General features: G+C 62.6%; 77 protein-coding genes and 6 pseudogenes (1 of these 83 only partly in view). 44 read left to right on the forward strand and 39 right to left on the reverse strand.

Annotation, left to right across the window (positions count from 1 at the left end; genetic code table 11):
* From sppA to QZ409_RS02200, 9 genes are all read right to left on the reverse strand, one after another.
* Positions 1-959, reverse strand: the 5' portion of a protein-coding gene (sppA, locus tag QZ409_RS02160) for a signal peptide peptidase SppA (protein WP_296706628.1). The gene continues 10 nt to the left of window position 1, outside the view; only the first 959 of its 969 coding nucleotides appear in the window; the start codon lies at positions 957-959; its stop codon lies off the left edge, out of view.
* Between the two features lie 49 nt (positions 960-1,008).
* The gene (locus tag QZ409_RS02165; RefSeq protein ID WP_296706642.1) at positions 1,009-2,316 is read right to left on the reverse strand and encodes an Hsp70 family protein; all 1,308 of its coding nucleotides are present in this window, start codon (positions 2,314-2,316) and stop codon (positions 1,009-1,011) included.
* A 73-nt stretch (positions 2,317-2,389) separates the two neighbouring features.
* Positions 2,390-4,114, reverse strand: coding sequence for a 30S ribosomal protein S1 (rpsA, locus tag QZ409_RS02170; protein WP_296706643.1), 1,725 nt, complete (start codon positions 4,112-4,114; stop codon positions 2,390-2,392).
* A 212-nt stretch (positions 4,115-4,326) separates the two neighbouring features.
* Positions 4,327-5,226 carry a hypothetical protein gene (locus QZ409_RS02175; protein ID WP_296706645.1) on the reverse strand — a complete coding sequence of 300 codons (900 nt, stop codon included), beginning with the start codon at positions 5,224-5,226 and terminating at the stop codon, positions 4,327-4,329.
* 94 nt (positions 5,227-5,320) lie between these two features.
* Positions 5,321-5,944 (reverse strand): (d)CMP kinase, encoded by a 624-nt coding sequence (gene cmk / locus QZ409_RS02180; protein ID WP_296706647.1) that lies wholly within the window; start codon positions 5,942-5,944, stop codon positions 5,321-5,323.
* A complete protein-coding gene (gene aroA, locus QZ409_RS02185) occupies positions 5,941-7,287 on the reverse strand; it encodes a 3-phosphoshikimate 1-carboxyvinyltransferase (RefSeq protein WP_296706649.1) in 1,347 nt (448 codons plus the stop codon). Before aroA ends, cmk begins: the two co-directional genes overlap by 4 nt.
* Before the next feature lie 46 nt (positions 7,288-7,333).
* Positions 7,334-7,921 (reverse strand): DsbE family thiol:disulfide interchange protein, encoded by a 588-nt coding sequence (locus QZ409_RS02190; protein ID WP_296706652.1) that lies wholly within the window; start codon positions 7,919-7,921, stop codon positions 7,334-7,336.
* Complete coding sequence (gene ccmD / locus QZ409_RS02195) at positions 7,918-8,061, reverse strand: heme exporter protein CcmD (protein WP_296706654.1); 144 nt, start codon at positions 8,059-8,061, stop codon at positions 7,918-7,920. The genes QZ409_RS02190 and ccmD overlap by 4 nt, the downstream gene beginning before the upstream one ends.
* On the reverse strand, positions 8,058-8,810 hold the full coding sequence (locus QZ409_RS02200) for a heme ABC transporter permease (RefSeq protein WP_296706656.1): 753 nt from the start codon (positions 8,808-8,810) through the stop codon (positions 8,058-8,060). The genes ccmD and QZ409_RS02200 overlap by 4 nt, the downstream gene beginning before the upstream one ends.
* Between QZ409_RS02200 and QZ409_RS02205 the strand changes: the two genes are divergently transcribed.
* From QZ409_RS02205 to QZ409_RS02225, 5 genes are all read left to right on the forward strand, one after another.
* Complete coding sequence (locus QZ409_RS02205; RefSeq protein ID WP_296706658.1) at positions 8,803-9,036, forward strand: hypothetical protein; 234 nt, start codon at positions 8,803-8,805, stop codon at positions 9,034-9,036. The genes QZ409_RS02200 and QZ409_RS02205 overlap by 8 nt on opposite strands.
* A 97-nt stretch (positions 9,037-9,133) precedes the next feature.
* Positions 9,134-11,725, forward strand: a complete 2,592-nt coding sequence (gene acnB / locus QZ409_RS02210) for a bifunctional aconitate hydratase 2/2-methylisocitrate dehydratase (protein ID WP_296706660.1) — start codon at positions 9,134-9,136, stop codon at positions 11,723-11,725.
* Between the two features lie 97 nt (positions 11,726-11,822).
* Positions 11,823-12,155: a GIY-YIG nuclease family protein gene (locus QZ409_RS02215; protein ID WP_296706662.1), complete on the forward strand. Its 333-nt coding sequence runs from the start codon at positions 11,823-11,825 to the stop codon at positions 12,153-12,155.
* Between the two features lie 239 nt (positions 12,156-12,394).
* Complete coding sequence (locus QZ409_RS02220) at positions 12,395-13,057, forward strand: hypothetical protein (protein ID WP_296706663.1); 663 nt, start codon at positions 12,395-12,397, stop codon at positions 13,055-13,057.
* Positions 13,057-14,565: a hypothetical protein gene (locus QZ409_RS02225; RefSeq protein WP_296706665.1), complete on the forward strand. Its 1,509-nt coding sequence runs from the start codon at positions 13,057-13,059 to the stop codon at positions 14,563-14,565. The genes QZ409_RS02220 and QZ409_RS02225 overlap by 1 nt, the downstream gene beginning before the upstream one ends.
* Positions 14,566-14,671: 106 nt before the next feature.
* On the opposite strand, the gene ccmB is transcribed toward QZ409_RS02225, so the two are convergent.
* Complete coding sequence (gene ccmB, locus QZ409_RS02230; protein ID WP_296706667.1) at positions 14,672-15,343, reverse strand: heme exporter protein CcmB; 672 nt, start codon at positions 15,341-15,343, stop codon at positions 14,672-14,674.
* Entirely contained in the window at positions 15,343-16,017 is a 675-nt protein-coding gene (gene ccmA, locus QZ409_RS02235; protein WP_296706668.1) for a heme ABC exporter ATP-binding protein CcmA, read from the reverse strand. Before ccmA ends, ccmB begins: the two co-directional genes overlap by 1 nt.
* 141 nt (positions 16,018-16,158) lie before the next feature.
* Between ccmA and acnA the strand changes: the two genes are divergently transcribed.
* Entirely contained in the window at positions 16,159-18,885 is a 2,727-nt protein-coding gene (acnA, locus tag QZ409_RS02240; RefSeq protein ID WP_296706670.1) for an aconitate hydratase AcnA, read from the forward strand.
* 313 nt (positions 18,886-19,198) lie between these two features.
* Here acnA and QZ409_RS02245 read toward each other — a convergent pair whose 3' ends face one another.
* Together QZ409_RS02245 and ftsY are read right to left on the reverse strand one after the other, a co-directional pair.
* A complete protein-coding gene (locus tag QZ409_RS02245) occupies positions 19,199-19,846 on the reverse strand; it encodes a septation protein A (protein ID WP_296706672.1) in 648 nt (215 codons plus the stop codon).
* A gap of 17 nt (positions 19,847-19,863) precedes the next feature.
* Positions 19,864-21,117, reverse strand: a complete 1,254-nt coding sequence (gene ftsY / locus QZ409_RS02250) for a signal recognition particle-docking protein FtsY (protein ID WP_296706674.1) — start codon at positions 21,115-21,117, stop codon at positions 19,864-19,866.
* 120 nt (positions 21,118-21,237) lie between these two features.
* Here ftsY and QZ409_RS02255 point away from each other — a divergent pair, with 120 nt between their 5' ends.
* Positions 21,238-22,017, forward strand: coding sequence for an RNA pseudouridine synthase (locus QZ409_RS02255; RefSeq protein ID WP_296706676.1), 780 nt, complete (start codon positions 21,238-21,240; stop codon positions 22,015-22,017).
* A gap of 78 nt (positions 22,018-22,095) precedes the next feature.
* Positions 22,096-23,130, forward strand: a complete 1,035-nt coding sequence (locus tag QZ409_RS02260; RefSeq protein WP_296706678.1) for an aspartate-semialdehyde dehydrogenase — start codon at positions 22,096-22,098, stop codon at positions 23,128-23,130.
* A 65-nt stretch (positions 23,131-23,195) separates the two neighbouring features.
* Here QZ409_RS02260 and QZ409_RS02265 read toward each other — a convergent pair whose 3' ends face one another.
* Both QZ409_RS02265 and QZ409_RS02270 read right to left on the reverse strand, forming a co-directional pair.
* Positions 23,196-23,891: a carbonic anhydrase gene (locus QZ409_RS02265; protein WP_296706680.1), complete on the reverse strand. Its 696-nt coding sequence runs from the start codon at positions 23,889-23,891 to the stop codon at positions 23,196-23,198.
* A 7-nt stretch (positions 23,892-23,898) separates the two neighbouring features.
* Entirely contained in the window at positions 23,899-24,201 is a 303-nt protein-coding gene (locus tag QZ409_RS02270) for a hypothetical protein (RefSeq protein WP_296706682.1), read from the reverse strand.
* A gap of 100 nt (positions 24,202-24,301) precedes the next feature.
* On the opposite strand from QZ409_RS02270, the gene QZ409_RS02275 reads away from it, so the two are divergent.
* Complete coding sequence (locus QZ409_RS02275) at positions 24,302-24,529, forward strand: hypothetical protein (RefSeq protein WP_296706683.1); 228 nt, start codon at positions 24,302-24,304, stop codon at positions 24,527-24,529.
* A 92-nt stretch (positions 24,530-24,621) separates the two neighbouring features.
* Here the strand turns inward: QZ409_RS02275 and QZ409_RS02280 are convergent, their stop codons facing one another.
* On the reverse strand, positions 24,622-25,950 hold the full coding sequence (locus QZ409_RS02280) for a DUF2325 domain-containing protein (RefSeq protein ID WP_296706685.1): 1,329 nt from the start codon (positions 25,948-25,950) through the stop codon (positions 24,622-24,624).
* 273 nt (positions 25,951-26,223) lie between these two features.
* Here QZ409_RS02280 and QZ409_RS02285 point away from each other — a divergent pair, with 273 nt between their 5' ends.
* From QZ409_RS02285 to QZ409_RS02325, 9 genes are all read left to right on the forward strand, one after another.
* Entirely contained in the window at positions 26,224-27,105 is an 882-nt protein-coding gene (locus QZ409_RS02285; RefSeq protein WP_296706687.1) for a CoA ester lyase, read from the forward strand.
* 78 nt (positions 27,106-27,183) lie between these two features.
* Positions 27,184-28,479, forward strand: a complete 1,296-nt coding sequence (locus QZ409_RS02290; protein WP_296706689.1) for a hypothetical protein — start codon at positions 27,184-27,186, stop codon at positions 28,477-28,479.
* Positions 28,480-28,545: 66 nt separating this feature from the next.
* Complete coding sequence (locus tag QZ409_RS02295; RefSeq protein ID WP_296706691.1) at positions 28,546-30,111, forward strand: heme biosynthesis HemY N-terminal domain-containing protein; 1,566 nt, start codon at positions 28,546-28,548, stop codon at positions 30,109-30,111.
* Positions 30,112-30,310: 199 nt separating this feature from the next.
* On the forward strand, positions 30,311-30,712 hold the full coding sequence (rplS, locus tag QZ409_RS02300; protein ID WP_296706693.1) for a 50S ribosomal protein L19: 402 nt from the start codon (positions 30,311-30,313) through the stop codon (positions 30,710-30,712).
* Positions 30,713-30,914: 202 nt separating this feature from the next.
* Positions 30,915-32,333, forward strand: a complete 1,419-nt coding sequence (leuC, locus tag QZ409_RS02305; RefSeq protein ID WP_296706695.1) for a 3-isopropylmalate dehydratase large subunit — start codon at positions 30,915-30,917, stop codon at positions 32,331-32,333.
* A 16-nt stretch (positions 32,334-32,349) separates the two neighbouring features.
* Positions 32,350-32,868: an OsmC family protein gene (locus QZ409_RS02310; RefSeq protein WP_296706697.1), complete on the forward strand. Its 519-nt coding sequence runs from the start codon at positions 32,350-32,352 to the stop codon at positions 32,866-32,868.
* Positions 32,868-33,293 (forward strand): metallopeptidase family protein, encoded by a 426-nt coding sequence (locus QZ409_RS02315; RefSeq protein ID WP_296706699.1) that lies wholly within the window; start codon positions 32,868-32,870, stop codon positions 33,291-33,293. The genes QZ409_RS02310 and QZ409_RS02315 overlap by 1 nt, the downstream gene beginning before the upstream one ends.
* Positions 33,294-33,365: 72 nt before the next feature.
* On the forward strand, positions 33,366-33,971 hold the full coding sequence (gene leuD, locus QZ409_RS02320) for a 3-isopropylmalate dehydratase small subunit (protein ID WP_296706700.1): 606 nt from the start codon (positions 33,366-33,368) through the stop codon (positions 33,969-33,971).
* Between the two features lie 50 nt (positions 33,972-34,021).
* A complete protein-coding gene (locus tag QZ409_RS02325; protein WP_296706702.1) occupies positions 34,022-35,218 on the forward strand; it encodes a lytic murein transglycosylase in 1,197 nt (398 codons plus the stop codon).
* Here the strand turns inward: QZ409_RS02325 and QZ409_RS02330 are convergent, their stop codons facing one another.
* The 4 genes from QZ409_RS02330 to QZ409_RS02345 form a co-directional block, all read right to left on the reverse strand.
* Positions 35,219-35,827, reverse strand: coding sequence for a TPM domain-containing protein (locus QZ409_RS02330; protein WP_296706704.1), 609 nt, complete (start codon positions 35,825-35,827; stop codon positions 35,219-35,221).
* Positions 35,827-36,645: a TPM domain-containing protein gene (locus QZ409_RS02335; RefSeq protein WP_296706706.1), complete on the reverse strand. Its 819-nt coding sequence runs from the start codon at positions 36,643-36,645 to the stop codon at positions 35,827-35,829. The genes QZ409_RS02330 and QZ409_RS02335 overlap by 1 nt, the downstream gene beginning before the upstream one ends.
* A gap of 19 nt (positions 36,646-36,664) precedes the next feature.
* Entirely contained in the window at positions 36,665-37,261 is a 597-nt protein-coding gene (locus QZ409_RS02340; RefSeq protein ID WP_296706708.1) for a LemA family protein, read from the reverse strand.
* A 95-nt stretch (positions 37,262-37,356) separates the two neighbouring features.
* Entirely contained in the window at positions 37,357-38,337 is a 981-nt protein-coding gene (locus tag QZ409_RS02345; protein WP_296706710.1) for an NADPH:quinone oxidoreductase family protein, read from the reverse strand.
* A 189-nt stretch (positions 38,338-38,526) separates the two neighbouring features.
* Between QZ409_RS02345 and QZ409_RS02350 the strand changes: the two genes are divergently transcribed.
* The 3 genes from QZ409_RS02350 (at position 38,527) to QZ409_RS02360 (ending at position 42,136) form a co-directional block, all read left to right on the forward strand.
* Positions 38,527-39,171 carry an invasion associated locus B family protein gene (locus QZ409_RS02350; RefSeq protein ID WP_296706712.1) on the forward strand — a complete coding sequence of 215 codons (645 nt, stop codon included), beginning with the start codon at positions 38,527-38,529 and terminating at the stop codon, positions 39,169-39,171.
* Positions 39,172-39,449: 278 nt separating this feature from the next.
* Complete coding sequence (acs, locus tag QZ409_RS02355) at positions 39,450-41,387, forward strand: acetate--CoA ligase (protein ID WP_296706715.1); 1,938 nt, start codon at positions 39,450-39,452, stop codon at positions 41,385-41,387.
* 218 nt (positions 41,388-41,605) lie between these two features.
* Positions 41,606-42,136, forward strand: a complete 531-nt coding sequence (locus tag QZ409_RS02360; RefSeq protein ID WP_296706717.1) for a L,D-transpeptidase — start codon at positions 41,606-41,608, stop codon at positions 42,134-42,136.
* Between the two features lie 74 nt (positions 42,137-42,210).
* Here QZ409_RS02360 and gluQRS read toward each other — a convergent pair whose 3' ends face one another.
* Positions 42,211-43,134 carry a tRNA glutamyl-Q(34) synthetase GluQRS gene (gene gluQRS, locus QZ409_RS02365; protein ID WP_296706718.1) on the reverse strand — a complete coding sequence of 308 codons (924 nt, stop codon included), beginning with the start codon at positions 43,132-43,134 and terminating at the stop codon, positions 42,211-42,213.
* 2 nt (positions 43,135-43,136) lie between these two features.
* Positions 43,137-43,349, reverse strand: coding sequence for a DUF1674 domain-containing protein (locus tag QZ409_RS02370; RefSeq protein ID WP_296706720.1), 213 nt, complete (start codon positions 43,347-43,349; stop codon positions 43,137-43,139).
* 280 nt (positions 43,350-43,629) lie between these two features.
* Here QZ409_RS02370 and QZ409_RS02375 point away from each other — a divergent pair, with 280 nt between their 5' ends.
* The 3 genes from QZ409_RS02375 (at position 43,630) to purH (ending at position 48,539) form a co-directional block, all read left to right on the forward strand.
* Entirely contained in the window at positions 43,630-44,949 is a 1,320-nt protein-coding gene (locus QZ409_RS02375; RefSeq protein WP_296706791.1) for a transcription antitermination factor NusB, read from the forward strand.
* An 87-nt stretch (positions 44,950-45,036) separates the two neighbouring features.
* Entirely contained in the window at positions 45,037-46,767 is a 1,731-nt protein-coding gene (locus tag QZ409_RS02380; protein ID WP_296706721.1) for a heparinase II/III family protein, read from the forward strand.
* A 182-nt stretch (positions 46,768-46,949) separates the two neighbouring features.
* The gene (gene purH, locus QZ409_RS02385) at positions 46,950-48,539 is read left to right on the forward strand and encodes a bifunctional phosphoribosylaminoimidazolecarboxamide formyltransferase/IMP cyclohydrolase (RefSeq protein ID WP_296706723.1); all 1,590 of its coding nucleotides are present in this window, start codon (positions 46,950-46,952) and stop codon (positions 48,537-48,539) included.
* 69 nt (positions 48,540-48,608) lie between these two features.
* Here the strand turns inward: purH and QZ409_RS02390 are convergent, their stop codons facing one another.
* From QZ409_RS02390 to QZ409_RS02405, 4 genes are all read right to left on the reverse strand, one after another.
* A complete protein-coding gene (locus tag QZ409_RS02390) occupies positions 48,609-49,637 on the reverse strand; it encodes an adenosine kinase (protein WP_296706725.1) in 1,029 nt (342 codons plus the stop codon).
* 65 nt (positions 49,638-49,702) lie between these two features.
* Complete coding sequence (locus QZ409_RS02395; protein ID WP_296706728.1) at positions 49,703-50,296, reverse strand: Smr/MutS family protein; 594 nt, start codon at positions 50,294-50,296, stop codon at positions 49,703-49,705.
* Between the two features lie 32 nt (positions 50,297-50,328).
* Positions 50,329-51,531, reverse strand: a complete 1,203-nt coding sequence (locus QZ409_RS02400; protein ID WP_296706730.1) for an MltA domain-containing protein — start codon at positions 51,529-51,531, stop codon at positions 50,329-50,331.
* The gene (locus QZ409_RS02405; RefSeq protein WP_296706732.1) at positions 51,528-52,175 is read right to left on the reverse strand and encodes a Tim44/TimA family putative adaptor protein; all 648 of its coding nucleotides are present in this window, start codon (positions 52,173-52,175) and stop codon (positions 51,528-51,530) included. The genes QZ409_RS02400 and QZ409_RS02405 overlap by 4 nt, the downstream gene beginning before the upstream one ends.
* A gap of 307 nt (positions 52,176-52,482) precedes the next feature.
* Here QZ409_RS02405 and secB point away from each other — a divergent pair, with 307 nt between their 5' ends.
* A complete protein-coding gene (gene secB / locus QZ409_RS02410) occupies positions 52,483-52,950 on the forward strand; it encodes a protein-export chaperone SecB (protein WP_296706734.1) in 468 nt (155 codons plus the stop codon).
* A 149-nt stretch (positions 52,951-53,099) separates the two neighbouring features.
* Here secB and QZ409_RS02415 read toward each other — a convergent pair whose 3' ends face one another.
* The 5 genes from QZ409_RS02415 to QZ409_RS02435 all read right to left on the reverse strand — a co-directional run bounded on the left by QZ409_RS02415 (position 53,100) and on the right by QZ409_RS02435 (position 58,388).
* Positions 53,100-53,693: a CarD family transcriptional regulator gene (locus tag QZ409_RS02415; RefSeq protein ID WP_296706735.1), complete on the reverse strand. Its 594-nt coding sequence runs from the start codon at positions 53,691-53,693 to the stop codon at positions 53,100-53,102.
* 641 nt (positions 53,694-54,334) lie between these two features.
* The gene (fdxA, locus tag QZ409_RS02420) at positions 54,335-54,673 is read right to left on the reverse strand and encodes a ferredoxin FdxA (protein WP_296706737.1); all 339 of its coding nucleotides are present in this window, start codon (positions 54,671-54,673) and stop codon (positions 54,335-54,337) included.
* 127 nt (positions 54,674-54,800) lie between these two features.
* Complete coding sequence (gene cobT, locus QZ409_RS02425) at positions 54,801-56,672, reverse strand: cobaltochelatase subunit CobT (RefSeq protein WP_296706739.1); 1,872 nt, start codon at positions 56,670-56,672, stop codon at positions 54,801-54,803.
* Positions 56,673-56,721: 49 nt separating this feature from the next.
* Positions 56,722-57,720: a cobaltochelatase subunit CobS gene (gene cobS, locus QZ409_RS02430; RefSeq protein ID WP_296706741.1), complete on the reverse strand. Its 999-nt coding sequence runs from the start codon at positions 57,718-57,720 to the stop codon at positions 56,722-56,724.
* 188 nt (positions 57,721-57,908) lie between these two features.
* A complete protein-coding gene (locus QZ409_RS02435) occupies positions 57,909-58,388 on the reverse strand; it encodes a J domain-containing protein (RefSeq protein ID WP_342394821.1) in 480 nt (159 codons plus the stop codon).
* Between the two features lie 207 nt (positions 58,389-58,595).
* On the opposite strand from QZ409_RS02435, the gene QZ409_RS02440 reads away from it, so the two are divergent.
* The 5 genes from QZ409_RS02440 to QZ409_RS02460 all read left to right on the forward strand — a co-directional run bounded on the left by QZ409_RS02440 (position 58,596) and on the right by QZ409_RS02460 (position 63,422).
* Positions 58,596-58,892 carry a BolA family protein gene (locus QZ409_RS02440; protein ID WP_296706745.1) on the forward strand — a complete coding sequence of 99 codons (297 nt, stop codon included), beginning with the start codon at positions 58,596-58,598 and terminating at the stop codon, positions 58,890-58,892.
* Positions 58,893-59,093: 201 nt separating this feature from the next.
* Positions 59,094-60,512 (forward strand): serine hydrolase, encoded by a 1,419-nt coding sequence (locus tag QZ409_RS02445; RefSeq protein WP_296706747.1) that lies wholly within the window; start codon positions 59,094-59,096, stop codon positions 60,510-60,512.
* A gap of 41 nt (positions 60,513-60,553) precedes the next feature.
* Positions 60,554-61,657: a GTP-binding protein gene (locus QZ409_RS02450; protein WP_296706750.1), complete on the forward strand. Its 1,104-nt coding sequence runs from the start codon at positions 60,554-60,556 to the stop codon at positions 61,655-61,657.
* Positions 61,658-61,842: 185 nt separating this feature from the next.
* Positions 61,843-63,096 (forward strand): GNAT family N-acetyltransferase, encoded by a 1,254-nt coding sequence (locus QZ409_RS02455; RefSeq protein ID WP_296706753.1) that lies wholly within the window; start codon positions 61,843-61,845, stop codon positions 63,094-63,096.
* A 14-nt stretch (positions 63,097-63,110) separates the two neighbouring features.
* A complete protein-coding gene (locus QZ409_RS02460; protein WP_296706755.1) occupies positions 63,111-63,422 on the forward strand; it encodes an RNA-binding S4 domain-containing protein in 312 nt (103 codons plus the stop codon).
* Positions 63,423-63,484: 62 nt separating this feature from the next.
* On the opposite strand, the gene QZ409_RS02465 is transcribed toward QZ409_RS02460, so the two are convergent.
* Together QZ409_RS02465 and QZ409_RS02470 are read right to left on the reverse strand one after the other, a co-directional pair.
* Positions 63,485-65,155 (reverse strand): acyl-CoA dehydrogenase family protein, encoded by a 1,671-nt coding sequence (locus QZ409_RS02465; protein WP_296706756.1) that lies wholly within the window; start codon positions 65,153-65,155, stop codon positions 63,485-63,487.
* A gap of 93 nt (positions 65,156-65,248) precedes the next feature.
* A complete protein-coding gene (locus QZ409_RS02470; protein WP_296706758.1) occupies positions 65,249-67,285 on the reverse strand; it encodes a M3 family metallopeptidase in 2,037 nt (678 codons plus the stop codon).
* A gap of 129 nt (positions 67,286-67,414) precedes the next feature.
* Here QZ409_RS02470 and QZ409_RS02475 point away from each other — a divergent pair, with 129 nt between their 5' ends.
* Positions 67,415-68,263: a YihY/virulence factor BrkB family protein gene (locus tag QZ409_RS02475; RefSeq protein ID WP_296706761.1), complete on the forward strand. Its 849-nt coding sequence runs from the start codon at positions 67,415-67,417 to the stop codon at positions 68,261-68,263.
* Here QZ409_RS02475 and QZ409_RS02480 read toward each other — a convergent pair whose 3' ends face one another.
* The 3 genes and pseudogenes from QZ409_RS02480 to QZ409_RS02490 all read right to left on the reverse strand — a co-directional run.
* Positions 68,264-69,133, reverse strand: a complete 870-nt coding sequence (locus tag QZ409_RS02480) for a GNAT family N-acyltransferase (protein ID WP_296706793.1) — start codon at positions 69,131-69,133, stop codon at positions 68,264-68,266.
* A gap of 167 nt (positions 69,134-69,300) precedes the next feature.
* A complete protein-coding gene (locus tag QZ409_RS02485; RefSeq protein ID WP_296706763.1) occupies positions 69,301-71,016 on the reverse strand; it encodes a response regulator in 1,716 nt (571 codons plus the stop codon).
* A 110-nt stretch (positions 71,017-71,126) separates the two neighbouring features.
* A pseudogene (locus QZ409_RS02490) lies at positions 71,127-71,483 on the reverse strand (ATP-binding protein); the annotation flags it as partial.
* A gap of 114 nt (positions 71,484-71,597) precedes the next feature.
* Here QZ409_RS02490 and QZ409_RS02495 point away from each other — a divergent pair.
* The 4 genes from QZ409_RS02495 to QZ409_RS02510 all read left to right on the forward strand — a co-directional run bounded on the left by QZ409_RS02495 (position 71,598) and on the right by QZ409_RS02510 (position 76,418).
* Positions 71,598-72,326, forward strand: coding sequence for a TnsA endonuclease N-terminal domain-containing protein (locus QZ409_RS02495; RefSeq protein ID WP_296706765.1), 729 nt, complete (start codon positions 71,598-71,600; stop codon positions 72,324-72,326).
* A gap of 120 nt (positions 72,327-72,446) precedes the next feature.
* Complete coding sequence (locus QZ409_RS02500; protein ID WP_296706767.1) at positions 72,447-74,330, forward strand: Mu transposase C-terminal domain-containing protein; 1,884 nt, start codon at positions 72,447-72,449, stop codon at positions 74,328-74,330.
* A complete protein-coding gene (locus tag QZ409_RS02505; protein WP_296706769.1) occupies positions 74,317-75,222 on the forward strand; it encodes a TniB family NTP-binding protein in 906 nt (301 codons plus the stop codon). The genes QZ409_RS02500 and QZ409_RS02505 overlap by 14 nt, the downstream gene beginning before the upstream one ends.
* Positions 75,223-75,224: 2 nt before the next feature.
* The gene (locus QZ409_RS02510) at positions 75,225-76,418 is read left to right on the forward strand and encodes a TniQ family protein (protein ID WP_296706771.1); all 1,194 of its coding nucleotides are present in this window, start codon (positions 75,225-75,227) and stop codon (positions 76,416-76,418) included.
* A 4-nt stretch (positions 76,419-76,422) separates the two neighbouring features.
* On the opposite strand, the gene QZ409_RS02515 is transcribed toward QZ409_RS02510, so the two are convergent.
* Positions 76,423-78,099: a hypothetical protein gene (locus QZ409_RS02515; RefSeq protein WP_296706773.1), complete on the reverse strand. Its 1,677-nt coding sequence runs from the start codon at positions 78,097-78,099 to the stop codon at positions 76,423-76,425.
* 350 nt (positions 78,100-78,449) lie between these two features.
* On the opposite strand from QZ409_RS02515, the gene QZ409_RS02520 reads away from it, so the two are divergent.
* The 9 genes and pseudogenes from QZ409_RS02520 to QZ409_RS02560 all read left to right on the forward strand — a co-directional run.
* Complete coding sequence (locus QZ409_RS02520) at positions 78,450-79,274, forward strand: sulfurtransferase/chromate resistance protein (protein ID WP_296706774.1); 825 nt, start codon at positions 78,450-78,452, stop codon at positions 79,272-79,274.
* Positions 79,271-80,375 (forward strand): annotated as a pseudogene (locus tag QZ409_RS02525) (chromate transporter). The gene QZ409_RS02520 and the pseudogene QZ409_RS02525 overlap by 4 nt, the downstream one beginning before the upstream one ends.
* Before the next feature lie 66 nt (positions 80,376-80,441).
* Positions 80,442-80,882, forward strand: a pseudogene (locus QZ409_RS02530) (twin-arginine translocation signal domain-containing protein); the annotation flags it as partial.
* Positions 80,883-80,981: 99 nt separating this feature from the next.
* Positions 80,982-81,927, forward strand: a protein-coding gene (locus tag QZ409_RS02535; protein WP_296706777.1) for an IS630 family transposase whose coding sequence is annotated in 2 segments (ribosomal slippage) — positions 80,982-81,322 and positions 81,321-81,927 — 948 coding nt in all. Because the reading frame shifts where the segments join, the coding sequence is not laid out codon by codon here.
* Between the two features lie 12 nt (positions 81,928-81,939).
* Positions 81,940-82,230 (forward strand): annotated as a pseudogene (locus tag QZ409_RS02540) (Fe-Mn family superoxide dismutase); the annotation flags it as partial.
* A gap of 57 nt (positions 82,231-82,287) precedes the next feature.
* Complete coding sequence (locus tag QZ409_RS02545) at positions 82,288-83,340, forward strand: hypothetical protein (protein WP_296706781.1); 1,053 nt, start codon at positions 82,288-82,290, stop codon at positions 83,338-83,340.
* A 49-nt stretch (positions 83,341-83,389) separates the two neighbouring features.
* Entirely contained in the window at positions 83,390-83,749 is a 360-nt protein-coding gene (locus QZ409_RS02550; RefSeq protein ID WP_296706783.1) for a hypothetical protein, read from the forward strand.
* 38 nt (positions 83,750-83,787) lie between these two features.
* Positions 83,788-83,946 (forward strand): annotated as a pseudogene (locus QZ409_RS02555) (MFS transporter); the annotation flags it as partial.
* Positions 83,947-84,484: 538 nt separating this feature from the next.
* Positions 84,485-84,856 (forward strand): annotated as a pseudogene (locus QZ409_RS02560) (ATPase P); the annotation flags it as partial.
* 60 nt (positions 84,857-84,916) lie between these two features.
* Here QZ409_RS02560 and QZ409_RS02565 read toward each other — a convergent pair.
* Together QZ409_RS02565 and QZ409_RS02570 are read right to left on the reverse strand one after the other, a co-directional pair.
* The gene (locus QZ409_RS02565; protein ID WP_296706784.1) at positions 84,917-85,078 is read right to left on the reverse strand and encodes a hypothetical protein; all 162 of its coding nucleotides are present in this window, start codon (positions 85,076-85,078) and stop codon (positions 84,917-84,919) included.
* Positions 85,079-85,099: 21 nt separating this feature from the next.
* On the reverse strand, positions 85,100-85,553 hold a 454-nt coding region (locus QZ409_RS02570), incomplete at its 5' end, for an efflux RND transporter permease subunit (protein WP_296706786.1).

An 85,553-nucleotide genomic window follows, 5' to 3' on the forward strand; every position in this document is an offset into this window, starting at 1 on the left:
GCGTCAACTTGCCAAATCGCCAAAAGGCCGTCAAGCGCCGCGGAGTCGCGGGCGTTTTCGGCCTTCAGCGCCAGTTCGGCCGCCTGCGTGAACCCCATCAGCCCGAGAGCGTCGGAAGCGAGGCTGAAAAGGCCCAGACGGTTCGCCGCGCTCGGCTTTTTCCATTCGCGGACCGGCAGTCCCTTGGCGATTCCCTTTTCCTGCTCCAGCCAGGCCACGGCGTCCCGCTCGCCGCCGAAAGCATCGACCAGCTTGAGCGGCAGGCCCTGCCGGGCGGTGAAAACGCGGCCGTCGGAGACGGTCGCCAATTCCGAATCGCTCATCTTGCGGCGATCCTTCACCAGCCCCTTGAACCAGTCGTAGGAATCGACCACCAGCGAATTGATCGCGGCGCGCGCGGCCTCGCTGGTCGGCTCGAAGCCGTTGGGCGAGGCCTTGAGCGGCGAGGATTTGATCGTCTCGACCTTGACCCCGATCGTGTCGAGCAGTTTGGCGACATTGGGGTACTGGAACAGCACGCCGATGGAGCCGATGAGCGCATTGCTGTCGGCGATGATGCGGTCGGCGCCGAGCGCCGCGATATAGCCGCCCGAAGCCGCCAGGCTGTCCACCACCGCGACGACCGGCTTTTTGGCGGCGACGCGACGCAATTCGTCATAGATCTGCTCGGAGCCCGTCACCGTGCCGCCGGGGCTGGAGATTTCGACGATGAGCGCGGTCGCCTTGGATTCGCCGATGTCCTTGATGAGCTTCAGCGTTTCGCGATCGCCGGTGATCAGCCCCTTGACGTCGAGGCGCGCGATATGGGGCGTCAGATGGGTCGAAGAGCCGCCGAAACGGGCCGCCGCGACGATAATCGCTACCGCTGCGACGCCGATGGCCGCAATCCGCCAGAAAGTGAGTTTGCGGCGCAATTGCCGCCGGTCGAGAATGGTTTCAACGGGCGCGTTTTGCGTCATCCGGGCTCTCCGCTTGCGATCCGCAACTTAAGGTCTCGTCCTGCGAACCTCAATGCGCTCCGCCAATTCTTTTCGCGTTCTGGTTTCCGGCGCGGCGGCGCTTGTCTGCGGCCAGCAGCGCCAGGCCGGCGGCGACCGATTGGAACGGATTGTCGTAATGCAGTTTTTGGGCGCCGAAACGGCGTTCGAATACGGCGCGCAAGCTCGGGATGAAGGAGGTTCCGCCCGTCATGAAGACCGCGTCCACCTGGCCGGCGGAATATTTCGCCGCCGCCATGGTATCGTCCAGCGCGCCTTCGATTTTGGCGAGATCGGGCGCGATCCAGGTCTCGAAATCGGCGCGCGACACCATTGAATCGATGGACACCCCGCCATGGGCGAAACGCATTGGCGCCTCGGACGCGGAGGACAGCGCCGCCTTGACGGAGCCGACGGTCTGATAAAGCTCGAAGCCCAGATCGAGTTCGATCAGTTCGGCCAGAGCCTCCAGTTCGGCGCCACGGGCGGAGACCTCCGCGAAGCGGCGCAGTTCGCCCAGGGTCTTCTGCGTTTTCAACCAGGAAATCTGGTGCCATTGCGCGAAAGAGGCGTGGAAATAGGCCGGCAAAGGCAGCACCTTTTCCAGTGAGCGATAGGTCGCCCCCTTGCCGAGGCGCGGCGATATCACATGGTCGATCAGCCGGAAATCGAAGGAATCGCCCGCCACGCCGCAGCCGCCGTGACCCAGGGCCTCCGCTTCGAGCCCGTCCGGCCCATGGGAAAAATGCAGCAAGGCGAAATCGCTGGTGCCGCCGCCAAAATCCGCGACCAGCACCGTTTCGTCGCGGCGCAAATTGCGCGCGTGCCAATAGGCGGCGCCGAGAGGCTCATAGGCGAATTCCGCCTGGGCCAGCCCGGCGCCGGCATAGGACTTCGACAGCCGCGCCAAGGCCAGATCCTCATCCGGCCGCTCGCCGGCGAATACCACCGGGCGGCCGGCGGCCAGGAAGGCGCCATCGGCGACTTCCGTCCCGCCCTGGGCCTCGAACAAATGGCGCAGAAAGATCGCGACCATCTCTTCGATGGTCACCTTCTGGCCGAACAGCCGCGCTTCCGAAAAGACGCGGCTGGCGAGATGACTCTTGAACGACTGGATGAAACGCTCGGTCGGCTCGGCGGCGATGGCGTGCTCCAGCGCCTGCGGCCCCGCGACATGACCCAGCCCGCGGCCTTGCTTCCAGAAGGTCAAGGCGGTGCGGAAAGTCTGCGTCGGCCCCTTGGCGCTGGGCCAGGACATGGTCTGCACTTCGCCCTTTTCATTGGCGAAGGCGATGACGCTGTTGGTGGTGCCGAAATCGACGCCGACGGCGTAAGTCATAAGTCCCCCGAACAAAAACCCCGCGCGAAAAATTTTTCGCGCGGGGTCGTTTTGCTTGTGACAGCGAAGAAAATTACTTCGTTTCGCGGGCCTTCAGCGCGGCGCCGAGAATGTCGCCGAGCGAGGCGCCCGAGTCGGCGGAGCCATATTGAGCAATGGCTTCCTTCTCCTCGGCCACTTCCAGAGCCTTGATCGACACGGCCACCTTGCGCGCCTTGCGGTCGAACAGAGTGACGCGGGCGTCAACCTTTTCGCCGACGGCGAAGCGGTCGGGACGCTGGTCGGCGCGGTCGCGGGCCAGTTCGTTGCGCTTGATGAAGGCCTGCAGGTCGGAGCCGACGATCTTGACTTCAAGGCCGCCGTCTTTGACTTCCAGGATTTCGCAGGTGACGATCGCGCCCTTCTTCAGCTCGCCGTCTTCACCCGTGGTCGGAGCCGAGGCGAAGGGGTCGCCGCCCAGCTGCTTGACGCCAAGCGAGATGCGCTCCTTCTCGACATCGACGTCGAGAACGCGGGCGTGAACGACGTCACCCTTCTTGTAGTCTTCGATCGCCTGCTCGCCGGGACGGTTCCAGTCGAGGTCGGAGAGATGGACCATGCCGTCCACATCGCCGTCGAGACCGATGAACAGACCGAATTCGGTCTTGTTCTTGACCTCGCCTTCGACGTCCGAACCCACCGGATGCTTCTCGGCGAAGGCTTCCCACGGATTCTGCAGGGTCTGCTTGAGGCCCAGCGAAATGCGGCGCTTGACGGAATCGACTTCCAGCACCTGCACGTCGACTTCCTGGCTGGTCGAGACGATCTTGCCGGGATGGACGTTCTTCTTGGTCCAGGACATTTCCGAAACGTGGATCAGGCCTTCGATGCCCGGCTCCAGCTCGACGAAGGCGCCGTAGTCGGTGATGTTGGTCACGCGGCCATGGAAGCGCGATTCGATCGGGTACTTGGCCTCGATGCCCTGCCACGGATCGTCGAGCAGCTGCTTCATGCCCAGCGAGATGCGGTGGGTTTCGTGATTGATCTTGATGATCTTCACTTTCACCGTCTGGCCGATGTTGAGCACTTCGCTCGGATGATTGACGCGGCGCCAGGCGATGTCGGTGACATGCAGCAGGCCGTCAATGCCCCCGAGGTCCACGAACGCGCCGTAATCGGTGATGTTCTTGACCACGCCCTCGATCGTCACGCCTTCTTCGAGATTGGCGACGATTTCATGGCGCTGTTCGGCGCGGCTCTCTTCGAGCACGGTGCGGCGCGACACGACGATATTGCCGCGGCGGCGATCCATCTTGAGGATCTGGAAGGGCTGCGGCACGCCGAGCAGCGGGGTGACGTCGCGGATCGGACGGATATCGACCTGCGAGCGCGGCAGGAAGGCCACGGCGCCGTCGAGATCGACGGTGAAGCCACCCTTGACCTGGTTAAAGATGACGCCGTCGACCTTTTCATTGGCCTCGAACGCCTTTTCGAGCTTGACCCAGCTCTCCTCGCGGCGCGCCTTGTCGCGCGAGATGACCGCTTCGCCGAGCGCGTTCTCGACGCGTTCGAGATAGACTTCGACTTCATCGCCGACCGCCGGGGCCGGATCGCGGCCGTGGCCGGTGAATTCCTTGAGGGCGACGCGGCCTTCGGTCTTCAGACCGATGTCGATGACGGCGACGTCCTTCTCGATGGCGACGACGCGGCCCTTGACGACCGAACCTTCGAACGCCTCGTTCTCGCCATAGCTCTCCGCGAGCAGGGCGGCAAAATCATCACGCGACGGGCTCATACCCGCGTTGCTGGCAGACGACATATGTTCTCCTAGTGGCCCGATAGGGCGCGCGCCGGTCCTGGGTTGGCGTTGACAATCGCTCCGTTCCGCCAGCGCGCATCGGCTTTGCGATGCGCCTCGTCCAATGGACGGCCGGCGCGGGCCGGCGGGCGGGAGCAGTTTGAAGGCGGCCTTTTAGCAAAGGCGCGAGTTTTCCACAAGGCGGGAGATAGTGGCGTCGGGCCGACTCGCGCTTATTTCTTCAGGAACCGCCGCGCCAAGCGGGCAAGCGCCGGGACCAGCCGGGGGCGCAGCAGCCGCTCGTCATAGCCAGCCATGCGCCGGTCGTTCTCGACAAGACAGAGATCGATCAGTTCCGCCGGCGACAGCTCGATGCCCACGGCGCCGGTGCCCTGCATGGCGAAATTCGCGTCTTGCATCTCGCCCGCATTGTCGAGGCCGCGCGCGATGCCGATCCGCTCCCAGATCAGGAAGACCCAGACGGCTGCTTCGGTGGCGCGGAAATGCAGGCGCTTCCACCAGGGCAGGTTGCGGCGATGCCAGGCGACCCAATTGGCGAAAAACAGGATGTGGCGGCCTTCTTCCTGAATCACCGGCTCGAAGGTCTCGACCAGTTCGTTGGGGAAGTAGCCGGAGCGGCGCGCGGTTTCGAACAGGCCGAAGGCGAAAAAACTGTCGATGCACTCGCTATAGCCTGTCACCAGCCAGGCCCACAGGGCGTCTTTCGGCGCGTCATAGGCCAGCTCCGGGGCGAGCGGGATGCCATAAGCCTCGACGAGTTTCGAGAGAACGACCTTGTGGCGCGCCTCTTCGGCGGCGTCCATCTCCAGCGCCTCGCGCAGAAGCGGATCACGAAGGGTGTCCGCGAAAGTCTTGACCCGGATCGACGCCCGCCCTTCCGTCTGGACCGCGATGTCCCAGATCGGCAGCGACGTCACGCGCGCGAGCGCGTCCGGCTCGAGTTTCGGCCAATCGATGACGGCGGGCTTGTAGGGGTTGTGTGTGTCGAGCAGCATGCGCGTGAACAGGCGCAAATGCTCGGGAGAGCCAATCCGGACGGGCCCGGCTTCGCCGCCTCTCCAGTTGCGCATCGCAAAATCGCTGGCTTCGAGAGTGGTGACATTCCCGGTCATATCAACAAATCTCCCTTGACGGATTCCCAAGGCGTCGGAGCGGCCCGGCATCATAGCTCGCCGCCGAGGCCTGGGAAGGGCGGTTTTTGGCCGCCTAGCCCCTCGCCTCCCCGACAATGGCCAGAGCCGCCGCGAAGGCGCCTTCGACATTCAGATCGGTCGTATCCAAAATTGTGGCGTCGTCGGCAGGCATGAGCGGCGCGTCGGCCCGCTCGCTGTCGCGCCTGTCGCGCTTCTTGATATCTTCGAGGATGGCCGGATAATCGACCTTTTCGCCGCGCCCGCGCAGCTCCAGCGACCGGCGCTGGGCGCGGATTTCGGGGCTCGCGGTCACAAAGATTTTAACGTCGGCGTCGGGAGCGATCACCGTTCCGATGTCGCGGCCATCGAGCACGGCGCCCTGCGGCCGCGCGGCGAAAGCGCGCTGCATGTCGATCAGCGCGGCGCGAACTTGCGGGATCGCGGCGACGACCGAGGCCGCCTCGCCCATTTCCCGCCCCCGCAGGCGCTCTTCCTCGAAATCGAGCAAAGCCAGCCCGCGCGCGGCGCTCACCGCGTTCTCGACATCGTCAAGTTTCGAGCCCTGGTCGAGCAACACGCGGGCGGTGGCGCGATAGAGCAGGCCGGTGTCGAGATGGGGCAGGCCGAAATGCGCGGCAAGGCGCCGGGCGATCGTGCCCTTGCCCGAGGCGGCAGGGCCGTCAATGGCGATGATCATGCCGAGAATTCCGCGCCGAGCTGCGCCATCAGCGGCTTGAAGGTCGGGAAAGAGGTCGCGATCATGGTTTCGTCATCGACCGTCACCGGCTTGTCCGACGCCAGCCCCATGACCAGAAAACTCATGGCGAGGCGATGGTCGAGATGGGTCGCGACCAGGCCGCCGCCGGGACAGGTCCCCGCGCCGCCCTCGACGATGAGATCGTCGCCCTCGATATGCGCCACGACGCCATTGGCGACCAGCCCGTCTGCGGTGGCCGCGAGGCGGTCGGATTCCTTGACCCGCAATTCCTGCAACCCATTCATCCGCGTCAAGCCGCGCGCAAAACCCGCGACCACGGCGAGAATGAGATATTCGTCGATCATGGCCGGGGCGCGCGCCGCCGGGACGTCGACCCCCGTCAATTCGCTGTGACGGACGCGAAGATCGGCGACCTCTTCGCCGCCTTCCTCGCGGCGGTCGAGAATGTCGATCCGCGCGCCCATTTCGAGCAAAGTGGTGAGAAGGCCAGTGCGCAAGGGGTTCATCATCACCCCTTCCACGACAATGTCCGACTCCTTGACCAGCAAAGCCGCCGCGATGAGAAAGGCGGCGGAGGACGGGTCGACTGGCACGACGATCGGGCGCGGCTTCAATTCTGGCCGGCCTTCGAGCGTGATCTTGCGGCCATGCTCGCCAAAAGGCTCGGAGGTGAGCGTGGCGCCGAAATAGGTCAGCATTTTCTCGGTATGGTCGCGGCTGGCCTCGGTCTCGATGACCGTCGTGCGGCCCAGCGCATTGAGGCCGGCGAGGAGAACCGCCGATTTGATCTGCGCCGAGGCGACCGGGGTGCGATATTCGATCGGCGCGGGTTCGGATGTTCCCTTGAGCAGAATCGGGCAGCGCCCGCCCTCGGCTTGCTCCAAAACTTGAGCGCCCATCAGAACGAGCGGATCGAGAATGCGGCGCATCGGGCGCTTGCGCAGGGAAGCGTCGCCGTCGAAGCGCGCGGTGATTCCATGGCCGCCGACGACGCCCATCATCAGGCGCGAGCCGGTGCCGGCATTGCCGAAATCCAATGTTTCACGCGGCTCCAGCAGCGAACCGAGGCCCATGCCATGAATGGACCAGCTTCCTTCGCCGAGGCGCTCGATCTTCGCGCCGAGCTGGGCGCAGGCGCGCCCCGTATTCAACACATCCTCGCCTTCGAGCAGGCCGGAGACCCGCGTCTCGCCGACCGAGAGCAGGCCGAGCAGGAAGGCGCGGTGGGAAATGCTCTTGTCGCCGGGCGGGCGGGCTTTTCCGCGCAGCGGGCCGCAAGCTTTGGCGGTGAGGGGTTTGGCGGGCGAAGCGGAATGAGACATGGATCGAAAGGCCTGAGAGCGAAAGCGCCGGGATGAGGCCGCCAGATCAGCGCAGGGCTTTTTCGATCTGCGGCAGGATGGTCTGGTTCAGGGCCTCTTCGGTGATCGGCCCGGTATATTTGAAGGCGATGGTTCCGTCGCCGCGAATGATGAAGGTCTCCGGCACGCCGGTCAGACCCCAGTCGATGCCGACGCGACCGCTGGAATCCACGCCGATGGCGGCATAGGGGTCGCCTTCCGCCTTCAGGAACTTCATGGCGTTGGCCGGATCGTCCTTGTAATTGACGCCGACGAGACGCACGCCCATCGCGGCGAGAGCCTGGTTTTCCGAAAGCTTGCGCAGGTTGGGATGCTCGATCCGGCAGGGCCCGCACCAGGAGGCGAAAATATTCACCACCGTGACGCCGCCCTTGCGCAGATCGGCGTCGGAGAGGCCCGGCTTGCCCGATTCCGCCAGCGCCGGCAGGTTGAAGGCGGGCGCGGGATGGCCGATCAGGACCGACGGCAAGGCCGAAGGGTCATGGCCGATAAACAGCCGCCACGCGAAAAAGCCGGCCATGCTCGCGAAGATCAGCAGCGGCAGCGCCGCCGCCCAACTCCGCCGCGCCGCCGGGGCGTTGTCCTGCGCGCTCATCGGCCCTTCTCCTGCTGCTCGAATCGCGCCAGCTTGCGCTTCAGATCGCGATAATCGAGCGTGATCCGGACGACGAGCGAACCAATGACCACGACAGCGAAGCCATAGGCGAAGAAGATATAGAAGGAATAATCCTTCATTGCGCCGCCTCCGCCGACAGATCCGCATCTTCCGCGCTGGCCGCGAGAATGCTCAGGCGGCGCAGGCGCCGGCGCAGGATTTCGTTGCGCACTTCCATCAGGTGCAGGGTGAAGAACAGCAGGGTGAAACCCAGCGCCATGACGAGCAGCGGCCACATCATCGCCCCCGAGATCGCCGGGCCGCCAAGGCGGAACACGGAAGCAGACTGGTGAAGGGTGTTCCACCAGTCGACCGAGAATTTGATGATCGGGATATTGACCACGCCGACAAGGGTGAGGATCGCGGCGGCGCGCGCGGCCTGAGAGGGCTCCTCAATGGTCCGCCACAGGCCGATCAGGCCCAGATAGATCAGGAACAGCACCAGCTCCGAGGTCAGGCGGGCGTCCCACACCCACCAGGTTCCCCACATCGGCTTGCCCCAGAGCGAGCCGGTGACGAGGCAAAGCAAGGTGAAAGCGGCGCCGAGCGGGGCGGCGGCCTTCTGCGCGGCGTCGGCGAGGGGATGGCGCCAGACCAGCGTGCCGAGCGCGGCAGAGGTCATTACCATATAGCACATCATGCCGAGCCAGGCCGCGGGGACATGGACATACATGATCTTGACGGAAGCGCCCTGCTGGTAATCGTCCGGCGCGACGAAAAAGGTCAAATAGAGGCCCACGGCGAGGGCGAGCGCCGATGCGCCGCCGAGCCAGGGGATAAGCCGGGCGGCCAGCGCGAGAAAATGCGTCGGATTGGCGTATTTGAGCATCGACCTTCAGCCGTCCTCGTCGGGCTTGCGCCGCTTGATTAGGCGGGCTGGCCGTCAAATGCAATTGATAGCGGGCGAAATGACGGCGAAGGGCGAAATTTTGAGGCGGTTTCAGGCCTCGGCCATTCCAAACCGATTTTTTGCGCGCCCCGGCGTCAACTTGGCTCGGAACGAAATCGGCGCGCACCGCCAGATTGACCAATTTATTAGCAAGAACGTTAATTGACGCGAAGGGCGCGCTTGTCCTTTATGCGTGCCGAGTTTCTCTCCGGGCGGGGCGATCAATTCGCCACGCTCGCTCACTTCCAGAGAAAGAGTCAATAATGTCGATCCTTGAAACCTATCGTTCTCATGTCGCCGAGCGCGCCGCTCTTGGAATTCCGCCGCTGCCGCTCTCGGCCAAGCAGACGGAAGGGCTGATCGCCCTGCTGCGCGAGCCGCCGGCCGGGGAAGAAGCGTTTCTGATCGACTTGCTGACCCATCGCGTTCCGGCCGGCGTCGATGACGCCGCCCGCATCAAGGCTGGCTTCCTCGACGCCGTGGCCAAGGGCGAAGAGAAGAACGCGCTCGTTTCCCGCAAGCTCGCCACCGAATTGCTCGCCACCATGCTCGGCGGCTTCAACATCAAGCCGCTGATCGACCTGCTTCCCGATTCGGAAGTCGGCGCCGTCGCCGCCGAGGGCCTGAAAAAGACCCTGCTGATGTTCGATTATTTCCACGATGTGAAGGCGCTCGCCGAAAAGGGCGACGCCAACGCCAAGGCGGTGCTGCAATCCTGGGCCGACGCCGAATGGTTCACCTCGCGCCCCGAGGTCCCGGCCTCGCTCACTGTCGCCGTGTTCAAGGTCAATGGCGAGACCAATACCGACGATCTGTCGCCGGCGCCCGACGCCTCGACCCGTCCCGACATCCCGCTGCACGCCCTCGCCATGCTGAAGAACGCCCGCCCCGGCATCGTCCCCGACGAGCCGGGCGTGCGCGGCCCGATCAAGCAGCTTGAAGCGCTGGTGGCCAAGGGCCTGCCGGTCGCCTATGTCGGCGACGTCGTCGGCACCGGATCGTCGCGCAAGTCGGCCACCAATTCCGTGCTGTGGTTCACCGGCGAGGACATTCCTTTTGTCCCCAATAAGCGCTTTGGCGGCGTCTGCCTCGGCACGAAGATCGCGCCGATCTTCTACAACACCATGGAAGACGCCGGCGCCCTGCCGATCGAGCTCGACGTCTCCAAGATGGAAACCGGCGACGTCGTCGAGCTGCGCCCCTATGAAGGCAAGGCGCTGAAGAATGGCGAAGTCATTTCCGAGTTCACCGTCAAGTCCGACGTGATCTTCGACGAAGTGCGCGCTGGCGGTCGCATTCCGCTGATCATCGGGCGCGGCCTCACGGCCCGCGCGCGCGAAGCCCTGGGCCTCCCGGTCTCCACGCTGTTCCGCCTGCCGGCCGTTCCCGCCGACACCGGCAAGGGCTTCACCCTCGCCCAGAAGATGGTCGGCCGCGCCTGTCATCTGCCCGAGGGCAAGGGCATGCGCCCCGGCACCTATTGCGAACCGAAAATGACCACTGTCGGCTCGCAGGACACCACCGGCCCGATGACCCGCGACGAGCTCAAGGACCTCGCCTGCCTCGGCTTCTCCGCCGATCTGGTGATGCAGTCCTTCTGCCACACGGCGGCCTATCCGAAGCTGGTCGACGTCCAGACCCACCGCGATCTGCCGGGCTTCATCTCCAATCGTGGCGGCGTCTCGCTGCGTCCCGGCGACGGCGTCATCCACTCCTGGCTCAACCGCCTGCTGATGCCCGACACCGTCGGCACCGGCGGCGACAGCCACACCCGCTTCCCGATCGGCATTTCCTTCCCGGCGGGCTCCGGCCTCGTCGCCTTCGCGGCGGCGACCGGCGTCATGCCGCTCGACATGCCGGAATCGGTGCTCGTCCGCTTCAAGGGCGAAATGCAGCCCGGCATCACGCTGCGCGACCTCGTCAACGCCATTCCGCTGGCGGCGATCAAGGCCGGCACGCTGACGGTCGAGAAGAAGGGCAAGAAGAACGTCTTCAACGGCCGCATCCTCGAAATCGAGGGTCTGCCGGATCTGAAGGTGGAACAGGCCTTCGAGCTCTCCGACGCCTCCGCCGAGCGTTCGGCCGCCGCCTGCACGGTGCGCCTGAACAAGGAGCCGATCATCGAATATATGAATTCGAACATCGTGCTCATGAAGTGGATGATCGCCAATGGCTATCAGGACCGTCACTCGCTCGAGCGCCGCATCGCCGCGATGAAGGCCTGGATCGCCAACCCGGTCCTGCTGCAGCCCGACGCCGACGCCGAATATGCAGCCGTGTTCGAAATCGATCTGGCCACGATCAAGGAGCCGATTCTAGCCTGCCCGAACGATCCGGACGACGTCAAGGTTCTGTCCGAAGTCGCCGGCGACAAGATCGACGAGGTCTTCATCGGCTCGTGCATGACCAACATCGGCCATTTCCGCGCCGCCGGGAAGATTCTCTCCGGCAAGTCGGACATCCCGACCCGGCTGTGGATCGCGCCGCCGACCAAGATGGACGCCCATATCCTGACCGAGGAAGGCTATTACGCGACGCTCGGCAAATCAGGCGCCCGCATGGAAATGCCCGGCTGCTCGCTATGCATGGGCAATCAGGCTCAGGTCCGCAAGGGCTCGACCGCCATCTCGACCTCGACCCGCAACTTCCCCAATCGTCTGGGCATCGACACCCGCGTCTATCTCTCCTCCGCGGAACTCGCCTCGGTGGCGGCGCTGCTGGGCAAGATCCCGACCTTCGAAGAATATATGGAGCAGCTCGGCGGGCTGAAGGGCAAGACGGAAGAAGTCTACCGCTACATGAATTTTGATCAGATTCCGGAATTCGTGGAAATCGCTGAAAGCGTGGATGCCTGATTGGAAAGCGATTATGGCCGCGATCCGTCGAATGGGATTGCGGCCATGGATTTCTACTTCAGGTTCATGCTGATACTGCCAACACTACGACGTCGTCATGGCCGGGCTTGTCCCGGCCATCCACGCCGAGCAATATCAAACCATGCATGGCGGATGGATCTACATCGTCACAAATCGGCCGAATGGCACGCTGTACATCGGCGTGACCTCAAACTTGCCTCGTCGGATTCATGAGCACCGAGAAGGCCTCATCGCCGGTTTTTCAAAGCGTTATGGTTTGAAACACCTCGTCTACTACGAACGATATGAAACAATTACTGACGCCATCCAGCGTGAGACGAACATGAAACATTGGCCGCGCGCCTGGAAAGCGCGGCTCATTCTCGATCTCAACCCGGATTGGAACGATCTCTACGAAACTCTGGCATAATTGGCGTCAGACGGAGCGGCGGCCCGGCGTGGATGGCCGGGACAAGCCCGGCCATGACGGTTTTTGGACGGCCCGATTGCGAACCCAGCTGGCCGTTACTCGTTGAAGTCCCCAAGGTCATCAACTGCCCACCGTAACGCTTTTGTAAGCGACACCTGAGTAAAAAGGACGTTCTGGATAGTGTGAAAAAGGCTGGCTGCGGACGGCTGACGACTGCAAGGTTTGATATGGAACTCATTTTGAGCAGTGAGAAGCGGTCGACGGCAAGTGACGAAGTTACGAGCGCGGCAAGTCTGATCGAAGCGGTCCTGCCTCCGCTCTTCTTCGCATCCGGGTTCGCCGCTCTCTGCTATCAAGTCGCCTGGCAGAGGGCGCTGTTCGGCTGGTTCGGCGTCGATCTCGATTCCGTCAGCGTCATTGTCTCCGTCTTCATGCTCGGCCTCGGCGGCGGCGCGCTGCTCGGCGGTTGGCTCGCCGACCGCTTCGCGCAACACCGCATTTTCGTCTTCTCCGCGGTTGAATTGACGATCGGACTGTTTGGTTTCGTCAGCCTCGACGTGATCGACGCCAGCGGACTTCTGTTCGCAAACAAGCCTTTGCCAGTGATGGTCGGCGCGACCTTTCTGGTCCTCATGGCGCCAACCTTTGCCATGGGCTCAACCCTGCCGGTTCTCGTGACCGAATTGACGATGCGAATTGGCAACGTCGGGGATTCCACAGGACGCCTTTACTACATCAACACGCTGGGCGCCGCGGTCGGCGCGCTAACAGCGGTTTATGCGCTCATTCCGCTGTTCGGTCTGGATGGACTGACCTATGCCGCGGCCGCCATCAACGTGACAATCGCCGTCACCGGAATCGTCTGCGTCCGGCGCGGGCTCGCGAAAGGCGGAGTAAACTGATGCCGGCGCAGCTGATTTCCTTTTTGGTTGGCCTGCTGTCACTGAGCGCCGAGACGCTGTGGGTGCGCACTTACGCCTTCGCAAACCAGTCGACGCCGATCGCCATCGCCGTGGTGCTCTCGGTCTATCTGCTCGGCATCGCAAGGGGCGCGTCGGTTGGCGGAGGGTTCTGCCGGACGTCGGCCAACTTGCGCGAGATCGTCGCCAAATGCGTTCTCGCGGCTTCCGCCGTAATCGCCCTCACGCCCGCTTTCATCATAGCGCTGCCGCGTATTCCGCTCCTGCTGCTGCCCCTCATCTTTGCTCCGGCCTTCTTGCTTTCCATCTGTTTTCCAATTTGTCACCATCTCGGAACAAAGCTTGGAACAGGCCATGTCGGCAAATCTCTGTCGCGAGTTTACGCTGCCAACATTCTCGGTAGCGTTATCGGGCCGCTGGTCACCAATTTCGTCGTCCTGGAACGGGTCACGACCCAGATGGCCTTCATCATTCTGGGCGCCCTGGGCATGTGCATCGCCGTCGCCATCGCTCTGGCGGACCGTTTGAATTCGAGCATCAAACAAATGGTCCTCGCCGGGACGGCGTTCGCGTTCGGGCTCACCTTTGTATTTGGGGCCGGACAGGCGAGCACGGGCGCGCAGAACCAACTTATCGCCAAGCTCTCGACGCGGGACGGCGAAATCCGTCATGTCGTCGAAACTCGGCAGGGCATTGTGGTCACCTACAAAGACGATGTTGCGGGAGACGCCGTATTTGGCGGCAACGTCTACGATGGACGCACCAATATCGACCCGCGCATCAATTCAAACGGGCTCAACCGCGTGATCATGCTTCAGGCGATCACCCCAACGCCGCGTCGTGTTCTCATGATCGGCCTGTCAGTCGGAAGCTGGCAATATATTATCGGCGGTTTTCCTGACGTCGAGCGCATGGACGTCGTCGAAATCAATCCCGGCTATATAGACCTCGCCCGGAATTACGGCGCGCAGAACAAGGCGATCCACGATCCGCGCGTCAATCTGATCATCGGCGACGGCCGCAAGTTCTTGCGCCAGAACCCGGATGCGAAATACGATCTCGTCATCATGAACACGACCTGGCACTGGCGCATGTATGTGTCGCTGCTGATGAGCCGCGAATTTCTCTCGCTCATCAAGTCCCATATGACGCCAGAAGCGGTGCTTGCCTTCAATACGACAGAGTCCATCGATGCGCTGAAGACGGCCGCCGCCGTTTTCCCTCACGTCTATCGCTATGACAATTTCGCGGTCGCCGCGGAGACGGATTGGCGCGTCAGGCTTGCGGACAAGGCCGCCAGCGAAAAGCTGCGGCTCATCGCTCCAGCCGGCAAACCCTTGTTCGGCCCGCGCGACGGCGACGTGGTCGCGGACTTTCTGGATAGCTCTCACGTTCAGACGCTGGACGAGGCCGAAATCAAGATCGGCCGCCCCGGCGAGATCATTACCGATCGTAATCTGATCACCGAATATCGCTACGGCCGACGGTAGATGTCCGCTCTGACGTAAGCGGCGCGCTCGTTCAGACATCGTGGAAATGGACGGTTTTTGCTGGCGCAAACTTTGCCGTCGCCCACGAAATGAGCGTCGTTTCGGCTTACCCCTCTCTCGCCCGAAGCGCGGCGGCGGCGGCGAAGGGCGCCCCGGCTATCGTCGCCAGCGAGAGGGCGCAGAGGATCAGGAAGGGCGTGTGGAAGGGCACCGTGCCGCCGCTCGCGGCCGCCGCCGTCGAAACGCCGAAGATCAGCACCGGCGTCGTCAGCGGCAGGATCAGCACCGCCATCAGCAGCCCGCCGCGCCGCATTCCCGCCGTCAGCGCCGCGCCGATCGCGCCCAGCAAGGTGAGCGCGGGCGTTCCCGCCAATAGCGAAGCGGCGACGCCGGCCTGCGCCTCCGGCTCCAGCCCCAGCATCAGGCCCAGCAAGGGCGCCGCGGCGACCAGCGGCAAGGCGGTGAGCGTCCAATGGGCGGCGCATTTGACCAGAACCACCAACTCAAGCGGCGTCGAGGTCATCATGAAAAGATCGAGCGAACCATCGTCGGCGTCGGCTTGAAACAGCCGGTCGAGGCCGAGCAGCGTCGCGAGCAGCGCCGCGATCCACAAGATGGCCGGACCGATCCGCGAGAGCAGGTTCAGGTCAGGTCCGATGGCGAAAGGGGTCAGGCTGACGAGGATCAGGAAGAAGACCACGCCCATGGCGCCGCCGCCGCCGATGGAGCGGGCGATGCGGGCTTCGCGCCGGAACAGAGACAGAAGCGGCGAAGACATCAGCAGGCTCCGGCGGTGGAAGCAACCGCGTCAAGGCGCAATTCCTTGTCTAGGCGCAATTCCTTGGCGTCGAGCAGGCCAAGCGGCGCATGGGTGGCGGCGAGGATCATGCCGCCGCTGGCGCGATGCTCAATCATCGCCTGTGCGAACCGCTCCTGCGAGCCGACATCGAGCGCCGTGGCCGGCTCGTCGAGAATCCAGACCGGACGCGCGGCGACGAAAAGCCGCGCCAGCGCAACGCGGCGCTTCTGGCCGGCGGAAAGATAGCCGACCGGAAAATCGCCGACCCGCGCGAGACCGACCTTTTCAAGCGCCTGCTGCGGCGACAATTTTCCATGCGTGAATTTTCCCGCCGCGCCCAGCATGGACGCCCAGAACTGGAGATTTTCCAACGCGGTCAGCGCGGATTTCAGACCGTCGGCATGGCCAACATAATGCGCCCGTTCCGACAAAGGCGCGTTTCCTCCGGTGAAAACCATCTCGCCGCCACGCAGCGGCAGAAAGCCGGCGAGCGCGCGCAGCAGGGTCGACTTGCCCGCGCCATTGCGTCCGAGCACCAGCAAGGCTTCGCCCGACGCGAGTTCGAACGAAACATCCGTGACGATGGCGCGGCCGCCGCGCTCGATCCGAAGCGACCGCGCGGAGAGATGGAGGCCTTCAGTTTGTTGTAGCAAAACGATAATTCCAGTCTGTTCGGCCCGTCGCGCCGCACGCGTGTCGCGCGTTGAAACTTTTGTTTGTGTAGCCTGCCATGGGGGATTTGTTTATAAGCTCAACATTCGCCTTTCTCCCCAACTTTTTCGGGATCCTCAGCGATGGCCTCTCTCGACAGCTTCAAAAGCCGCAAGACCCTCAAGGTCGGCGCCAAGACCTATCACTACTTCTCGCTGAAGGCTGCGGAGAAGAATGGCCTCGAAGGCGTTTCGAAACTGCCTTATTCGATGAAGGTTCTGCTCGAAAACCTTCTCCGTAACGAAGATGGCCGCACCGTCACCAAGGAAGACATCCTTGGCGTCGCCGAGTGGATCAAGAACAAGGGAGCGGTCGAGAAGGAAATTGCCTTCCGTCCGGCCCGCGTGCTGATGCAGGACTTCACCGGCGTGCCCGCCGTGGTCGATCTCGCGGCCATGCGCGACGGCATCCAGTCGCTTGGCGGCGATCCGGAAAAGATCAATCCGCTCGTCCCCGTCGATCTGGTCATCGACCATTCGGTCATCGTCGACGCCTTCGGCTCCAAGAAGGCGCTGAAGACCAATGTCGATCTCGAATATTCCCGCAACGGCGAACGCTACACCTTCCTGAAATGGGGCCAGGGCGCGCTCGATAATTTCTCCGTCGTGCCCCCCGGCACCGGCATCTGCCATCAGGTGAACCTCGAATATCTCGCCCAGACCGTCTGGACCCGCAAGGAGAAGTTCCAGCCGGCCCGCGGCAAGGCGATCAATGTCGAAGTCGCCTATCCCGACACCGTGGTCGGCACCGATTCCCACACCACCATGGTCAATGGCCTCGCCGTTCTCGGCTGGGGCGTCGGCGGCATCGAGGCGGAAGCCGCCATGCTCGGCCAGCCGCAATCCATGTTGCTGCCGGAAGTGATCGGCTTCAAGCTGAGCGGCAAGATCAAGGAAGGCATCACCGCGACTGACGTCGTGCTGACCATCACGCAGATGCTGCGCAAGAAGGGCGTGGTCGGCAAGTTCGTGGAATTCTTCGGCCCCGGCCTCGATGCTCTGACGCTCGCGGATCGCGCGACCATCGCCAATATGGGTCCGGAATATGGCGCGACCTGCGGCTTCTTCCCGATCGACGCCGAGACCATCAACTATCTCGAAAAGACCGCCCGCAAGCCGGCCCGCGTCGCGCTGGTCGAGAAATACGCCCGCGCCCAGGGCCTGTTCCGCACCCGCGCCGCCGGCGAGCCGGTGTTCACCGACACGATCGAACTCGATCTCGGCACTGTCGTCCCGTCGCTCGCCGGCCCGAAGCGTCCTGAGGGCCGCATCGCGCTGGACGCCGTCGCTGCCGGCTTTACCGCCGCGATGGACACGGAATACAAGAAGCTCTCCGCGCTTGCCGAGCGCTATAAGGTCGAGGGCGAAAGCTTCGACCTCGGCCAGGGCGACGTCGTGATCGCCGCGATCACCTCCTGCACCAACACCTCGAACCCGAGCGTGCTGATTGGCGCGGGCCTGCTGGCGCGCAACGCCGTCGCCGCCGGCCTGACGGTCCAACCCTGGGTCAAGACCTCGCTCGCGCCCGGTTCGCAGGTCGTGGCGGAATATCTCACCAAAGCCGGCCTGCAGAAGTCGCTCGACAAGCTCGGCTTCAATATTGTCGGCTTCGGCTGCACCACCTGCATCGGCAATTCGGGTCCGCTGCCGGAGAAAATCTCCAAATCGATCAACGCCAATCACATTGTCGCGGCGGCGGTTCTCTCGGGCAACCGCAATTTCGAAGGCCGTGTCTCGCCGGACGTGCAGGCGAACTATCTCGCCTCGCCTCCGCTGGTCGTTGCTTATGCGCTGGCCGGTTCGGTGCAGAAGGATCTGACCAAGGAGCCGCTCGGCCACAACAAGAAGGGCGCCGCGATCTTCCTGCGCGACATCTGGCCGACTTCGCAGGAGATCCAGGAATTCATCCGCAAGAACGTGACCAAGTCGCTGTTCAAGGCGAAATATGCCGACGTGTTCAAGGGTGACGTCAACTGGCGCAAGGTCAAGGCGCCCGAGAGCCAGACCTACGCCTGGGACAACAAGTCGACCTATGTCCAGAACCCGCCCTATTTCAAGGGCATCACCATGCAGCCCAAGCCCGTGACCGATATCGAGGGCGCCCGCGTCCTCGCCCTGTTCGGCGACAAGATCACCACCGATCACATCTCCCCGGCAGGCTCGATCAAGGCGGCATCGCCCGCCGGCAAATATTTGCAGGCCAACAAGGTGAAGCCGGAAGACTTCAACCAGTACGGCACGCGGCGCGGCAACCATGAAGTGATGATGCGCGGCACCTTCGCCAATATTCGCATCAAGAACTTCATCCTGGCCGATGAGAGCGGCAATGTGCCGGAAGGCGGCAACACCAAATATTTCCCCGGCGGCGACGTTCTGTCGATCTATGACGCCGCGATGAAATATGAGAAGGCCAAGGTTCCGCTGGTCGTCTTCGCCGGCATCGAATATGGCAACGGTTCTTCACGCGATTGGGCGGCAAAGGGAACGAACCTTCTTGGCGTGCGCGCGGTCATCGCCCAGAGCTTCGAGCGCATCCACCGTTCCAATCTGGTCGGCATGGGCATCCTGCCCCTGACCTTCGAGGAAGGAACGAGCTGGAAGACCCTTGGCCTCAAGGGCGACGAGCTGGTCAGCATCAAGGGCCTGACCGACCTCTCCCCGCGCCAGAAGCTGGAAGCCGAGATCACTTTCGCCGACGGCTCGGTGAAGAAGGTTCCGCTCAACTCGCGCATTCAGACAGCGGACGAGGTCGAATATTACAAGAACGGCGGCATCTTGCACTATGTGCTGCGCCAGCTCGCCGTGGCGTAAGGGTTTTACCCTTCAAATGAAAATGCCGCCGGATTTTGGTCCGGCGGCTTTTTCTTTGCCCGGTTTTTGCCCTTGGCGTCATTGCGAGCGGCGCCGCGCCCCTTCTCCCCTTGCGGGAGAAGGTGGATCGGCCGAAGGCCGAGACGGATGAGGGGGCGCGCCCGTGACAATCCTGAAAGACCGGGTTGCGCGGCGACGCCCCCCTCATCCGGCGCTTCGCGCCACCTTCTCCCCGCCATAGGGCGTTCGGAAGAACGCCCGTCTGAAGACTGGCTATGGGGAGAAGGGATCAAGCCGCGTCATTCAGCGGGGATCAAAAATGCTCCGTGTCCGCCTCGGGCTTTATCTCATGCTTCAGAATGAGCGGCGTCTGGGCCAGGGCGAAGATCACCGTCAGCGGCATGATGCCAAAGCTCTTGAAACCAGCCCAGAAATCCCAGCTTTGCGTCAGCCGCACGATTTCATTCAGCCCAGCCAACACGAAGAAGAACAGGCCCCAGCGCAGGGTCAGCTTGCGCCAGCCTTCCTCGTCGAGATGCATCACGCTGTCGAGCGCGACCGGCAGCAACAGCTTGCCGACGGCCAGACCGCCCAGCAGCGCGGCGCCGAACAGGCAATTCACGATGGTCGGCTTGAGCTGGATAAAGGTCCGGTCCTGAAACACGAGGGTCAGCGAGCCGAAGAACAGCACCGCGACGGCCGTGACGACCGGCATGATCGGCAGATGTTTGGTCAACACCCATGAAGCAATCAGCGCCACGACGACAGCGACCATCAGCACGGCGGTCGAGGTCAGGATGGCGATTTTCTCGGGCGGCAGCCCCTCGGGCAGAAATGGCCCGACCAGCCCATGAAACAGGGCCGGCCGCGAGCTGGCGAGGAAGAACAGGACCAGAGGCCCCATTTCCAGCACCAGTTTCAGCAGCGGATTGACTTTTTTGCGCGCGACTTCGGCGGACATTGAGAACCTCGGGAGTATTAGTCTTCGAAGCCGGCGATGGCGCGGGCGAATTCGCGGGCGGTGAAGGGTTCGAGATCGTCAGCCTGTTCACCGACGCCGATGAAATGGACCGGCAACTGAAATTTGTCGGCGATAGCGACAAGGATGCCGCCGCGCGCGGTGCCGTCGAGCTTGGTCATGACGAGGCCGGTGACGCCCGCGACCTTGCCGAAAATCTCGACCTGGCTCAGGGCGTTTTGGCCGACGGTGGCGTCGAGCACCAGCAGCACCGCATGCGGCGCCTCGGCGTCGACCTTCTTCATCACACGGATGATTTTTTCCAGTTCAGCCATCAGTTCGGTGCGGTTCTGCAGGCGGCCCGCCGTGTCCATCAGGAGGACGTCGACATTCTGCGCCTTCGCGGCCTCGATGGCGTCGAAGGCGAGGCCCGCCGCATCGGCGCCCGTTTCGCGCGCGATGACCGGCACATTCATCCGCCCGCCCCAGATGCGCAGCTGTTCAATCGCCGCCGCGCGAAAAGTGTCGCCGGCGGCGAGCATCAGCGTCTTGCCTTCGGCGGAAAATTTCGCGCAGAGCTTGCCGATGGTCGTGGTCTTGCCTGAGCCGTTGACGCCGACGACGAGAATGACGAAGGGCTTTTTGCTCGAGTCGATTTCCAGCGGCCTGGCCACGGGGGCGAGCACACGCTCGACCTCGTCCGCGAGAATGGTGCGAACTTCTTCCGGCGCGATCTGCTTGTCATAGCGGCCCTTGCCGACCAGCGCCGCGATGCGTGTCGCGGCGGCGACGCCGAGATCGGAGCGGACCAGCACGTCCTCCAGATCCTCCAGCATGTCGGCGGAGAGCTTTTTCTTGGTGAAAATATCCGCGACGCCCTGGGCGATGGACGAGGACGACCGCGCCAGACCCTGACGCAACCGCGTCCACCAGCTCTCCTTCGGCGCAGCTTCCGCGACGACAGGCGCTAGAACGGGCTCGGGAGGCGGAGGCGGGGGTGCAACCGGCTCGGGAACGATCTCAATGGCCGGGGCCGGCGGCTCCCAACTGGTTTCTGGCCCAATCGGCGCAGGGGCGATTTCGACGGCCGGGGCGGGCGGCTCTGGCGCGGGTTCGGGCGCGGGCTCCGGAGCGATATTCTCTTGAGGCGCCGGGGCCGGGGCCTTGGCTTCCTCGACAACCTCCGGCTTTTCCTCCCAGAAGGATTCGTCGGCGTGCCGCATCTTGAACAGGCGTCCGATGAAGCCGGCCTTGTCTTTCGAATCTGCGCTCATGCGCTCCAAGCTCGCTTTCGTCCGGGCAGGTCGCCCTTCTCAAACTCACGGGTTTTTGCAATAAGCGCGCATGACGCCCGCCACCAAAAACCTTGTCGCCCTCTCGATAGCCTTTCCCGCATGACGCCGGAAGAGATTTGTGAGCGGCTGCTCTATCGCGACGGCCTTCTGCTGGTGCTGGACAAGCCCGCGGGCATTCCGGTCCATCGCGGTCCCAAGGGCGGCGAGAATTTCGAGGACTCCTTCACCCATCTGAGGTTCGGCCTGCCGCGCAGCCCGTCGCTGGCGCATCGGCTCGACAAGGACACTTCCGGCTGCCTGGTACTGGGGCGCCATCGCAAGGCGCTGGAAAAGCTGATGCTTCTGTTCAAGCAGGGCAAGATCGGCAAGACCTATTGGGCCGTGGTGTGCGGCGGGCCGGAGAAGGACGAAGGCCTGATCGACCTGCCGCTCGGCCGCCTCGACGCGACGCGCGGCTGGTGGATGAAAGTCGATCCCGACGGCCTGCCCTCTCAGACGCGCTGGCGCGTACTTGGCCGGGGGCGCGACGCCTCTGGCGCGCCGCTCACCTGGCTGGCGCTGTCGCCGCTGACCGGGCGCACCCATCAATTGCGCGTCCATTGCGCGGCGCGGGACTTCCCGATTTTCGGCGATCCGATCTATGGCGCGGGCGGCGCGCCCGACGCCATTCTGCATCTCCATGCGCGCGCCATCCGAATCCCGATATCCAACAACAAGCCCGCCATCGAGGTCGAGGCCTGCGCGCCGGACCATATGAAGGAGCGCCTCGCCGCCTGCGGCTGGACGCAAGCTCTCGACGACGCCGTTCTCGCCGAACGCCGGATGCGCGACGAAGAGCGCGAAACAGCCCGGCTTGAGGCCAAAGTCGGAGAGATTTGAGCGCCACGGCGCCCGATGGCGCATTGCCCTGAGCGCCTGCTTGCTGTAGGGAAGCGCGCTTAACGCGTGGAGAGCAGCATGGGTTACAAGGTCGCTGTCGTCGGCGCCACTGGCAATGTGGGCCGCGAAATGCTGGATATTTTGGCCGAACGCCAGTTCCCGGCGGACGAGGTCGTGGCGCTTGCATCGTCGCGGTCGATCGGCACTGAAGTTTCCTATGGCGACAAGATACTCAAGTGCAAACATCTCGACACGTTTGATTTCTCCGATTGCGATATCGCCTTGATGTCGGCCGGCGGCGCCATTTCCAAGGAATGGTCGCCGCGCATCGGCGCGCAGAATTGCGTCGTGATCGATAATTCCTCGGCTTGGCGCTATGATTCCGACGTGCCGCTGGTGGTGCCGGAAGTCAATGCCGACGCCCTGAAGGATTTCGGCCGCAAGAACATCATCGCCAACCCGAACTGCTCGACCGCGCAGCTTGTGGTGGCGCTGAAGCCCCTGCACGATCATTTCGGCATCAAGCGGGTGGTGGTTTCGACCTATCAATCCGTTTCCGGCGCCGGCAAGGACGCGATGGACGAGCTTTTCGCCCAGACGCGCGCCGTCTTCGTCTCCGATCAGGTCGAGAACAAGAAATTCCCCAAGCGCATCGCCTTCAATCTCATTCCGCAGATCGACGTCTTCATGGAAGACGGCTTCACCAAGGAAGAGTGGAAGATGATGGCCGAGACCAAGAAGATTCTCGACCCCAAGATCAAGCTGACCGCAACCTGCGTGCGCGTGCCGGTCTTCATCTCGCATTCCGAAAGCATCAATATCGAATGCGAGAAGCCGATCACGGCTGACGCCGCGCGGAAGATCCTGCGCGAGGCGCCGGGCATTCTGGTGATCGACAAGCGCGAACCCGGCGGCTACATCACCCCGCATGAAGCGGCGGGCGAAGACGCCACCTATATTTCGCGCATTCGCGAGGACGCCACCGTCGAGAACGGCCTCGCCTTTTGGTGCGTGTCGGACAATCTGCGCAAGGGCGCTGCGCTGAACGCGATCCAGATCGCGGAAGCGCTGATCAATCGCAAGCTGCTGCGGCCCAAACAGAAAGCCGCCTGAGCAAGACCGCTAGAAACATGAAACGCCGGGGCAAACCCGGCGTTTTGCTTTTGTCGCCAGCGCGCCTAAAATCGCGGCGTCTTGCCAAGCGCTTCGTGATGCGCGTCGGCAGCGACCTGATGAAACGTGCCGGCGCTTTCGTCCAGCGCCATCAGCTCTCCCCCGCTCACGCCGAAATAGGCGCCGTGCAAGGTCAGCCAGCCGCGCTGCTCCAAAGTGGCGATATAGGGAAAGCTGCGCAGGTTGGCGATGCTCTGCTTGATCGATTCCCAGGCCAAGCGCTCCGACCATTGTTGCAGCGGCTCGCTCGGCTTCCCGAGTTTTTCCGCAGCGGGGGCGAGCAGCTTGATCCAGCCGCCGATGAAATCACCCGGCGCGAGCGGGCGCATGTAGGGATCACTCTGTAATTCGGCGAAAGCCTTCACGCCGCCGCATTGGGCATGGCCCATTACGACAATGTGCTTGACCTTGAGACCCATGACGGCGAATTCGATCGCGGCCGACGTGCCGTGATAATCGTCATTCGGCTGATAGGGCGGCACAAGATTGGCGACATTGCGGAGCACGAACATTTCGCCCGGCCCGGCGTCGAAGATCAGTTCGGGCGAAACGCGGGAATCGCAGCAGCCGATCAACAGGATTTCTGGGCTCTGCCCGCGCTCGGCCAGATCCACGAAACGCTCGCGCTCGCGCGGAAAGCGCCCGTTCAGAAAATTCTCATAGCCTTCAGACAGCCGCTTCGGAAAATTCGCTTCGCCCATTCGATCCTCATTTCGGCGCCGCAGCGCAAACGGTCGAGTTTTGCCGCATCACGACACGGAGAGCAATCCTTGCTTTTCCCACACGCCGAAAAAGAAAGCGCGGCGAGCGCCACTTATCCATTTTTTTAGAATGGTTCAAAATTATGCCAATTTCCTGGAGGGCGCGCGATCTCCTTGTTAGGCTTTGTGAAATTGACATCCAACGCTCGCCAATGGCGCCATTGAGACTTGCCGATTTAATGGGGCCGGCCTCGCTTCGCCCTTGACGTGCGACGACGTTCTTTTTTCCCGTGCGCTTGCCGACCGCCAATCCAGGCTCGACGCCATTAATCGTCAGCCTGCCCGGCCGCTGCTCGTCGCAACGCCGCCCACGACCGTGTCGGACGCATCCCAAGCAGAGGAGGCCAAAAATGTGCGACATGGAAAGCGAAAGGCGGAAAATCGACGCGATCATTTTAGAAACGATCGAGCCGGTCCTGTTTTCCGGGCAATGGAATCAGGCCATGCTCACGGAATTCGCCGTCGCGAGCCTGTCCGATCTTTACGCCGGCTGCTATTCAGCAGCCAGTCTTCGTGCGCGCTGCGAGAGCCTCGTCGCCCTGGCTTTCCAGACGCGAAAAGGCCGCGAATCCGCATAGAGCGGCGTGGCGGTGGAACTCTGGACAATGGAACTCTTGGCAACGGAACCCGCGAAGGCCGGCCTCCCGACGGAGCGCCACGGCGCGTCGGATCAAGGCGCCGCTTCGCCAGGGCCGAACGTCCCGATCGCGCGCATAAAGGTCGTTATGCTGGCCGTGCGGAGCGGAACCATGGGCTTGCCCTGGCTCTCGCAGAGCTTCTTGACGAAGTCCATGGCGCCGTGGCTGACGCAATCGACGGGGAAAAACACCTCGTCGGCCTGGCGGACCAGTTCGCCGAGGCGCGCCTGAGACTGTTCGACGCCGCCGTCATGATGCAGCAGGCGCCCGTTGCGGCGCATGACGAGATGGCGCAACTGGCAGATGGTCTGCGGCCTGCCGCCGACATAAAGCAAGCAGCGTCCGCAGAGGTCGGCGGCGAGCGCCTCGCCATCCTCCGCTGGGTTTTCCGGGCAAACCGCATACCCGGACGGCATTTCTTGCAGCCCCTGTTTTCGTTGCCGCTCCCTCGCCGCTTGCCCCGCCTCTTTCTGCGCCTCTTTCTGCGCCTCTTGCCGCGCCCGCATCTGTTCGAGACGAAGTTCGGCGCTTGCCAACCGACGCCGCAACCCCGCGTTTTCGCTTCGTACGACGGAAAGCTCGTCGACTCGCAACGCGAGTTCGCTCGCCAGACCGTCCCGCGCCAGGGTCTCGCGCAATTGCTGACATTCCACGGCCAGCTCTTCCAGCGCGCGCAACTTCGCCCTTAACGCCGCGCGCTCCGCCTCCAACGCGCTCAAGCGCTGGTCGCGCTCGGCAATCCGCTCGCCAAGGCGGCGCGCGATCTCGCCTTTTTCCCGCTGCGCCTCGGCGATCGTCCTGGCGTCGCCGCGATTGGACGCGCCGCACATATGCGACATCATGTGGATATCGCCATAGACGCGCGCTTCGACGCTCATCGGCAGGCCGGGATGGCCGACAAGCGCCCAATAGGCTCCCGGCGCAAGGCCGGCTTCAACCGCGCCCTCCCAATACTGAAGGAAGGCGGCCTCGTCCTCCAGTCCGCGGCTTTTTCGCAGAGCGCCCTCGAATTTGGCATTGAGATGTTTGGTGACGGCGCGCGACGCCGCATTGTCGGTATTCATCTGCGATGTGATCATGCCGTGGATGTCGTAATCCGTCAGCTGGTAGGGGTCGTCGCAAAATCGGCATTTCTTGGCGATCCGCCGCAGTTCGGACAGCGTCAGGCAAGTGCCGATGATGGAGCAAAGCGATGCGCCACGGACCTCCCAGATATTCAGACGCCGTGGATCGTGGGGGCGGCGAGCGACGACGGGATCGCTCGGCGGAGGCCGCAGCAAGGTCGTCAGCGACGGATTAAGCACGCTGGCCGCCGCCATCTGCAGGCCGACGGGAATGCCGAAATCCCTTTTCATCGCCATCAAAATCCCCCCGGGCGTCACAACGAAGGTGGAGCCGATATCGCCGAGCCAAGAGCGGACGCGCCGAGCGTGGGATTTATCGCTTGCGCCAGCGTACCGGCGCAACAGAATCGGCTTTTTGTAGAATCATTCTAAATTTCTCGGCGCCGCCGGTCTGCGTCGCGGCCGCCTGCGCGGTTAACCCTGTGGACGAGGAAGCTGCAAAATGACAATGGCGTGAAGGCCCCCAAATCATTATGGTGCCGCGCGAAAACTTGCCGAAATGGAGCAGCCATGACCAGCCTTCGTCCCCGCCGCAGCGTCCTTTACATGCCCGGCTCAAACGCTCGCGCGCTGGAAAAGGCCAAGACGATCGCAGCCGACGCCCTGATTCTCGACCTCGAAGACGCTGTCGCGCCCGACGCCAAGGAACTCGCGCGCAACCAGGTCGCCGCCGCCGTCAAGGCCGGGGGGTTCGGGCGCCGCGAAGTTGTCATCCGCGTCAATGGCGCCATGACGCCCTGGGGCGAGGACGACCTCATCGCCGCCGCCAAGGCTGGACCCGACGCCATTCTCATCCCGAAGGTTTCCTCGCCGGGAGACATCATGGTCACCGCCAAGGCCCTGCGCGACGCCGGCGCCCCGGACCATACCCGGATCTGGGCGATGATGGAGACGCCGACCGCCATCCTCAACGCCGATTCGATCGTGCGCACCGCGCTCGATCCGCATTCGCGACTCGCGGTTCTGGTCATGGGCACCAATGACATCGCCAAGGAGACCCGCGCACGGCTAACCCCCGGACGCCCGTCCATGCTGGCCTATCTGTCGATCTGCGTCGCCGCCGCCCGGGCGCATGACGTCGAGATCGTCGATGGCGTCTATAATGACTTCTCCAACGAGGCCGGCTTCCGCGCGGAATGCGAACAGGGCCGCGACTTCGGAATGGACGGCAAGACCCTCATCCACCCCAATCAGGTGGCGATCTGCAATGAGGTCTTCGCGCCGTCGGAGGCCGAAGTCGCCTTCGCCCGCAAGATCATCGGCGTGTTCGACCTGCCCGAGAACGCCTCCAAGGGCGCGCTGCAAATCGACGGCAAGATGGTCGAGCGGCTCCACGCCGACATGGCGCGCCGCACGGTCGCCATCGCCGACGCGATCGCCGCCAGCGTCTGACCGGGCGCCCCCGGCCAATTGCGGGTTTCCTCGGCGCGCGCGCCGGATATAATGGCGCGAAAAACAGAGGGGCGTGGGATGAGCGACCAAAACGGCGGCAAGACCGAAGCAGGCGATGCCGAATCCACACCCCGGACCAGTCCTGACGCCCTGTCAGGCTCCGCTTCCGAGGAAAACCGCGCCCATCCAGTGATCGAAGGCGCAGCTTTCGACGTCACGCCCGCGCATGAGACCGCCTCGGCCGAATCCAGGGATTCGGCTGCCTCCCCCGAGGGCGGAGCCGCTTCCGACCATGATCGCAATGCCGATTCCCCGGCCGAACCAAAAAAAGAAGCCAGCCAACCGGCGACCGACGACTCGCCAAGCAGGGGCGGCGCGCTGCGCCCGGTCGCGATTCTGATTGGCGCTGTCGCGCTGGGCGGCGGCGCGTATTATCTTTGGGACGCCTATGTCGCGACGCCCCCGGCGACGCCCGCGCGGATCGCGCTGACGCCGGCTCCCGCGCCAGTGGAGCCGACGCCGCCCGTCGCGGCGCCCGAGCCGCCGCGCGAAGCGGCGACGAAGATGCCGGAGGCTTCCCCCGCGCCGATCGCAGACGCCCCGAAACAGGCGCAAGCCAATCCGGTCGAAAGCAAACCGGCCGAACCCGCGCCGGTCGCCACTCAGGACGCCAAGACAATCACCGAAATGGCCGCCAAGCTTGCGGCGGCGCAGGCGGCGGTCGAACGCCTCACGCAGCGGCTCCAGACGGTCGAAGGCCAATTGGCCGCGCCGAAAGACAGCGCGCGCGCCTCGCTCGCGACACGCGAGGCAGGCCCCGGCAACGCTGGCGACGCGGCGGCGCGGCTGGTCGTGGCGCAAAGCCTGTTGACAGCCCTTCGCCAAGGCGACGATTACTCGGCGCAGCTCGCGGCCTTGCAGAATTTCGGCGGCGATTCCACTCGGCTGGCGCGTCTACGCGCGGGCCTTTCGGCCCCGACTGTCAACCGTTTAGCGACGGATTTTACGGCCCTTGCGCCCAAAATCGCCGCCGCCGCCGCGCCGCCCAAGCCAGCGGAGGACTCCGCCCCGCCGCAAGGCGCGCGCGAGTCCATCCTGGCCTATGTCCAGACTCAGGCCCGCAAGCTCATACGGATCCGCCCCGCCGGGGCGCCCGACAAGGACGCGACCGCCCTTCAAATCGAAAAGATCGAGAAGGAATTGCGCGTCGGCGATCTGGCCGCGGCGCTCGCCGACCGCCAGCAATTGCCGGCTCCCGCGCTCGCCGTCTCAGCCGATTGGGCGAAGCTCGTCCAGACCAGGCTCGACGCGGAGACGGCCGCACGGGCGGAACTCACCGACGCCTTGCAGAATTTGACCAAGACCAAAAGCTGAAGCTTCCTGTCCGGCGAGGCGGCAAGTCCGCCGCGCCGCCGCCATTCCCCCATTCGAGTAAAGCCGATGTTCCGCATTCTGGTTTTTCTGTTCGTGATCGGCGTCGTCGCGCTGGGGCTGGGCATTCTCATCGAGCAGCCCGGGTCGCTGTCGCTGACCTGGTTCGGCTATCATGTCGACACCTCGCCTCTCGTCGGGCTTGGCGTCGTCTCGCTTGGCGCGATCCTGCTCTGGAGTCTGATCCGCTTTGTCCTTAATCTGCCGAGCCTTGTCTCCCTCACCGCACGCGCCCGCAAGCGCGCCCGGGGCCACGAAGCCCTGGCGCGCGGCATTGTCGCCGCGGGCGTCGGCGACGCCCGCAAGGCCCGCAAGGCGAGCCTGGATGCGAAAAGGCTCCTACCGCATGAGCCGCTGACCCTGCTGCTGGAAGCGCAGGCGGCGCAGCTCGGCGGCGACCGCGCGGGGGCAGAGCGCGCCTTTCAGGCCATGACCGAGCGGCCCGAAACCAAATTGCTCGGCCTGCGCGGCCTCCATGCCGAATCGCTGCGGCAGGGAGATCACGACCGCGCGCATCAGCTCGCGCTTGAGGCGCAGAATATCGCGCCGCTGGGCTGGTCGGGCCAGGCCTTGCTCGACCGTTACACGGCCCAGAACGACTGGGAGGCGGCGCGGATTTGCGTCTCCCAGAACCTTCGGGCGAAAATCATCGAACCCGATGCGGCCAATCGCCAGAAAGCCGTTCTCGACACCGCCCAGGCGATGGAATGCGAGATGATGGAGCCGGATCGGGCCATCAAATTGCTGCGCGCCGCGGTGAAAAAAGCGCCGGATCTCGTCCCCGCAACCGCCTTGCTGGCGCGTCTGCTATCGCGTCGCGGCGATTTCCGCGCGGCGTCCAAACTGATCGAGGCCGCTTACGCCAAGGCCCCGCATCCCGATCTCGCCCGGGCCTATGTCGATATGCGGCAGGGCGATTCCTCGACCGACCGGCTGGCCCGGGCCAGAGCCCTGGCCAAATTCGCGCCCAATGATCCGGAAAGCGCGATGATGATCGCGTCGGCCGCCCTGGGCGCGCGCGATTTCGCCCGGGCGCGCGAGGCGATGGCGCCGCTGGTCGCCAGCGGCGAGCGCCCGACCGCCCGCATGTGCCTGATCATGGCCGAATTGGAAGAGCGCGAACACAATGCGCAGGGCCTCGTGCGGGAATGGCTTTCGCGCGGCTCGCGCGCGCCGCGCGACGCGGTCTGGGTCGCCGACGGCCATTGGTCGAAACAATGGGCGCCCGTTTCCCCGCTCACCGGCAAACTCGACGCTTATCGCTGGATGCAGCCCAAGGAGGCTCTGCCCGGCCCCGTCGAAGAGCCCCCGCCCGCCTATGAGCCGCCCGCGCTCGAAGTCGAACCCGCCCCCGCGCCGCAGGTCCTGCCCCCGGCTGAATCGCCGCCCGCGACAGTCGTCGAGCAGCAACCGAGCGAAAAAACGATCGAGGACGCCGCACCAGAACCAGCTGAGGAGCCCGCCAAGACGCCCGCGCGCAAAAGTTTCTCGGCGCAGCCGGTGATCTTCCCGCTGCCGACGCCGCCCGACGACCCCGGCCCCAAAAAGCAGGAGGCCGAAACCCGGCTCTTTTGAACGCATCTTGGCAAGAGGCTTGACTCGAAAAACGTGCTAACGCTCGACAAGGCGCTGAAAATTCTGTATAGGCCCGCCTCTGCGCCAATTTTGACCGATTGGCGCGGCCAACAGCGCGGTCGATCTCCCCCAGGGCGGCGACAGCGCCAATTGAAAACAGCGTTCCGAAACGCTCGCCGCGAGGCGAAACGGAGTCCAAATGGCTAATATCATTGAACAGCTCGAAGCCGAGCAGCTCGCCAAGCTTTCCGCCGAAAAGACCATTCCCGAATTTGGTCCCGGCGACACGGTGATTGTCAACGTCAAGGTGAAGGAAGGCGAGCGCAGCCGCGTTCAGGCTTATGAAGGCGTCGTGATCGCCCGAAACGGCGGCGGCCTCAACGAGAGCTTCACCGTCCGCAAGATTTCCTATGGCGAAGGCGTCGAGCGCGTCTTCCCCCTCTATGGCCCGCTGATCGATTCGATCAAGGTCGTGCGTCGCGGCAAGGTCCGCCGCGCCAAGCTCTATTATCTCCGCGACCGTCGCGGCAAGTCGGCCCGCATTGCGGAGCGCACCGACCTCAAGGCGAAGGCCAAGGCCAAGGCCGGCAAAGCCGAGTGATCTCCGATCGGGGTCAGCTCTGACTTTTCGTGAAGGCTGGCCGCTGCGCCGGCCTTTTCGTATTTGAAGCATTTTCGCGGCTTAGGCCATGCTTCGGGCCTTGCCGGTGACGCGAAAAACTCTATGTCGTCCATGACGAACGGGCTTTCGGCGTAGAGCCGAGGCGCCGTCAGGACGAAAGACCGTGACAGGGATGAAGGACATGGTTGAGACCACGGGCAAGCCGCGCACCCTCTATGACAAGATCTGGGACGACCACGTCGTCGACATCCAGCCCGACGGCACCGCCCTGATCTATATCGACCGCCATCTGATCCATGAAGTGACCAGCCCGCAGGCCTTCGAGGGCTTGCGCCTGGCCAAGCGCACCGTGCATGCGCCGGAGAAGACGCTGGCCGTCGTCGATCACAACGTCCCGACCACCGATCGCTCCAAGCCGATCGAAGACCCCGAGAGCCGGGCGCAGGTCGAGCAACTGGCCATTAACGCCCGCGATTTCGGCGTCGAATATTTCAATGAACATGACCATCGCCAGGGCGTGGTGCATATCATCGGCCCCGAGCAGGGCTTCACGCTGCCCGGCGCAACCATCGTCTGCGGCGACAGCCATACCTCGACACACGGCGCCTTCGGCGCTTTGGCCCATGGCATCGGCACGTCGGAAGTCGAGCATGTGCTCGCGACCCAGACGCTGATCCAGTCCAAGGCCAAGAACATGCTGGTCAAGGTCAATGGCAAGCTGGGCGAGGGCGTCACCGCCAAGGACATTGTGCTGGCGATCATCGGCAAGATCGGCACCGCCGGCGGCACCGGCTATGTCATCGAATATGCCGGCGAAGCCATCGAAGCCCTTTCGATCGAAGGCCGCATGACCGTCTGCAACATGTCGATCGAGGCGGGCGCCCGCGCCGGACTGATCGCGCCCGACGAAAAGACTTTTGCTTACATCAAGGATCGACCCAAGGCGCCGAAGGGCGAGGCATTCGAGCAGGCGGTTCACTATTGGAAGCAGCTCAAGAGCGACCCCGGCGCCCATTTTGACGCTGTGGTCGAACTCGACGCCGGCGCTTTGCCGCCGGTCATGACCTGGGGCACCAGCCCGGAAGACGTCATGACGATTGATGGCGTCGTCCCCACGGTCGAGTCCGCGAAGACCGAGGCCCAGCGCGCAAAAATCCAGCGCGCGCTCGACTATATGGGCCTCAAGGGCGGCGAGAAACCCTCCGACATCAAGATCGACCGCGTCTTCATCGGCTCCTGCACCAATGGCCGCATCGAAGACTTGCGCGCCGCCGCCAAGATCGCTGAGGGCCGCAAGGTCGCGTCGCATGTCAACGCCATGGTCGTGCCGGGCTCAGGCCTCGTCAAGGAGCAGGCCGAGGCCGAGGGACTCGACAAGATCTTCCTCGCCGCCGGATTTGAATGGCGCGAGCCGGGCTGCTCGATGTGCCTGGCCATGAACCCGGACCGTCTGGCGCCGGGCGAGCGTTGCGCCTCGACCTCGAACCGCAATTTCGAAGGCCGCCAGGGTTTTAAAGGCCGCACCCACCTCGTCTCGCCCGCCATGGCGGCGGCTGCGGCGGTGACCGGCCATTTCGTGGACGTTCGCACGCTGAAGTGAGCCGGGAACAGCACTGATGGACGCAAATGACCTTCGCGCCCTTCAGGCGCCGCTGAAGGAAAAATACAAGGCGGAGGCCAAGGCCGCCTTCGTCACCTTGAAGGCGCGCGGCGATCTCTCTGGCGAAGGCCTCGCGTGCAAGGTTTCGACCTCGCGCGCCCTGATCGAGGCCGGCCTTCACCCGGCGACGGGCGGAACGGGCCTGCAGGCCTGTTCCGGCGACATGCTGCTGGAGGCGCTGGTCGCCTGTTCCGGCGTGACCCTCAAGGCGGTGGCCACGGCGCTGGATTTCCAGCTCCGGGGCGGCGCCGTGCGCGCGGAAGGCGATCTCGACTTTCGCGGCACGCTGGGAATCGCCAAGGACGCCCCGGTTGGATTCACCGACATCCGGCTGTTCTTCGAACTCGACACCGACGAGCCGCAGGAGCGGATCGACGCCCTGACCAAACTGACCGAACGCTATTGCGTGGTGTTCCAGACCCTGGCCCATCCGCCGAAACTGGTCCTGACCGTCGCGCGGGGAGCCGAGGCCTGATGGGCAGCGTCCGACCGCCGGCGCAGGAATGGGCCTTGCGCGCCGCGCCCTCGCTTGAGGATTTCGAGACGATGGCCGATACGGCCTTCCGCCGGCTGCCGCAACGATTCCAGCGCGCCTGCGAGGGTCTTGTTATCCGCGTCGAGGATTTTCCCGACGACGAGGTGCTCGAGGAATTCGAGGCGTCGTCGGAATTCGAGCTGCTCGGCCTGTTTCGCGGCCGGGGCCTCGCTCAGGCCGAAACCAGCCAGACCGGCCAATTCCCGAACATGATCCACCTCTTCCGGCGGCCCATTCTCGATGTCTGGGCCGAGGGCGAGGACACGTTGGGCGATCTGATCCGGCATGTGCTGGTGCATGAAATCGGCCATCACTTCGGCCTGTCCGACGCTGACATGGACCGAATCGAGCGGGAAGCAGACTGAATTGCTCGCTCATCCGCCTTTTGCTACACGATCCTTAAAGCGCCGGTGCGGCGCCAAATTCAGGCTTGAGACATGGAAAAATTCACGAAATTGACCGGCGTCGCCGCGCCCCTGCCGATCACCAATATCGACACGGACATGATCATTCCGAAGCAATATCTGAAGACCATCGCCCGCACGGGCCTTGGCAAGGGTTTGTTCTCGGAAATGCGCTATCGCGACGACGGCTCTGAAAATCCGGATTTCGTGCTGAACAAGCCGGCCTATCGCAAGGCGGAGATTCTGGTCGCCGAAGATAATTTCGGCTGTGGCTCCTCACGCGAGCACGCGCCCTGGGCTTTGCTCGACTTCGGCATTCGCGCGGTCATTTCGACCAGCTTCGCCGATATTTTCTATAACAACTGCTTCAAGAACGGCATTCTGCCGATCAAGGTGTCGAAGGAAAATCTGGCCAAGCTGATGGATGACGCCAGCCGCGGCGCCAACGCCACGCTGACGGTCGATCTCGAAGCGCAGGAAATCCGCGGCCCCGACGGCGGCGTGGTGAAATTCGACATTGACCCGCACCGCCGGCATTGCCTGCTCGAAGGCCTCGACGATATCGGCCTCACTTTGGTCAAGGCGCCTAAAATCGCGGATTTCGAAACCAAACTGGCGGCCGAGCGGCCCTGGATCTGAAAATCGCTTTTTCGGTTCTGCGCTTTCGAGAATCACGTTAGGCTCAGGTTATGAAGTCACGGATTCTCGCGCTTTCGCTTGTTCTCGCTCCTGCCAACTTGCTCGCGCTTGGCCAGGCCGCGCGCGCGGATTTTGGCTCGTGCAAGCAGCAGGTCAAGGCGCAGGCGGCAGCGGCGGGCGTCTCGCAGGCGACGCTTGCCCGCGCCCTCGACGGGCTGGAGCCCAATGACGCCGTCAGTTTTCTCGGCGTCCAGCCGGAATTCACCACCCCGATCTGGGACTACATCGCCGGCCTCGTCGATGACGAGCGCGTGCGCGACGGTCAGGCGCGTTTCTCGCAATATCGGCAGGCCGCGCTCGCCGCGCAGCATCGCTATGGCGTCGACGCCGCGGCGATCGTCGCGGTCTGGGGCGTCGAATCCGATTTCGGCAAGAGCTTTGGCGGACGGCCGATCATTCAATCCCTGACCACGCTCGCCTGCACACCCAATCGCCGGTCGGATTATTTTCGCGGCGAGTTGATCGCGGCGCTGAAAATCCTCGATCATGGCGACGTCAAGCTGGAGGAATTCAACGGCTCCTGGGCGGGCGCCTTCGGCAACACCCAGTTCATGCCGTCGACTTTCCTGCGCCTCGCGGTCGATCTCGACGGCGATGGCAAGCGCGACGTGATCAATTCCGTGCCCGACGCGCTCGGCTCGACCGCGAATTTTCTTCATCGCGCGGGTTGGGTCGACGGCCTGCGCTGGGGCTTCGAAGTCCGGCTGCCCGCCAGTTACAGCGGACCATCCGGCCGGGGCGGCAAGAAGCCGGTCTCCTTCTGGGCGGCCCAGGGCGTGACCCATATCGACGGATCGCCGCTTTCGGAATCCGGCGCTTATGGCCTGCTGCTGCCATCGGGACCGCATGGTCCGGCTTTCCTGGTGTCGCGGAATTTCGACGCCTTTTATTCCTATAACGCCGCCGAATCCTATGCTCTGGCGATCGGCATCCTGGCGGACCGCCTTAAGGGCGGCGGCGGCATCGTCACGCCCTGGCCGACCGACGACCCGGGCATTCCGCGCGTCGAACGCCGCGAGGTGCAGTCGTTGCTGTCGCAGCGCGGCTATGACATTGGCGGCAAGATCGACGGCGTGATGGGGACGAAGACCCGCGAAGCGATTGCCGATTACCAGCAGCGCATCGGCATGAAACGCGACGGCCGCGCCAGCAAGAAATTGCTCGCCGCCCTGCGCGCCGGAAAATAACTAGTTCAGTCGCACCAGGGTATCGGGCAAGTCATTGCCGCCGCCGTCGGGCGGCGCCTCGCGAGCCATCAGATCGCCGCAGCGCGCGATGGCGGCGACGAAGCCCTCCGTGATCCGCCCCTCGTGCAGACAGGCCGTCATCTCCTCGACGGCGATCCGCCATTCCTCTTCCGAAACCTTGCCGTCGAAGCCCTCGTCGGCGACGATGCGGGCGTAATGCTCCGCGAGGGAAACGAAGATCAGCACCCCGGCGCGCGACCGCGTCCGCCTCAGGCCCCGCACGAAAAACTGTTCCAGCGCGGCGCGATAGGCCTGACGCCTTTTCACGGCGCGCGGCGTCAGCGCGACGCCGAGCCGCGTCCATCCCAGAACCAGAAAGGCCAGGATAAAAACGACAATCTGAATGGCGAAAACGACCTGCGCCGAAAGCTGTGTCGATTCAAGTAGCGGCCAAGGCGTGACGAGCGCAAGCGCCGCTGCATAGAGCGCGACGAAAGCCCCGGGATCGCAGGACTGCCGGGCCAGCACGCAGACGATCTGACCGCGAGTGCGCGCTTCCGCAGCCCGCACCGCGGCGATAATGGCGTTTTCGTCCGCAAGCCCCTGCATCACCAGTCTCCCGAGGCGCCGCCGCCTCCCGACGAGCCGCCGCCGCCAGAAAAGCCGCCCCCATCCCCGCCCGAGAAGCCCCCGGAAGAGCCGCCGCCTCCCGACCAGCCGGGACCCGGCAAAATGATGAAGGGACCGCCGCCGCCGCGCCGGCCCCGGCCGCCCCCGCCGCCGCTGCTGCGCCAGATAATGAAAATGACCAGAGCGACGATCAGGAAGGGCAGGATGGCGTCGAACTCCGACTCGGGATGATCCGGGCGGACATGGGGCTTTTTCGTCCATTCGCTCGAATCGGTCGTCAGGATCGTGATGACGTCGTCGACGCCCCGGGTGACGCCGCCCGCGAAATCGCCGGTCTTGAAGCGCGGCGCGATAGCGTTGACGATCACGATCTTGGACAGGGCGTCGGTCAGCGTGCCTTCCAGGCCATAGCCGACTTCGATCCTGATCTTTTTTTCCTTGGGCGCGACCAGCAGCAGCACCCCATTATTCTTGGTCTTTTCTCCCAGCGCCCAATGGCGGAACAATTCATTGGCGTAGGGCTCGACCTCCTGGCCTTGCAGCGAATTGACTGTGGCGACAACGAATTGGATGCCGGATTTCTGCTCGAGATCGGCGAGCTTCTGTTCGAGGCTTTGCCGCGCGTCGACCGACAGCAGCCCCGCCTGATCGACGACATGGCCGGTCAGGTCGGGGAAGACCAATGCTTCGGCCCGAAGGGCGCCCGCGGCCAGCGCGAGCGCCAGCCAGGCCAGAGCCGCCAGCCATAGTCTGCCGGCGTGGACGGCTCGCGCGCTGCGTACTAGGGCCTCGGCCATGGCGCGCCCCGCCGATCGATCAGAATTTCACGGCCGGGGGCGTCTGGGCATTGTCCGAAGCGGCGAAATTCGCCATCGGCTTCTTGCCGCGGAAGACCGTCATCGCCCAGATCATGCTGGGGAAGGTTTGCAGCGTCAGGTTATAATCGCGCACGGCGGCGATGTAATCGCGCCGCGCCACGGCGATGCGGTTTTCCGTGCCTTCAAGCTGGGACTGCAGGGCCAGGAAGTTCTGGTTCGATTTCAGATCCGGATAATTCTCGCTGACCGCGAGCAGGCGGCCCAAGGCGCCGGAAAGCTGGTTTTGGGCGTCCTGGAACTGTTTCATCTTGTCGGGATCGGTCAGTTGCGAGGCGTCGACATGGACCTGCGTGGCCTTGGCGCGCGCCTCGATGACGGCGGTCAACACGTCCTTTTCCTGCTTGGCGTAGCCCTGAACGGTCGCCACGAGATTGGGGATAAGGTCTGCGCGCCGCTGGTAATTATTCTGAACGTCGGCCCAGCGCGCGTTGGCGGTTTCCTCGGCGGTGGGAATGGTATTGTAGCCGCAAGCCGAAAGGCTCAGTCCAATCAAGACGATGGCGACGATATTGCGCAGGCGGGACGAGTACGACATGGCGGCTCTTCCTCATTCATCGGGCTCCCGGCGCGTTGCGCCTGAGAAGGGCGTAATCTAGGCAGGCTTTTCCGGCTAGGCCAGAGCAAAAAACCCTATTGCGGGACGGACAGCACGATTTTGCCCTGCGCCTTGCGCTCCTTAAGCAAATTCAGCGCCTTGGCAATGTCCTGCAATGGCAGCGCCGCGTGAACATGGGCGGATAGAATTCCCTTCGCGGTCCAGTCGAAAATTTGCGCCATGTTCTCGAGATGGGCCTGCGGCTCACGCTTGACGAACTCGCCCCAATAAACGCCGAGGATGGCGCATCCCTTGAGCAGGACGAGATTGAGGGGGATTTTCGGGATTTCGCCCGCTGCGAAGCCAACGACGAGGTGTCGCCCCTTCCAGGCCAGGGCGCGCAAGGCGGCTTCGCTGTGAGCGCCGCCGATAGCGTCATAGACGCAATCGACGCCCTTGCCTCCGGTGCGCTGCTTCAGGCCCTCCTTGAGATCCTCCTGCGCATAATCGAGGCCCTCATGCGCGCCATATTTTTGCGCGAAGACGAGCTTTTCGGGCGAAGAGGCGCAGGCGATGACATGCGCCTCCATTGCGGCGCCGATCTCGACCGCCGCCAATCCGACGCCGCCTGAGGCGCCAAGAACGGCGAGCGTCTCGCCCTTTTGCAGATTGGCCCGTTGCCGCAGGCCATACATCGATGTGCCATAGGTGATGAAAAGACCAGCCGCCTGATCGTCGCTCAGATTGTCAGGGACAAGCGTCAGGATCGAGGCCGGCGCGACCAGGCGCGAACGCGCGGCGCCATAGGAACAATAGCCGGCGACGCGCTGGCCGATGGCGAAGCCCTCCACGCCGGCGCCAAGCGCGAGCACCATTCCGCAGAATTCGCCTCCCGGCGAAAAGGGCAGGGCCGGCTTGAGCTGATATTTGTCCTCGATGATCAGGGTGTCGAAGAAATTCAGGGCGACGCGAGTTGGCGCAACCAGCACTTCGCCCGGGCCCGGCGCCGGATCCGGCAACTCCCGCAGGACAAGGCCCTCGGGCGGGCCATGAATTTCACAAAGCGCGGCGATCATTGAATCTCTTTCCGTTTCGGGGCAGGCTGCGCGGCGCGGCCAGCGCCGTTTCGTCCAAGCCAGTCACAGGTCCGATTTTTGCCCGTTTCAGCGCATAAAGCCAGCGCCGCCGGATTCCAGCGCTTGCATGATTGGCGCTATGATCCGATCAATTGATTCGTTCCCGCCAACCCCTTTCATGGTCACATCATGACAGCCTTCGCCCCTCTTCGCGCGCGCAACCTTCTCGCCGGCGCCGCAATGGCCCTCGTCTGCGTGGTCGGCTCAGCGCCCGATGCGCTGGCCAAGGAAAAAACCAGCCAGTCGAAGACGGACAAGGCCGCGGCCGCGCAGGACGCCGCCAAAGGCAAGGACGCGAAGGGCAAGGACGCCAAAGCGGGAAAGAGCGCTGAGCCGGGCAAGGCCGCCCTGCTGGGGACCTTCGGCGAATGGGGCGCTTATGCGACGCAGGGCAAGTCCAAAACCTGTTACGCCCTGGCGCAGCCGAAGACGCGCGAGCCGGCTTCGGTAAAGCGCGATTCAGCCTATGTCTTTATTTCGACGCGGCCGGCTGAAAATGTGAAAAGCGAGATTTCGGTCATCATGGGCTTTCCCATGAAGGACGGCAGCGAGGCGACGGTCGAAATCGGCGACGCCTCTTTCAGCCTGATCGCCAAGGGCTCCAACGCCTGGGTCAAGAACCCGGCGGAGGAAGGCCGACTGATCGACGCGATGAAAAAGGGCTCGAAACTGATCGTGAAGGCCACGTCCACCAAGGGCAAGGCGACAACGGACACTTATTCCCTCTCCGGCATCGGACAGGCGCTGGATAAGGTCCGCAAGGACTGCCAGTAACGCCCGCGCCCGGCGAAGCTCTCGCAGGGCCAAAATCGGAGCGCGGCCTCGAACGCGTCATCCGCCCCGCATGGGTGGCGGAGGTCATTTTGTGTTGCCCTGCCCAAAATTTCGGCTTCAAACGGCCTTTCGGCCCTGCTTGCCCCCAAGGTCGCAGGACCAAAGTGTGACGCCACGACGCTTGTGAGGTTTCAAACCGATAGGCCATAATGCCGCCCGATTGAACGGCGCGCGTTGCAGGCAAGCAGCGCCGTCGGTTTTTGTCCGGGAGGAAGTCTATGTCGGAGAAAGTTTACGCCGTTCCGACGGAGTGGGAAAACCACGCGTTCATCAATGACGCAAAGTACAAGGAAATGTACGCTCGCTCCGTTTCCGACCCGGAAGGATTCTGGGCTGAACATGGCAAGCGCATCGACTGGATCAAGCCTTTCACCAAGGTCAAGAATACATCCTTCGATCCGCATAATGTCTCGATCAAGTGGTTCGAGGACGGCACCACCAATGTGTCGATGAACTGCATCGACCGCCATCTCGCCACGCGCGGCGATCAGGTCGCGATCATCTGGGAAGGCGACAGCCCCGACGAGTCCAAGAAGATCACCTATAAGGAGCTGCACGAGGAAGTCAGCCGCTTCGCCAATGTGCTGAAGGCCAAGGGTGTCGGCAAAGGCGACACTGTCTCGATCTATCTGCCGATGATTCCCGAGGCGGCCTACGCCATGCTCGCCTGCGCCCGCATCGGCGCGATTCATACCATCATTTTTGGCGGCTTCTCGCCTGATTCGCTGGCCGGCCGCATCGAAGGCTCCAATTCCAAGGTCGTCATCACCGCCGACGAAGGTCTGCGCGGCGGTCGCAAGGTTCCCCTCAAGGCCAATTCCGATGTCGCCATCGACAAGACCGGCGATATCGTCAAGACCCAGATCGTCGTCAAACGCACCGGCGGCAAGATCGACTGGAAGGAAGGCCGCGACTGCTGGTGGCATGAAGAAGCCGCCAAGGCTTCGCCGGACTGCCCCCCCACCGAGATCAACGCCGAAGACCCGCTGTTCATCCTTTACACGTCCGGCTCGACCGGCGCGCCCAAGGGCGTCGTGCATTGCACCGGCGGCTATCTCGTCTATGCGGCGATGACCCACCAGTACATCTTCGACTACCATGACGGCGACATTTATTGGTGCACCGCCGACGTGGGTTGGGTGACCGGCCACAGCTACATCGTCTATGGCCCGCTCGCCAATGGCGCGACCACCCTGATGTTCGAGGGCATCCCGAACTATCCGTCCATTTCCCGCTTTTGGGACGTGGTGGACAAGCACGGCGTCAATATCTTCTACACCGCCCCGACCGCGATCCGCTCCCTGATGGGCGCCGGCGAGGAGCCGGTGAAGAGGACCTCGCGCAAATCCCTGCGCCTGCTCGGCTCGGTCGGCGAACCGATCAATCCGGAAGCCTGGGAATGGTATCACCGCGTCGTCGGCGACGAGCGCTGCCCGATCGTGGACACCTGGTGGCAGACTGAGACCGGCGGCATCCTGATCACCCCGCTGCCAGGCGCGACGGCTCTCAAGCCGGGCTCGGCCACCCGTCCCTTCTTCGGCGTCCAGCCGCAGGTTGTCGACGCCTCCGGCAATGTCATCGAAGGCGCCTGCGAGGGAAATCTCGTCATCGCCGACGCCTGGCCGGGCATGATGCGCACGGTCTATGGCGATCACGAGCGCTTCCAGCAGACCTATTTCTCGACCTATCCGGGCAAATATTTCACTGGCGACGGCTGCCGCCGCGACGAGGACGGCTATTACTGGATCACTGGCCGCGTTGACGACGTCATCAATGTGTCCGGCCATCGCATGGGCACGGCGGAAGTCGAAAGCGCGCTCGTCGCCCATCCGGCGGTGTCGGAAGCGGCCGTGGTCGGCTATCCGCACGACCTCAAGGGCCAGGGCATTTACGCCTATGTCACGGTCATGGAAGGCATCGAGCCGACCGAAGCCCTGCGCAAGGAGTTGGTGGCCTGGGTCCGCAAGGAAATCGGCCCGATCGCGTCGCCTGACGTGGTTCAGTTCGCTCCCGGCCTGCCGAAGACCCGTTCGGGCAAGATCATGCGCCGCATCCTTCGCAAGATCGCCGAGAACGAATTCGGCTCGCTGGGCGACACCTCGACCCTTGCCGATCCGACCGTGGTGGACGACCTGATCCAGAACCGCGGCGGCTGATCCTTCGTCGCAGACCGCATCAATGGAAGCCGGGCGCATGTCGCCCGGCTTTCGTGTTTTCAGCAATTAAAGTTTTAATAACTTCAATTGCAGCAATTTCCCAAATCAGGCGACATTCCGGCGAAGTGTGGCGCCCATGCTCTAGTTATTAAGGCGATTCAAAGGCAGTTTGCGGAAAATCATCCTCATTGAATGATTCCGCCTGCCGGAGAAAATAGATGCCTCAGTTCAAGAGCTTGCGAGCGGCTGCGCTGTTTGGCGCGACGCTTCTTGGCTTGGCGACGCCGCAGGGCGCCGCGAACGCCAATACCCATCTCGTCTCCTATCGTTCTCAATATGACGCTGGCACCATCGTCATCAGCATGAGCCAGCGCAAACTTTACCTGGTCCTCGACGATGGACGCGCGATCCAATACCCGGTCGCCGTCGCCAAACCGGGCAAGGAATGGCTCGGACCTGCTCGCATCCAGGGCAAATATTCCCATCCCGACTGGGCGCCGCCAGCCATCGTCAAAGCGGACCATCCGAGACTGCCCAATTTCATTCCGGGCGGCTCGCCGCGCAATCCGATGGGCGTCGCGGCCATGGTGCTCGACCGCGATCAAATCGCCATCCACGGCACGACCAGCAGCATGCGCGCCTCTATCGGGTCCCGCGCATCCTATGGCTGCATCCGCATGTTGAATGAGGACGTCGCCGATCTCTATGAGCGCGTCGATGTCGGCACGGCGGTGGTCATGCAGCCCTGATCGGGCAAAGCCTGGCAGGTTTCCGCCCGAATCCCGCGCATAAAGCGAGAGATCCGGGCCGGTTTTTTGAATCGTCAGAACTCGACCTTCATCAGTCGCGCCAGTTCGTGGCGGACCGAAGCCGGGCTTGCGCCCCGGGCGCGCAAATCGCGCAGGCAGGGCGAGGACTTGCTCTTCGCAAGCTTGCGGGCGTCGCTGTCGAGCACCAGCCTATGATGCCGGTAATCGGGCGCGCCTAGTCCCAGAAGCGCCTGAAGCAGACGGTGCAATCCCGTCGCCGCTTCGAGATCGGCGCCGCGGACGACATCGGTCACCCCTTGCGCGGCGTCGTCGAGAACGCAGGCGATGTGGTAGGAGGCGGGCACGTCGCGCCGCCCGATCAGGACGTCGCCCCAAAGCTCCGGCGCCGCGACGACGGCAAGGCCGTCTTCGCCTTCGTGAAACTCCCGATAGGTCAAAGGACCCTGAACCGCGGCAATTGCTTTGGCCATGTCGAGGCGCAGGGAAAAACGCGCCCCCGACGCCCTGCGGGCCTCGCACTCCTGCTGTGTCAGCGTCCGGCAGGCGCCCGGATAGAGAAAAGCGCCGTCAGGATCGCGCGGCCAGCCCATCTTCTCTGCGCAGGCGCGGGCGATATCCGAGCGCGAGCAAAAGCAGGGATATGCCAGCCCTCGTTCGATCAGCCCGTCGAGGGCAGCGGCGTAATCCGGCAGATGTTCGGACTGGCGGCGCGGCGGCTCGTCCCAACGGAAGCCGATCCACTCCAGATCTTCCATCAACGCGGTTTCGAAATGCCGGCGCGACCGTTCTGGGTCGATATCCTCGATGCGCAAAAGCAGCCGAGCGTGATGCGCCTTCGCCAATTTCAGATTGAGGAGCGCCGAAAAAGCGTGGCCCAAATGCAGATAGCCGTTAGGCGAGGGCGCGAAGCGAAATACGGGCTGGGTTGCCGTTTCGGCGCCCAGGGTCTTGCCGGCCGAAGCATTCTGCTGCGCCATTTTCAGAAATCGCTCGCGATGCCCTTGCGCTCCCAGTCGCCGTAACGGATCGGCTCAGGCCCTTTGGGGCCGTTGATTTCACGGGGCAGGGACGCTTCGATCGCATTGCGGCGGCGCTCCTCCGCTTCCGCCAAGGCGCGCCGGGCCTCGGGGCTTAAGAGCTTCGGCTTTTCAGCCTCCCCGGCTCCCAATGCGCCGTCCTTTTTCTCCGCCATGGTCAAGCCTTCCGGTCTTAGCGCCCGCCGATGGAACCGGCTCCGAAGCGAAAACAGCAGCTCAGAGCCGGCGCGGGCGCGCATTTCGGCGCGCGCGGCGCTATAGTGAAAATCCAACAGGCCGATTCATAATCGAAACCTTCTTGCGCGCAACTCCGACCTGGTCACGGGGCGAATGAACAGCAATCACGGCAATAATTTCGGCCGCTCCGGCAAGGGCAGGGCAGTTACGCAAGGTCCCCGGGCGAAGGGTCCCCGGCAGGATCAGACGCCGGAGAGCATGCTCGCCCATCCGGGGCTGGCCGCCCGCGTCGCCGCCGCCTCGATCCTCTGCGATATCGTTCAGGGCGGGCATACGCTGGATGAAAGATTTCTGTCAGACGCGGCGCCCTCGCGCCTCGCGGGCCTCGACCCGCGCGACCGTGGCCTCGCCCGCTCCATCGTCACCGTCGCTCTGCGACGGCTCGGAACGATCCGTCTCGCGCTCAGCCAGCTGGTCGAAAAGGGCCTGCCGCGCAATTGCGGCATGCTCGAATGGAATCTGATCGCCGCCGCCGCCCAGATTCTTTTCCTCGACACGCCGGACCACGCCGCCGTCGATCTCGCGGTGCGCGCGACGCGGCTGGAGCCGAAGAACGCGGGTTTCGCCAATCTGGTCAATGGCGTGCTGCGCAACCTGATTCGCCGCCGCGACGAATTTCTCTCACAGTCCGATCCGCTCGACGACGATATTCCGCATTGGCTGGCAGCGCGGTGGCGGCGCATCTATGGCGAAGATGCGGCGCACGCGATCGCATCGGCTTTTGGCGACGAACCGACGCTCGACCTCACCGTCAAGGCGGACGCCGCAGCCTGGGCCGAGAGGCTCGGCGGCCGGCTGCTGCCGACCGGATCGATTCGCCTCGAAAGCCACGCGCCAATCCCCGAACTGCCCGGCTATGAGGAAGGCGAGTGGTGGGTGCAGGACACGGCGGCGGCCTTGCCCGCCCGCATCCTCGACGCCAAGCCGGGGCATCGCGTCGCCGACCTTTGCGCGGCGCCTGGCGGCAAGACCGCGCAACTCGCCGCCGCCGGCGCGCGCGTAACCGCGCTCGACAAATCCGCCGAGCGCCTCAAGGCGCTTTCGGCCAATCTGGCCCGCCTCAAGCTCGAAGCGGCCATTTCCGTCGGCGACGCCGCTTCCTTCAAGGCCGAGCCCTTCGAAGCCATTCTGGTCGACGCCCCCTGTTCCGCCACCGGAACCGCGCGACGTTCGCCCGACGTGCTGTGGACCAAGAAGCCCGGCGACATCGCCGCGCTCGCCGCGATCCAGACCAAGATCCTCGACCGCGCTTTCAGCCTGCTAAAGCCCGGCGGCGTTCTGGTCTATTGCGTTTGTTCGCTCGAGCCGGAGGAAGGCGAAGCTCAGATCGCTGCGCTGCTGAGGCGCAATCCGGACGCGGTCCGCGACCCGATCGATCCAGCGGCTTATGGCCTGCCGGCGGAGGCCGCGAACGCCGAAGGCGAACTGCGCCTGCTGCCCAATCTGCTCCCGCATGAGGATTCGCGCCAAAGGGGGCTCGACGGTTTCTTCATCGCACGCCTCGGCCGTTTGCGTTAGGCGTTCATTAACCACGATCGGCGAAAGTCGGCAGGCAGCTGGCGGCATAGCCGTACCGGAACCCGCCGACCGGAGTGTGGACCGCCTTTGACGATTTCGCGCGCCCTGCCCCTCGCCGAACGTCTTCGCCTCGTCCGCCTGACGATCGCCCGAGGCGCGCTGAAGCTGCGCGCCGTCGCGAAATGGCCTTTTCTGGCTTTCGAGGAATGGCGTTGCAGCCCGCCGGAGCGGCTTCTCATCGCGCCACAGGATATCCGCACCGGCGATCCGACCGCCGCAGCCGATATTTATGCCGGCTATTACGCCTTCTGCGGAAAAATCGTCAATGCGCATGGCCAGTCTCCCTTCGCCTTGCCTGCGCCTTCAGCCGAATGGTCGCGCGAACTGAATGGATTCAGCTGGTTGCGCCATTTGCGGGCGGCGAACACCGCTTTGGCGCGCGCCAACGCCAGATCGCTCCTGAAAGAATTTCTCGCCCTGCTCGGAAAGCCTCGCGCCCATCCCGCCTGGGAGCCCGAAGTTGTCGCGCGGCGCACAATCTCCTGGCTGAGCCAATCGCCGATGCTGCTCGAAGGGGTCGATTATCCCGATTACCGCCGCGTCCTTCGCGTGTTGACCTGCGGCTACTGGCGCCTGAGGCGCCAGTGCGACAGCGGCCTCGCGGGAGAAACGCGGCTCACGATGGCCGTCGCCATGACCGCCTATTCCTTGTGCGTCCAGGGCGGCGCGTCGATGTTGAAGCGTTCCGTGGCTGTCCTCAACGAGCAACTGAACCGGCAGGTCCTGCCTGACGGCGGGACCATCAGCCGCAATCCGCAAGCCCTGCTCGACCTGCTGTTCGATCTGTTGCCGCTACGACAGGCTTTCGCCGCGCGCGGGCTGTCGCCGCCGCCGGATCTGCTGAACGCCATCGATCGCATGACGCCGGCCCTGCGCATGTTTCGTCATGGCGACGGCTCGCTGGCCTTGTTCAATGGAATGGGCGTCACGGCCCCGGATGGGATCGCCATCGCGCTCGCCTATGAGGACAACCGGAACCAGCCGGTGTTCAACGCCCGGTATTCCGGCTACCAGCGGCTCGAGGCGCAGGACGCGCTTGTCATCCTCGACGCTGGCCGTCCGCCGCCGCCCCTCAGCTCGCGCGACGCTCACGCCGGATGCCTGTCGTTCGAGTTTTCGCTCGGCGCCGACAAGGTCGTCATCAATTGCGGCGATCCGGGTCCGTCGCGCCCCAAGTTGCGGGCAAGCGCGCGTCTCACCGCCGCTCATTCGACGCTGGTTCTGGACGATTCCTCATCATGCCTGTTCAGCGCGCAGATAGGGGCCGCGCGCTGGTTCGACGATGAAATCCTGCTCGGTCCCGAGCGCGTTCCGGCGACGCGCGAGGACAACACCCGCGGTTCGATGGTTCTGGCGTCGCATGACGGCTATCTGCGCCGCCTTGGCTTTCTGCACGAACGGCGCTGGCTGCTGCAGGCCGACGGCGGGCGACTTCAGGGCAAGGACCGCCTGATCGCGGCCAATGGCTCGGAACGGTCGAATGTCAATTACGCCATCCGCTTCCACATCCATCCCGCGGCGACTCTGACGCAGATCCGGGACGGCGCGGGCGTGCTGCTGGAGCTGCCCAGCGGCGCCAAACTGGCTTTCGAGGCCGGTGGACTGCCGCTCGCCATCGAGGAAAGCATTCTCTTCGCCGCGCCGGAGGGATCCCGCGCCTGCGAACAGATCGTCGTCTATGGCGCCTCGGCCGATATCGCCGAAGTCGACTGGTCCTTTACGCTGCAACGCGCCAATTCGCCGCTGGAGCAGGTCTGAGAGGAAATTCCTCGTTTTCTCTTGCGCGCGACGCATTTTCGTTCGCGGCGAAACATGCTAAGCGCGGCGCCAAGCCATAGAGCCTTAAGCCGCCCGACCCGATATTCGCCCGCCAGTCGACCTGCTCCCGAATTCCCCGGGCGCGACCCGGCGCCGAGGCGGAGCCATTGAAGAGTAAGCCCATGTCCGACATCCGCGCCATCAAGCGTGCGCTGCTTTCCGTTTCCGACAAGACCGGCCTGATCGACTTCGCACGCGCGCTGAGCCAGCGCGGCGTCACGCTGATTTCCACCGGCGGCACGCGCAAGACCATCGCTGACGCCGGAATCGCGGTCGTCGACGTGTCCGACGTCACCGGCTTTCCCGAAATGATGGATGGACGCGTCAAGACGCTGCATCCGAAAGTTCACGGCGGCCTGCTGGCGATCCGCGAAAACCCCGAACATGAAGCCGCCATGCTGGCCCATGGCATCGAGCCCATCGACCTCCTGGTCGTCAATCTCTATCCCTTCGAGGCAACGGTCGCCAAGGGCGCCGATTGGGACGAAGCCATCGAAAATATCGACATCGGCGGACCCGCCATGATCCGCGCCGCGTCCAAGAACCATGAAGACGTCGCCGTTGTCGTCGATGTCGCGGATTATCAGGTCATCCTCGCCGCCATGGACGCGCATGGCGGCGGCTCGGACCTCGCCCTGCGCAAGAAGCTCGCGCAAAAGGCCTATGCGCGCACGGCGGCTTATGACGCGACGATTTCCAACTGGCTGGCGCGGGCGATTGGCGCCGACTCCCCCGAATATCGCGCCGTGGGGGGCAAATTGTCCGAGCCGATGCGCTATGGCGAAAATCCGCACCAGAACGCGGGCTTCTATCTGACAGGGGAAAACCGCCTCGGCGTCGCGTCGGCGCGCCAGTTGCAGGGCAAGCAGCTCTCCTACAATAATGTCAATGACACCGACGCCGCCTTCGAACTGGTCGCGGAATTCGACCCCGCCCGCACGGCGGCGGTGGCGATCATCAAGCATTCCAATCCCTGCGGCGTCGCCGAGGGCGCGACGCTGACGGAGGCCTATCTCCGCGCCCAGGCTTGCGACCCCGTCTCGGCCTTTGGCGGCATTGTCGCGCTGAACCGGAAGCTGGACGCCGCGGCGGCTTCGGAAATCGTCAAGATCTTCACCGAAGTCATCATCGCGCCCGACGCTGATGAAGACGCCATTGCTTTGGTCGCGGGGAAGAAAAACCTGCGCCTTTTGCTCACCGGCGGACTTCCCGACCCGCGCGCGCCGGGGCTCGGCGTCCGTTCGGTCGCCGGCGGCCTGCTGTTCCAGTCGCGCGACAATGCCGTGGTCGACGACATGCCGCTGAAGGTCGTGACCAAGCGCGCGCCCACGGCGCAGGAACTGGCCGATCTCAAATTCGCTTTCCGCGTCGCAAAGCACGTCAAGTCCAACGCCATCGTCTACGCCAAGAACGGCGCGACGGTCGGCGTCGGCGCGGGCCAGATGAGCCGCGTCGATTCCTCGCGCATCGCGGCGTGGAAAGCCGCCGAGGCCGCCAAGGCCGCCGGCGCGGCCGAGAGCTGGGCCAAGGGCTCCGTGGTCGCCTCAGACGCCTTCTTCCCCTTCGCCGACGGCCTGCTCGCGGCGGCGGAAGCGGGCGCGACGGCTGTCATCCAGCCGGGCGGCTCAATGCGCGACGATGAAGTCATCAAGGCGGCCGACGAGGCCGGTCTGGCGATGGTGATGACGGGCTATCGCCATTTCCGCCACTAAGTCACAAAAAAGCGTCGGTGCCCGATTCGAGCGCCGACAATCATGACCACCTTGAAATATTGAGCCGGATCAGACGCCCTGCGGCGCCACGCCGTCGGCATGCAGATAGGCGCTCTGTTGGGCGAGGTGCGCGAGGTTGACCTCCGGACGCGCGCCGAAATGCTGGATGATCTCGCTCGCCGCCAGGGAGCCGAGACGCGCGCAAGCATCGAGCGCCTCGCCTCTCGTGTAGCCGGTCAGGAAGCCCGCCGCGAACAGATCGCCCGCCCCCGTGGTGTCGACGAGGCGATCGATCGGGGCGGCAGGAACCTCCCAGGTCTTCGCGCCCTTGATGACGACGGCGCCTTTCTCGGAGCGCGTGATAACGGCGAGCACGTTCTCCTGTCGCAAGGCCGCGACGGCGGTCGCGAAATCCGCCGTTTCATAGAGAGCGTGAAGCTCGGATTCATTGGCGAATAGAATATCGACGATCCCGTCGCGCATCAGCCGCAGGAATTCCTGCTGGTGGCGATCGACGCAGAACACGTCGGACAGCGTCAGCGCCACTTCGCGCTGGGCGGCATGTGCGATTCGCGAGGCCTCGACAAAAGCTTCTTTCGCCGCCGGCGGATCCCACAGATAGCCTTCGAGGTAAATGATCTTCGAGGCGGCGACAGCGGCGACGTCAAGATCGCCGCAGGTCAAATTCTGGCAGGCGCCGAGAAATGTGTTCATCGTCCGCTGGCCATCCGGCGTGACGAGAACCAGGCAGCGCGCCGTGGAGGGGCCGTCGCTCGCCGGAGGCGTCGCGAAATGAACGCCCGCCGCCTTGATGTCATGTGCGAAGGCGCGCCCCGCCTCGTCCGCCGCGACCTTGCCGACGAAGACGCCTTTTCCGCCGAAGCTCGCCAGGCCCGCGATGGTGTTCGCCGCCGAACCGCCCGACACGATCGTCGTCGCGCCCATGGCGTCGTAGAGCCATTGCGCCTGCTGTTCGTCAACCAATTGCATCGCGCCCTTGCGAAGCTTGGCTTTGACGAGAAACTCCTCGTCGACGGGCGCGATGACGTCGACAATCGCATTGCCAAGGCCGAGGACGTCATATCGATGGGCGGTCATGAAGCAACTCTCTCAGGAAACGTCAGCGTCTTGCCCCCGCATGGGAGCGGGGTCAAGCTCTTTCCTCAGCCGGGGGAGCGCCGCCGCAGGCGGACATAAAGGGCGCCCGACCCGCCATGCGGCCGCGCCGCCTCCTCGATTGAAAGCACGATCGCGCGCAGTTCCGGCGTCCTCAGCCAGTGGGGGGCATTACGGCGCAGCACGCCGCGTTCGCTGTCGTAACGCTCCGCATCGCCGGCTGGCGCGCCCTTGCCGGTGATGACCAGCACCAGCTTCGCCCCGTTTTCGGCGGAGCGCCAGAGGAAATTGTTCAGCGCGCGATGCGCCTGCGCCTGGGTCAGGCCGTGCAGATCGATGACGTCGTCGACCTGCGCCTTGCCCGCCGACAGCCGGCGCTTCATCCGACGCTCCAAAGGCGCCAATGGCGGCAGCGCCGGGGGCTTAGGCTTTTCGTCCGGCGCCCGGGGCGGGGTTCGAACCGGCGAAGCGACAGGCGGCGCGACCGGAGGTTCCGGAGCTGGCGGCGCCGGCTCCGGTTCGGAACGGATGCGATCCCTGGTTGTCTTGACGTCCGCGGTCGCGTGGCGCCAAAGCGCCAGTTCGTCGCGCGAAAGCCTGCGAATGCGCGGCGCGCGCTTGAACTCCCCGCCGCCTTTCATCCTACGTTCCCCTGTCGCGCCGTTCTTTCCGGTCAATCAATGGGCAAGAGCAGGTAAAACCGCCCGTGATGACGAATTTCGGAGGCGCGTGCGCCCGGTGTGTCGCCCAGGCCGAAATAAACATCGGCCCTCGCCGGACCTACGATAGCCGAACCCGTATCCTGCGCAATCATGACCCGCTGGAATGGTTCCGACTCCGCGCTGCGCCATGGCATTCGGGCGTCGATGAAAAAGGGCAACCCATAGGGCCAGATCCGGGAGTCGATCGCTATCGAGCGAAGCGGCGTCAGCGCCACGCCGCTCCCGCCTTCCGGCTGCTCATCGGGCCGGGTGTCGAGACGCGCATCGAAAAAGACGAAGGATCGATTGAGGCGCAGCAGATCGTCGCCAGCTTCGCCGCGCGCCACGCCATGTTCCCTGATCCAGTCGGTCAGCCGGCGCATGGTCATTTCGGCGGGCGTGGCGACGCCGCGCTGAACCAGCACCCGCGCCAGCGCCGTATAGGGCTGGCCATTGCGGCCAGCAAAACTGAGCCGGAGCACGCGGCCATCCTGGAGGCGGACGCGCGCCGAACCCTGCACCTGCGCGAGGAAAAGATCGACATTGTCCCGGAGGAAAACCTGAGTCTTGACGCCGGGGAGCTTTTCCAGCGCGCCGTCTTCGATGGCCCCGCGATCCGGATAAGGTGTCAGCGCGCCGTCCGGTCCCTTGCGCGCAGCTGTCAGATCGGCGAAAGCCCCGACCTTCTGCTGACGCGAAAGCGTGACCAGATCTGGCGGCAAGCCATAGGCCGGCGTCGCAAAGGCCTTGGTTCTGACGAGCGAACCGGGAATTTCCGGCTGAAAATAGCCAGTGAAGAACGCGTCGGCCGTAGAATCGACCGCAACAAGATAGGTCCGGAAATGGCGAGTGAAGAAAGCGCGCGGGTCGGACGCCCCTTCGCCTTTGCGCGCCAAAGCGCAAACCTTCGCCTGCGCCGCCGGGCTGAAGCCCTGGATAAGCTTTTCACTCCGAACCGGCCTGTCGCAGGTTCTCGCGAAGACCTTCAGCGCCTCGTCAAGCCGGTCTTCGGAGAACCCCGGCAGGTCGCGGAAGGCGACGGGCGTCAAATGATATTGAAGCGTCTCGCCTCGCGACCCGACGGCGGTGAAGGCGCTGAGCAGGGCGGCGAGCGCAACGGCCGCAAAGTGGAGAGGCCCATGGCGACGACGCCTTGCCGGAAGCGATGAGCTCATTGCGTCGGCGAGGTCGCGACCAGCGTCCAGTTGGGAGCGCTTGCATCGTTCCGGCGGGCGAATGTCCAGATATCGATGATGCTCGATGTCTTGGCGGGATCGCCTTCGACCACTTCGCCGGCGCGATCACGCGTCACAGTGATGAACTGGGCGTCGAAGCGCACGGAAATCCGACAGCCGACAGGATCCGAAGCCGCCTCGACGATCTTGAGGTCCTGAAATCCGACGAAGGTCGTTTCCAGCGTCTCGCCCTTGGCGGCGCGGTCCGCCAGCGCGGCCTTGAAGCTGCCAAAGACGTCGTCGCTGGTCAGCGACCGCAGGGTCGCCTCGTCGCCGGCGGAAAAAGCCTGAACCACAAGCTTATAGGCTTGGCTGGCCCCATCGAGAAAGGCGCGGGGCTCAAATCCCGGCTGGGCGCGCGAGACCTCATCGAGGCCGGACCAGACGGGGCTGCCGCGCTCCGCGAAATCTTTCCAGCGCAAGGCGTCGTCGATCGGGGCAGATTGCGGGGCGAAGGCGCTCGGGGAAGGCCCGGCGCCCGGCGGCTGCTCCATGCCCGTGCGCTCGCCGAGCACCGACCGCAACTTCCACAAGACGAACACTGCCAGCAGGGCAAAAATGACTGTGGCCGGATCCAACTGCATCTGAGCTCCCGATTCAATTTTTCTCGCGGGCGGATCGCCGCGCGCGGGACTGAACATCCCGCCGATGGGTAGCATTGCCGCAAGGCGCCAGCAAGCGCCAGAGTCCGACGCGGAATTCCGGGCGAGCCAGAGCGTCGGCGATTGCGGACCTTGTTTTTTCCCGCCGTTTCGTGCTACCGGGCGGCAGGGTTGTCCGGCCGGATGCGGGCGTCTTGCGCTGAACTCGGGCTTTTCCGCCATCTCGGCCAAACCACACGAAGAAATGGCGGTCTGTCTCCGTCATTCCATGCTTTAGCGGGAGATTTTCATGACGGATACCAACGGCGGACAGGCCAACGCCGCGCCGGCGCTCAACTGCCTGGTCCAATATTGCAAAGACCTTTCGTTCGAAAACCCCAACGCGCCGCGCTCGCTCGGCCCGCAGGAAGGGGGTCCGAACATCAATATTCAGGTCAATGTCAACGCCAAGCAGCTGGCCGAGCATGATTTCGAAGTCGAGCTTCTCCTCGAAGGCTCCGCGGGCGAGGGCGCCGATTTGCTCTTCAAGTTCGAACTGACCTATTCGGGCGTGTTCCGGCTCGTCAACATCCCGGCGGAACAGACCCATCCGGTCGTCATGATCGAATGCCCGCGCCTGCTTTTCCCCTTCGGCCGCCAGATCGTGGCTGATTCGGTCCGCAACGGCGGCTTCCCGCCCCTGTATCTCGATCCGATCGATTTCGCCGCGCTCTATGCGCAGCGCATGCAGCAGGCCCAGGCCACGCAGCCGAACTGAGGCCCTGAAGCGGGACTGTTCGTCGCAAGACGCAAAAATTTTAGGCGGGCCCTTCGCAAGAAGGGCCCGTTTTCGTTTGTTCGACACCGGCCAGAACACAAAAAAACCCCGCCGGATCGGCGGGGTTTGAATTCAGCTGCGAACAGGCTTCACGCGGCCTCGTCGACATCCGTCTCTTCGACGACAGCGGCTTCCTCACCCTTCGCCAGGCGGCGCGGGCCCTTCGAAAGCTGGCCTTCGATAAGCTTGAGCGATTCCGGGTCGCCAATTTTCTGCACGGCCGCGATTTCGCGGGCCATCCGGTCAAGCGCCGCTTCGTAAAGCTGGCGTTCGGAATAGGACTGCTCCGGCTGGACGTCCGAGCGATAGAGATCCCTCACGACCTCGGCGATCGCGACAAGGTCGCCCGAATTGATCTTGGCTTCATATTCTTGCGCGCGGCGCGACCACATGGTGCGCTTGATGCGCGCGCGGCCCATCAGGGTGTCGAGCGCCTTGCGGACGACATCGGCCTCGGCGAGCTTGCGCATGCCGACCGACGCCACCTTGGGGGTCGGAACCTTGAGAGTCATCTTGTCCTTGGCGAAGGAAATGACATAAAGCTCTAGCTTGAAACCGGCGACTTCCTGCTCCTCGATCGCGACGATTTGGCCAACGCCATGGGCCGGATAGACGATGAATTCATTGGACTTGAAGCTGGCCTTGGGGCTGGCGACTTTGCTGGGGATTTTTGTCTGGGACACGGTAACTTTGCTCGGATCGGAGGAACGAGGGGCTAACGGAGCGGCATCGGCCGCCAGAGTTGATTTTTTCTGCGTCACCTTGGTCCAATCACTGATGGTTCGAGGTCCACATTGACAGCTGAATCGATTGAGGAGAAACCACGCCAGTCGACTATTCAGCTGAATTCAGGCCATGACGAATGGTCGATCCCTCACGGCCGGCGCATTTGGGGAGCGCAAAACCCGCTATCTTGATGTCTGGAGCTTGTTTTCAGAACGCACCCTTAGCAGATCGCCCGCGCACTCCAGGGAGCGCGGCGCTATGGTCAACCCTCGGAAATGAAATCATGGAGAGATCATGACGTCGGGTCGCGTGAAACAACCTGCCGGGAGCCTCGCATTACCGCAAAACACCAATTTCCTGTCTACCGTGACCGGCGACCCGGAAATTTAATGGCCTGAGGTAAAAACAGGCTCCGCGCCGGAGCGGGAGCCGCTGACAATGTCAAAAATTAAGCGAGCGTTGGGCCAGATTGTTCTGGTAAAGAGCAATATCACAAGTTAACGCGCGAATCAAAGATTAATTGATTCGTCGCGAGAACGGGCAGCTCGATGGTTAAGCGCGGCGGCCAAAATGAGAAGCGCCGATAAGGTGGGCGCCGTCAGTCGCCTTGGCCGGCGTTCTTGCTGAAATAGGCGTCAAACTTGCCTTCACGCCCGTCGAATTCTTTCGCTTCCGGAAGTGCGTCGCGCTTGATCGTGACATTCGGCCAAATCTGGGCGTATTCCGCGTTCAATCCGAGCCACTTTTCGAGATCCGGCTCGGTGTCGGGCTTGATCGCTTCGGCGGGGCATTCCGGTTCGCAAACGCCGCAGTCGATGCATTCGTCGGGGTGAATGACGAGCATGTTCTCGCCTTCATAGAAACAATCGACCGGGCAGACCTCGACGCAATCCATATATTTGCACTTGATGCAGTTTTCGACGACGACGTAGGTCATTTGCCTCTCCGCGCGCGGCCCGATGCTCGCGCGTTCAACCCGATGCGGTGGCTAGCTAACGCTTTTGGCGCGGCCATGCAAGTCATTAGCGGCGAGTCGCCCCAACACAAGCTCCTCCCGATGAAGATCACGCGCCGACGGCGTCGCTGAACAATTCGGCGAGCTTTTCCGTCATGGCGCCGCCCAGTTCCTCAGCGTCGGTGATCGTGACCGCGCGGCGGTAATAGCGCGTGACGTCGTGACCGATGCCGATGGCGATCAGCTCGACCGGGGATCGCATTTCGATTTCCTCGATCTTCTGACGCAGATGACGCTCGAGATAGTGGCCGGGATTGACCGAGAGCGTCGAATCGTCGACCGGAGCGCCGTCCGAGATCATCATGAGAATCTTGCGCTGCTCCGGACGCCCCAGAAGCCTGCGATGCGCCCAATCGAGAGCCTCGCCGTCGATATTCTCCTTGAGCAGGCCTTCGCGCATCATCAGGCCAAGATTTTTCCGCGCGCGGCGCCAAGGCGCGTCAGCGGATTTATAAATGATATGGCGAAGATCGTTCAGCCGGCCCGGATTGAGCGGCTTGCCCGCCTGTAGCCAGGTCTCGCGCGACTGGCCGCCCTTCCAGGCGCGGGTCGTGAATCCCAGAATCTCCACCTTGACGCCGCAGCGCTCCAGCGTCCGCGCGAGAATGTCCGCGCAGGTCGCCGCCACGGTGATCGGTCGGCCGCGCATGGATCCGGAATTATCGATCAGCAGCGTGACGACGGTGTCGCGGAAATTCGAATCCTTCTCGCGCTTGAATGACAGCGGCGATTGCGGATCGACGACGACGCGAGACAGCCGCGCCGGGTCCAGCATGCCCTCTTCGAGGTCGAATTCCCACGCCCGGTTCTGCTGCGCCATCAGCCGCCGCTGCAGCCGGTTCGCAAGCCGCGCGACCACGGCGGAGAGGTTCTGCAACTGCTTGTCGAGATAGGCGCGGAGACGATCAAGCTCCTCGGGGTCGCAGAGTTCCTCCGCGTGAACGATCTCGTCGAATTGCGGCGCAAATGCGCGATATTCATTGCCGGCGAATGGCGCGGAATTGCTGGGCGGGCGATGGGCGGCCTCCGCCTCCTCTCCCTCGCCCGGATCGAGTTCGTCGGCCTCGTCGCCGGGCGGCCCCTCCTCGGTCTCCGTTTCTCCGTCGAGGATCTCGTCGGCGGCCTCCTCGGATCGCTCGGTTCTCTGGGCCTGCGAGGACTCGTCCTCCTGATCGCCGCCGGACTCCTCCGTCTGATCAGATTGCGGCTGATCGTCGGAGCCCTCGTCGTCTTCGTCCTGCTCCTCGGCGTCGCTTTGCTCGGCCATATCGAGATCGGAAAGGATTTTCCGCGTCAATTTCGCGAAAGCCTTCTGGTCCTCGATCGCGCCCGCCAGGCGCGTCAGATCAGCCTTGACGCGCGATTCGATCGTCTCGCGCCAAAGATCGACCAAATGTTCGGCGGCAGGCGGCGGCGGGGCTCCGGTCAGGACTTCGCGCGCCAGCAAGGCGAGCGCGTCTTCGATAGGCGCGTCCGCGCGCTGGCGAATCTCGGCATAGGCGCCGCGCTGGTAGCGATCTTCCAGCACCGCCGCAAGATTTTGCGAGACGCCGACCATGCGCCGCGCGCCAATGGCCTCGACCCGCGCCTGCTCCATCGCGTCGTAAATGGCGCGCCCCAAAGGCGCCTGCGGGGCGAATTTGCGATGAGTCTGAATATCGTGGCAGGCGATGCGCAAGGCGACCGCGTCGGCCTGGCCGCGCAGAATCGCCGCGTCGCGCGGCGTCATGCGGCGCGGCGGTTCGAACAGCCGGGCCTTGCCGCTATCCGCGCCGGCGATGACGCTCGCCTTTTCGGGGACGAAGGAAACCTCAAGCTCAGGCGCCCGCGCCATCGCCCGCAGGCAGGCAGAGACGGCGCGTTTTAAAGGCTCGTGCGGGCCTTCGCGCGGGGAGGAAGGTTTGACGTTCGACAGACTCACGCGGCGGTTCCGATCCGGTTGCGCGCGGGATGCGAAAAGGCCGCCCCGCTCAGCTCAAGGCCACATTGACCGCGCTTTCCGGCAATTCCTTCCCGAAAGAGCGCTGATAGAATTCAGCCACAAGCGGCCGCTCGAGCTCGTCGCATTTATTGAGGAAGGTCAGGCGGAAAGCGAAGCCGACATCGCCGAAGATCGCGGCGTTTTCCGCCCAGGTGATCACGGTTCGCGGACTCATGACGGTCGAAAGATCGCCCCCCATGAAGGCATTGCGGGTGAGATCGGCGACGCGCACCATCTTGTTGATGATGTCGAGGCTGTCCTTGTCCTTATGGAACTGCTTGACCTTGGCCGCGACAATATCGACCTCCTTGTCGTGCGGCAGATAGTTCAGGGTCGCGACGATCGACCAGCGGTCCATCTGCCCCTGATTGATCTGCTGCGTGCCGTGATAGAGGCCGGACGTGTCGCCGAGGCCAATGGTGTTCGCCGTCGCAAACAGCCGGAAAGCCGGGTGGGGACTGATGACCCGATTCTGGTCGAGCAGGGTCAGGCGTCCTGAAACTTCCAGGACGCGCTGGATCACGAACATGACGTCGGGCCGGCCGGCGTCATATTCGTCGAAGCAAAGAGCCACGTTATGTTGTAGCGCCCAAGGCAGGATGCCGTCACGGAATTCAGTCACCTGCTGTCCGTCGCGCAGGACGATCGCATCCTTGCCGACGAGATCGATGCGCGAGACATGGCTGTCAAGATTGACGCGGACGCAGGGCCAGTTCAGCCGCGCCGCCACTTGCTCGATATGGGTCGATTTGCCGGTGCCGTGATAACCGGAAACCATCACGCGGCGGTTGTAGGCGAAGCCCGCGAGAATGGCCAAGGTCGTCGTGCGGTCGAACAGATAATCCGGGTCGATGGCTGGGACATGCTCGTCGGCGACGGAAAAGGCCGGAACCTTCATGTCGGAATCGATCCCGAAAACCTCGCGCACCGAAACCATTTTGTCCGGGAGCCCCTGAACCAGCCCCGCAGAATGAGAAACTTGCATCAAACCTCCGTCTCCATTCCGCCAGAGGCAATTCCTGGCGGAGCGGATGATGACCGACTAACCTGCAAAGGCCTCAATCGAATTCAGACCCATGCGCGGCGGCCCTGACCTTTGCGCAACACGATAACCTTGCGGCCGCGCTCGCCACAAGGGGGCGGAAACCAGTTCCGAAAGAACGAGATCCCTAAAGCTCAAACTGCGCGCGACGATCTCAATACGTTATAAGCGTTGATGATCTCGCGAAGCCGGTCTTCATTCGAGCGATCGCCGCCATTGGCGTCCGGATGCAATCTCTTGACCAGTTCCTTGTAGCGCGCCTTGATTTCGTCCGGCCCGGCCTCGTCGTCCAGTCCGAGCACGTTCAGCGCCTTCAGCGCGACCACGCCGTGCCGTGGCGCGCGGGCGGTCCGACGGGTCGTCCCGCCGCCCTCGCCGCGCATGCTGAACGGATCGCGCATCGGGCCGGAGGCGGCGTCCTGCCGATTCGCGCCCATTTTCCATGTCGGCCTATGCCCCGTGAGGGCGTCCTTCTGGTAGAGCAGGACCGCCTCATCGCTCATGCCGTTAAAATAATTATAGGTCGCATTATATTCACGCACATGATCGAGGCAGAATGAGAAATACTGCCCTTCGCGCAATCGCCCCATCGGCGCGCGAAATTGTCCCGCCACGTCGCAGCCTGGATGCTGACAGCGTGGCCCCGACGGAGCGGTCTGAGCCGGGCCGGCGTTGCGTCGCGTCCGGATTCGATCGAAGATGGGGGAATTAAAGTCCATGTCGAACACAATATGGTCGAAGAGGCGGCCGGAGCAAGAACGCGAGATAGATTAAATCGCTTGACGGCCCGGCCCCGTCCCATGGAACCCAGGAGAATCAATATGGCGCAATCAGCTGAACAAACCGTCCGCGAACGCATGGAATCCAAACTGACGACGGCCTTCACGCCTCAATTCCTGAAGGTCATCGACGAATCGCACAAACACGCCGGTCACGCCGGCCATGACGGCGGCGCCGGCCATGGCGGCGAGACGCATTTCAGGGTCCAGATGATATCGCCCGGCTTTTCAGGCAAGAGCCGCATCGAGCGCCACCGCGCCGTCAACAGCCTTTTGGCCGAGGAAATTGCTGGCGGCGTCCACGCCCTCGCGCTCGAAATCAAGGCGCCGGGCGAGTGAATGTGGCGCGCCGCCATAAAAGAGTCTTAAAAGCGCGCTTCACAAGGCAGGTGTGGCGCAATGCCGGAAGCGGCGTAATTGCGTTTCGATCAGCCTGGTTCAAAACAGCCCGGCGGCAATGAACCAGCGGTTTCGCTCCGGTCCTGGCTCGAACCGTGCTTTCACTCCGCGCCGGAGCAATCCGGCCGAATTGGCGCGAGAATGATGACTGCTTCGAATCGCTTCAGGTTTCGACGGGTTCAGCTGGCTGTAATCGCAGCAGCTGTCCTGCTCCAGGGACCGCTCGGTGCAACAGCCTTTGCGGCGCACAAGCGCCCGGCGGCGCATGCGCAGGCGAAGGCCATACCGGTCCACCATACGCCGCCGCCCTTCATTGCGACGGATCTGGCGACCGGCCGCGTGATCGAGGCGCGCGACGCGACGCGCCCCTGGTATCCGGCCTCCGTCACCAAATTGATGACGGTTTATGTCGCGCTCAATGCGGTTCGGCAGGGCCGTCTCAGCCTCGACACCCCACTCGTTGTTTCGGCGCGCGCCGCGAATATGAAGCCGTCAAAAATGGGTTTCGCGCCAGGCTCGCAGGTGACGCTCGACAATGCGCTCAAGATGTTGATGGTGAAATCGGCCAATGACATCGCCGTCGCGATCGCCGAGGGCGTTTCCGGCTCCGTCGAATCCTTCGCCGCCGAAATGAACCAGACAGCCTCGGCGCTCGGCATGCGGGAATCGCATTTCGTCAATCCCAACGGCCTCCCCGATCCCGCCCATGTCAGCTCCGCGCGAGACATGGCCGTCCTCGGCCGCGCGCTGCTGCTCGGCTTTCCGCAATATGCCGATCTTTACAATATTGGCGCGCTGAAGCTCGGCGAACAGGTCATCCCGACCCACAACGGCCTGATTGGCCGCTATCCCGGCGCTGACGGCATGAAGACCGGCTTCACCTGCCCGGCGGGGTTCAACCTGGTCGCCAGCGCGACGCGCGGCGGACGGAAGGTCATTGTCGTGGTCATGGGCGATACGTCCGCGCGCGTCCGCACGGCGCATGCGGCGGACTTGCTGGACCGCGCCTTCGCGGCGTCGCAGCTCGGGGAGCCGGCCAGCGACCTGGCTTCGGTCGGCGGCGCGCCGCCTGACATGCGCGGCGAGATTTGCGTGAGGCGAAGCCAGAAAGCCCAGCTCGAGGCCGAAACGGAAGATTTTTCCGCCGCGATATCCTCCGCCACCGGATCGGCGCCGCCCGCGCCCGGCAATGGCGCGCAGATCGCCGCCTTGCCGCGTCCCGCCTATGACGCCGTCCCCGTTTTTATCGGCGCCGCGCCCGGTTATCAGGGGCCGGTCGCCGGACCGCGTCCCGCCAACACCCCCATCGGCGCCATCGCCTATGCGCAGCCGGAGCACGCCGCCGCGCCGTCGCCCATTAAGCCCGATCCCAAGGCGCTTCCCATGAAGCGCGAGGCGCAGGCCAAGCATAAGGCGAAGCCCGAGGCCAAGGCCAGCCACAAGCCAGCCCCCAGGGCCGCGGCCAAACCCGCCAAGGAACACCCAAAAACCGCGTCTCCGAAACCGGCCAAACATCCCGATAAAGCCGCGGCCGCCGCCAGCAAGACGGGGCAGAATTGACCAGCGGGCCTGGGGCCCGTCGCCCGGCGGCGCCGATTCCCGTGACCGTGCTCACCGGCTTCCTCGGCGCGGGGAAGACGACTTTGCTCAATCGGCTGCTGCAGGATCCGGCGCTGGCGCGCACGGTCGTCCTGATCAATGAATTTGGCGAGATCGGGCTTGACCATCTGTTCGTCGAGAAGATCGACGGCGACATGGTCATGATGGCCTCGGGCTGCCTCTGCTGCACGCTCCGGGGCGATCTGATCGACGCGCTCGAGAATCTGTTGCGCCGGCTCGACAACGGGCGCATCCCGCCCTTTGACCGCCTCATCATCGAGACGACGGGCCTGGCCGATCCCGCGCCCGTGCTGCACACGATCATGAGCCATCCCTATCTGCTGTTGCGCTTCCGGCTCGATGGCGTCGTGACCGTGGTCGACGCGGTCAATGGCGAGGCGACGCTGGTGGCTCATCCCGAGGCCGTCAGGCAGGCTGCCGTCGCCGACCGACTCGTGCTGTCCAAATGCGACCTGCTCCAGTCCGATGAGGAAAAACGGGCGCTGGAGCGTCTGCGCGAGCGCCTGTCGACCCTCAATCCGACCGCGCGCCTGCTGGACGTTTCCGAATCCTTCGACGCCGAACATCTGCTGGACGCTGGCCTGTATAATCCCGCGACCAAAGCCCCCGACGTCGCGCGCTGGCTGAATGCGGAAAATCTGGCCAAGGCGGATCACGACCATCGCCATGGGCATGGCAACGCGCATGACGACGTCAACCGCCATGGCGAATCCATTCGCGCCTTCTGCCTGACCAGCGAAACGCCGATGCCGCCCTCGGCTTGCGATCTGTTCCTCGAAATCCTGCGCAACGCCCACGGCCCCAATCTGCTTCGGGTCAAGGGAATTATCGCGCTCGCCGACGATCCGAACCGGCCCTTGATCATCCACGGCGTCCAGCACATTTTCCATCCGCCCGTGCGGCTTGACGCTTGGCCTGACGCCGATCACCGGACCAGAATCGTCTTCATCGTCAAGGATCTGAGTCCCCATTTCATTCAGGGGCTCCATGACGCTTTCGTCGGCAAGCCGAATATCGGCCAGCCAGACGCGATGGCGCTTGCCGACAATCCCCTCAAGCCGTCGCTCGGCGGTCTGCTGGCTTGAGACGAAAAGCCGACGCCCTAATGGCCTGAAACTTGATTGAACCGAACTGCTGGGGAGAGTTTCGAGGTTTTTCAGATCGAAATGATCCAGCAGCCCCATTTTGGCGCTGGCGCCTTCGAGCTTCCTGTTCTGAAGCGTCCTGCTCTGAAGCGACTTGGCCATCCGAATTGGCGCGGTTGACGGAAATGTTCAGACGTCCGCAATTCACGCATCAGCCCACCGCGTTCGGCGCGTCCGAGCGCTCCGGCCTGTTTGACGAACGCCGTTTCCATGGCCGCTGTGATGCGGATCGCTCTGTCCTTCCTGCTTTCGTCGAATGTATAGGAGCCGAACAGGCGCGGCGTCATATTGGGGCCTGGACCGACCTGACGACGCGCGCGCTTGAGTCGAACATCTTTCTGGATCCGGCCTTCGCCCTGCCGGCCGCGCAACATCTTTCCGACCAAAAATATCCCGAATTTTTGCTGGCCTGGGAGCAGGACAGAACATCGCCGCGCAAACGCCTCATTGCCGTCTGGCCCATTGTGCGGTCGCGCCTGTGGTTCGGTTCAACCCGCAAGACATGGGTGCACGACTATTGCTGTTCCGGAGCGCCGCTGCTTGACAAGGCTCAGGCGCTTCGCGGTCTCGATGCGATCTTTGATCATTTGCGGACGTCGAAAAGCCCCGCCTCCGTCCTTGCGATCTCACAAATCCGGGAACATGGCGCGACCGCTTCCCTTCTGCGCCGTTTTTCAGCGCTCAGGGGCCTCGCGCTCAACATCGTCGCGCAATATGACCGCGCCGCGCTCGACGCCGCGCAGCCCGGCGTCTCCGCGGCCGATTTCGTTTCGCGAAAAAAGAGGAAGGAGCTGGATCGCCAGCTGCGCCGTCTCCGCGATAAAGGGCCGCTGACTTTCGGCGTGGCGCGCGAAGGGGCCGACCTCGCGCGGCATATCGAATCCTTCCTCGCTCTCGAAACCAGCGGCTGGAAGGGGCGGGACGGCGGCGCATTTCTGAACAGGCCGAACCACGCCGCCTTTATCCGGTCGATGGCCCCAGCTTTGGGCGCAGAGGGAAAATGCCGGGTCTACTGGATGGCCTGCAAGGGAAAGCTCATTGCCAGCAATATCGTCTTCTTTGCCGGCGAGACCGCATATTTCTGGAAGACAGCTTATGACGAGGACTTCGCCTTCGCTTCGCCCGGCGTCTTGCTCGCCATGAGCATGACGGAATCCCTGTTGCGTGAGCCGGGACTTGGCACGGTTGATTCCTGCGCGATTTCGGATCATCCCATGATCGACCACATCTGGCGCGATCGGACGCCTATGGCCGACGTCATGCTGTCGCTGCGCGCCGATAAGCCGCACCAGCTCGAAGGCGCGGTTCAACGCGAATTGTTCCGCCGGCGCCTGCGCGAAAAAGCCAAATCGGCCTGGGCTCGTCTCGGATTCGCCTAAGCGCGAGGCAAGACATGAATTCAGGCGAAAATCGTCAGCGTCTCGATAAATGGCTTTGGCACGCACGCATCATCAAAACGCGCACCGGCGCCGCCCAGTTCATCATTCAAGGCCATGTCCGGGTCAATTCGAAACGAGTCGAGCAGTCGGCCAAGCCAGTCGGCGCCGGCGACGTACTCACCATCGCCTTTCACAATCGGGTCGTCGTTCTGGAGGTTCTGGCTTGCGCCGACAGGCGCGGCCCCTATGCCGAAGCGACGAAACTCTATCGGCTGATCGAGGGCAGATTGGGGCCAAGTCTCGAAACGCCCGAAAGCCCGGATTGATCAAAAAAAGCGCCCGCTCAGGATTGAGCGGACGCCGATATCAGAGCCCTGATTGAGCTCGATCAACCTTCGAGCAAACGGCGCGCGATCACCTGCGCCTGGATTTCCGCCGCGCCTTCGAAAATATTCAGAATGCGGGCGTCGCAAAGGACGCGCGAAACCGGATATTCCAGCGCGAAACCATTGCCGCCGTGAATTTGCAGAGCATTGTCCGCCGCCGCCCAGGCGACGCGGGCGCCGAGCAGTTTCGCTTGCCCCGCCTCGAGATCGCAGCGCTTGCCCTCGTCCTTCGCGCGCGCCGCGAAATAGGTGAGCTGGCGCGCGATATGGATTTCCACCGCCATCATGGCGATCTTGTCAGCCACGCGCGGGAAGTGGATCAAGGCTTTGCCGAACTGGATGCGCTCCTTCGCATAGCGCAAGCCCAGCTCCATCGCGGATTGCGCCACGCCGACCGCGCGTGCGGCAGTCTGAATGCGGGCGCCCTCGAACGTCTGCATCAACTGCTTGAAGCCCTGGCCCTCGACGCCGCCGAGCAGGTTTTCGACGGGAACTTCGAAACCGTCGAAAGCGATTTCATATTCCTTCATGCCGCGATAGCCGAGCACTTCGATCTCGCCGCCGGACATGCCCTTGGCCGGGAAGGGATTGGAATCGTCGCCGCGCGGCTTTTCAGCCAGCAGCATGGACAGGCCCTTGTAGCCCGGCTCGCTGGGATTGGTGCGGGTCAGCACCGTCATCAGATCGGCGCGAACCGGATGGGTGATCCAGGTCTTGTTGCCATTGACGACATATTTGTCGCCCTCGCGCACGGCGCGGGTCCGCAGCGACGCGAGGTCGGAACCGGTATTCGGCTCCGTGAAGACCGCCGTTGGAAGGATTTCGCCAGAGGCGATCTTCGGCAGATATTTTTCCTTCTGTTCCTGCGTGCCGCCGCAAAGGATCAGTTCGCCCGCGATTTCCGAGCGGGTGCCGAGCGAGCCGACGCCAATATAGGCGCGCGACAATTCTTCCGTGACGACGCACATCGCCACTTTGCCGAGGCCCATGCCGCCATATTCCTCCGGCACGGTCAGGCCGAACACGCCGAGGTCTGCGAGGCCCTGGATGATTTCGAGCGGAATATAGGCGTTCTTCAAATGCCATTCATGCGCATGGGGCAGCACTTCGGCTTCCGCATATTTGCGAATTTCTTCGCGAATGGCCTCAAGCGTCTCGTCGAGACCCGGCGAGCCAACGGTTGCCGAGGCTTCGGCATGATCGACCAGATCAACCAGGCGCGCGCGGTTGGGCGCGGTATTGCCGGTCGCGATCAGGGTTTCGATCGCGGCGATGCGCTTTGCCGCAATCGTTTCATTGGCAAGGCCGAAATCGCCAAGACGGATGAACTCGCCCTGGCTCATCGGGATGCCGCCGAAGATCTGGGCGAGATATTCGCCGACGCCGATCCGGGTCAGCAGATCCTCGGTCTCGCCATAGCGGCCTTCGGCCTTCTGACGCTCCGCGTAGGCCAGCAATTCGCGGACGGATTCGACATAGGTCGCGAGCCAGGCGATGCCATGCGCCGCATGCTGCTCACGCTCGATCGCCGCATTGGACAACTTGCCGTTTTCGGTCACCTTGGCGCGAACGCTGGCGACCGCCTCGGCATAAAGGGCTTCGATGGCGTGGTTCGCCTCGCGGCCGAGCTCGAAAAATTCGTCGGTGGCGATCGTGTGCGCGGCCTGCGTCATCCGGGACTCCTGATCTGGCTGCTACGGGCTTGATAGAGATCAATCTGTGACTTTATTGCCAGCCCGGATGCCGCAGCGCAATATGTCTTGGCGTCAGGCCAAGCCCTTCTTTCGCAGGAGCGCGTCGAATTCCGGCTTGCGCCCACGGAACAAGGCATAGGCCTCGTTGGGATCGCGCTGGTTGCCGGCGGCGTAAACATAGTCCCGCAGTCGTCCCGCGACCTCCGGATCGAAAATGTCGCCGGTTTCCTCGAAGGCCGCGAAGCCGTCCGCGTCCAAAGCCTCCGACCAGAGATAGCTGTAATAGCCGGCCGCATAACCGTCGCCGGCGAAAATATGGGAAAAATGCGGCGTCCGGTGGCGCATCACGATCTGCGACGGCATGCCGATGCCGGCCAGGATTTCCTTTTCGGCGGCGATGATGTCCTTCGGCGGCTCGCTTCTCGAATGGAGCAGGAAATCGACAAAAGCCGAGCCGCAAAATTCGACCGTCGCAAAGCCCTGGCTGAAATTGCGCGCGGCGATGACCCGGTCGATCATCTGCTGCGAAATAGGCGCGCCCGTCTCGTGGTGGATCGCGAATTTTTCCAGGATTTCCGGCCGCAAGGCCCAATGTTCATAGAGTTGCGACGGCAGTTCGACGAAATCGGTCGGCGTCGCCGTGCCGCTCATCGACGGATAGACGACATCGGACAGCATGCCATGCAAGGCGTGGCCGAATTCGTGGAACAGGGTCAGCACTTCGGTCAAGGTCAGCAAGGCCGGGCGGCCGGGAACCGGTTTCGAGAAGTTCATGACATTGACGATGATCGGCCGAATTTCGCCGCCGAGCTTTTTCTGGCTGCGGAAATTCGACATCCAGGCGCCGGAGCGCTTGCCGGAGCGCGCATAATAATCGCCCAGGAATAGCGCCACATGGCGGCCCGCCCGATCCGTGACCTCGAAAACCTGCACGTCAGGATGATAGGGGGGCGCGTCGGAGTTCGGGGCAAAACGCAAGCCGAACAGCCGTTCCGCGCAATAGAACGCCGCCTCGATCATTTTATCGAGCTGGAAATAGCCCGACAGCTCGCTCTGATCGATGTCATATTCGCTCAGGCGCAGCTTTTCGGAATAATAGCGCCAGTCATGGGCGGCGATCTGAAAATTCGCGCCTTCCGCATCGGCGACGGCCTGCAGCGCTTCGCATTCCCGGGCGGCCTTGGCGCGCGCGGGCGCCCACACCTTGTCCAGCAAATCGAGCGCGGCCTGGGGCGCGCCGGCCATGGTCGGCTCCAGCTTGTAATCGGCGAAGGTTGCGTAACCCAGCAGATTTACGCGCTCGTTGCGCAGGGCGAGGATCTCGCTGATCAGACCCCGATTATCCGTCGCGCCATCATGTTCGCCGCGCGCGATCCAGGCCTTGAACAATTCCTCGCGCAAATCGCGACGATGGGCGTGGCTCAGGAAAGGCTCGACGCACGATCGGGACAAGGTCAGCGCGAAGGGGCGCGCGGCGTTGCGATCCGCGGCCGTTTGCGCGGCGGCGGCCTTCACATCCCCGGGCACGCCCGACAGATCGGCCTCATCCAGCGGCAGCACGAAATTATTCTCGTCGGCAAGGACGTTTTGCGCGAACGCCATTTCGAGGCTTGCAAGTCGTTCCGCGATTTCCGCAAAACGCGCGCGAGCGCCGCCCTCAAGCCTGGCGCCGGAGCGAATGAAGCTCTTGTAAGTCAACTCCAAAAGCCGCGCCTGCTCGTCGGTCAGGGGCAAGCCTTCCCGTTGATCGTAAAGGGCGGCGACGCGCGCGAACAAGCCTTCATTGAGCGAAATCGCGGCGAAATGCCGGGCGAGAACCGGAGACATTTCGCGCTCGACGACGCGCAATTCTTCGGTCGAATCCGTTCCGGTGAGATTCCAGAAGACCCCGCCGATCCGATTCAGGCTCTGGCCCGCCAGCTCCAGCGCGTCGATCGTGTTGCTGAAGGTCGGAGGCTCGCGATTTTCGACAATCGCGGCGATTTCCGCTTCATGCTCACGCAAGGCGACCTCGAAGGCCGGGCGGTAATGCTCGGTTTTGATCGCCTCGAAAGGCGGGATCTCGAAAGGCGTGTTCCAGTCGGAGAGAAGCGGGTTTTGCGCGTCCATGAAAATCTCCCTTTCCGCACAGATAGGACTCCCTCCGCCGTGAAGCCAGCGCTTGCGCTCGTTAATTTCCCAGCCCAGCAAATTATTGCTAAATGGGCGTCCATGGAAGTTTTGCCCCGGAGGGGCGATTTGCGAAAAAACGCCCGTCTCTTGCTCGACGCCGCCCGGAATTTCGAAAGAGACGACGGCTACGCCATGGCGAGCCATATTGCTCTGGCCGGTCTGACTGCGATCTTTCCTTTCCTTATCGTCGTGACCAGTCTCGCCGGCCTGTTCGGCGTGCAGCCTTTGGCGGACGAGGCGTCTTCCGCCTTTTTCGATATCTGGCCGCAACGCGTCGCAGCGCCGATCCTGCTCGAAATCCATAACGTGCTGAGCAACCGGCACGGCGGCCTGCTGACGATCAGCGCCGCGCTCGCGGTCTATTTTTCATCGAGCGGCGTCGAGGCCTTGCGGACCGGCCTCAACCGGGCCTATGGCGCGCCCGAGACCCGGCCCTGGTGGCGGCTGCGAATCCAATCGATCGGCTATGTCTTCATCGGCGCGCTCGCCTTGCTCGCCATGGCCTTCCTGCTCATCCTCGGACCGACCTTGTGGGAGGCCGCGCTCAAGCAGGCGCCGGCTCTGGACGCCTTCAACACCAAGGTCGAGGTCGGACGCTATGCGATCGCGACCATCATCCTGCTCGCCGCGCTGATCATTGCGCACAAGGTCTTGCCCAATGTGAAGCTCACCCTGCGCCAGACCGCGCCCGGCGTGATCCTGACCTTTTGCGCCTGGATGATTTTCGCGTCGGCCTTCGGGTCCTATATCGCCCGCTTCGCCTTGAATTACGTGGCGACTTACGCCGGTCTGGCGTCGGTCATGATCGCCATTGTCTTTCTCTATTCGCTCGCCGCGATCTTTATTTTTGGGGCCGAACTGAATGCGGCGATTGAAAGCCGACGTCATGCGCGCGATGCAAACGGAAATCGCTGATCAGGCGGCGCGGCGCGCCAGCAGATCCTCGGGCGCGCCGAAATATTCGATATAGCGCCCTTCGATCTCGTTGATCGGCATGACGACGAATACATCGGTCACGCCGAATTGGCGATCGACGACGGCGCCTTCGCCGAATTTTGCGCCGACCCGCATATAGCCCTTGATCAGCGGCGGCAGCGAGGCCAACGCGCGCTTGACGTCGACCTGCTCCTTTTCCAGACGATTCATCGTCACGAAGCGCTGCGGCAAGGGGTTGACGACCCATTCCGGCGCGGCCTTGGCGTGATGAAAAAGAAAGCTCAACTGCGGCGCGAGCTTGTCCGGATCAGTCCCGTCAAGGCTTGCACAGCCGATCATCGCATCGATACGGTAATGCTTCACATAGGTCCAGATTCCGCGCCAAAGCATTTCAATCGTTTTCTTGCCGCGATAATCGGCGAGAACGCAAGACCGCCCGAGCTCAAGGAAACGCGAGTTGGGATGGCGCGCGAGAAGCAGTCCGATGTCGAATTCCTGCGCGCTGTAAAAACCGAAATTTTCCTGCGCGACCTCGTGGCGCAGCAGGCGATAGGCTCCCACGACCTTCGGCTTGATCTTGCCGAAGCGATTGCGTGCGGCGTGATCGATCACCAGAAGATGATCGCAAACCTTGTCGAAACGGCAGATGTCACGGCGAACCAGCGCCCCGGCGCCGTCCGGAGCCGCCCCGCCCTCCTCGAAGAAAACCCTATAGCGCAAGCGCTGCGCCTTGCGGATGTCCGATTTCTTCGTAGCAAGGCGCAATTCGAGCGAGCCTGACCAACCGAGATTCGGACCCAAGCCCTCGTGGGAAAACGAGCCCCGCCAGGCGCCGAAACGGCCGATCATCCCGGGGCCGGACTCTTTCGGCTTTTTCGGAAGGAACGGGATCTTTGACGACAGACCCGCGATCACGGCCAATCCGTTCATAAAAGCGCTTCCCTGAATGACGCCAGCCTTCGCTTTGGGTTGAGCATATTTATGGCGAAGTCGATACGGAAATATGACATCCGCCTTCAAAGCGCGCGCCGCGCAGGCGGCGAAACGCCTTGCGGACCGATCGCGCGGGCCAGCTCGTTCAGATCGACGGGCTTGGTCAGAAATCCATCCATTCCGGCGGCCTCGGCCGCCAAGCGATCTTCTTCTGCGGCGTTGGCGGTTAGCGCGATCATGCGGATTCGATCCGACGCTGGTTTCTTTTCAACTGCACGAATTTGGCGGGCGGCGGAGAATCCATCGAGGCGCGGCATTCGAATGTCCATCAGCACGGCGTCGAACTCGCCAAAATTCGCGCAAACGAGAGCGACCGCCTCGGCCCCGTCGCGCGCACGGACCATCTGTGCGCCAAGACGTGAGAGATGGCGTTCGATGAGCAGGGCGTTGATATCATTGTCTTCCGCCAGCAGGATCTTGCGCCCGGCCAGTGGCTGCGCGATCCCGTTCCGCAAGGACGCGTCGCGGGCGACGGAAAACGGCGCGCGCGTCGAGCCCAGCCGCGCATGAAGGGTTTGGAGGCGGACCGGCTTGACCAGCCAGCCATCGCAATCCTTGACCAGGGCCTCTCCAAACGCCCTGCGCTCGAAAGGGGAAAACAGGACGAGATTGCTTTTCGCTCCGCTTTTGCGCGCCTCGACGACCACGCGATGGGTCGCCTCCTCGCCCAATGCGCAATCGACGATCACCAGATCGGGCGTTTTTTCACGCAAGAGCCTCAATGCTTCCGCCTCATCCCCGACGCGAAACACCTTGGCCCCCAGTTCGGCCAGCCGCTCGGCCAGGAACGGGCCGCCAAATGGCGAGTCGGCGACAATCAAGGCCGTCTTTCCGTTCAACCCTGATGGCGGCTCCTGGATCTGCGCCGAGGTTTCCGCCTGAGGCAGGGCGATCGAGAAGCAGAACACCGAGCCATCAGGATCCGACCGCTCCAATTGCAGATCGCCACCCATCAACTCAACCAGCAATTTCGATATGGCGAGACCAAGCCCCGTCCCCTCGTGCCGGCGGGTCATGGACCCGTCCACCTGTTCGAACTCCTCGAAAATGGATTGGCGCCGATCTTCGGGCACGCCCGGACCCGTGTCACATACCGAAAAATGAATCTTCCCCCCCGGCTCCTGCCTGACGACGATGCCTACTCCGCCCTTCTCGGTAAATTTCACGGCGTTGCCCGCGAGATTCATCAGAACCTGCCGAAGGCGTTCCGAATCGCCGAATACGCGATGGGGGATGGCGCGATCGATTGAAGTCGCGATTTCGATCCCCTTGCCCTGAGCGCGCGGAGCCAGCAATTCCGCGATGCCCTCGATCAGCGCCTGCAGGTCGAACGCCGCCCTGTTGAGATCGAGCTTGCCGGCCTCGATCTTGGAAAAATCGAGAATTTCATTGATGAGAGACGACAGGGATTCGCCTGACAGCCGGATCGCGTCGACATAGGTCAGTTGTTCCGCCGTCAAATCCGTCGCCGTCAGCAACTCGGCCATTCCCAGAATGCCGGTCAGCGGAGTCCGGACCTCATGGCTGACCATGGCGAGAAAGCGCGACTTTGCTTCATTTGCGGCTTCGGCCTTGTTCAGCGCGCTGGCGGTCGCCTTCAACTCCCAGATTTCGTCGAGCAGGCGCTCCTTTTCCTTCTCGGCGAGACCCTGCTGGCGGCGCGCGGCGCGAATGAAATAGAGCGCAACGGCCGCAGACAAAGCCGCGACCACCGCCAATAGCGCCAAATTCGTCGTCAAAGTCCCCATCATCATCGGCGCCAGTGCAATCGACAGACGCGCCAGCAGCTTATCGCCGCACGGCAAGTCGCGACGGAATACTAGCGTTCGGCGCTGAATCTTTCGTTTCGCTATGCAGCCATTTCATTGCGATCCGACGCCGCGCGGTAGGAAAGCGCTTCCGCGAGATGCGGACGCCCGACATGGTCCGCTCCCTGAAGGTCTGCGATCGTGCGCGCCAATTTGAGCACGCGATGAAAACCGCGCGCCGAAAGCCGCAGCTTTTCCGAGGCGTCGCGGATCAGCCTGATCCCCGGCTCATCCAGACTCACGATCTGTTCGACAAGCGCGGCGGGAGCGGAGGCGTTGCAGGAAATGTCCGGGCGCCCGAGCTGTTGAAAGCGTTCGCGCTGGATTTCGCGCGCGGCGGCGACGCGGGCGGCAACCTCCGCCGAACCCTCGGCAGGCGGCGGCAGGATCAGGTCCGATGTGAAACACAAAAGACCATCGGATTCCTGCCACCTCAGCATTACAATTAACCAAAAAGTTAGCCAGACTCTCGCCATAAGTTAACGAGACTCTTTATATAGGACCATAATTATATGAGACTCATTTCACTTTTTGAACAACGCCCAATCGGAAAGACATACGGTTCCATTCGAAGCCGGATACCGCTGCGCACGCCGTCAGGCCCTCAACTGACCGAGTCCGAACTCGAAACGGAACTCGTCGAACAGCTAAACTTCTCCACGCGCGTCATCGACATCATCACCCAGCCGATAATACGGTACAAAAAAGGCGACCTGGACCGACGCTACACCCCTGACGTCGTTTTTGAGGTCTATCCCGACGCGACCCGAACTTGGCGCTATTATGTGATCGAAATCAAAAAGGAGGCAGATCTTCGAATCAATAAGGCAAAATACGAAGAGAAATTCGCAGTAGGCCGGGATTGGTGCGCTCAAAATTTTATGAATTTCCGGGTGATCGCCGAAAAACACCTCCGGACGCCATATTTGCGAAACACCCGCCTTCTGAGCCAGCAATTTCGTCGAGAACCAGACCATAATCACCTTAGCGCCCTGTTAAGCGTAACGGCAGGCGCGCCTACTCGCATCGCTGACGCCATCAACGCCATGATTCGCGCCGGGTTCAACGAACCCCTTTGCCGCGAAACGATCGAGCGCGCAGTCGCCAACCGTTTCGTCGAATGCGACCTTTCGATCCCCTTCACAGACGACTCAATCCTGTTCACCGCTGACGTCAACCTTGCCGACAGCACTGACCGCGACCCAATCTTGAAAGCGATCCGTACCGCCGAAACGCCGTAAAATTTACTCTCGAATAGGAAACTTGCTCTAAGACTCTGCTTTAGCGGACATAATGAGCGAACGACCTTGGCAAAAATCTCGACGCGGAAGGGATCTGTAGTTCAATACGGCGGCGAGACCATGAAGGTCATAGGCGCAACGGGATTCGATTCCCTCACCGTTCAAAGCAAATCCGGCGAATATTTCGACGCACCAATCTCTGCCCTAATCGAAGAAGCAACCGAAAAAGCGCCGCCGACCATAACAGTCGACGCTAAACGCCTCGAAAAGGTCGAGGCTTACCGGCGCGCCTTCGGATCCCTGCTCGCAAAGAACCGGTCGACCAGGAAAGAAGTGTGCGAGGCCGGCAAAGAATTGGGAATTAGCGTATCGGCCGCTTACGCCGCACTGAAACGCTATGCCGAAAGTGGTGAAATCACCCAACTCCCACCGCCAACGCGCCCCGGCGGTCGCGGCAAATCCCGACTTCTCCCCGCGGTCGAGCAAGTCATCCAAGACGAGATTGAAAAAACGCTGCTAAAGCGACGCAATTACGGCATCTCAAAATTCATCGAAAACGTCGAAAAGCGCCTGCGAAAGCTCGGTCTTGACGTTTCAGAGGCTACCCTGCGCAATCGGGTCGCAGCCATTCCCGACTACAAATGGACCAAAGCAAGGAAGGGATACGATGAAACCGCAAAAACGCATGAACCGCTGAAGGGCAAGCATCCGGAAGCCGCGCAACCTTTGGAAATCATCCAGTGCGATCACTGGTATTCGGATATGGAAATCCTTAGTGAGGACCGCCTGGACGTCATCGGGCGCGCGTGGATGACGATTGCCATCGATGTCTTCTCGAGAGCCATTTGGGGCCTTCACATCGGCCTCGACTCACCGAGCACGACAACAATGGCGCTCTGCATGATCAACGGCATGACGCGCAAAGACGCAATGCTGAAATCGTACGGCATTGACGCCCATATGCCAATCTATGGCGATCCGAAACGCCTTCATCTCGACAATGCCGGCGAATTCACCGGCAACTCCATCAAAATGTCCTGCGACCATTTCAACATCAAGCTGTCATGGCGACCGGTTCGAAAGCCCCAATACGGCGCCTATATCGAACGCTATAACGGAAATCTCGCCCAAAAATTCAAAGATTTGCCAGGAGCAACCGGTTCAAATCCGGGGGAAAGAAAAGCACTTCGCCCTGAAAAAACTGCAGCGTTCACGCTCGAAGATCTCACCAAACAGACGTGGATGCTCATTAACGAATATCACAATACCGAACACCTCGGCTTGGACGGAAAGAAGCCGATCGACAAATGGACAGAATATTTTTTTGGACCGAACGGGCAACGTCGACCAACGCCCCCGGTAAGAATCGACAATTTGGAGTTGCGTATCAATTGGTATCCACTAGAAAAACGAACGATCCAGCGTTACGGCATCCTGATAGATTACCTAGAATACTATAGCGAAACAATATTATTCCTTGTACGCAACAAAAAAGATTACGGAAAAATTGCCGTTCGCCGGAATCCTCTGGACGTTCGCGAAATTTATATACTTCATCCCGTCACAAACGAATGGAGCGTAGTTCCCACACGTCACCTGACCTTCCCCGTTGCCAGCATATTCGAATTAAAAGCGGCCAAAAAGATCGCTCACGCTATGAAGCGCAAGCCCACATCCGATTTGCTCGCCCAAATCATCGATGAACGCCGCCGCCACGTCGAAGAAGCGCAGAAGCTCACCAAAACGGCGAGGCGCGAAGCGTCCCGTCGCGCCCATCACACCCGCATGCGCAAAGCCGCGGCGCCCCAATCGCCGCAAAACGACGAGATAACCATACTCGCTGGAGCGCCAAACCCAAAGCCGCAGGCGGACGCGGCTCAATTTACCCCGCCGAAGAACCTGCAACAAAACAACGGCTTCAATGACCAAAGCCAAGACCTGTCAGCCTTGCTCAATAGCATTACGGATGATGACATCGAGGATTACCTCAATGACAGCAACTAGCTACGACGGCGAACATCTCCGATCCGAAATGCGTGAATACCTTCACATCGAAGGTCGCAGGCGGCTCGATGATTCTTGGGAAAAAATCTGGATCCCCACCTCGTCGACCCGTGAAGCGTTCAAAGAACTAGAAGATTGTATGAGGGCCGCTCGATCGACCAAACCGCTTGGTCTGGTGATTACGGGCGAGGCCGATACCGGCAAAAGCCGAACAATGAAGGCATTTCGCGACGAGCATAAGCCGAAAACAAACCCAGAGTCCGAATTCGCTGAATTTCCAGTCGTATACATAAACTCCCCCGACAAGCCAAGTCGAACGGAGGTTTATAAAAAGATCCTGGCGGAGATCGGACATCCCATCCTCTACAATGCCGGTGAAGAAGATTTACACCGCCATACGCTCAACATGATCCGAGGCTGCAACGTCGGAACGATCATAATCGACGAGATCCACGACGTCTCGCGCGAGCGTATGGGTAATCAAACACTCGAATTCCTGCGTTTTTTAAAAAATTTTATAAACGAAACGGGGCGTCCGTTTGTCGTCGGTGGCGTTCCATTAATTCTCGGCCTGATAGGATCAGATTTGCAACTTTCTGGGCGCCTAAATACCGTCATTCGGCTCGAACCGCTTAAAATCGTCGATTTCAGCAAGGTCGTTCTAGCGTACGAAAAATTTATGCCATTACGCCGACCAACGAATTTTCGCGCAGACGAAAATGCGGTGCAGTTTCTCTACACGCATTCACGAGGTTATATAGGACTGCTGTCCAAACTTCTGAAAAACGCATCGAAAATCGCGATAGATAGCGGCGAAGAGCGAATCACGCTGGATATTCTTCAGAAGGTTCCAGACCGCAGCATGCACGCCGTTGGCCACCGCCAAGCCTGATCATGTCGGGAATAAAGTCCACCACCAATTTGTGGACGGCCAAAAAATGGCCATACCGGCCAAGGCCGCGGCCGAATGAGCTATTGACGTCTTATTTGATCCGCATCGCAAATGGCCTCGAGATCAAGCCAATCTCGTTTCTAAACGCCGCTTGGGGGTCACGCCAATCGCTGCTCGATCAAGATCTCGATAATTATGCTCCTAATCATGTGATCGCACTTCTCGGCAAAGGCGTCGGTGTCGAACCCGATGCCGTCCACGCCATGACGCTTTTCGAATTCGAAGGACGCCTCAACGAAACCCACATCCCAATAGGCCGCAAAGCTTGGATCATGCCGACCACGGTCGCGTCAAACAACCGGAAACGCCCGGGCATGCAGTTCTGCCCGACATGCCTCGCTCGCGACGAACGGCCATATCTGCGCAGAACGTGGCGAATGGCTTTTATGACATGCTGCATACAACATGGCTGTCTCCTTCGAGATCGCTGCCCATACTGCGATCAGCCTCTGCATCCGCATTTGTCGCCGTCATTGCGCCACTGCTTTCGCTGTGGGCGCGATATTTCTAAGACCGTGGACAACGAAAAGCCTCGGTTCGAGATGATTGAGCAACAACGACGGTTCGAAACGGCCCTCGAACAGGGATGGGCGATGCTCAACCATCGGCCAATTTACTCTCATCTCTATTTTTGTGTGATCCGCAGGATCGCAGCCATGTTCGTAAATGGTCTTCGGGCCAAACCCTTTCGCGAGGCCGTCGTCAATCAGTTGGGCGGCGACGATTCCGAATTCGAAAAGCCCACAAAACGCCAACCGATCGAATACCTTGGTGTCGCGGATCGATACCGACTTTTCGACCTGGTGGAGCGAACGATGGAAGACTTCCCACATCGCTTTGTCAGCGCATGCCGAAAAGCAAGGCTGTCACGGTCACATCTCATCAAGGACATGCCTTACGTACCCTTCGTTTATGACGAAGTCGCCAAAGAATACCTCGATGAGAGGCCGTATTTCCCATCGGAAGCTGAAGTGATGGCGGCAGCGGCCTGGCTCCGGCGCACGCAGGGACGCGCGACCTTTCGCGATCTCAAAATGATCTGTGGCGAAAGCCGCGCGGCAATATACCAACATATGGATTACGAGCGGAACCCCGCGACACCTTCACGCTGGCGCGTTCGCGCATTTGATCGCTAATCTATCAAATAATCTTATTGACCACCCTCAAGATCAAGTCGGCGTATTCCTGCTCACCGGCCCAAACCCGGGGCTGACGTCTGACATAATTAATCGTGAAATCCGGCAAAGTCCTCGTTTTCCAGCGCGCATTTTCACGAACCGCAAAATTTTTGATCCTGTTCACTGCGTCTTCGTCGAAATCCCCTCTTGGGTTGCGGACAATAACGCCCAACGCCCTCTCATCCCACTCAACGGACCCCGCGTCCGCAAACATTACGTCGATTCCGTTGGCGCGCACGACGACCAGGAGAAGGAAGAACGCATACTTCCCTACGCCAACCTTGACGAACGCTGGCTCACCATCCGACTCGCCTTTTCCAAGCACGATCGTCCAGCCCTGATTTAACGCCGCCCGTCGCACCGCCAAGAACGTGCGGGTCATTGAGATCACCCGCGGATCGGCGGCGTCGAGTTCGGAATCACCAGATGCCGAACGCAGGATCGCCGCGTGACCGATATCGGGATTTCCACCACTTCTCCGGTCAGCAGTCGCTGCCAAAGCTTCGGCCCGCAAATTTTCAGCAACTACCTCCGTTTCCGGACGTTCCGGGCCCCCGCGAGCGATATACTCAAAGCAGATGTTGCGCTGCTTCGCGATCGCCGCTCCAGGCGCTGTCACCGCCGTCGTCGATTGTTTCGTGCCCGGCGCCTGCGAAGTCTGCAGAAGAATGCGTCGCGATTTGCCGATACGCAGACGGCTTCCTGAGCGTGGCAGGCCTATCCCCACAATCTTGCCAGGATGGCTGATTTCAAGGGTTTCAAAGCCAAAATCCATCTGAACGGCGCGAAGCCTCGTGATCAGCCGCCGCTTTCGAACACCGCCCTTATCGTCACGAAAAGCGAGCCAACGCTCGTCAAATGAAAACGTGACATCCGAACCAAACGGAAATGGCGTGACGATCTTGGTTTCGGCGTGCCGGCGCCATTCCGGCGCAACTGAGAGATTTTGATAAACGCCATCATGAGCGATGCGCATCCGGTCGTTAGTCAGAATGGCGGCCGCCATCAAAGCCTCCAAATCGCTCGGCTTTGACCGACACCAGAGATGAAAAACACCGAGATCGACAACACTCCTATAACTGCGTTGCCGATCAAAATACGGACGATCTCTGGCCACCAAAGGATCTCGAACACCGTCGAACGTCTGGCGCAAAAATCCAGAACTGACGCCGAACAACGCCCTCAAAACCTCCGTAACTTGTACCAGGCCATATTCCGAAACATTTGGCGGGCCGAGATGCACAAAATAACAATGAGAATCCGCGAAGGCCGAAGTCGAGAAAAACCCATCGCTTTGTTCGGGCAGGCATTCACCCAGCCGCTCAACGCCAAGGAATGAGACTTCCCTCGGAAGCCCAGACCGCGTGACGCGATCTTCCTGCCTGACGGCGCCGATCCATCTCGAGCCGACCGGCACGAGTCCGAGCTGACCGCATCCGATCCAGCGAGAAACCGAACCGGCGGCGGGATCGAACACAAACCCGCGAAACCGGTCTGGCCTCGCCAAAATAATCTCAATTTCGGTTTCGACAGCATCACCCGTGGGGCGTCGCGCCTTGCCGTACCCGACGACTTCCATCATTTCCGGAAGGTCCGAAAACGGTTCCAACAACAATGCTTTTTTCGACATGACCGCCATCAGAAAATGCCGCCATCATTCCCAAATCAATGAAGGAATTGGCTTCGCCACCAACATAAATCCGGATCGTTAATCGATTCCTTTGGAGCGGCCTGACGGCGCACCAAACAGCACCGCCAAAGCAAGCGCCGTCGGAACGCCGAGCCAGAGATAGGAGCGGTCATCCGTGGACATGGAACCCCTTCAACATATTTGTCCGTCGGCCAGCAGGCGCACGCCCTCGCCGAGGGAGGGCTGAGTGTTGACAAATCTCGGCGTCGGAGGTCTATTCCGCGCCATGGGGATCGCGGTCTCCCCACGAGGCGACATGCCAAAGAATCGCGTCCCGCTCTTTCAGCCGAGGACGCCGCATGTCTGCCTATACGACGATTTCTCCTGATAAGCTCTCGCGCCTGCTGGGTTCGCCCAAGGGGCCGATTCTCATCGATGTCCGCCCGGAAGCGGATTTCGCCGCCGATCCGCGCCTGATTCCCGGCTCGGTGCGTCGCGACGCCGGCGCCATCGCGCTCTGGGGGCCAGCTCTCGCCGGAACGGCGACGATCGTGATCGGCCAGCAAGGGACGACTTTCAGCCTTGGCGTAGCGGCTTGGCTGCGCCATTGGGGCGTGCGCGCCGAAACGCTCGAAGGGGGCTTCGCGGCCTGGGCGGCGGCGGGTCTGCCGCTGGTTCCCCAGGACAAATTGCCCCCGCGCGACGCGCAGGGCCGCACCGTCTGGGTGACGCGCGCGCGTCCGAAGGTCGACCGCATCGCCTGTCCCTGGCTGATCCGCCGCTTCGTCGATCCCAACGCCGTGTTTCTCTTCGTTCCGCCCTCGGAGGTTCCAGGCGTGGCCGAGGCGTTCCAGGCGGCGCCTTTCGATGTCGAAGGCGTGTTCTGGTCGCATCGCGGCTCCAATTGCGCCTTTGACGCGATGGTCGAGGAGCTCGGCCTCAAGACCGAGCCGCTGCTGCGGCTGGCGGCCATCGTACGCGGCGCGGACACCGCGCGTCTCGATCTCGTTCCCGAAGCGGCCGGCCTGCTCGCGGCCTCGCTCGGCCTGTCGCGGCTTTACGCGGACGATCTGGAGCAGCTTGATGCCGGGCTCGCACTATACGACGCCTTCTATCGCTGGTGTCGTGACGCCGTCGACGAATCCCACGCCGCGCACGCCGCCACGCCCGGGAAAAGGAAATGACCGATTTGACCAAAGACATTCCGGCCGCTGAAGCAGGACATGAAGGCGGACATGGCGTCACGCTGGGCGAGGCGTTCCGGGTCTGGTCGCGCATCGCGCTCCTGAGCTTCGGCGGACCGGCGGGGCAGATCGCCTTGATGCACCGCGTTCTTGTCGACGAGAAGAAATGGGTGTCGGACAGCCGGTTCCTGCACGCGCTCAATTATTGCATGCTGCTACCCGGCCCCGAGGCGCAGCAGCTCGCCACCTATATTGGTTGGCTAATGCACCGGACCCTTGGCGGGATCATGGCCGGGGGGTTGTTCGTCCTGCCGGGCGCGGTCGCCATCATGGTCCTCAGCATCGTCTATGCGGCCTTCGGCGGGGTCGGACTCGTCGCCGCGCTGTTTTTCGGGCTCAAGGCGGCGGTGCTGGCGATCGTGTTGCAGGCGGTCCAGCGCATCGGCAAGAGGGCCCTGAAAAATCGCGTGATGCAGGCGCTGGCGGGGGCGGGTTTTGTCGCCATTTTCTTCTTCGACGTGGCCTTCCCGCTCATCATCCTGGCGGCGGGCGTGATCGGCTTTTTCGGTGCTGAGGCCGGGCGAAATGCTCGACGGCCTCGGCATGGCGGAGACCACGCCCGGCCCTCTGATCATGGTGCTGCAATTCGTGGGCTTCATGGCGGCTTACCGCTCGCCGGGCGCGTGGCCGCCGCTGCTAGCGGGCGCGGCCGGCGGCCTGCTGACGGTCTGGGTGACGTTCACACCCTGCTTCCTCTGGATATTCCTGGGGGCGCCCTATATCGAGCAATTGCGCGGCAACAGGGCGCTGACCGGCGCGCTATCGGCGATCACCGCGGCGGTGGTCGGCGTCATTCTCAATCTCGCCATCTGGTTCGCGATCCATACAATCTTCCGCCAGACCATTCCGGCCCGCGGGTTCGGCTTCTCCTTCGACCTGCCGGTCCTCGCCAGCATGGACCCCTGGGCGCTGTTGCTTTCCATAGGCGCGGTCGTCGCCATCTTCCGCTTCGAGGCGGGCCTGTTGCAAACGCTCGCCGCCTCGGCCGCAGTGGGCGTCGCGCTCTATGCGTCGGGTCTGGTCTTACCTCTGGGCGCCTGAGCCGGACGGAAACCGCGATTTGGCGAACCGGGTGGCCACATGTTCGTCGCTGTTGGAGTAACTGCCATGCCACATCAAATCGAACGTCGAAGTTTTTTGCAGGGCGCCGGAGCGCTTGCGGGGGCCGCAATCCTCGCCGTCAACGCTGAAGGCCCCGCTCGCGCTGAAACTGTGTCCATTCATGGGAGGAAGCCGATGTCTTACGAACCAAAACCGATGTCTTTCGACCCGAAAAACGTCAAAGGCATTTCAGATAAAATCCTCGTCAGCCACTACGAGAACAATTACCTCGGCGCGGTGAAACGGCTCAACGCCATCGGCGCGCAACTGGCGGAACTCGATTTCGTCAAAGCGCCGAATTTTATCGTGAACGGCCTCAAGCGCGAAGAACTCATCGCCCTGAATTCAATGATCCTGCACGAGGCCTATTTCGACAGCCTCGGCGGCGGAGACGCGCCCAAGGGCGCGCTCGCCGACGCGATCGACCGCGACTTCGGCGGTTTAGAGCATTCCCCGTTTGTTTTGACTCGCATTTTTGCTGCGGCGGGATTCCCTTAAGCTCAAGAATGAGCGATTCTGCGCTTCTCTCTGATTTGGGGGCGCAAGATGTCGCGAGGCCATTCCTTCGATCTGCGTAAGCGTGTGATTGCGTTGGTCGAAGGCGGGGTGTCGCGGCGAGCTGCGGGGCGGCAATTGTTGGTCTCTGAATCTTCGGCGATAAAGTGGTTCAGGCGCTTTCAAGAGACGGGCAGCTTTGCAGAAAAGCCCGGCAAGAAAGCGAGACCGTCCCCGCTGGACGCGCATGCGGATTGGCTTTTGGCTTTGGTTGCGCGCGAGAGCGACCTTACGCTGGCCGAGATTGAAGCCCGTCTTCTGGATGAGCTTGAGGTCAAAACCACGGACAGCTCGATTGCGCGGTTCTTTCAACGCCACAAACTCAGCTATAAAAAAAACGCTGCACGCCAGCGAGCAGCATCGCGAAGACGTGGCGAAGGCGCGCGAAGAATGGAAAAGGGCGCAACCGGCGCTTGATCCGGACCGACTTGTATTTATTGATGAAACAGGCACAAACACGCAGATGACGCGAACGCGCGGGCGCTGCCAAAAGGGCAAGCGCCTGGTCGATTATGCGCCGCATGGCCATTGGAAAACGACGACGTTCGTCGCCGGGCTGCGCAATAACGCGATTACCGCGCCCCTGGTCGTCGATCGGCCGATGAACGGCGTGATCTTCCAGGCGTGGCTTGAGCAGCGCCTCGCGCCAACCTTGGTCGAAGGCGACATCGTCATCATGGACAACTTGCCCGCCCACAAGGTTGCGGGCGTGCGCGCGATCATCGAAAAAACTGGCGCAGGATTGCTGTATCTGCCGCCCTATTCGCCCGATCTCAATCCCATCGAGATGATGTTCGCCAAGCTCAAGGCCCTGCTGCGCAAGGCCAAAGAAAGAACCGTCGATAAACTGTGGGACCGCATCGGCCTCATCCTCAACGAGTTCAGCCCGCCGGAATGCTCAAACTATTTCAGACATGACGGCTATGGTTCAGGTTAGCCGGGGAATGCTCTAGATCGCTGGCGCTCGGAATTTTCCGCAATGGGCAAGGCCGAGGGCGGCGGGTCCGGCTGGGTCATCCTCGCTTTTTCTCCGCGCGACAAGAGGCTGATCAATCAATGGGCCGCCGACCACACGACGACGATCGCCGGCGGTCGGCCGATCCTCGTGCTCGATATGTACGAGCACGCCTATCACATGGATTATGGAGCGAAAGCTGGAGCCTATGTCGACGCCTTCATGGAGGCGATCCGCTGGGACAACGCCGCCAAGCTCTTCGACCAATATAGCCGTGAGGGGTGAGCCCGAGGCCATGTTCCTCTTCGCCGCGATCGAAATGCGCCTCTGGATGACGGTCCCATGAGACCTCACTCACGGATCGTTGTTGGTGCGGCGGCCCTTATGCTGGCCGCCGCCGCTGCGTACTCCCCGATCCGCGGCCTGATCGCGACCGATGTGGCGACGGCGCTTGGCCTCGGCGAAGCTCCCGCCCCGACGGTCGCGGAATTGACCCTAGCGGAAACCATTCCGCTCGGCGAGGTCAAAGGCCGACTCGACCATATGGCCATCGACCTGCGGCGCGAGCGGCTGTTTGTCGCGGAACTGGCGAACAATTCCCTCGCCGTCATCGACTTGACGGCGGGCAAACTGGCTCAATGGATAGAAGGACTGAGTGAGCCGCAGGGCGTCGCTTATGCGCCGGAAACGGATAAGCTGTTCATCGCCAACGGCGGCAGCGGCGTCGTACAGATGCGCAAGGGCGACGATTTGACCCTCCTCCGCGAAATCACCCTCGGTGACGACGCCGACAATATCCGTCAGGACGGCCCGGATCGTATCATCGTTGGCTATGGCGGCGGCGCGCTCGCGGTGCTCGACGCGGCGAACGGCGACAGGATAGCAGATATTGCTCTGGCGGCCCATCCCGAGGCGTTCCAGCCCGAGCCCGGCGGCGACCGCATTTTCGTCAATGAGCCGCGCGCCTTGCGGACCGCTGTGATCGCGCGCGCTTCCGGACAGGAGACGGCGCGCTGGGGCGCACCGGGCGCGGCGGCCAATTTTCCTATGGCGCTGGATGTGAAGGGGCGCCGGCTGTTCGTCGTCTATCGCATGCCGGCGCAGATCGCGGCTTTCGACACCAGGAACGGAGCGCTTTTGAGCCAACTTGCGACCTGCCGCGACGCCGACGATGTCTTTCACGACGCCGCGCGCGACCGCGTCTACGTAATCTGCGGCGAAGGCGCCGTGGCCGTACTCGACGCCAGCCAAGGCGGACTTCACGAGCTGTCGAGGCTGCAAACCCGCTTGGGGGCGCGCACCGGCCTGTTTGCGCCTGAACGCGACCGATTGTTCGTCGCCGTTCCAGCCCATGCGGGCCGACCGGCCGAAATCCGGGCCTATCGACCGAAATGACGCGCTCTTGGGCGCGGAACCGCAACCAAATAGGAAGGAATTGATCGCAATGCGGAAAATGACCGGAATTCGGCTATTCGCCGCGAGCCTTGCTTTTTCCTCTCCGGCCCTCGGCGCTTCACCGCAGAGCGAAGGGTTTCGTCAGCTTACCGGCCCTCAAATCACGCAGGCTTTCGTCGGCAAGACCTTTTCCGACGACGCTCATTTCTCCTTTCGCTATCGCCCCAAGGGCGTGATCGAGGGGATGAGCATGGGCCGCAAAGTCACGGACAAATGGGTGGTCCAGGGCAACCGCCTCTGCGTGACCGACAGTTTTGGTCAGAGCTGCTATGTCGTCTGGAAGAAGGGCGCGGCGGTGAAGCTCGTCATCGAAGGGACGGAAGTCATCCTTGACGGTTTTGTGCGGTGACCGAACGACGACCAACAAGCGCGTCCCGATTGCAAGTAATGGGCGCGCCGCTAACGCTTCTCTTTTTGGCGCGTGGAATGCGCGACTTCGGCGACGGCTTCGTCGCGGTGCTGCTGCCGCTTCACCTGCTGCGCCTCGGCTTTTCGGCATTCGAAGTCGGCGCGCTGGCGGGAGCGGCGCTGCTCGGTTCCGCCTTGTCACTTGCCCAGATATTTTATGAGCGCGGCTATCCCGAGGATCAAGACGGCGAGGATCAAGAGTCCAACAAGCCCCATGCCCCACATGCCGCCGGCGCCCGTCGTCCCATAATTTCCCATCATGGCGAACCTCATTCGATACTGGTGATCCTGGCCTCAGCGAACAAAGCCGCCGCGCTGAGGGAAAGGGCAATCGGGCGAATGGCGCGCTCCCCAGCGTTGACGCGTCCTACGGTGACGAGATCAGACCGCCGAGACCATGACAGTTGGTCCGTAGTGCGGTCATTCTCCTCACGCGCCGTCACCACCCAACAGTGCGAGAGCCGCTACCTGAGTTCTCGCTGTCTCTTCACCCGGAGAAAACCCGTCTAATCGAGTTCGGCCGCCTTGCGTCCAAACTGGTGGCTCTGGGTGTTCCACCACGAAGACAGCGCGGTCGTCGTCGCCACCCCGACTCCCTGCTTATTTGGCGACCGTGTTCCTCTCGAAAGCGATTCTATTCTGGTTAGACTTCTCAAACCAATCCCCATGTCGCCACTTCGCCATTGGCGCCGGAACCGATGTAGCAATGGAAAGCGCCGACATCGTCCTGATGAAAAGCGATCCGTTCGACGTGGTAGGGGCCATCGAATTGTCCCGCGCGACGCTCCGAAAAATGCACCAGAACTTGTGGTGGGCGGTCGGCTACAACGTCCTCGCCTTTCCTCTGGCGGCTGGCGTGCTCTATCCTATCAAGATCATGCTCAGCCCGGAGATCGCAGCGCTGGCGATGTCTGGCAGTTCGGCGGTGGTCGCTATCAACGCGCTGATGCTGAAGCGCACCAAGTTGACGGGCATTGTCCGCAAGAGCGCTACGGCGCCACCCGCCGCAGCCGCGCTCGCCGCTGTCGCGCACAACGCTACAGCATGATTAATCAATCAACCCCGACAGGCATTCCTGCGAGCACCCTGTTCGTGCTTTCGACTGAATTCAAGGCGCCTTGACCGTGCGCCTTTCCATCTGGGCTGCGACGACAGGACCGTCGGCGGCGAAGACAACGCCGGATTGGCTTCCAGCGCCAATTGCCGGCAACAGCGCAAAGCCTATCGCCTTCGCGACCCTGGATTGACGCAGGAAATAGAACCTTTGCATTGGAAGTCTCCTGTAAAAGGTCTATTCGGCGGCCGCGGTCTTGGCCTGTTGCGCGAGAGGCGCCTCGGCGCCATCTGCTCGCACGGCCGCGTCTTCGCGCGGCAAGGCAAAACCCTTGATGAGGTCATAGATCGCCGGGATGACGACGAGGGTCAGTAGCGTCGAGGACACCATGCCGCCAATCATCGGCACGGCGATGCGCTGCATCACCTCGGAGCCTGCGCCGGTGCTCCAAAGAATCGGGACGAGACCGGCCATGATGGCCGCGACCGTCATCATTTTCGGCCGCACGCGCTCGACCGCGCCGAGCATGATCGCTTCGTTCAGGTCGGCGCGCGTGAAAGGTTTTCCCTCCCCGGCGCGCTTGGCGGCGACCTCTCTCATCGCGTGATCGAGATAGATCAGCATCACGACGCCGGTCTCGGCGGCGACGCCGGAAAGAGCGATGAAGCCGACCGCCACCGCCACCGACATG

Origin of the sequence: Rhodoblastus sp., from assembly GCF_019449565.1 — a bacterium.
Taxonomy (GTDB): Bacteria; Pseudomonadota; Alphaproteobacteria; order Rhizobiales; family Beijerinckiaceae; genus Rhodoblastus.

Excerpts from the sequence above, each read along its gene's own strand:
- QZ409_RS02545 (WP_296706781.1), top strand. The coding sequence starts at position 82,288 with ATGAGACCTCACTCACGGATCGTTGTTGGTGCGGCGGCCCTTATGCTG.
- QZ409_RS02330 (WP_296706704.1), bottom strand. The coding sequence starts at position 35,827 with ATGCAGGGGCTTGCGGACGAAAACGCCATTATCGCCGCGGTGCGGGCT.
- QZ409_RS02495 (WP_296706765.1), top strand. The coding sequence starts at position 71,598 with ATGAGACTCATTTCACTTTTTGAACAACGCCCAATCGGAAAGACATAC.
- acnB (WP_296706660.1), top strand. The coding sequence starts at position 9,134 with ATGTCGATCCTTGAAACCTATCGTTCTCATGTCGCCGAGCGCGCCGCT.
- rpsA (WP_296706643.1), bottom strand. The coding sequence starts at position 4,114 with ATGTCGTCTGCCAGCAACGCGGGTATGAGCCCGTCGCGTGATGATTTT.
- QZ409_RS02225 (WP_296706665.1), top strand. The coding sequence starts at position 13,057 with ATGCCGGCGCAGCTGATTTCCTTTTTGGTTGGCCTGCTGTCACTGAGC.
- purH (WP_296706723.1), top strand. The coding sequence starts at position 46,950 with ATGTCCGACATCCGCGCCATCAAGCGTGCGCTGCTTTCCGTTTCCGAC.
- QZ409_RS02350 (WP_296706712.1), top strand. The coding sequence starts at position 38,527 with ATGACAGCCTTCGCCCCTCTTCGCGCGCGCAACCTTCTCGCCGGCGCC.
- QZ409_RS02265 (WP_296706680.1), bottom strand. The coding sequence starts at position 23,891 with ATGGGCGAAGCGAATTTTCCGAAGCGGCTGTCTGAAGGCTATGAGAAT.
- QZ409_RS02565 (WP_296706784.1), bottom strand. The coding sequence starts at position 85,078 with ATGCAAAGGTTCTATTTCCTGCGTCAATCCAGGGTCGCGAAGGCGATA.
- QZ409_RS02215 (WP_296706662.1), top strand. The coding sequence starts at position 11,823 with ATGGCCGGGCTTGTCCCGGCCATCCACGCCGAGCAATATCAAACCATG.
- secB (WP_296706734.1), top strand. The coding sequence starts at position 52,483 with ATGACGGATACCAACGGCGGACAGGCCAACGCCGCGCCGGCGCTCAAC.
- cmk (WP_296706647.1), bottom strand. The coding sequence starts at position 5,944 with ATGATCATCGCCATTGACGGCCCTGCCGCCTCGGGCAAGGGCACGATC.
- QZ409_RS02310 (WP_296706697.1), top strand. The coding sequence starts at position 32,350 with ATGGACGCAAATGACCTTCGCGCCCTTCAGGCGCCGCTGAAGGAAAAA.
- leuD (WP_296706700.1), top strand. The coding sequence starts at position 33,366 with ATGGAAAAATTCACGAAATTGACCGGCGTCGCCGCGCCCCTGCCGATC.
- aroA (WP_296706649.1), bottom strand. The coding sequence starts at position 7,287 with ATGTCTCATTCCGCTTCGCCCGCCAAACCCCTCACCGCCAAAGCTTGC.
- QZ409_RS02275 (WP_296706683.1), top strand. The coding sequence starts at position 24,302 with ATGTGCGACATGGAAAGCGAAAGGCGGAAAATCGACGCGATCATTTTA.
- ccmB (WP_296706667.1), bottom strand. The coding sequence starts at position 15,343 with ATGTCTTCGCCGCTTCTGTCTCTGTTCCGGCGCGAAGCCCGCATCGCC.
- QZ409_RS02460 (WP_296706755.1), top strand. The coding sequence starts at position 63,111 with ATGAATTCAGGCGAAAATCGTCAGCGTCTCGATAAATGGCTTTGGCAC.
- QZ409_RS02370 (WP_296706720.1), bottom strand. The coding sequence starts at position 43,349 with ATGGCGGAGAAAAAGGACGGCGCATTGGGAGCCGGGGAGGCTGAAAAG.
- gluQRS (WP_296706718.1), bottom strand. The coding sequence starts at position 43,134 with ATGGCGCAGCAGAATGCTTCGGCCGGCAAGACCCTGGGCGCCGAAACG.
- QZ409_RS02190 (WP_296706652.1), bottom strand. The coding sequence starts at position 7,921 with ATGAGCGCGCAGGACAACGCCCCGGCGGCGCGGCGGAGTTGGGCGGCG.
- ccmD (WP_296706654.1), bottom strand. The coding sequence starts at position 8,061 with ATGAAGGATTATTCCTTCTATATCTTCTTCGCCTATGGCTTCGCTGTC.
- QZ409_RS02260 (WP_296706678.1), top strand. The coding sequence starts at position 22,096 with ATGGGTTACAAGGTCGCTGTCGTCGGCGCCACTGGCAATGTGGGCCGC.
- QZ409_RS02335 (WP_296706706.1), bottom strand. The coding sequence starts at position 36,645 with ATGGCCGAGGCCCTAGTACGCAGCGCGCGAGCCGTCCACGCCGGCAGA.
- QZ409_RS02175 (WP_296706645.1), bottom strand. The coding sequence starts at position 5,226 with ATGACCGGGAATGTCACCACTCTCGAAGCCAGCGATTTTGCGATGCGC.
- QZ409_RS02375 (WP_296706791.1), top strand. The coding sequence starts at position 43,630 with ATGCTCGCCCATCCGGGGCTGGCCGCCCGCGTCGCCGCCGCCTCGATC.
- QZ409_RS02510 (WP_296706771.1), top strand. The coding sequence starts at position 75,225 with ATGTCGGGAATAAAGTCCACCACCAATTTGTGGACGGCCAAAAAATGG.
- QZ409_RS02400 (WP_296706730.1), bottom strand. The coding sequence starts at position 51,531 with ATGAGCTCATCGCTTCCGGCAAGGCGTCGTCGCCATGGGCCTCTCCAC.
- acnA (WP_296706670.1), top strand. The coding sequence starts at position 16,159 with ATGGCCTCTCTCGACAGCTTCAAAAGCCGCAAGACCCTCAAGGTCGGC.
- QZ409_RS02520 (WP_296706774.1), top strand. The coding sequence starts at position 78,450 with ATGTCTGCCTATACGACGATTTCTCCTGATAAGCTCTCGCGCCTGCTG.
- QZ409_RS02505 (WP_296706769.1), top strand. The coding sequence starts at position 74,317 with ATGACAGCAACTAGCTACGACGGCGAACATCTCCGATCCGAAATGCGT.
- QZ409_RS02255 (WP_296706676.1), top strand. The coding sequence starts at position 21,238 with ATGACGCCGGAAGAGATTTGTGAGCGGCTGCTCTATCGCGACGGCCTT.
- QZ409_RS02480 (WP_296706793.1), bottom strand. The coding sequence starts at position 69,133 with ATGATCGGCCGTTTCGGCGCCTGGCGGGGCTCGTTTTCCCACGAGGGC.
- QZ409_RS02285 (WP_296706687.1), top strand. The coding sequence starts at position 26,224 with ATGACCAGCCTTCGTCCCCGCCGCAGCGTCCTTTACATGCCCGGCTCA.
- QZ409_RS02325 (WP_296706702.1), top strand. The coding sequence starts at position 34,022 with ATGAAGTCACGGATTCTCGCGCTTTCGCTTGTTCTCGCTCCTGCCAAC.
- QZ409_RS02455 (WP_296706753.1), top strand. The coding sequence starts at position 61,843 with ATGTTCAGACGTCCGCAATTCACGCATCAGCCCACCGCGTTCGGCGCG.
- QZ409_RS02200 (WP_296706656.1), bottom strand. The coding sequence starts at position 8,810 with ATGCTCAAATACGCCAATCCGACGCATTTTCTCGCGCTGGCCGCCCGG.
- QZ409_RS02390 (WP_296706725.1), bottom strand. The coding sequence starts at position 49,637 with ATGACCGCCCATCGATATGACGTCCTCGGCCTTGGCAATGCGATTGTC.
- QZ409_RS02470 (WP_296706758.1), bottom strand. The coding sequence starts at position 67,285 with ATGGACGCGCAAAACCCGCTTCTCTCCGACTGGAACACGCCTTTCGAG.
- QZ409_RS02290 (WP_296706689.1), top strand. The coding sequence starts at position 27,184 with ATGAGCGACCAAAACGGCGGCAAGACCGAAGCAGGCGATGCCGAATCC.
- QZ409_RS02165 (WP_296706642.1), bottom strand. The coding sequence starts at position 2,316 with ATGACTTACGCCGTCGGCGTCGATTTCGGCACCACCAACAGCGTCATC.
- QZ409_RS02280 (WP_296706685.1), bottom strand. The coding sequence starts at position 25,950 with ATGGCGATGAAAAGGGATTTCGGCATTCCCGTCGGCCTGCAGATGGCG.
- QZ409_RS02550 (WP_296706783.1), top strand. The coding sequence starts at position 83,390 with ATGCGGAAAATGACCGGAATTCGGCTATTCGCCGCGAGCCTTGCTTTT.
- QZ409_RS02315 (WP_296706699.1), top strand. The coding sequence starts at position 32,868 with ATGGGCAGCGTCCGACCGCCGGCGCAGGAATGGGCCTTGCGCGCCGCG.
- QZ409_RS02245 (WP_296706672.1), bottom strand. The coding sequence starts at position 19,846 with ATGTCCGCCGAAGTCGCGCGCAAAAAAGTCAATCCGCTGCTGAAACTG.
- QZ409_RS02295 (WP_296706691.1), top strand. The coding sequence starts at position 28,546 with ATGTTCCGCATTCTGGTTTTTCTGTTCGTGATCGGCGTCGTCGCGCTG.
- QZ409_RS02395 (WP_296706728.1), bottom strand. The coding sequence starts at position 50,296 with ATGAAAGGCGGCGGGGAGTTCAAGCGCGCGCCGCGCATTCGCAGGCTT.
- QZ409_RS02440 (WP_296706745.1), top strand. The coding sequence starts at position 58,596 with ATGGCGCAATCAGCTGAACAAACCGTCCGCGAACGCATGGAATCCAAA.
- QZ409_RS02465 (WP_296706756.1), bottom strand. The coding sequence starts at position 65,155 with ATGACGCAGGCCGCGCACACGATCGCCACCGACGAATTTTTCGAGCTC.
- QZ409_RS02515 (WP_296706773.1), bottom strand. The coding sequence starts at position 78,099 with ATGGCGGTCATGTCGAAAAAAGCATTGTTGTTGGAACCGTTTTCGGAC.
- QZ409_RS02405 (WP_296706732.1), bottom strand. The coding sequence starts at position 52,175 with ATGCAGTTGGATCCGGCCACAGTCATTTTTGCCCTGCTGGCAGTGTTC.
- QZ409_RS02360 (WP_296706717.1), top strand. The coding sequence starts at position 41,606 with ATGCCTCAGTTCAAGAGCTTGCGAGCGGCTGCGCTGTTTGGCGCGACG.
- leuC (WP_296706695.1), top strand. The coding sequence starts at position 30,915 with ATGGTTGAGACCACGGGCAAGCCGCGCACCCTCTATGACAAGATCTGG.
- QZ409_RS02445 (WP_296706747.1), top strand. The coding sequence starts at position 59,094 with ATGATGACTGCTTCGAATCGCTTCAGGTTTCGACGGGTTCAGCTGGCT.
- ftsY (WP_296706674.1), bottom strand. The coding sequence starts at position 21,117 with ATGAGCGCAGATTCGAAAGACAAGGCCGGCTTCATCGGACGCCTGTTC.
- rplS (WP_296706693.1), top strand. The coding sequence starts at position 30,311 with ATGGCTAATATCATTGAACAGCTCGAAGCCGAGCAGCTCGCCAAGCTT.
- acs (WP_296706715.1), top strand. The coding sequence starts at position 39,450 with ATGTCGGAGAAAGTTTACGCCGTTCCGACGGAGTGGGAAAACCACGCG.
- QZ409_RS02500 (WP_296706767.1), top strand. The coding sequence starts at position 72,447 with ATGAAGGTCATAGGCGCAACGGGATTCGATTCCCTCACCGTTCAAAGC.
- QZ409_RS02345 (WP_296706710.1), bottom strand. The coding sequence starts at position 38,337 with ATGATCGCCGCGCTTTGTGAAATTCATGGCCCGCCCGAGGGCCTTGTC.
- fdxA (WP_296706737.1), bottom strand. The coding sequence starts at position 54,673 with ATGACCTACGTCGTCGTCGAAAACTGCATCAAGTGCAAATATATGGAT.
- QZ409_RS02340 (WP_296706708.1), bottom strand. The coding sequence starts at position 37,261 with ATGTCGTACTCGTCCCGCCTGCGCAATATCGTCGCCATCGTCTTGATT.